The sequence below is a fragment of the Catellatospora sp. KI3 genome, assembly GCF_029948125.1.
Classification (GTDB): domain Bacteria; phylum Actinomycetota; class Actinomycetes; order Mycobacteriales; family Micromonosporaceae; genus Catellatospora.
The window spans coordinates 55850-170760 of the sequence record NZ_JASAMB010000004.1; the positions used below are offsets into that span (position 1 = coordinate 55850).

Sequence of the window (114911 nt, forward strand, 5' to 3'; positions counted from 1 at the left end):
CAACCAGGTCGTCGTCACCGCGATGACCGACACCATGCACCACCGCGGCCCCGACGGCCACGGCATCTGGAGCACCGACCACGTCTGCCTCGGCCACACCCGCCTGGCGGTCGTCGACATCGCCACCGGCACTCAGCCGATGGTCGTCCGTCGCCCCGGCGGGGGCGAAGTCGCCATCGTTTTCTGCGGCGAGCTGTACGGCTACCAACACCTGCGCAGCCAGCTGCAGGCCGCCGGGCAGGTGTTCACCACGGCCAGCGACACCGAAGTGGTGCTGCGGGCCTACCTGCAGTGGGGCGAGCGGTTCGTCGACCGGCTGACCGGCATGTACGCCATCGCGATATGGAACTCCGACGCCGAGAGCCTGCTGCTGGTCCGCGACCGGGTCGGGATCAAGCCGCTGTACGTCGCCCAGACGGCGACGGAGCTGCTGTTCGGATCGGAGATCAAGGCGCTGCTTGCCCATCCGGGCGTCGACGCCGAGGTCGACGCCGACGGTCTCGCGCAGCTGCTGGCGATGGTGCCGATGACCTCCCCCGGCAATGCCGTCCTGGCCGGTGTCGAGGAGCTGCCGCCGGGCACCCTGCTGCGCTACGACCGCAGCGGCGTCCACCGGCGCCGGTACTGGCAGCTGGGCACCGTCCCCCATCAGCATGACCGCCTGGCCACCGTCGACCATGTCCGTGATCTGCTGCAGCGGTCGGTGCGCGAGCATGTGGACGCTGACGTGCCGATCGGGGCGCTGTGCTCCGGCGGCGTCGACTCCTCCGCGATAACGGCACTGGCCGCGGCTGCGCTCGAAGACCCAGGGCTGCTGGCGTCGTTCGACATCGAGCACCACGGCGCGGCGGTGGCGTCGAGCTCGTTCCACCGCGGCCACGACCACCCGTTCGCGGTAGCGGCAGCCGAGCACATCGGCAGCGACCACCACACCGTGCGGGTGAGCACCGACGACCTGCTGACCGCTCACGACCGGACCCTGCACGCGATGGACCTGCCCAGCCTCAGCGCCATCAACGTGTCCCTCGCGGTGCTGTTCGCCGAAGTCGGCGTGAAACGCAAAGTCGTCCTGTCCGGCGAGGGCGCCGACGAACTCTTCCGCGGCTACACCTTCCACGAACCGCCGCCACGGCGTCCGTCCGCCGGTATGCCGTGGGCGGGCGCCTACCAGCCGCTGACGCACCTGCTGCGACGCGACGTCATCGGCCAGGTCAGGCCCGGCCGCTACATCGACCAGCAGCGCCGCCAACTGCTCGACCAGCTGCCCGTCCCCCGACGGCGAGCCCGCTCGGGTACGGCGGCTGCGGGGGGTCATGTGGCTGACCTGGTCGCTGTACCTGCCGTTCCTCCTGCGGCGGACCGACCGGTTGAGCATGGCCGCAGGCGTCGAGGCCCGGGTGCCGTTCCTGGACCACCGGCTCGTCGAATACCTGTGGGCGGTCCCGCCGCAGTGGCACCGCGACAGCGCCATGGAGAAGACGATCCTGCGGCAGGCGGTCACCGGCCTACTGCCCGAGCAGATCGTGTGGCGGCCCAAGTCCGGTTACCCCGCATCAATGACGGCCGAATACCAGACGGCGCTGTGGCGGCGTGCCCGCGATCTGATCGCGACTCCTTCCTCTCCGGTGCTGGAGCTGGTGTCCGTGCGGACCTTCGATGCCTACCTGGCTTTGCACGACGGAGACCTGTCCGACTGGACGGCCGTCCAGCACGTGGCCTACGTGCTGGAACTCGACGCGTGGCTGCGCATCAACCAAGTGCGGATCCGTTGACGACTGCACGGCACGCAGAGCGTGCAACGGCTACCGGCTGGCTGCTCTCTTAGCCGCCGCGAACGTACCGACCAAGGAGAACTCATGACCTCCGTGCGACCTGTGCCGCTCGGCGGCCGCCCCGTTCCTCGGAAGCCGCCCCGCCCGATGCCGTGGGCATCTTCGCCTGGCCTGTTCACAGGCGTCACCACTGTCGGCGATAACGGATCGTGCGGGCCAGGGCCGGGGTGGCCGCGATGACTTGGCATCCCCGTTCCGCTCGGGAGATCGCGCTCGCTGCTCGTAGGCGCGCGACTGCCGACCCCGCCAACTTCGACGACATTGCCCAGCCGTCTGCGCGTGCTGCCACTCGCCGCGGTTGGCGAGTCGCCGCGCTGGCGTCAGCCGCGCTGGCTCTCGGTGCTGCGTGGTACGGGCTGCCGCTCCCGTCGGTTGTCGGTGGGCTGCTCGTGCTGCTTCTTGCCTTTGTGCCCACGGTAGTTCGCACGGGCCGGTCATGACCTCGGCTGCGCTGCAGAAACCTCTGGCGATGGCGACATTCTGTCTCGGTGTTGCGGCCGATGCCGCCGTGAGCGCGCCGGCCGTTTCGGTTCTGCCCGAACCAACCTGCTCGGCGGGATTACGGCCCGCTTCGCAGGTCGAGTGCGGCGGCGGTGTCGGCACCACGCCGCCGCACTTCTGTCCGGTGCCATCACACCCATCAGGAGTGGGAGCAATGATCGCTTCTCCGTCGAATCCCCGTCCCGGCCGGCGCCGGGCACTACGGTACGGGCTGGCCTGCGGCCTCGCAGTCGTGGTGGCCGTCGTCGGCCTGACCTCACCCGTGCAAGCATCGGACCCCGCTGGCCGCTACGACGGCTGGTGGAACTCCGAGATCGGCGGCTGCGGGTCCAACATCCGCGTCGGCCCCGTGAAGTCGATCTACGACTCGCGTGGGGTCTACTACGGCTGGATGGAGCAGCGCTGGGGCAACAGCGGTAACTGCTGGGGCTATCAGTGGGTCAAGGTGCACATCACCAAGACCCTGCCCATCGACTCTTACTCCGGCGGCTCGCCTGGAGCATTAACCCTCAACATCAACAATAGCCAGGCCAGGCCGTACCGGTCGGCGGACTGGGTCACCTACCGCAGCGCCATGGCGGTCGGCACCTACAACTCCAAGGTCCTGTACGCGCCCCATGACCAGCTCCAGGGCGTCGTCTCGGTCCGGCCGTGTGTCGGCGACGGCCTGTGCGGGAATGGCAGCGCGACGCTCCTGTTCGTCGCCTGGATGGCGTAAGGGCCAGGAACAGTGCGGTACCCGACGGACTACTGCCCTGGGGTGCGCGCTGCCTCTTCCAACGGTCCGGGTGGACCGCTCTCCCGGACCGTTCGCACGCCCGAGGTATGGCTGACGAGAGCGCCGCGACCAGCGGCAGCGGCCTCGTCGGGGCTACCCATAACCCGGCCCGCTGCCCATTCAGCCGCTGCGACCCATCATGCGTCAGGCTTTGATGTCCGTCTGCTTGCGCGCACACGGGCTTCACTGATAATCATCATAGTAAATGCGGTGCGAGCTGGTGTGGTGGGACGGCTGTGGGATGACGTCCCACCACACCATTGCCGCTTAGCCAGTGCCTTCAATGCCGCGGCCGCGTGCGCCGCGCATGGCGACTCCTGATCGCCGCCTACCTGACCTCACATCGCCTGGTCGGAGGTGAACCTCCGGCGGATGGCCACCAGGTCCGCATGAAGCCGGTCGACAGCCGCAGGGATCGCCGCCTCCGCCGGCACATGGGGGTCCAGCCACGGCCAGCCGTCAACTTGATAGTGCGTCAGCCCTTCATGGACCGTCTCACCGACGACGTAGGACAGGAATTGGTCGAGCCATCCGGCCTCGTCACGTGGCTGGCCGTCGTCGGGAGCGTCCCACTCGCCAGCTGACTGAACCTGGCCCCCGTATGCGCACGGAATCGGCGGACCCGACATCGAACCGATGCCGATCTGCCGCGGCACGCTGGTGTGGTCGTAGGTCAACCGGAACGAGATCCGTGCTGCCGCCCGCCGTGCCGCCTCGTCGGAAGCCTCCTGAGGGGTCGGCTGTGGCGGGTCATTCATGGCTTGAGATTAGCCGTGAGACCGGACATCCAGTGCCGGGTCGTATGTTCAGCGGCAAGCCGGTACACCGTGAGCACCTCCCTACCCACGATCGGATGAAGTCAGATCGAGGCCGTGGCGCTATATTGGTACCGACGGGTTCGTTCTGGCTGCTTCCCCCGTTCTCTGGGGGCGGCGTGGGGGGGCGGTTCCTGCTGATGCAGTTCGTCGCCCGTCTGGGTTGAGTGTTGCAGTGCAACAGTGTTGCATGTGGCGGACATGCCGGACCTGAATACAGCTCCCGAGGTTGTCGTTCCCCCGTGCGCCAACCTCGGTTCCGTTTCGGGTTGTTGTTAAGGATCTTGCGGCCCACTGGCAACCGGATGACATCCGTCCCAGTTGCTTGGCGTGGTGGGGTTCTCCACCCATCGCGTGCTACGTCGATGGCTGGACCCATCGGACGGCCCGGCCGAGCGCTGGCCTCAGCACCCCCGGCCCTGCCCAGATCTGCCTGGTCTTCGTAGAAGGCGTCCGGTGAACCAGCCACTGACCTGTTGAAGGTGCGTGGGCGTAGTGGCTGTGGAGGCGCGGACGCCGCCGGGATCCGTGCGGTGCGATACCGGGCTGGTTTTAGAGGCGTAGCATCAATGTGGACGGTGTCGGCGGGCGGCCCGGTACGCCGTGACAAGGGCTTGGGAGGCATGGCGTTGGCCGACTTGTTCACGATTGGTCTGGGTTCCGCCGCGCAGGCTGTGGCGTCGCTATTCAACACTCAGCAGCAGATCAAGGCGAGCCGGATTGCCCGTGCCGAGCAGCGGACGTTCGAGACCGCGCAGGCTGACCGGCGTTTCCAGCGCGAGTTGGTAGTCGAGGCGATGCGTACGCTGCGCCAAGAGGAACTCGCCGAGTTGGAGGCTCGGCTTCGTCGCGAGGGCGCCCTGGCCGCGCTGCGGGACCGGACCACCTTCGACACGTATCCGATCGAGGAGGGCCCCGGCCATCTGCGTGGGAGTCTCGAACTGATCGCCCCGGACCTCTCGGCGCTGCCACTGTTGGTCCTGCTGCCCCGGGCCCACGGCACGACCGAGCCGCAGTGGAACGGCCTGCGGCATGCGATCGTGGACGCGCTGCGCCGCCAGCTCGTCGCTGATGGCCTGGTGCTGCTGTACGACGCGATGCGCACCCTGTCGTGGCCGCATGCCGGACTGTACTGGAATGACCTGTACGGCATTCCCACGCTCGTGGTTCAGACGACGTTCTTCCAGGACAAGCTCGATATCGGATTGGGCGGCTGTCACTTGAGCCCGGGTGCCGCGGCTGAGCCGATCCGCAACGTCTACCGGCACCGTCTGGTCGGGCCGGAGTTCTGGACGCCGGAGATCGTGGCCGAACTGAACGCGGGCGTTCCCGCCAGCCATCAGTTCGTGGTGCCGCGCTCTGACGCTGGTCGTGTGCAGGTGAATGTCGATGTGGCCGCCCGCGCTGTCAGCGCAGTGGTGACCGCGGCCGTCGATGCCTATTACCTCGGTAGCCGGGGTGGATACCGGGCGCGGTTCGACGAGGCCGTGGCCCTGCTCGGGCGTGCGGCTCCACCGGACTGGCCGATCGATCTGGGGGTGCCATTGGCCCAGGTCGCCGATCCGGCGTTCCACCTGCTCCAGGTGGCCTCGCGGCAGTCCCGCCGCGGTGATCCGGCCGGTGCGCTGGCCACCGTGCGCCACGCCCTGGCGGTCCTGGCGCATCCGGACTACGCGATGATCGGCCCGCCGTTCCCGCCCGACGATCAGCTAGCTGTGGCGCTCGCCGAGGCAGGTCTGGGATACCGCGAGGAATTCGGGGTCGCCATGGCGTCGATCCGCACCGCTGGCGCTGACGACCAGGCGTCCGGCCGCGACCTCGCCGCGCTGGAGGCGATCGGTGATGCCTGAGCAGACCGGCGGCGCCGTCGAGGACGTCGGCCGACTCATCACCCTGATGCGTTCGTGGGCAAGGGAGCTGTCCAGGCCACCCGAATCGATCCGGGATGCGATAGACATCGCACTGCTCGCCCACGAGCGGGGCCACCTGGTCATCGCTGGCGGTGAGGGAGCCGGAAAATCCACATTGATCAACGCGCTCCTGGGAGGCGAGGTCAGCCCGACTTCGGACGGCTGGCCGGGCACCGTCGCACCGGTGTACTTCAGCCACGGACCGCAACGCACACCCCGGTACCTGCTTGTGCTGCACGCCTCGGACGGCACGGTCGCCGAGCGGGAGACCGACCGTGCCGGCTTCGACCGCCATCTGCTGCAGGAGCACAACCCGGACAACACTCTCGGTGTGCTGAGGGGCGAGGTCACCCTCGACCATCCGCTGCTGCGCTCCGGGCTGCGCCTGGTCGACCTGCCAGGTGCCCAGGGCGTCTCCGCCCAGGTCGCCGAAGCGACTCGGCAACTGCTCACCGGAACGGCCTGCACTCTGGTCCTGGTGTCGCTCGGCCGAGTCAGCCTGTCCGTCCTCGCCGACGTCCTGCGCGACATCCAGGCCAGCCATCACGACATCCACCTCGCCGCGGTCGTCATTAACGAGATCAATGCATCCGCCGTCGGCCCGGACAGACTGGCCGCCAACCTGGAAATGCGCCGCCGGGCCGTGCGGCAACTGCTGCCGCAGTCGACCGACGACACGGACGTCTTCGTGCTGCACCTGCTGTCACTGGCCGGGTCAGGCACCGATCCGACCGACACCGCCGGGGCAGGCTCCGACCAGCGCGAGCAGTGGGACGAGTTCGTCAGGCGCGTCACCACCCGCGCGCGGGACAACGGGCACACCGTCGCCGTCGCGGCAAGCCGCCGGGCGCTGCGGCTGCTGGACGCCGCCCTAGCCGAGCGCGCCGCGATCCTCGACGACCTGCGGTTCGGCCGGATGAGCCGAGCCCAGCGCGAAGCGCTCGCGCAGCGAGCGCTGACGACCGCCATGGCCGGCGCCCCCGGCGCCGCCACCCGGGCGGAGGAGAGCACCCGCGCGGCGGCCTGGGCTGACGTCGAAGCGGTGGTACGTAGGCACTCCGAAAGCATCCGCGCGCTGCTCGACCGACACGAGTCCCAGGTCGCCGCGCAGGCAACGCTGCCTTTACAGCAGGCCAAGGCCATCGAAAAGGAGATCGAGGAGGCGCTCGCCGCCGCGACCGCCGACATCAACGCGGCCGTCGCGCGCTCAGGGGACGACCTGATCGCCGCGCTGCTGACGGTCCACCACGACGCTGTCGAGACGTTCGGCAGCGTGCTGCCGACCGTCGAACCGGTGGGCGACCCGAACCTACAGGTCACGGCCGGGAAGCCGGAAATCGGCGCCTACACATCCTTGAGCTCCGTAGCCCGGGCCATCCTGGCTCGCCTGATCGAAAAAGGCGGTAGCCAACGCTGGCGGTCCGCCAGCGCTCAGGTGTTGACGGCCTCCGTTATACCGCTTGCTGCCGTCCTCTGGCCGATAGGCATCGTCGCGCCGTTTACCTATTACGCGATGGGAGGCAACCGCAGCGACACGCTGCGGGCGGTTCGCGAACTGCGCGCTCAGATCATCACGAACCTCGCCACCGGTGAATCCGGAAAATTGCGAGCCTCATGGCTGGCGAACAGACGGTCGATGGCCCACGCCGTGGCGAAACAGATCCGAGAGGACTTAGTGGCGCTCGGTGGCCGGACTGTCGAGGGTACCGACGGAGTCATCGTCGGACTCGCCGCGCAGTACGAAGCGGTCGTCCGCGCACGTGCGGAGATCGCCGCTCGGATGCCGCGATTGGAACATCCAAGCGGCGGGGCCCCGAACTCTCAGTAGTCCACCGAGGCGTCCCCACCCCACGACGACGACTCGGTATGTGTGCCGTCATCGATCGACTCTTGCCTCTCGTAGTAGGCCTCAAGGCTTACGGAGATCGTACTGTCGGCCCCGTCGGGCGCCCACGAGTCGGGGTAGTCGATGATCACGGAGCCGCCGTAGGTATCCCGGTCGGTCGTGGTGCCGCCGTCGATCGCATGGCTTTCCTGGTGGTACACCTCGCCGCTGATATCGACCGAGCTGTCCTCGGCGGTCGCGTCGTCGGTCGAGGGCATATAGGAGTCTTCCATGGGTTCATTCTGCCGTGTTCGAGACCGGCGAGGATCGGCCGAGCGTCGCGGAACTCCGCCACCCGACGCCACATTACGCATGACTTCTCGCGGCAACGATGGCAGGGTGCGGCGCGACAGTCTTCGTCCTCGATGCGTTCGTTGAGGCGAGCTGTGCCGTTCCTACGCCGGTTATCGCACCGAGTTCATCTGGATCATGAGGTCTCGGTTGGTTGCACGGGCTGCGGCGAGGTCGCGGTCCCGCTCGTCCAGTCGCGCGACGAGTGCGGCGTTGCGTTGTTGCAGTTCGGTGTTGACGTGTTGCAGCGCCTCGATGTCCAGAAGTGCACCGAGGCCTGATTCCCGCCACGCGTTTACGCCCACCATCTCGGATAGGCGCCACTCCGGGAGTTGGACGCGATCGAAGGCGCTTGGCTCGTGCTCGGGGTGTTGGCGAGTTCGGACTGGATCGTGGTGTTGCTGAGGCTCAGGCCGGTGTGGGTTGTGGTGGTGCTGGTCTGCGCCTCCTGGAGCGGTTGCAGGAGGTCTGCATGGCGGTAGAGGTATGAGCGGTCGACGCCGGCCGCGCGGGCGATGGCGGAGACGCTGAGGTCACCGCCGTGGCGTCGGGTGTGCTCGATGGTGGCTTGGACCTTCTCGCGACGGCGCAGGGCGGCTTGCTCGCGTCCGCGGCCTGCGGCGTTCATGCTGCCCTCACTGACCGGAGTTCGTCGTAGTGCGGCCGGATGGGTGTGACCCGGAGGCTGAGTCGGCCTTGGCGCACGACCGCGACAGCCTGCTCGATCTGCTCGCGTTCGGCGGCGCTGAGGTCGTCGAGGTCGGCCTTGATGCGGCTGATCAGGTGTTGAGGCTGGTGATCTCCTGGCTGGAGGGCAGGGCCTCGGCGCGTGCCCAGTCGTCGGCGTCGATGCCGGTGGCGAGGATGCGATCGCGGTTGCGGAGGTCGGTCAGGTATGCCTCCAGGTCGGGAAGGTAGGAGGCGTCGGTGCGGAAGTGGCCGCAGCCGACGCAGCGGAAGCGGATGGGGCAGGCGCCGCCGCCGGCGCTGACGTTGCTGGGCTCGCTGCATCCGCCGTAGGGGACGGCGACCTCGCTGATGGCCAGCCTCATCCTTTCGGCGTCGAGCAGGGCGTGCGCGTCCCGCCAGATGCGGTCGCCGTGGCGGTTGAACTGCATGAGCCCGACGCGTTCGACCGCGTCGCGGCGTCGCTTTTCGCCGATGTGGTAGTAGCGCGGGGTGGTGTCCATGCGCAGGTGGTCGAGCAATTCGCCCAGGACGTCGACCGGACGTCTGCGTCGGCGTGGCGCTGCGCATAGGTGTGCCGGTAGGCGTAGATCGAAATCGTGTTCATGTCGAACGGCAGGGCGACCAGCTCAGCCCTCCCGTCGATGGTCGTTTCGACCGAGACCTCGATGTTCACCGTGCGGCCGAGTTGCGGGCTGGTCGGTGGGTGGGTGTGGTCAGTGTCCCCACGCCCGCTCATGCGGCCGGTTCGACCGTCGCCTGTGAAAGGCACTCGGCTGGCTCACGCCAGCCGAGTGCTTCGCTAAGCTCGTCGCAACAGTCAACTGACCGCGTGTTGCGATCATCGCTGGAATCCGCCCTCATCACCGGAGTGCGCTGAGCGCACTCTGGAAGTAGGTCCGCTGCCGCCCGACTGCTTAGCGTGAGATCGCTTCCTGCCGAGATCACCGATCGGAAAGTGGACACCCATGATACGAGCTTCGCTACGGCTGGGCGGCACGGCGCTGGGCGCCGTGCTCACTGTGACCGGCCTGGTCGCCGCCCCGGCCAGTGCCGGGCAGCCGGCACCGGCCGCGCAGACGGTGACCGTCGTCGCCTCCGGACTCGACAACGCCCGCGGCATCCTGGTCGGTCCGGGCGGGGTACTGCTGGTGGCCGAGGCGGGCCGGGGCGGCGCGGGACCCTGCGTCCCGGCCCCCAGCCAGCCGCAGTTGCAGATCTGCCTGGGCCAGTCGGGTGCGGTCACCGCGGTGGTACCGCCCGGTGTGCTCTCCTTCGGCCAGCCCCGAGCCAACCAGTCCGCGCAGTGGCGCCAGTACCGGGTGGTCACCGGGCTGCCGTCGCTGGCCGGCGACGACGGCTCGGCCGCGCTCGGGCCGGAGCGGCTGTCCTTCTCCGGCGGCCGGCTGTTGGCCACCGTCAGCCTGGGCGGCAACACCGCCATGCGGGACGCGCTGGGTACCGGCGGCGCGCACCTGGCGCACCTGCTGGAGCTGCGCCCGGGTGGCAGCGGCACGCCGTTCGCCGACATGCTCGCCTTCGAGGCGGCTAACAACCCGGACGGCCCCTACGGCGGTGTGGTGGACAGCAACCCGTGGGGGTTGGTGAGCCTGGATGACGGCCGGACCATCGTCACCGACGCGGCCTCCAACGACCTGGTCACCGTCTCGGCTACCGGCCAGGTCAGCCTGCTGGCCGTGGTACCGCCCAGCCAGGTACCGGCGCCGCCGTTCCTGGGGCTGCCGGCGGGCACCCTGATCACCAGCCAGTCGGTCCCCACCGGCATCGTGCGCGGGCCGGACGGCGCATTCTACTTCGGACAGCTGACCGGCTTCCCGTTCCCGGTGGGTGGGGCGAACGTCTTCCGGATCACCGCGGCCGGTGCGCTCAGCACGTACGCCACCGGCTTTACCAACGTCATCGACGTGGCCTTCGACCGGCGCGGCCGGCTGCTGGTGCTGTCCTACGCCAAGGACGGCCTGACCAGCACGCTGCCCGGCGCGCTGCCGGTGGGCTCGCTGACCCGGATCAACGCCGACGGTACCCGCCAGGAGCTGGCCGCCGGCCAGTTGCTGGCTCCGGGTGGGTTGGCGGTAGGCCCGGATGACGCGATCTACGTGGCGAACAACTCGGTGACCGCCGGGCAGGGTCAGATTTTGCGGATCACCGGTTAGCCACCGGCGGCCCGGGGCGCTCAGGTAACGCTGTTCGGGGGAGGCTGAGGGTGCCGCGCGGCGAGCTCGTAACGGGCCCGGACCGCCGCGCGGTCACCAATCAGGGACGGCTCGCGCTGCGCGGCCTCCAGCTCGGCCATGGCGGCGCTGGGCCGCGCACCATGGCGATGGCCACGATCCGGCCGAGCGCGACCATCGGCCCGGGGGCGAGGGTGCGCAGCGGGTCGGCCGGTATACACCCCACGCTGCTTGGCCACAGCGATGCCTTCGCGCTGGCTTTCGAGGATCAGGGCTCGCTCGAACTCGGCGAAGGCGCCCATGACCGACAGCAGCAGGGTGGCCATCGGCGAGTCCCTGCCGGTGACGGTCAGGCTCTCCTTGACGAACTCCACCCGTACGCCCTTGCCAGTCAGTGTCCGCACGAGCCGGCGAAGGTCGTCGAGGTTGCGGGCGAGCCGGTCCATCGAGTGCACGAACGCCGTGTCGCCCTCCCGAACGAACGCGATCAGCTCGTCGAGCTTCGGCCGGGCGGTGTCCTTGCCGGACGCCTCGTCGGTGAAAACCAGTTCGACATCGACGCCGTCGAGTTGGCGCACGGTGTTCTGGTCGACGGTGCTGACCCCTGATGTAGCCGACTCGCATTTTCAGTCCCTACCAACCGCGACTGTCGGGTTGAACTCCAGGAGCCTGCTGGACACACGTCAGGAAATTCTGGAACGGACTTCATCTTGACGCAGCTTGTTGCTGATGAGCGATGTGGTGTTGGGGTGTACCCCAACACCACACCCACATCAGGCCTGTCACGAAGGAAATTGCGCGCTCGCCTTCACCGCCGCCCGCCGCACGCCCGCGTCGGCGTCGGTGGTGGCGCGGTCGCGCAGCCACGGCAGAGTGCCCGGGTCCTCGGCCCAGCCAGCCACGATCGCCGCCACCGCGGCTGCTCGGGTAGCCCAGTGGGGACTTGTGGCAGCGCGGCGGAGGGTGCCGAGGTGGTGGCGATTGAGTGTGGCGTGAAGGGTTGCGACTGTTCTGGCTGCGGTGTGCGTAAGGGTGTCGGTGAGCCTGTGGATGGAGCGCTGGTACCAGTGCAGGTAGAGGTCGGCGGCGGGCCAGGTCTGGCCGAAGTCTCGCCAGGTGGGGGGTCAGCCGGTCGACGGCATCGGGCAGCGGCCGATCGTAGCGTCGCTCGCGGGTGACGGTCTCCTCCAGCAGGGTGGTCAGTGCCCGGGTCAGGGCGGGTGCGTGCGGTGCCAGGATCGCGGTCTTGCGGATCTCGGTGCTGACCTGCAACGCGAGCAGCAGATGCCGGGGAACCTGGGGTCGTAGCCGCCAGTGCGGGTCTGCGGTCAGTAGCCGGGTGATGGCCTGGGCGGCAACCTTGTCCGGGATGATGCCGGTGAGCAGGAGCAGCACCTCGGCCCAGGCCGGGTCCTGCCAGCGCTGTTCGTAGACGGCCAGGACCTGTTCGTGGGTGAGGTCGAAATCGGTCAGGCGTCGGGCGAGGTCACCGGCGGTCAGGTACTCCAGGAACGCCCGGTGGACGAACCCGTACACCTCCGAGCCGAACCGGGCCAGGATGAAGTATGCATGGCGCGAGCGCGTCAGCTCTACCGGAGGCGAGCAGCACCCGCACCCGTTCCCGCAGCACTGGATCGGCGTGCAATGCTGCGGCAAGAGCGGCGCTGTGTTGGAGCAGGTATCGGACGTAGATGGGGATTCCCTGCTCGGCGCGCAGCGGCCGCCCAGGCTGCGGCGAGGGTCCGGCACTAAGCGGCTGCCTGGCTATGAATGCGAACCCACGGACCGCTCAATCAGCACCTGAACGCTCACGACGGGAGCGCCCCGAGCTGACGCTGGGCCTGCTCGACGGCATCTTCGAGCGCCGCGACCTCGACAACCTGCTCACCTTGCTGGCTCCGGCTAGCGACGTACGCGCGCATCTGCGCCGGCGGGGCCACAAGAGCAGATCGAATGCGTGGTGGCGGCGACAGGCCGCCACCACGCATATCGCCGCCCTTTTTCTTGATCCCGACGGCTGTGGCTGGAGGCCGGGGCGATCTGAACACCATCGTCAGCCGTGACGTAGAGATCTGGCCGAAGCTAGGCTTTCAGCGTTCGCACCCGCGCTACGGAGGATCACAGTGACCGACTACCAGTACGCCCAGGTAGTAACAACGACCGACTCGCGCGAGGCCGCAGACGCTCTGGCACGCAGCGCCGTCGAAGCACGCGTCGCCGCATGCGGTCAGGTCTCAGGACCGATCACCAGCACCTACTGGTGGCAGGGCAACGTCGAGACCGCCCAGGAGTGGTACGTCACCTTCAAGGTCACCAGCGACCGCTACGCCGACCTTGAGCAGCACATCCGCGACAACCACAGCTACGACGTCCCCGAGATCGTCCTACTTCCCATCCTCGCCGGGAATCCTGCCTATCTCTCCTGGGTCGGTGAAGAGACAGCGCCGAGGGGTTAGGCAACGGTGGCCAACAGCCGGTCATCCAGTTCAGCCAGTGCCGGATCGCTTCGCTTACCCACGATCATGAGGTGAAGCTCGCGAAGGCGCTGGCGGCCCAAGCTCGCCTCTTGGCTGATTGTCTGGTCCAGCGCCTGATGGCCGAGCACGGCTGCACGATCATTTCGGCCTCGCTGGACCGCGGCGGCAGCCACATCGGCGAGGATCACCGCTTTGATCTTCGTATCGGTCGACGGAAGCGCGGCGACCACCGCATCGGCCGTCGAGTCCAGGTCGGCGTGATCGAGACGCGCGTACGCCGTGACAGTCATACTCCCCAGACGCGTCGGCGTGAAGAAGCCCGTCCATGAGCGCTCCCGATACGGATGCGCGTAGTCGTAGGCCGTCATCGCGCGTTCGAGTGCCCGCAGCGCTGCCGTCGATTCTCCTAGGGCCGCGCCCACCTCCGCCTCCCGCGCCGCGAGCCAGGCTCGCGTTCCTGCGCTTCCTTCACCACGCACCAACTCCTGAGCGGCGCTAAGAAGCTGCCGTGCATACGGCAAGTCGCCCGCCGCCTCAGCGCCATAGCTCTGATACGCGAGCACACACGCGTACAGAGGTCCGTCGCCGGCGTCGGTGGCGGCACGGAGCGCGCGGCCGTACATCTCGTCCGCGTACGCGTGCTGTTTGCTGTCCCAAGCGACCCAACCAGCCAAGGCCAATGCCTCTCCGGTAGTCGCAAGGACGCGACGCGCGAACGGCTCGGGCACCTGGCCCGCCAGCCGCCGCAACCGCTGGACGTGTGCACCCAGCTGGGTGGCCAACTGGCTGGCTGGCAGTTGCTCTTCCTGTCGGAACAGCTCTGTCGTGCGCCCTTCCAACTGGCCTAGGGTTGCCTCGTCGAGCTGGGCCGGATGTTCAAGGATGTAGGAGAGGCGTTTCCAGGGCTCGGATGGAAGCGCAGCAGCGATCATCGAGATTCCCGGGAGGGTGAGCGCGGTACGGCGTTTCACGCCATCCACAGTATCGGCCGGGTCTCTCTCAGGCCACGTGCCCTGATCGCCTGAGCGGACGACTCCCGTGGTGACGGCGGCGGGGATGTCGATCGACGGAGGTAGTTCGCGGTCGATGTAAAGTCCGAGCGCACGTTCGTCTCGCCCGTACACCGCGCATAGAGCACGACGATAGTCCCTGTTAGGCCAGCGCCTCTCTCCTCTCTCCAGTGCACCTATGGTGTTCTCCGTGAAACCAGCCCATCGCTGTCGGCGTCCCGCAGCATCATAAATCTTGGCAAGCTCGGCATTACAGGCGTCGGCCACTTCCTGGCGGGACATCGGGCGCCCTGAGCCTGAGGGCGATTTTCGCTCTTCACGGGCGGCACGAAGCTTGGCGTTCTGAGTCATTGGTGCCGATCTCCAGTGCGTTCGGTGAGAGCTGTTGCTATATCGAACGCCTGCTGCCAGGGAAGCCGACCATGACTTCGCCCACCCGCCCCAGGCTCGTGCGGCTCCCACTGGTCGCCTGGCCCGAGGACGCGAATGCCTTCGGATAATAACACTCGTAATGCAGTTTGATACGGCGCACGCCGCGCCAGAGCAGCATTAACGAAGGGCACGACGACGGTCGGCAAGCCCACACCCACCAGCTCAGCAACCACCGCGAGGGCATAGTTGTCGGCGACTCCGGCCACCAGTCTATTGATCGAGTTGTAACTGGCCGGTGCAATGATCATCGCGTCCGCCTTACGAACCATGCGCGTCTGTCCGCAATCTGCCGGTGGCTCGGACCCAGTCCTTGGTCCTGCGCCGGTCATCGACTCGATTCTGCTGACGTCCAAAAGGGCACGGCGTTCGGTGTACCGGTTATCGCACCAGCCCGCTGCCTCAGCGATGTTGATGAGTATGCCCATGTCGGCCGCTGGGGCGGCACCGCATGCGATTGCAAGCAGGTGTCGCGGCATCATGTCCCCCCGCCACGGCCGTCTTCTGATGCATGCGAATCTGCCGCAGTCCGGGCCGTCACACTGATGCCGTTGAGAAGTTCGAGGATGCAGGACCAGTTGAAGGGCGCGTCCGAGTCGGCTGGGCGTAGCGCCTCAGCCGCGGTGAAGCGGACGCCGGCACCGGCAAGCATGTCGAGATTGCTCCTGAAGGCCGGGTGCGCGGCGAGGGCGGACTTCGCGTAGGGGGAGACGACGACCCGTGTACCTGTCCCGAGAGCCTCGTTGAGGATGCCCAGTACGACGGTGTCGTTGATGCCGACAGCCCATTGATTGATGGTGTTAAAGGTTGCCGGGGCGACGAGGATCGCATCAGCCCGAGGCAACGACTTGGGTTCTTGGGGGCTTCGCGGCTGGCTCTTCACCGCATGGCGCGTGGACTTCTCCAACGCATCCTGGTCGACCCACGCGATAGCTGCCTCCGTGAGAACGGGGTAGACGTCCCAGCCAGTGCTGGTCAGCAATTCTGCGAGTTCCTGGATCTTGGCAGCTGGCGGTGCGGCGCACACCACCAGTATGAGAACGGGCCTAGGCTCGGTCATGCTTCCGCCACTCCGGCTCGCTGTGCGAGGGAGCGCAGCCCCGGTGTTTGGCTGGCTCTTTCTCGCCGGATAAGCGTCGTGATGAGCTGCCCCGCGGTGGCGTTAAGCGTGATCGCTTGGGGCACGATCCGTTCGTACTCCAGGAGATGTAGCGTGGCTTGAGGGTCCGAGTTGCCACTGGCGCCGTGGGCCATGGCGAGGTCGAGATGTACCTGGGCGCGTCGGCTGGTCAAAACGCTCGGGAGTTGCGAGGTGTCCATGCGGTCGGCGAACCCGAGAGCTGTCGGGTTGTCGTCCAAGGCGACCGCTACCGAAATCCTGTGTAGGTGGACGTTAGCCGGGCCGAACGCGGTCCATAGCTCGTTGCCGTTGCGTCCGAGTTGGCTCGCGACGGAGTCGGCTGTCTGGATGTACCGCCCTGCGGCGCGGCTGTCACGCCGAAGCGCTGCGGAGAACGCGGCGTGGAGCAGGAGTGCCCCCTGGGCGGACAGGTAGGCGGCTGTGCGGTGCTGCTTGTGGGTGGCGATGACGTCTGCGGCGGCGGCGGCGACGCTTTCAGCTTCGGCGGCGCGGCCTGGTTGCTTGGCCAGTGCACATGCGGTCTGATAAGCCGCCATGGCAACCGACAGCGAATCGGCGGCCACCAGCCCGAAGCATCGCGCACGTTCCGCGGTTACCCAGGCAAGCTCGCCATCTCCGAGTTTGGCGGCGAACTTCGAGGCGAGCAGATAGACGCCACAGACAGCTTTTACCGCTCTGGGAATGGTGCCACTCACCGCGTCTTGGAACAGTGCTTCGGCACGACTGATCAGCGTGGGTAGCTGGTGGAGTTCATTGTACCAAGCTTTCTGGTAGGCGAGGTTGCCGTATACGACACCTGCTTGCAGATCATGCGCGGAGACGGGTTCAGCATTGGCGGGGTGGAGCAGGCTATTCCACATCCGCGCCCGCCATTGGTCGGGCGTGAACAAGGCATCAGGCACGGCCCCAGACTGCCGCAGCCCGTCGTGATCATCATCTGATCGCACAGGGGCAAAGTCCGACTCCGGCTTACCAAAGTCGGCGCCATGCTCAGCCGGGCGGTCGATATAGAGGCCAATGTCTCGTTCATCGGCGCCGAGCACAACGCACAGCGCCCGCCGGTAGTTTTCGTTGGGCCACCGGATCTCTCCGCGCTCCAGAGCACCGATGGTTCTCTCAGTCAGACCGGCCCACCGTTGCCCACCACCTCGTTCGGCGTACGTCCTGGCCAGGACGGCGTTGCAGGCGTCGGCCAACTCCTGGCGCGACATTGAGCGTTCCGAGCCCGACGGGGACAGCAGCGACTTGCGGGCCGCCGCAAGGCGCGCGTTCGGAACGATCTCCCTTCCCACTGCCGACCCCCCAAGATCGATTATTGTCGGTGCGCCCGGCGTCCGACATGGCCCCTGAACTGATGTGCCTATATGGTCCCAGCGCGCCCCAGCTGGTTCAAGCACGGGATCAACGTCCGCGTGGGCGTGCCGCCGATGGGCGCGCCACGCCCCCGATTCACGGGTTTAGCTAACTGGGGCCGCCAGACCCGTGTATGAGCCCGGCGGCCAATCGCAGCGTTACAGGTCGAACTCGCCGTCCCGTACCCCTTCCACGAACGCCGACCACTCACCTGGAGTGAAGACCAGGATGCCGCCGTCGGGGTTCTTCGAGTCGCGGACACCGACCTGCCGATCAGTGCTGGTAGCGACTTCGACGCAGTTGTCGGCGCCACCGCTGCGGGTGGACTTTCGCCATGGACCGAACTGCCGTTCATCCATTGTGAATCGTTCTCCTGATCTCCTCGGCCGTTGCGGCGAGGTAGTCGAGGCTGTCGCCAGGCGACATGGCTGCCTCCTGCAACCGGGCGTACAGGTCGAGGTAGCGGTTGACGTCCGTCTCGTCGGTCAGTACGAGGTCATCGGTCACCGTGTCCACGGCGGCTACCACAGGGTCTTGCGGGTCTGGATACCGGTAGGTGAAGAACGCCGAACGCGGTACGGCGTGTTGACGGATCTCGGCAGCGAGCGGCAGGACCCTGATCGTGATGGCCGGGCGCTCGTGCCCCACCACTACCAGGTGGTCGAGCTGCTGGGCGATCACCGGTGCGGGCGCTGCGTACCGGCGTACCGCCAGCTCGTCGATGATGACCTCGTAGGCGGGGCCATCGGGTCGCTCCAGCACGAGCTGGCGGCCGGCGCGGGCTTCGAGTGCTCGGGCGAGGCTGTAGGTCGCCCCGTCCGGGCGGTCCATAAGGATCCGCGCCTCGGTGTACGGCTGCATTTGGAGCAGACCCGGTAAGTACACCATCTGGTATTCGTGGATCTCGCTCGCGCCAGCTTCGAGGTCGGCGTAGAGCGCTTGGCGCGTGCCCATCTCTTCGTTGAAGGTGGCCCACCATCCGCGTTCCTGTGCGTCGCGGGCGATGGCCATGAGCTGCCGCCATTGCTCCTCGGGCACTGCGAAGTACTTCAGGACCTTGGCGACCAGATCGAGGTTGGGTACGACGCGGCCGTTCTCCAGCTCCGAGATGCGCTGACGTGAAACTCCTACGGCTGTGGCGACGTGGGCGGAGGAGTGCCCCTGGCCGTCCCGGAGCCGGATCAGTTCCTGGGCAAGCCTTCGGCGGCGCACGAGCGGGCTGATCACTACGCACCTCCGAGTACGAGCCATCGCCGGTGGGCGATGGCTCATCGGCTGTGCGGTCAGCGTAACCCCGGATTTCGGTGATCAAGCCTGATGCGTGGTGACGGTCCGTATCGAGGACCTGCTCAGAGGCCATCCGGGTATCAGAACGAGTATCAGACCGGGTGGTAGATCGGGATTCCGGTCTATGTGGACTGTCCGTGAAGGTGGACCTACCACAAGCGATGTACCGATGCCTGGGGTCGCGGCCGAGCTTCCAGCCCGGTCGGGCCACGACCCCTGCGGAGGCAGAGAAGGACGCGTGGTAGGGCGTGCACGTGACGCGTGCGGCTTGACCATACCGGCTTCTCGCCGACGCTCCTAGCGCCCGCCCGCCGTCGTAGCTATGCAGAGCGCGGCGGCGGGCTGGGTCAGACGTCCATGATCACCACCGAGGGAGGCCGGTCCCATGATGCTCGGCGATGACTTCTTCCGGCTTGCCCACGACGACGGGACCGGCAGGCCCCGCCTACACGCCAAAGCCCTCAATGTCGGCTGCGGCGCTGCTCTGCTCGCCGAGCTGATCAGCACGCGCCACATCGAGGTCGACGACACCGGCGTGCTGATCAAGAATCGGCAGCCGCCCGAGGACTCGCTGATGCACTTCGTCCTCGACCACCTCGTCAAAGAGGAAGGGCGCCGGCACAGCGTCAGCACGTGGCTGACCTTCTTCAGCAAAGACGCCGCCACCCAGATCGCCGAAAGGCTCCTGCGGGGTGGCCACGTCCGGATGACTCCGGTCCGCAAGCTCGGCCGCCAGACCGGGCTGCTCTACATACCGGTGGACAGCAACCAGGCCGCCCGCCCGTGGGCGGTGCTGTCGCAGCTGCTCCGACGCCACGAACCTCTGGCCTACAACGAACTCGCTCTCGCCGGGCTCGCCGTCGCGACGGGCTTGGAGCGCTGGCTGCTCATGGACGCCCCCGCCGAGACGTTCGACTTCCTACACAACCAGGTCGCGACCCTCTGGCCACCGATGACCTGCCTGCTGCGGTACACGCACGAGGTCATCGGCGAGGCGGTGCTCGCGCACCGCCACAAGTAACCCACCCCCACGATTCAGGAGTTCCCCATGCCCCTCGCTAGAACCCCGGCCACGGCGAGCAACGTGGCCAACACCCTGGCCCGCAGCAAGCTCGGCACCCCCGCTGTCGTGGTCTTCGTGATGGCCGCCGCCGCGCCGCTGACGGTGACCGCCGGAGGCGCCACCAGCGGATTCGCGATCACGGGCAGTAAGGGCATCCCAGTGGCGTACCTGGCCGTCGCCGTCATCCTGGCCCTGTTCGCGGTCGGCTACGTCGCGATGTCCCGCCACGTCGTCAACGCCGGGAGCTTCTACAGCTACGTCAGCCGGGGCCTGGGCAAACCGACAGGCGTCGCAGCAGCGTTCGTCGCCGTGCTGGCGTACAACGCGATGCAGATCGGCTTGTACGGCGGCTTCGGGGCGGTACTGTCCGGCTGGCTGCACGACCGGTTCGGCATCTCGATCGCCTGGTGGCTGTGCGCGCTCATCGGCTGGGCCATCGTGGCCGTCCTGGGCGTCCTGCGCATCGACCTCAACGGACACGTCCTGGCCGTCATGCTCGCAGCCGAGGTCGCCGTCGCGGGCCTGTTCGCGATCGTCATGATCACGCACCCGGCCGAGGGCTCGGTCAGCTTCTCCACCCTGTCCCCCAGCTACCTGATCGCCCCCGGCATCGGTGCAGCCTTGGTGACCGCGGTGACCGGCTTCGTCGGTTTCGAGGCCACCACGGTCTTCTCCGAGGAGACCCGCGACCCCCGCCGCACGGTGGCCCGCGCGACCTACATCGCCGTCGCCATCACCGGCCTGCTCTACGGCGGATCGGCGTGGGCGCTGACGGTCGCCTCCGGGCCGGACAAGATCGTGGCCGACGCCCAGCAGTACAGCACCGAGCTGATCTTCACGCTGGTGCAGCCGCACCTCGGCCAGTTCTTCGTCGACCTGGGCCACATGCTGTTCGTGACCTCCCTGTTCGCCGCGCTGCTGAGCTTCCATCACACGGTCGGCCGATACCTGTTCAGCCTGGGCCGTGAGAAGGTCCTGCCAAGCTTCCTGGGCCAGACCAGCCGGGTCACCGGAGCACCGAAATGGGGCTCGGTCACGCAGAGCGTCCTGGCCCTGGCGGCGCTGATCGGCTACGCCATCGCGCACGCCGACCCGATCATCCACCTGTTCTTCTGGGTCACGGTGTCGGGCGGGCTCGGCGTCCTCATCCTGATGACCCTGACCTCGGCCGCCGTGATCGGGTTCTTCGGCCGAGACCGGCTTGGCGAGAACACCTGGCGCAGAATCACCGCCCCCGCACTGGCGACCGTCGCCCTCGGCTGGATCCTCTACCTCACCATCGACCAGTTCGACGTGCTCCTCGGCGTCACACCGGATTCGCCGCTGCGCTGGCTGTTCCCCGCCTCGTTCGGCATCGCGGCTCTCGCAGGCCTGGCCTGGGCTGGCCTGCTCAAGGCGTGGAGCCCCGTGGTGTACGAGGCGATCGGCATGGGAGTCAACGCCGCCTCGGCCAACCCCTTCGCGCCGGCCGCGCCTCTTGCCGAGGCGCGGCAGTCATGACCGGTACCCGCGACCTCACCATCCGCCGCGCCGAGCCCGCCGACGCGAAACGTCTGACGGAGCTGCTCACCGACGCGTTCCTGATCTCCCGGGTCGGCAACTGGCTCATCCCGGGCATCGGCGTACGCCGCCACGTCTACCTGCGTTACTTCGACATCTTCGTCCGGCACGGCCTGGCCCACGGCCTCATGGACGTCACCGACGACCTGACCGGCGTGGCCATCTGGCTTCCACGCGACCACGACACCCCCGGCCCGCAGGACTACGACCAGCAGCTCGCCGAGGCCACCGGAACGTGGGCCGACCGGTTCCGCGCGCTGGACAAGACGTTCGACGAGCAGCACCCGCACGAGGTGTTCCACCATCACCTGCTGTTCCTGGGCGTCCTGCCCAGCGACCAGTCACGCGGTATCGGGTCGGCGCTGCTGGCCCACCACCACGCCTACCTCGACGCCGAAGGCATCCCGGCATATCTGGAAGCGAGCATGCCCCGCAACCGCGACCTGTACATGCGCAACGCCTACACGGCCCGGGACGCGTTCAACCTGCCCGATGACGGGCCGCCCCTGTGGCCGATGTGGCGCGACCCCCAGGTCACCCAGCCATCCCCGCGAGAGGACGACATCCGGTCATGACCGACGCAGCTGAACGCCCCACCCGCCGCCATCGGCTAGGCCCTGCCGCTGTAGCCGTCGCCGTCCTGCTGGTGGCATCGGCCGGGGCCGTGGCGGTCACGCCGGGCGGACCCGCCTCACTGACGCCAACGCCGGTCAACGTCGCGCTCCCCGTGATGCCCGGAGCCGCCTCACCGACGCCGTCGGCCTGCGCCTCCGGGCCGCTGATCGACGTGGCCGACGTGCTGGTCGCCGCTCCTAGCGACGCCACCCGTGGGCGGTACTACTACCTGCAGGTCGAGCAGTGGTCACGGAGCGACGCTGAGATCGTCGGATTCCGACGCGAAGTCTGGCTGACCGATGACGGCGGCCTGATCCGCTCGGAGCAGCGCCTTCCTGGCCAGCCGGCTGTGTCGTTCGACATGGCTCGCATCGGGGTGCCCGGAACCTTCGACGGGGTGAAGCCCCACCGCAACACCGGCGACCCCGCCGAGGTGGAGTCGTTCATCGAGCGGCACGGGCGCCCCCCGGGCAACCCGACCGAGCTGGCGAAGATCATCGACGGCGACAACGACGGCCAGCCGCTGACCGACCCGTGCCCGCCCGCGTGCGGCCTCACCATCCGGCCCATCGTGTTCTTCGACGCGGTCACCAGCCTGTACCGCAAAACGTACCTGGACCTGCCCGCACGGACAGCGCTGCTGCGGCTCGTGGCCGTCCAGCCCGGCATCACGTTCCTCGGTGAAGTCACCGACCGCGGCGGCCGTAAAGCCATCGGCGTGGCCGTCGCCGAAGGCGGCGTCCGGGTGTCCCTGCTGTTCGACCGCAACACCGGGTTCCTGCTGGCCTCCGAACGAAGCGTCCCTGACCACGGACTGGACGACTACACCCTCTACCTGACGCTCGACCGCCGCGACAGCCAGACCCCTACCAACGGCACGGCGGCCTAGCTCAACACCCAGCCGGGCCGGTACCGCCCATCCCTGAACGTCCCTGGAGGAAGACGATGACCACTCACGTCACGCCCATGACGTCGCCCTCGGCGGCACCGGCCCGACCCAAGACGCCCTTCGCCAGGCTCCTTCTCGGCCCCATATTCAAGATCATGCGTTGGCGTACGGGTACGCCAACGCAATACGACCCGCCCGCCCAGCCGCCGCTCGACCGCGATCCGGCGACCGTCGACAGCATCGACCAGTACACGACCGGCGCACCAGTCTGGGCCTACATCGGCGGCAGCTGGCTCTGCGCTGACGTCGCCGGTATCACCAGCAGTTCCACCCTGGTGATCTACCCAGCGCCCGGTTCGGCCGACGTCATGGTCGAGACGGTGCACACCAGCCACCTCCAGCTGCGCGACCGGCCAGTACGGGAAGGCGACCGGAGCGCGTCGCCAGCCGCCTCCGAGGACCTTCCGACCGCCGACCAGGCACGGGTGACCCTCAGCCTGCACCACCGAGACGAGCTCGGACTCTGCACCGCATGCGCGGAGCGGACCCAGTTCCGGTGGGCACCCTGCCCCGACGCGAAGCAGGCCATGGCAGTGCTCGGCATCGACCCGGCAACGCAGATCGGAGCGCCGTGATGTCGGCCGTACTGCAGCTGCCCACAGCGGCCCGCCGCCGGATCTACCAGACGCTCGTGAGCCAGCCCGGCAGGCACTGGACCGTCCGCACGCTGACCGAGGCACTGGCCGCGCACGCCACCGTCAAGGAGACGTCCGTGCGCGACACGGTCAACTTCCTGCTGAGCCTGCGCATCGTTGCCCTGGTCCCGTACCACCGGACCATGACCGTCAGCCTGACCAGCCCCGGCGAGCGCGCCCTGATCGTCGCTCTCCGCCGCGCCCAGTCGCAGACGGGAGTATGACGATGCGGATGGGGTGCGCCGACAGTATCGGCAAGCGGCGCGGGACACCGACGGCCCGCACGACGTACGGAAGACTGGCCCCGGTGGGTTCCCCGCTGTGGCACGCCGCCGACGCGCTGAACAGGCAGGTTCAGGCGTGGCACCGATCCGGAGGGCACGTCACGCCTTCGTTCGTCTACTGGCCCAACGGCCGCAACACCTCACCCATCCCCGCCGACGCAGCGGCCATGAGCAAGACCCACGGCGTCCTCGCGATCACCTGGCCCGCGAGCAGCTGACTCTCCCCAAGCCAGCCCGCTGAGCCAGGCCCAGCACCTGACCGCCACAACCACCGGGCGACAGGACACGGCTCCGGCCGCCCACGAGCAGAAGGAATCCGATGACATTGCAGGTCGATGACGCAGCCGCCTTGCGCCAGGCCATGGTGACGCAACTGCGCGCCGAAGGTCTCATCACCACCGAAGACGTCGCCGAGGCGATGAACGCCGTACCCCGGCACGACTTCGCGCCCGGCGAACCCCTTGACCGGGTCTACCAGACCAACACGACCCTGGTCCCGAAGGTCGATGCGCAGGGTCGGCAGACCAGCGTCGTCTCGGCCTCGCACATCCAGGCCGTCCAGCTCGAACAGGCCGAGCTGCGGCCGGGCATGAGCGTGCTGGAGATCGGCTCGGGCGGCTACAACGCCGCCCTCATCGCCGAGATGGTCGGCCCGACGGGCGCGGTCACGACGGTGGACATCGACGCCGACGTCATCGACCGCGCCCGCGCGGGCCTGCAACGGGCTGGCTACGAACAGGTCTATGTCGTGCACGCTGACGCCGAGCACGGCGTGGCCCAGCACGCGCCCTACGACCGGATCATCGTCACGGTCGGGACGTGGGACATCCCGCCCGCCTGGTTGGACCAGCTCACCCCGGACGGGCGCATCGTCGTGCCGCTGCGCTTCGCCGGGATCACCCGGCTCATCGCCTTCGACCGCACGCTGCAGCACCCGATGCTGACCGCCAGCAACTACCGGCTCGGCTCGTTCGTGTCGATGCAGGGCGACGGCGCCGCCACCGAGCAGCTCATTGCGGTCACCCCCGACGTCGGCCTGCGCATGGACCAGAGCAGCGAGCTGGTCTTCGACGTGCTGGCGCTGCGCAAGGCGCTCAACACCAAGGGCGTGGAGGGCTGGTCAGGCACGCCGTTCGACATGCCCGACGAGCTGGAGCTGTACCTGCTGACCGCTGGGCCGCAGATGCCGATGCTGCACGCGGCGCAGGCCGCCATCGACCAAGGCGTCGTCAACCGCACAGTACGCACGGGTACCCCGGCTCTGGTGCGCGGCGACACCTTCGCCTACCGGATGAAGCGCGAGAACCCGGAGACCGTCAGCGGCTTCGAGACCGGCGTCATCGCGCACGGACCGCAGGCCGAACAGGTCGGCGCCGAGCTGCTCAACATGATCCGCGCCTGGGCGGGCCGCTACTACCGGCGCGGCGCGGCCCGCATCACCTACCACCCGAACCCCGCCGACACCAGCGCACTCGTCGGGTGGCACACGACCAAGCGACACGGCGTCCTGGCCGTCGACTGGTCCTAACAGACTTCGGCGCTCACCTGGGCGACCCACGCCCAGGTGAGCGCCGGGGAACCATATCCACCCCTCACCAAGGAGGTTGTCATGACCACCCAGCTCGCCCCGGCCCCGACCGACGCCGACGGCCGCGCGCTCGACGACTTCGACCTCGACATCACGTTCATCGAGGCCGGGGGCACCGTTGAGCACATCATCAAGATGACCGAGGACAGCTGCGGCAGCACCTGCGAGTCGGCCTGCACCAGCTGCTGACCGCCGCACCAACCGATGACGGCTTCCGACTGTTAGCCCGGCCCCGGTGATCTAGCGCCGACGAGCCGCCACCGCACTCCGTCATGGGATGCCCGGCCCTGGAGAACATGTTCCAGCGCCGGGCATCCCCATCCATAGTCAAACGATCATTGCCCCTGGGGGTCGGTGTGTACCGCAGCGTGAACAACGCACTAATGCTCCGCGCGTCAGTGCTCCACCCGGGTCACCTCGCGAGCTGGCCAGACCTCACCAGCAGCGACGGAGCCGCGACCTGGCGGCCGTGGCTCGAGGACACCCTCGCCATTCCGGGGTTCGCCGCCGCGCTGGTGCACGCCTCACCCGACCTCGCCGAGCGCGTTGCCGCGGCAGTCAAAGGCGACCTGCCGCCCACCGCTGTCCGGCGGGTGCTGCTCGGGGTCATGCGTTACCTGCTGCGCGCCACCAGCCGCGCTACGCCCTTCGGCCTGTTCGCCGGGGTCGCTCCCGTCAGCGCAAACGGCAAAGCCACTCTCCGCTGGGGTGCCGACCACCGTCCCTTCGCCCGTCTGCAGGCGGCGTGGCTGACCGGTGTCCTGGACGGCCTGGAATCGGACCCGATGCTGCGCCCGCACCTGATCGTCCGGGCGAACAACCTGCTCGTATACCGGTCGGGCAAGGTCGTGCTGGAGTACCGTGCCGCCACCAGCGACCCTCGCGGTGCGCCGACGCATCTGCGCGTCAAAGCCAACAACTCGATCCGTGCCGCATTGAATCTGGCGGCTGAGCCGATCCGCTGGGCAGATCTCAGCGGCAAGCTCGCGGCCGAACACGGAGCGCCGCCCGAAGGCGCCGACCGGCTGATCGACCAGATGGTGGCGCAGCGGCTGCTGCTCACCAGCCTGCGCCCGCCGTCGATCCAGACCGATCCCCTCGCCCACATCGTCAACGAGCTGGAGACCTTGCCCACCGGCGGCTCCGACAACGTCCGGGGCCAGCTGCGTACGCTGCGTCATCTGCGGGCACGACACGACAACGCTCCCGACCAGGCCAGCGCGGATGAGCGTCGCCGGGACCTCGGCCAGGCCGCCGCCGCGATCCGCCCCGGACCAGCTGTCGGCGTCGACCTCCGGCTGGACTGCGACCTCATCCTGCCCACGGCGGTGACGGACGAGGCATGTCGTGCCGCAGCCGCCCTGACCCGCCTGGCCCGCCCATCGTCGTGTCAGTGGCGCGACTGGCACGCCCGGTTCCTGGCCCGCTACGGCCTGCACGCCCTCGTCCCGATCCTGGACGCGGTCGACGGGCAAGTGGGGCTCGGCTACCCGGACGGCTTCACCGGCGAGCCCACCGATCACACGACCAAGCTGCACGACCAGGACCGACGCCTGCTAGCCCTCGCGCAGCGGGCCGCGCTGCGGGGCGAACACGAGGTGGTCCTCGACGATGCCGCTCTGGAGCAGGTGGCCGGCGCAGCCCCGAGCGAGGTTTACCCGACCGCCGAACTCACCGTCCGCGTCCACGCCGAATCCCTGCAAGCCATCGGTAGAGGCGACTTCCAGCTGTCGGTCGTACGGGCCTCCGGGCAAGCCTTCTCCACCGCGGGCCGATTCCTCGACCTGTTCGGCGAAGCGGCCCGACAGCGCATGGCGGCCGAGGCGGTCACCAGCCCCGCCGCCAGCGAAGGAGCCCTACTGGCCCAGCTGACGGCCGTGACCCGCTACACGATCAGCCTGGACGTCAACCGTGCCACACAACTGCTGCCCCACCTGATCCCGGTCGGGGAGCACCACCCACCGTCGCAGGCCACTATCGCCCTGGACGACATCGCCGTCACCGCCGACGCACACCGCCTCTACCTGATCTGCCTCTCCCGACAGCGCGCGCTGCAGGCGATCGCGGTCAACGCCGTCGAACCGGTCCGCCATGCCCACCCCCTTGCCCGGTTCCTCGCCGAAGCACCCGAGGCGCTGGCCACCGGATGTTCCCCGCTGGAATGGGGACCAGCGGCCAAGGGCCTGCCGTTCCTACCCGCCCTGCGCTACGGCCGCACCGTCCTGAGCCCCGCCCGATGGCACCTGGCCGCAGACGAGCTACCCGACCGCCAAGCCTCCTGGCCCGCATGGGACCGCGCGCTCGGCGCCTGGCGAGATGCCATCGGCTGCCCCCGGCTGGTCGCCCTCGGCGTCGGCGACCAAACGATCAGACTCGACCTGGACGAACCCGCCCACCGCGCCCTGCTGCGCAACCACCTGACCCGCGAACCCACCGCCCTGCTACGCGCCATCACCGAAGGCAACGAGTGGATCAGCGGCCACGCCCATGAGATCGTCATCCCGCTGTTCGCCACCGCCGCCAGGCCACCAGCACCCCGCATCGGCACGACGGCCATCGACGTTCGCGATCACGGCATCCTGCCCGGCGGCGACCACCACTACCTCAAGATCTACGCCCGGCCCGAAGAACAGGATGCCATCCTCGGCGGCCACCTGCCCCGGCTGCTGACGCAATACCCCGAGGCGGGCCCCTGGTGGTACCTGCGGTACGCCGACCCCGAACCACACCTGCGGCTGCGCCTACGCGGCCTACCCAGCGAGGCCGTCTACAGCTGGACACGCCAGCTGCACGCCGACGACCTGACCCGCCGAGTCCAGTGGGACACCGACTTTCCCGAGCCCGGCCGCTTCGGCGGCCCGGCCACGTACGCCGCGACAACGGCAGTGTTCGGCGCCGAGTCCGAGGCCGCGCTCGCCGAACTCGCGGCGACCCTGAGACACCCCGCGCTGCATCGGCTGGCGCTGACCGCCGCCAGCATGGCGGACCTCGTCCACGCCGTCATCGGGGACCCGACCGAAGCGATGCGCTGGCTGATCTCCCACACCCGCACCCACCGGCTAGCGCCCCCACGAACGGTTTACGACGACGCGGTACGGCTGGCCAACCCCTACAACCACTCCGCGTTGCGCGCCCTACCCGGCGGCAACGCCATCGCCGAACGGTGGGCCGCACGCCGCCGCGCCCTGACCGCCTGGCGCGACCACCCCGGCATCAGCACCACCACCCCGGCCGACCTACTGCCCGACCTGCTGCACCTGCATCACGTCCGCGTCATCGGACTCGACCTGGAAAGCGAACGCGCCTGCCTGCACCTCGCCCGCGCCGCCGCACTCAGCTGGACGACAAGGAGCACCCCGTGACCGCCCCCGCCACCACGTCCCATCGCGCGGACCCGCTCACCGCCGTCTGCGCCAGCCTCGCCGACCCCTCGATCGTCGGCCCCGCGCCAGACGGACGGACCCGACCGCAGTCATTGGCCGGAGGCGCGGTCGGCATCGCGCTGCTGCACATCGAACGCGCCATCTCCGGCCTCGGCGACGAAACCACCGCCCACACCTGGATACGCGCCGCGGTCAGCGAGCCAGTCAGCATCGGCCACAACTCCGACCCGTTCCACGGAGCCCCAGCACTGGCGTTCATGCTCCACACCGCGAGCCCGCTCGGCGGCTACCGCCGCGCCACCACCAGCCTCGACGAGGCCACCACCACCCTCACCCGGCAACGGCTGGCCGCCGCGCACGCCCGCATCCACCGCCGGGAACCGCTGACCATGTACGAGTTCGACCTCGTGCACGGCCTCACCGGCCTCGGCCTCTACCACCTGCACGCCCACCCCGACCACCCGATCAGCGGCGACCTGGTGACCTACCTCACCCGCCTCACCGAACCCCTCGGCGACAACACCGACCGGCCGCCGTGGTGGCTGCCGTCCGGCCTCGGCGGCGTACCCCACGACGACTTCCCCCACGGCCACGGCAACATCGGAGCCGCCCACGGCATCAGCGCCGTCATCGCCCTACTCGCCTACGCCGTCCTGCACGGCCACGACACCCCCGCCGCCCGCGACGCCCTCACCGCCCTGTGCGACTGGACCGACCACTACCGCCAAGACGACCCCGCCGGAACCTGGTGGCCCGGCTACGTCGCGCCCGACACCGAACTCAAACGTCACCGGCCTTCCTGGTGCTACGGCACCCCCGGCACCGCCCGCGCCCAGCAACTCGCCGGGCAGGCCCAACGCGACCCCATCCGCCAGCAACGCGCCGAAGAGGCCATACTCACCGCACTCGCCGATGACACGCAGCGACGACGACTCCCCGAAATCGGCCTATGCCATGGCAAAGCCGGGCTGCTGCAATCCGCCTGCCGCATGGCAGCCGACAGCACCAATCCAACCCGATCAGCCCAGTTCGCCGCCCACCTTCCCCGCCTTGCCGCACAACTTGCCACCCAACTCGCCAGCGAGACCCCGGCCGACCCGGAGCTGATGAACGGCACCGCCGGAGCCGCCCTCGCCCTACACACCGCCGCCATCGGCAACCCGGCCACCGGCTGGGACACCTTCCTCGCCCTCTCCTGACCGGACAAGCGCCATGACCGCACTACGATGGCGGCAGACCGCCATCACCTTCGCCGACCCCGACACCGCCCAGCAGACCGCCGTCGCCCACCTCGCGCCGATCCTGGCCGACGCCGAGGCCCGCAGCCTCATCACCGCCTGGTTCTATGTACGCAAAGGCGAATGGCGGCTGCGCTACCGGCCCACAGACAGCAGCCGCAGGGCCGAAGATCACATAGGCAGCGAGCTGGAAAGGCTCGTTCGACATCGCCTCGTTCACAGCGCCGTCGCCGGCACCTACGAGCCCGAGGTCTACGCCTTCGGCGGCCCCGACGCCATGGACGTCGCCCACCGGCTCTGGCACCACGACAGCCGTCACCTCCTCACAGGCACCACCGGGCACCAACGCGAGCAGTCGATCATGCTGGTAGCGGCGATGATGCGATCGGCCGGGCTGGACTGGTACGAGCAAGGCGACGTGTGGGCGCGCGTCGCCGAACACAGAGACCCGCCGGACCTCGCCAATGTCACGTCTCTGCAACACGCCACGCAGCGGCTCCTCACCGTCGACATCGCCAGCCTCACCGCCCCCGGAGCCACGATGGCGACCTGTTCAGCCCTGATCGAGGCGTACGTCACCGCTGGTGACAGCCTTCGGCGACTCAACCAGGCCGGACGGCTCCGCCACCGCGGACTAAGAGACATCCTCAACCACCACGTGATCTTCGCCTGGAACCGGCGCAGCATCCCCGGACGTCATCAAGCCGCCATCGCCGCAGCCGCGAAGACCCTCATCTTCGGCCCCGGCCCCAACATCGGCCCCCTCACCACAGGCGGTGAAGCATGAACCCAGAAGTAGCCCGCCGCTTCCCACTGATCGCCCGACCTCGGCCCGCCTGCACGCCCCTGGTCCAACGCGTCGCCGACCTCGAACACCGTGCAGCCCTCGCCCAAGAACACCACAACGCAGCCGCCGCAACCGCCGTCTTCAACCTCGCCGCCCTCCTCGCGTCCGACTGCGGCCTGCCCGACCTAGCCCGCACCTGGTGCCACCGACTCGCCGCCATCACGCTGGCCCACAGCACCGAACCCCGCCATGCCCTCGAACCCATCGTCAACCTCGCCCGCCTGCACATCCGCGCAGGCGACGGCCCCACCGCCTGGACCCTGCTGGAAACCCTCTACCAGGCAATCACCACCCGCACCGACACGATGATCGACGGCATCATGATCCCGGCCGCTCACCTCACCGAAACACCCACCAGCCACACCAACGCCCGTACCTGGCTATGGAGCGTCCTCCTCGGCACCGGCGCGCACGCGCTCGCCACCGCCAGCCGCTGGGACGAAGCAAGCCAACGCCTCGCCCAACACAACGGAGTCGGCGAGCGCATGCTCGACGGCCGACAGGTCACCGTCATCGCCCACGCCGTCGCGGGTCGCCACAAGCAGGCGCACACGCTGCTGTGCGCCACCCAACCGGGCGAGACGTGGGAGAACGCAGTCACTGCCAGCCTGCATCTGCATGTGCCCGGTCGCGATCCAGCGGAAGCGACCACCATCGCGTTGACGACCTATCACTCGCTCGGGCCAATCGAACCGACGCTCTTCCGGACCCGCCTGGGTCTCATTCTCGTGGACGCCCTCCACGCCAACCATCCGGAACGCGATCGGTTCATCACGGATCTTGTCGCCCTGGCGGCCGAGGACGGCTACGCCGCCCGCGATTTCCTCGAACACCCGGAGTGCGCTGACGCCACTAACAACCAGCAACGCGCTGAACTCGCCGACCTGCTGTCACGATGCGGCCTCGGCCAAGGCGCCCTACCGGCCGCCGTTCTCGCCGCCATCGAACAAGCCCTCAACGTCGCGGAAGCAACCATCACGCAATCGACCTGTGACCCTGCTCAATCGGCGACCGCAACCACGGCGAACAGCGGAGGACGCCGATCATGAACACCCGAGCCGAAGCTGGATCCCACCTCCAGGTGTTGCCAGAGCTGGCAACACCTCATTGTGACTCAGCACGCTTGTTAGCGTTCCTTATGGCCGCTAGCTCGATGAGCCATCCGAGCTGAGCCGCCATGGCGGGGTGTTAGCGCCCTTATCGGCAAGCAGTAGCTGTCGGCCGGGAAGTTGTCGCTCGATCCGGCGACCCGGCAAATGCTGTGAGCGTAAGCGCCAGCCGGGTGGCCCGTAGCAGCCAGCTCGACGGCAGAGCCGAATCGGCTGCGGCCACAATCTGCATTTGCCCGCTCGCGAGCCTGCTCAATGCCGACGCCCGACACGGCCCAGGGTTCAGCAGGGATTGTCGGCGGAATGTCGGAGTCGGTGTCAGAGACTGTCCGACATCAGGTCACCGTGTACTGGGGATCACCCCCCGCGTGCGCGGGGAGCAGACCTGGTAGATCCGGCCGACGAGGTCCGGGTCGGGATCACCCCCGCGTGCGCGGGGAGCAGGGTTCTTTCGGCGTCGCGGCGCTGCTCTGGCTAGGATCACCCCCGCGTGCGCGGGGAGCAGTCGTTGGTCCCGCTGCCCACGGTCAACCCGGTCGGATCACCCCCGCGTGCGCGGGGAGCAGGTTCCATGTCCGATTTGTATATGGCACACCCTGGGATCACCCCCGCGTGCGCGGGGAGACAGGGGTTATCCCGCAGCAGCTCGCGGAAGAACGCCGGATCACCCCCGCGTGCGCGGGGAGCAGGTCGCCTGGTACCACACCCGCAAGGTAATGATCGGATCACCCCCGCGTGCGCGGGGAGCAGGCCTCTCCTCTCTGGGGGTGCCCGGCGCGGTGGGGATCACCCCCGCGTGCGCGGGGAGCAGGCACTGGATGCCGAGTGCGAGGCGGGGGTGTGCGGATCACCCCCGCGTGCGCGGGGAGCAGCGGCCGCGCCGGCAGCACGGGCCGTCGATCCGGGGATCACCCCCGCGTGCGCGGGGAGCAGGCCTGCGCCAGGGACACGCCAGCACTGTCGAACGGATCACCCCCGCGTGCGCGGGGAGCAGGTCCCCGGCCCGCCGCGCGATGGCGGCGTCGCGGGATCACCCCCGCGTGCGCGGGGAGCAGGGCCACGGGACGGCGCCCGTGGGCTTGCGGGTCGGATCACCCCCGCGTGCGCGGGGAGCAGACCCGTGCCGAGCAGGACCGGGCGCTGACCGACGGATCACCCCCGCGTGCGCGGGGAGCAGACCTGTCCGCCGCTGTACGCGACCCGGCGCGACGGATCACCCCCGCGTGCGCGGGGAGCAGCAGTCGGGTGTTCTTCTCGCTATAGGGGTGGCCGGGATCACCCCCGCGTGCGCGGGGAGCAGCGAGGTCGTCGCCCCACATGCCGATGCGTACGGGGATCACCCCCGCGTGCGCGGGGAGCAGTGCAGGCGGGTGAGCTTGACGAGGTGCTGGAGGGGATCACCCCCGCGTGCGCGGGGAGCAGCACCACGTCGGGCCGCCTGCACAGCCGACACCGGGATCACCCCCGCGTGCGCGGGGAGCAGCCGTGGTGGCGCTGCTGGTCGTGGTGACCACGGGGATCACCCCCGCGTGCGCGGGGAGCAGGCCGATGCCTTCGAGATCCTGTGGCCGGGCAAGGGATCACCCCCGCGTGCGCGGTGAGCAGCGGCAGCCACGGCGGCAGCACGCGAGTCACCAGGGATCACCCCGCGTGCGCGGGGAGCAGGGCACCAGCCAGGACATCATCCTGTCCGTGTCGGGATCACCCCCGCGTGCGCGGGGAGCAGCTGGCGATCGGTGACCGTCTGCCGCGTATGCCGGGATCACCCCCGCGTGCGCGGGGAGCAGTGGTTGGTGATCTCGTTGAACTTCTCGCGGTGGGGATCACCCCCGCGTGCGCGGGGAGCAGCCTGTCAGGCCTTCGATGGTCCCGGCCAGGCCGGGATCACCCCGCGTGCGCGGGGAGCAGATGGGGACCTCCTCTGTTGAGTTTTCAAACGCCGGATCACCCCCGCGTGCGCGGGGAGCAGCCGGCGCCACCGGCGGCAGCTTCGAGTTCATCAGGATCACCCCCGCGTGCGCGGGGAGCAGTAGCGGGTGAGCGCGACGGAGGTCTGTCCGACCGGATCACCCCCGCGTGCGCGGGGAGCAGGCTGGCAGCTCGTTGCGCTGGTCGCGATCATCGGGATCACCCCCGCGTGCGCGGGGAGCAGTCACGCCGTCCGAGCGTAGCCGCAGGTAGGCCGGATCACCCCCGCGTGCGCGGGGAGCAGCCACGGCTGTGACCGGATCGGTGGTGCCGGCCGGGATCACCCCCGCGTGCGCGGGGAGCAGTGCAGCCGCTGCGCGATCCTCGCTGGCAAGCACGGATCACCCCCGCGTGCGCGGGGAGCAGGGGCGGGACGGGGGCGGTCATGCCACACCGCCGGGATCACCCCCGCGTGCGCGGGGAGCAGGCTGGTGCAGGTCGGTGATGGCCATGCCACTCCGGATCACCCCCGCGTGCGCGGGGAGCAGCGAGTAGTCGAGCCACTGGCCGCGGCCGAGCCGGGATCACCCCCGCGTGCGCGGGGAGCAGCACGTCGTCGCAACCACCTGGGCGATCGACCGCGGATCACCCCCGCGTGCGCGGGGAGCAGTTGGTGACGTTGACCGGCCCGCCCGGCTGCGCGGGATCACCCCCGCGTGCGCGGGGAGCAGAAGCTCTGAATCCACGACCACGGCGCGTCCTCCGGATCACCCCCGCGTGCGCGAGGAGCAGCGGATAGACGCCGCTGATGGTCTTCCAGAGCGTGGATCACCCCCGCGTGCGCGGGGAGCAGCCGTTCTTGGCCTGGGCGTCGACGAGCTCCTTGGGATCACCCCCGCGTGCGCGGGGAGCAGCGTGCCGCGCATCCGGGCCGAGTCCGCGCCGCGGGATCACCCCCGCGTGCGCGGGGAGCAGGCCAGTCGTGAATGAGTGAAATTCGGGATCTCAGGATCACCCCCGCGTGCGCGGGGAGCAGTCGGCGCCATGAGTTGGGCGAGCAGGTCGGAGCGGATCACCCCCGCGTGCGCGGGGAGCAGTTGTCGGGTGCGCCGCAAGTTCCGTTTTACCTGGGATCACCCCCGCGTGCGCGGGGAGCAGTCCAGCGGCAACTCCTCCTCGCCCTCCTCGTCGGGATCACCCCCGCGTGCGCGGGGAGCAGGACGGCGCCGTCATGGTCCACATGGTGGCCCGGGGATCACCCCCGCGTGCGCGGGGAGCAGTCCGTTCGGCTACCAGGAAGTCGCGCAGCGCGGGGATCACCCCCGCGTGCGCGGGGAGCAGTCGATCCAGTCGGCGGCGGGGTGGCCGAACAGGGGATCACCCCCGCGTGCGCGGGGAGCAGCGGCCGGCCGCCTCCGGCGCGTCCGGGGGCGAGGGATCACCCCCGCGTGCGCGGGGAGCAGCGGCCGGCCGCCTCCGGCGCGTCCGGGGGCGAGGGATCACCCCCGCGTGCGCGGGGAGCAGCTGAGGGGCACGCTGGCCAGCATGTCCGCGCAGGGATCACCCCCGCGTGCGCGGGGAGCAGTCGTCGAAGAACCCGAGCGTGATCGCCGCGTCGGGATCACCCCCGCGTGCGCGGGGAGCAGGGCGTCGGCGGGATTGGTCCACGGACATGCGCCGGATCACCCCCGCGTGCGCGGGGAGCAGCGCGGTCAGCCGTTCAAGCAGGCCGACTGGCAGGGATCACCCCCGCGTGCGCGGGGAGCAGGCCGGGCTGCTGCCGGAGCACCGGCGGGCCGAGGGATCACCCCCGCGTGCGCGGGGAGCAGTTCTTCGCGTCCATCTTCGTACTCCCTGTCTCGGGATCACCCCCGCGTGCGCGGGGAGCAGATCGTCCTCGGCGGTGCCGCCGCCGTCTGGCTGGGATCACCCCCGCGTGCGCGGGGAGCAGGCGTCGGTTGCCTGCTCGGTCGCGACCTGGAACGGATCACCCCCGCGTGCGCGGGGAGCAGTCCAGGCGTCGACGCGCCTTCTCGATCTGCGCCGGATCACCCCCGCGTGCGCGGGGAGCAGTACTACAACCAGCCAGCCGCCATGACGCTCGACGGATCACCCCCGCGTGCGCGGGGAGCAGGGGCGTACGTCTGGTCGCGGCACGACGACCAGCGGATCACCCCCGCGTGCGCGGGGAGCAGGGTGGCCACCTGTGCATCAGTTGCGCCTCCGACGGATCACCCCCGCGTGCGCGGGGAGCAGAGTCGGACAGGTCACAGCCAGCAGGTTGGCGCCGGATCACCCCCGCGTGCGCGGGGAGCAGTCCAGGACCCGGACTCGGCTCGCCGCGGGCGAGGGATCACCCCCGCGTGCGCGGGGAGCAGGGCCCCGCCTTCCTCCGGGAGGGCGGGGCCTTCGGATCACCCCCGCGTGCGCGGGGAGCAGACGCCCGGTGCACAGATTGGCAATGCGGTCATGGGATCACCCCCGCGTGCGCGGGGAGCAGGCTTCTTGACCTGGAAAGCTATAGATCCACATCGCGGATTTCGTTCACTTCTCCTCCGCTTCTCCGTCACGTCCGCCGTCTCGGCGACCGAATCGGCGGCGTCTACCCGCCTTGCTCCATCCTGGGCGCAAAGCCGGATTGGCGACACCACCATCGAGCGGGCGAAGCATGAGTGTAACTCCGTCTACGTCGACAGGCGTCCAGTGATGATCGTGTACGACAAAAGACATCCGCTGCTCACCACGGGTGTGAAAGACCATCAACGCTCTTCCAGCACCCGCCATTCCGACCACCCGTTCCCACAGCCGTTCCCTGATTCGCGCACTGACGTGCCCCACATACACCCCCGCTGAGATTTCGAGCAGCCATTGGGTGAGGTATCCGCGAAGCCCCGACGGGCACACGGTCAACACGATGACGACCATCAGAAGTCCACGTCACTTGAGCCGGCGTAGTTCCTCCCGGACGGGATCTCGACCCCGCTGTCATCCCACAGCCTGACCTCATCGGGTTCGAGCCAGTCCTCATCGATCTCACCCGTGTGCGTCGTCTGCAGCAGCAGCGTCCGGATGTCGCGAACGCATCGCGTTAGCAGCCCACCGTCGTGCACCCGGTCGCGTACCGCGCGCCGGGTGTCGGCACTGACATCGCTGCTCCCACCTGCGGCGATGTCGAAGGCGACCGGAATGGTGATCTCGGCCTTGTACAGGTCGGCCACGTCATACACGAACGACCGCTCGTGACCGGTGTGGACGAACCCGAGACCTGGCGACGCCCCGATCGCCACGATCACCGCGTGGACGATCCCGTACAGGCAGGAGTGCGCCGCCGACAGCGCCTGGTTGATCGGATCGCCGCTGTCGAAGTCAGCGCGATCGTAGTCGCGGCTGCGCCACGCCACCCCGGTCCGCTCTGCGTGCTCGCGGTAGCACCGGCGCACCCGTGCCCCTTCCTTGCCGCGCAGCTGCTGCATGGTCAGCGACCCGGTGTCCTCACCGGGGAAGCGCATCGCATACATGGCACGTGCGACGGCGAGCCGGCGGTCGCGGCTGCTCACCGCCGTTGCCTGTGCCACGAGCAGCCGGCTGGAAGCGGCGAGCGTGCGCCCATGGGCGTAGTAGCGGACGCCCCGCTCACCGACCCATACGGCGGTGGCGCCGTGGTCGGCGAGCAGGGCGATCGCCTGGTGCGTGATGGTGGTGCCCGGTCCGAGCAGGAGGACGCCCACCGAGGCGGCCGGGATGTGCATGACACCCCGGTCGTCGGTGGAGGTGATGGCGTTGCTGTCGCGGTGGACGATGCTGCGTTCGAGGTAGAGGAAGCTGATGCGATCTTCGGCCCGTACCAGGTCGGCTAGTTCCGCTGGCGGAACGCCGGGAATCTTCATCGCGCGCTCAGGTGGCCGGTGCGACGGTGAGCAGACCGCAGCCGTACGCCTTGCCGTGGCCGATGCCCGCAGTAAGCGCGCGCCGGAACTCCGTGACGTCGGTGACGGTCAGGACTCCGTCGTAGCTCGCGGTGACCAGGGTGACGGTGCCCATGCCGCGATTGAAGGTCTGTGTCTGCCGCTTGTGCAGACGCAGGTTGGGTTGGCCGTCCTGCTGGGCGGCGATCGTGAACCCGTGCTTGGCCGCGCGGTTGACCAGCCAGTCGGCTTGCTCGTGCTCGCGGAGGTAGCCGAAGCGCTGGGTCTCCTTGGCGTCGGCGTTCTTACGGCCGCTGTGGCTTGGGTTGGCGGTGAGCCGGAACGCCCATCGCTGCTGCTCGCGCAGCTTGTCGAGCAGCGGGTCGTAGTCACGGGTCTCCCAGGTCTCGGTGGTCGGCCAGCCGGCCTGTTCGACCAGGTGGGTCAGGTCCGGTCGTCCGGGACTGACCAGGTACAGGTGGACGGTCGCCAGGGCAGGGTTGTCGAGTCGCCAGAGACTGCGGGTGCCGTCGCGGTCGTAGTCTTCTGGCCGGGCGAACGCCGCACGGATGGCGGCGTGCATTGCTTGCGGGGAGCCGAGCAGCTTGCGTGCCCCGCGGCGGGCCGTGTTGACACGGAACCGGGTCAGATACATCGCTCAGCCTCCTAGCAGGCTCATCGGGTCGTGATCGACGCTGCGATCGGCGAGGTCGTTCTGGATCTCGGTGTGGCGCCGGATCACCGGCCGCCACGAGTGTTGACGGCGTGCGGGGTCGAAGCTGACGGGCTCGTCGCAGTGGGTCTCGGTCGTCGGTTCACCAGCCCGCGCGTCTCTGATGATCTCCAGGTGGACCTTGGCGTCGGCGCGCTTGCGGAACCACTCGGCCGCGCACCATGGGAAGTCGCCCAGTTTGGTGTCCACATCCCCTTCGTGCACACCGAGGCTGACCCTGTCCGCCGGTGGGCACGAGCGGCGCCCCAGGAACAGCGGAAAGACCGGGCGGCACAGTGCCTCATGCAGCCCGCGCAGCAGCTCATCGGGACCGCCTACGGCGGCGAGGAACACCGCGTCGGCGAGGTAGTAGCGGTAGGTCAGCGGGAACCGGGTGCGGCCGTCAAGTGAGCGTGCGACCTGGAAGTCCCGCATGATCTGGCCGGGCTGGTCGATCCGCACCCCGAATTCGAGTCCCAGCAGTTCGGTGATCGGCTCGGTGCGGCGGATGCCCCGGGCGGCGGCCAGCAGGCCCAGCACCCCGCTCTTGGTGGGTGCGACCTCGGTGCCACGGAGGGCGAACCGGCTGGAGGAGCCCCATGACTGCATGGGGCCCGCCAGTTTGAGCAGCAGGACGCTCATGCCTGCCGTCCGAGCGCGGCCGCGACCTGCTCCCCCACCTCGGTGACGAGTTCGGCGAACGGCACCACCGATCCGAGATCTGCCAGTGCCGCGGTCTGCGCGCCGACGTGCGTGACCCAGCTCGCGACGGGCTCCTCGCCGTACGCCTGCTCGACGTTCTTAACATGTGCGGACAGGGCCTCGGCGGCGAGCTTGATCCGGCCGGCGGCTTCGGTCTCCCGGACCGGGGTCTCGAACGCGCCCACCAGGTTGATCGGCTGGGTGTCGCGGACCCGGACAACGACGGCGTCGGGCAGCGTGCGGTGGGCGAAGGTGTTCTGCTTGCCGGTGGGCATGCTACGTACGAACGCGGCGAGGAAGGCCTCGACCGCCGCGCGGGTCACCGCGGCGTCGCCAAGCGTCTCGTGCAGCAGGTCCACGTCGAGGGTGGCATACCGGTAGAGCGTCGAGGAGTTGAACTCGATCGTGCCGATCATCCCGGCGCCGGTCTCGGCGGCATCTGCCTTGCGGTCGTCGACGGCGGTGAAGTAGTCGTACTCGTTGTCGACGGGGTGGACGCTGATGGCGTGCGACACCTGGCAGGCGGCGTCCACGTTGATGTCAGACATGTCGGCGACCATCCGGCCGAACATCGCGATGTCGACCGAGTGCTCGGCGTCGGCCAGCGCCTTGAACCGCGCCTTGTCCAGCGGCGTTCCACCTCGGCTGCCCTCCAGCGCCGCGGCGGCGATGTTGTCGAGCTGGCGGCGGCTCAGGAAGAGCAGGTAGCCGGACTCGACGTCCTTGGCCTCGCCCTTCTTCTTGTCGGCCTTGGCCAGACCGGAGGCGGTGAACGCCTCGGTGGCCAGCGCCGAGGCCTGCTCGTCGTCGAGGCCCGGGTCGAGGGCCTGGATGCGGGTCGCCAGCGCCTCGCCGACGCGCTTGGTGCGCTCGCCAAGTTGGGTGGAGTCGAGCAGGTCCACGAAGGCGAGCCGCATGGCGCGCTTCCAGGCCTGGCTCGACACGCGGGCCCGGCGGACACCGCCGTAGACGGCGGTCTTCGGCGAGCCGGTGTCGTCGCGGTTGAGGTTGCTCGGCGGGACGGTCTGCAGGATGTGGACGTCGATGACGGTGCGGCTCATGATGCGATCTCCTCGGTGTCGGTGGCGTCGGTGGTCGTGGTGGCGTCGGTGTCGGTCAGGTCGGCCGGTCGGCTGCGGAAGAACTCCCGTCCCCAGACGCCCTGCATCCGGGTGCGCCCGCCGGGCAGGCGCAGGGTCCGCAGGTCGTCGGCGAGTAGCCCGTAGTCGAGGCTGATCTCGTGTTCGCGCAGCATGGTGATCAAGCTGCGCAGGTGGTGGATCGTCTCGGCGTAAGTGGTGGCGGTGCCGAGGGCGGCGAAGCGGCGGCGTACGCCGTCGGGCCCGCCGGACTTGGCGATCAGATCGGCCAGTCCGCGGCCCAGGCCCCGCCCGGACATGTGCATCCGCTGGCGGCGGGACTGCTGGTGCAGCGCATAAAGCGTGATCGCGTCGTGGGCTGCGTGCTCGGCGTCGGTCGCCTCGCCGACGTTGTGGCGCCGGAGGTCGAGCAGGTCCTCGGGCACCGCCAGGTAGCGTTCGAGGGTGTAGTCGAAGCCGGGTTCGCGGCCGATGCCGCGGCGCAATCGGGCCAGCGCGCTGACAGCTTCCGGCTGGGGCGTGTCAGCGAGGAGCCTCGATTGCAGCCGCCCGATCGTCGCGGCGACGTGTTCGCCTAGCGGGCCGCGAGGCCGTCCCGGGGTTCGGGGACGGTCGGGGTCGGCACGCTGGACGGGTACCGCGGTCGTCATACCGTAACCTCCTGTTTCTTCTCGATGGACGCCGAGGCCAGCGGTAGTGCCTGGGTGAGCTTGCTGCGGAACCACGCCTCGGCCAAAGGGCTGCAGTAGTGGGTGTCGCGGCCTTCGTTGGTGACCACCCGGCCGACCCACGCCTTCTCCCCCGCGGCGTCGACAAGGCTGCGTCCGAGCCGGACCAGCGTCAGCCGCACCCGGTTCTGCCAGTTCCGCCTGGCCTCCAGTGGATCGGTACCGGGCCGCAGCGTGGCGAGCCACTCGCGGAACCACTTGTCCAGCCTTGCGTACGCTTCCTCGGCGGCCCGGTCGGCGTCGCCGCCCGCGTCGGAGCCGCCAGCCGCACGGGCGAGGTTCACCGCGAGTTTGCGCAGCTCGCCGACGGCCTTCTCTGCGTCGGCGGCGCTGTCGACGGCGGCGGTACGCAGGTCGGAGCCTTCGACGAGCAGCTGGACGTGCATGGTGAGGCTGTCGCTGAACACCTCGTCGATTACGGACTGGTTGCTGCCGTAACTGATGCTCGTGGCCCGTGTGCGAACCCTGAGACCGCCGTCAACCGCGCGAGTGATCCACAGGTGGGCCAGCCACTGCAGCACCAGCGGCGAAAGTCGCTTGGGAGCCTCGTCAGACGCAGGAGGTGGTGGCGGCAACAGCGTTTGCAGACCGCGCCAGAGCGAACGTGCGGGCTCGTGCGGGCGCGGCAAATACACGACCCTCTTCTGTTCCTTTTCACGCGGACCACTGCGGCCCCACACGCTCATCGGCTCCAGCCGCTGACGGTCCTGCCATTCGAACCGGTCACCGTTCGAGATCATCGCTCCGGTGACGCCGTCCCGGTCGCCGAACAGGCGGATCCGCCGCGACTGCCACGTGTAGAGGCTGAGCAGTCCGAACGGTCCGCGTGTCGCATCGGCCTCCTCAGCGGCAGTCTGCGGCTCACGCTCCCAGCTCGGCAGGTCGCGGTCGTCAGGCTCACGCCAGCCGGGCGCGATCGGCACGAGGTTGAGCAGCAGCGTCTCCAGCAGCGTCTCGCCTTCTAGGTGCACGGCACCGAGCGAGCCGAGCGAGCTGACTCCGATCGGATAACCCCTGCCTCCTTTGACCCGTGGGTCACCCATGGCACCGGTCTTGATCCCAGACGGATCCCATGCCTCGCAGTGCACCAGCCACAACGCCGCCTCAGCGGGGCTAAGCCGGGTCATCCCCTCTGCCGCGCGGGTCGTGAGGTAAGGCAGCCCGTTCGGGACGTCGGCGATCAGCCGCTCAAGCCCGTAGGTGTTGTCCTTGTCCGCCCGCAGGTCGGCCACCTGGTAGAACGGATGCACCGGATGCAGCAGGTCGAACCGGTCCGCGACCGAGTTCAGGTAGTCCTCGACGTCCGCCAGCGGAAGCTGGCGGCCGTGCCACAGCTCTCGCCAGGCCGCCTCCCCGTTGGGCCCGTCACTGGCCCGATGCAGCACGGCCAGCGCCAGCCGCAGCACCGCGAGCGTCTGCGTCGGCAGTTCGCACGCGATCATCTGGATCTCGCTCGCCTCAGCGAACAGCTGCCGCAGCGAGACGTCCCGCCGACGTGTCTGCCGGTCCAGAACCGGGATCCAGGGCTCATCCAGCAGGCTGAATGAAGTTTGCGATACGGGCATGACACCACCTCTCTCGGAGTTCGATAGTCGGGCGGTCAGCCTGCACGGCCGACCAGTAGTCCCTCGTGAACGTCGTAGTGCAGGTCGAACCCCGCGATGCTCGTCCGGCCGTCCGGTCCTACGTCGAGGACGAGTTCGCCGCTCAGCCACGGATTCGTCTGCCAGGCGGCGAAGGCTCCGCGTTGCTCGAGCTCGGCGAGGAGTCGCGCGCCTCGCTCTGCTCCGGTCATCCGCTGCGGCAGCGGCAGGGTGCATCGGGCTATCTGCTTCGGAAGCGGCCACCGCGGCTCCGAATCGGTCGGCACCGGGGTTCCGCCCGCGTCCGTCCACGGCGGGATGATGAGGCCTGTCGCGGTCCGTACCAGGAGCAGCACTTCGAGCGTGTCCCCACTGGTGTCACGGACATGGCCGGTGGCGACGTGGTCGGCGGCTTTGCCGATGCCGCCGGTAGCCCAGCCCGTCACGGCGGTGCCCGGTTCCCCGACCTCGGCGAGCCGGAAGCCCTTTGCCGACTGCTCCTTGGCCGTGATCGTGTCCTGTTGCGCCTGCCTGGCCTCGGCCATCGCCGATTGCCATTCCGCTGGGCCGACTGCCTCGGTGCCGTAGGCGAGCTGGGTCAGCGGTGCGATGTCATCGGGTAGCCGCAGCGGCGCGGCACCGGTCAGGTGCGGCTGGAGCACTGCCGCGCTGCGCAGCAGCGTGGACAGGTCGTAGACGCGTCGCGAGCCCGCGACCGGCTGCGGGGGTTGTACCGTCCAGTCCGCGCCGGTCACCCAACACGTCGGCGCCGACACCCCAGCGGGCCGGGTGGCGCGAGCGTGGCGGTGCAGGCGACCCATGCGCTGCAGGACCAGGTCGACGGGGGCCAGATCGGTCACCAGAAGGTCGAAGTCGATGTCGAGGGACTGCTCGGCGACCTGGCTGGCCACGACGATGTGACGGTGCGGTCTTACTCCGGAGCCGGGCGGCCCGAAGCTGTCGCGCAGCCAGCGGTCCTTGCGGGCGCGGTCGGCGGCCATGAACCGCGAGTGCGCCACCGACACCTCGATCTCCTCGCCGTATGCGGCGCGTAGCGCGGCCGCCGTCTCCTGCACCCGCGCCACGGTGTTACGAATGACGAGCGCGCAGCCGCCGTCGGCGAGCCGGGTGCGGAGCAGGTCGACCAGGTGCGGCAGGTCGTCGTCGAGCGGCCGCACGGCGACGGCGAGACCGCGGCCCGATCCCGGGCACGGTGTCGCGATGGCGCCGCGTTCTGTTGCCGAGGTCGTGACGAGGGGATATCGCTGATCGGTGCCTACCTCGGCGTAGTGGTCCACCCGCGTCTTGCCCCGGTCACGCCAGGTGAGTGGCGGTTCGGGACCGAGGCGACCGCGGTCGTAGGCTTCCAGTAGCGCGGCCCGGCGCTGGGCGGGCAGCGTCGCCGACAGCACGATCACCGGCACGCCGTAGGCGCCGAGCCATTCGAGGGTGCGGTCGAGGAACTGGTTCATGTAGACGTCGTAGGCGTGAGCCTCGTCGATGACGACCACTTTCCCGGCCAGGCCGAGATGCCGCAGTGCCAGGTGCTTGGCCCGCAGTGCCGCGAACAGCAGCTGGTCGATGGTGCCGATGACGAAGCTGGACAGCATCACGCGTTTGCGCCCGGCGAGCCAGTCGTGCACACCGATCGCGGTGCCGCCCTCGTCCTCGGCGATGGCACTGGGCAGGAAGTTGCGGCGCAGGTCGTCGTATTCGGGGTTGAACGCGGCCTTGCCGTGCGCCAGCCGCACGTCGCGGTCGCCGCGTCCGGCGTCGGCGTCGGGCAGGCGCCGCAGCCATGACAGGACCCGAGTGAACATGGCGTCGCTGTTGGCTCGGGTGGGCAGGGCGACGAAGCACCCGGACGCGCCGGTACGCCGGGCCAGTATCTCGACGGCGGCCAGCGCGGCCTCGGTCTTGCCCTCCCCCATCGGCGCCTCGACGATCATCATGCCGGGTGCCGGCATCGTCTCGGCCAGCTCCGCCACGGTGTGCTGGACAGGTCGCGGCACGGCCTGCGGGGGCAACTCGAACCGGGCGGCGAACAGCTGCCCGCCGGGCTGGGACGCGACCGCCCGCCACGGCGTCGGCAGGCTGACGGCCTCCCATCCGGCGTGGAGCCGGTCGCGGTCGCTGCTGTCTAGCTGGTACGGGAAGAACTCCTCGGCGCTGGCGAGCCAGTCAGCGACGATCACCAGGCCGGTGAGCGCGACCTGGACCGGCTGGGACAGCCTGACGGCGCTCCAGTCACCGAGCCGGGAGTCCGCCCCGACCCGCTCGGTCATCCAGCCGAGCAACTCGCACTGCACCGACTGCCAGGCCGTGTCGCCGAGCAGGAACCGGTGCACCTGAACCCCGCGCAGTACCTCGTCCGACGGCGGCAGGCCGTGGTGCCCGCCAACGACCACTGCGTACGCGTGTGGATCCTGCCAGCCTCTGTCCTGCAGCCAGTCGCCGACGATCATGTGCCCGGCGTATTCGTGGCGGGCACGGGCACGGGCGCCGAGGACCTCACCGCGGTCGAAGCCCAGCCCACGGTCGCGCATCCGCTCGGCGAGGTGTTCGGCCTGGATGGCGAACGCCGGTGTGGCCTTGCCGACGTCGTGGATGCCGGCGAGCCAACGGGTCAGGATCCTGCCGTCGGAGTCCCCTTCAGGCAGTTCACCGGCGATGCGCTGACGGACCGCAGGGCTGAGCCAGTGGTCCCAGAGCCGGCCCGCGACGTCGGCGGAGTCGGCCAGATGCCGCCACAATGGCAGCCAGCCCAGCAGGGAGGTGCCCTTGCGGTCGGTCTTGCCCCACACGGAGCGGGCCGCGTCGCTCAGCGATGGGCCGAAGGTACGGACGTGCGATGAGGCGGTCATGCCGCCCCCTGCAGCAGGCTGCTAGGTTCGCCGCTGTGGGACAGGTAGAGCATGTCCCGGGCGCGGGTGAGTGCCACGAAGACGAGGCAGCGCTCACGCTGCAGGTCCTGACGATGGCCGTGCGGGTCTTCGGTGGCCGAGATGACCGCGTTGGGTGCTGGCAGGACGGCGTCGTCGAGGCCGACGACTGCCAGGCACTGGAACTCCAAACCCTTCATGCCGTGCATCGTGTCCACGCGCACTCCTTCGGCTCCGGTCTGCTCGTCGTAGACGTCGATATAGGCCTCGCGCAGCACCGCAGTGATCTTCTTGACGAGTTGGCCGGTGCGGGCGGCCACCCCGACGGCATGGGGCTCGACGCCCTGCTCCAACCAGGTCCCGACGCGCTCGATGAGGGCGTCGAACTCCGCGTCGCGGTCGGCGTGCGCGGTCAGCTTCGGCGTCTGGCCCCGGGTGAGCGAGCGGTATCCCGTCAGGGAGTCGGCCTCGTCGTCCAAGCCGACGGCGGCGGTGCCGTTGAGAACGCCGACCGACATCCGCAGGATCTCGTGGGTGGTCCGATAGTTGATCGTGAGCCGTCGGCTGCGACCGCGTACGTCGATGCCGAGCCCGGCCAGCGACACCTGGCTGTCGTAGATACGCTGGTGCGGATCGGCGAGCAGGAACATGTCGTCGGGTCCGGGTGCGACCAGTGCCCGCAACAGCCGCCACTGGGCCGGGTGCAGGTCCTGGCCTTCATCCACGATGACGTGCCGATATGCGGGCGGCTGCTGCTCGGCGATCCGTGATGCCTCGTCGGCGAGCTGCAGGTAGGTGCATTCGCGGCGGCGCGACAGCTGCGCCACGACCTGTTCGATCGCGGTCCACACCTGCTGCCGCTGGGTGCTGCGCAATGCGTCGCCCCGACCGCGGCGGGAGGCGGTGAGGTAGACGTCGACACTGTCGATCCGCTGGGCCAGAATGATCTGCTCCCACTCGCGTTCGAGGAAGGCGGGGCTGAACCCGGTCACCGTGCCGACGGAGTTGACGAACGAGGGCCCGAGCCGGGCCGCCTCGACCCACAGGGTCCGCAGGTCGGCCTGTTCCACGATCTTCAGTTGCTTGCCGCCCCGGCTGCTGTTGACGATGCGCCGGGCAAGGCGGTCGACGCTGATCACCTCGATGCGTCCGAGTGCTGCCGGGTCGTCGGCGAGTCGGCGCAGCTGCCGTTCGAGGGCCTCGGCGAGTTTACGGGTGTACGTCGTCAGCAGGATGCGCGATCCGTCGTCGGGAAGGCGTTCGGCGAGGAAGACGGCCCGGTGCACCCCGGTGACGGTCTTGCCCGTGCCCGCTCCGCCGGTGACCAGCATGGAGCCGCTGTACTGCGGGTGGTAGGCGATGTCGTGCTGCGTGGGGTGGAGGAAGGTCCGCCACACGTCGAACGGATGGGCGAGGATCGCTTCGAGGTCGAGCGGTCCCTTCACGAACCTGATCCGCTCCGGCGTGCGCCGCGCGGCCGCCAGCAGGTCAGCGGTGTCGACCTCGCCGGCGAGGATGCGTTCGGAAAGCTCCGCAAAGACCTCGGACACCGACATGCCGCTGGCCAGGCCGCTGAGCACGTCGAACTGCAGTGAGGGCAGCACCTTCGTGAGGCTGTCGAGCTCCTGGTAGGTCTCGATCTTCCTGATCATCGGCACCAGGTCGGCGTCGATGCCGAGCCGGACCAGGTCGGCGGTCTTGACGGTGTCGAACAGTCCGGTCCGCGTCGGTACCCTGCCGTGGTCGAACTGCTCCAGGCGGGACTGGTCCCGCACCTCCAGGACCCCGAGGGCCTGGTTGACGCTGAAGACGCGGCTGGTGGCGAAGGCGATCGCGTCGTCGTGCGGCTTGACGTCGTACAGGACGTAGCGGTCGCCGCCCAACGCCAGCACGACGCCGCGGTAGAAGTCGGTGACCCGGATCGTACGGATGTTGGGATCGCGTGACGCCTTCAGCTTCTCCAGATGCAGTCCGGCTTCGGTGTGCTGGGTGAACTTGGCGAACACCGCCTCGACCGCGCGCCGGACCGTGGGCTGAAGTTTCGCGTACGCCGCCAGGAACTCCACCGCCAGGGCGAGCTCGGCCATTCGGACCTCCGTCGATCATGCGACCCGGGTTCGGGATCTGCAGCCGTCTGTCGTGACGCGACCCGAGCGTCATGCGACCCGACACATGAGACCACTTGTGAACCATGTTTGCAAATAAAATCTTGCACAGCTTTATTCACCAGCATGAGGGCTTGACAACGGTAGTCGCCGATGGCCATGGCCGGCGACGTCGGGGTCCGATGTGGCCGCAACGGAGCGCGAAAATGGCTTCTTACGGGCGATACGCTGGCCCGTGGCCGCGTCTTGCCGGCTGCGCATCGAGTCAGGCGGAGGATCACGGTGATCGCAGGAGCCGACCTCAAGAACCGGTATACCGTCGAGGACTATCCGCTCGACAGTGGCGGCATGGGCCAGGTATTCCGTGCACACGACCGGGACCTGGACCGCCCGGTGGTGGTCAAACAGCTCCGAAAGGAATTCCTGGCGGCCGACATGGTCGAGAGGTTCAAACGCGAAGCGCGGCTCACCGCCCGCATGGACCATCCGGGTGTGCCGGTCGTCTACGACATAGGCACCCACGAGGGCATCCCCTACCTGGTGCTGCAGCCAGTCAAAGGCACCAACCTCGCCGACCTCGTGGAAGAGCAGGGCGCGCTTCCCGTCGCCTGGGTCGCCGCGATCGGGGCCCAGATCAGCTGCGTCCTGCTGGCCGCGTACCGGCTAGGTCTGGTGCATCGCGACATCAAGCCGAGCAACGTCATGCTCGGCACCAACGGCGCCGTCAAGGTGCTGGACTTCGGCCTGGCGGTGGCGTACGGCGACGACCGCTACTCCCGCATCACCCAGAGCGGCCAGATACTCGGCACCCCCGGCTACATGGCCCCGGAGCAGCTGCTGGCGCAGCGGCCCACCCACCGCACCGACCTCTACGGCCTCGGCGCACTCCTGTTCGAGCTGATCACCGGTGCACCACCGTTCGACGAGGACAACCCCGCGCTGCTGTACGACATCCAGCTCAACCAGCCACCCGAGCCCCCGAGCCGCGCACGGCCCGACCTGCCTGCGGTTCTGGAGGATCTGGTCCTTTCCCTGCTGGCGAAGGCTCCGAGCGATCGCCCGGCCGATGCCGGCGAGGTCTACGACACCCTCGCCGGCCTGGCGACCGAACTCCCGCCGATGCCGGGTGTGGTCGACCCCGACACTGACGCGACACAGGCTTACAGCTCGATCATCGGTCGGGTCTCCCCCGCCCCGATTGTCGGCATCTCCCGCCCCACCCCGCCCCCGGATCCGACCCAGACGGCCGACCGTGCACGAAGGCTGCTGGCCGACGGGCACACGGACTCCGCCTTGCAGGCATTCGAGAATGCGCTACGGGGTGACGTACTCCAGCCCGCCGACGAGATCACTCTGCGCAGGCAGTTCGCCGATGCCCTGGACCGGGCGGGGCAGCACCGCCCGGCGGCAAGTCAGTGGCGCAGGCTAGCCATGCTGGCGGCAAGGAAGGACGGTCCCGACAGCGGGCAGGAATTCGAGTTTCGCCTGCGGACCGCTCGCGCCCACGCGGCGCTCGGCGAGCGCGACCGGGCACTGACCGTCCTGCAGCGGCTGCTCACCGACCGCGTACGGGTGGACGGCCCGGGCGATGCCGCGGTGCTGGCGCTGCGGCATGAGATCACGGCGCTCACGGAAGCCCCAGAGACACCGAGCGCGGATCACTGAACGCGCGGGGCAGTAATACCGCCTTCTGCTCCGGAAAGCGGGAGCCGCGGTAGTGCAGGAACAGCACGCAGCTCTGCCCTCGGGTCTCGGTGGTCATCGCGCGTCGGGCGAGTTCGGAGTACATGGTGCAGTGCTTGCGCCAGGCGGCTTCCTCTCCATCGGCGTCGAACCCACGCCCGCTGGCGGCGTGCCCGAAGGCGTCGTGCACCGCCCGGAACATGTCATTCTCGGTGTCGCTGAGGTAGGGGTGCGGGTTGCCGCATGCCGCGCTGGCGAACACCTTCAACCGCCGTTCGCGCAGGTCGGCGACCATCGACTCCAGGTCGGGGTAAGGATCGGCGTCCACGATGCGGACGGCTACGCCCAAGCCGCCGTTGGCGGGCCTTCCCACGAGGAAGTGGAACTGCCGCACCGTCTCCGCGCAGAACGCGGCGTAGGCGGAACGGGCACCGGGCTGGTGCGTCGGGGCCGCCAGGTAGGCCGCGGCGATCGCCGCTCCTCTGCGCGGATCGAGCCGAATCCGTGAGTAGTCGACCGCCGGTGCGGCGTTACCGCTGCGTGCGGCGTACCGGCGCGCACCGGCCGCGACGAACGAAACCAGGGACTGCGAATCCTGCGGCAACGAAGCTGACAAGGGTGTTCATGGTCCTCCTTCAATGTCGGAATCTGTCAGGAAAGGACGAAGCGTGATCAGTGACGCGCGGGCGCCTCTTCGGTGTGGGCCGTGAGCGCGGCGGCCGGAGCGAGCTCGCGTCGCTCCTGGCGAAGCTGCTCGGTCAGCAGCCGCATCTCCGATACGCGTCGGCTCTGGTTCACCTTCGCGATCTTGCCGATCGTCGTCGTGTAGCCACGGCGTGCCATGCCGGCCCCTTTCTTTGTCGACCGCCGATCGGCGGTCGTCCGTCGCTTTAGGAGACCACCTTCACAGCCGGAACGTCAATGACGAATTGTTTGTGAAGCTGGTTCACAGCAAAATCAGTCATGGCGCTGGCCACTTCACAAGGGCGATGCTAAGGTGCGGACGTGAGCAGCGACCCCATGCCCTCCATCGGCGACACGACGCTGACCGCAAGCGGTATCGCTCAACTCGCCAACGTCGGGCGGGCAGCAGTGAGCAATTGGCGCCGGCGTTACGCGGACTTCCCGACGCCAGTCGGCGGCACCGCGACCAGCCCGGTGTTCGACGCACGCGCAGTGGAGCAATGGCTCCAGACACAGGGCAAGATCACCGCCGCCACCACCGAGCAGTGGCTATGGCGCCACTTCGAAGGCTATTCGCCGGCCACCCATCTCAGCGACGCACTCTGCATCGCAGGAACGCTCCTGCTAGTCGCACCCGGCAAGCCGGCACGCGGCGAGCTGCCCTCACCCCGTCAGCTGCTGACGCGCGCCCGCACCCACGACACCAGCCTCGCCGACATGATCGAGCCGCTACTGCCAACCGAGTGGCCCCAGCAGCTCCAAACCATCCTGCGCGGCGTCCAGCAACTCAGCACCGAGATGGCGCCCGACCACGCCTTCGAATACCTGCACACACAGTACGTCACGTCGCCCAGCTCGATGTCCGGACTGGCAGCCACCCCCGAGATCATCTGCGACCTCATGGTGGAGATACTCGGCCGGGTGCCCGAGATCCTCGACTTCACCACCGGCACCGGCTCCATCCTGCACACCGCCGCCGAACATGCACTACGCGACGGCACCGCACTTCAGTGCCACGGACAGGAGATCAAGCCACAGTACGCGACGATCACGCTCCTGCGCCTGCTGTTCGTACACGCACGCGCCCGGGAAGCAGGCGTGACCTCAGCCCGGCCTCCCGTCGTACGCGTCGGAGACAGCCTGCTCAACGACCGATTCGTCGGCCTGCAGGTCCCCGCCATCGCCGCCAACTTCCCCTTCGGCCTGCACAGCTGGGGCCACGAACACCTCGCCCTCGACCCCCGATGGGCATTCGGCATGCCGCCGCGCACCGAGCCGGAGCTCGCCTGGATACAGCACGCACTGTCCCACCTGGCGCCCGGCGGCAGGGCCACCGTGCTGATGCCACCAGCCTGCGCGGTGCGACCCGCCGGTCGCCGCATCCGCGCCGAACTCGTCCGACGCGGAGCGCTGCAGGCGGTCATCGCATTGCCCGCCGGGCTCATGCCGCCGACCGGGATCGGGCTGCAGATCTGGGTACTCGCCCGGCCACTCGAACACCAGCCGGTAAGCCACCGACTCCTCATGGTCGACGGCGCGGCATTGCCTCAGGACTCCAACCTGCGGACGATGGTCGCGCAGGCCTGGAAGGCCTATCAGGACTCGGCCGACACCGACGCCATGCCGGGGACGTACCGAATCGTTCCGGCCATCGACGTGCTCGACGACCGGATCGACCTCACACCGCGACGACATCTGCCTCAGCAGGCCGACCCGGCGGACAGCGCGGAGCGAACGATTGCGGCCATCCGCGCGTTTGAAGACCTGCTGGGTGATGTACGAGCCCAGCTCCCAGCCGTACGCCCAGGTGAGCAGGGGCAGACCGCGCCCTCGCACATCTCACTGGCCGACCTCATCCGGACCGGCAGCCTGGAACTCCATCGGTCCATCTCGAGGACCGGCACCGGCACGATCAGCCTGCCACTGCTGACCGCCACCGACGTCCTCAACGGGCACCCGCCCACCACGACCAGCAGCCAGATAGACGAGACCGCGCTGACCCGGGTGCAGGCCGGCGACGTCCTGGTTCCTGTGCTCAGCCGAGAAGTCGTCGCCATCGTCGCGACCGTCGAGCAGGTCGGAGCCGCGCTCGATCCCGGCGTGCAGGCGGTTCGAGTGAACCCGGACCTGCTCGATCCATGGTTCGTGGCAGGCATGCTGTCCAAGAGCGACAACGCGCGAGTCGCCGGGCGCACGTCACGCAGCAGCACGGGGACGATCCGCTTCGATCTGCGCAGGTTGACCGTACCGATGATGCCGCTGGAACAGCAGCAGGAACGAGGGAACGCCTTCAAGGGGGTTGCGGCGTTCCGCACCGCTATCCTGAGGGCAGCTGAGGCGGCTGACAGGCTGGCAAGAGGCCTTAACGACGGACTCGCCTCTGGACAACTTAGAGGCCAGTGAGGAACCCGGCAATCGAAGATGTAGAGCAAGTGACGAAAATCCGATCAGTTGATCTATAGCACCGCAGGTAGATTAGTCTGCTCCCCGCGCACGCGGGGGTGATCCGGTCGAGGTCACCGCCCGCTACGCCGACTGCTCCTGCTCCCCGCGCACGCGGGGGTGATCCGTCCAGGCGCGGCACCCAGCCGCACGAGACACACTGCTCCCCGCGCACGCGGGGGTGATCCCTTGCCGTCCGGTCCCCACAGCACGCAGTCGCCCTGCTCCCCGCGCACGCGGGGGTGATCCGGAGCCCGCGTATGTTCGACGTCCGCAAGTCCCCTGCTCCCCGCGCACGCGGGGGTGATCCCTGCCGAGTCGCCCCGGTGCCATGCGACTGTCCCTGCTCCCCGCGCACGCGGGGGTGATCCGTGCTCGCCTGCCAACTGTGCCCGCACCCGGACCTGCTCCCCGCGCACGCGGGGGTGATCCCACCTGTTGCATCCGGTCGGGTTCCAGCAGGTTCTGCTCCCCGCGCACGCGGGGGTGATCCCTGATGACCGACCACGTGCAGCAGGGCCGCAGCCTGCTCCCCGCGCACGCGGGGGTGATCCCGGACCGCCGCCGCTGAACACGGGCCGGGGTCGCTGCTCCCCGCGCACGCGGGGGTGATCCGGCCCACTCGCTGACCGACATGACCCGGTCGACCTGCTCCCCGCGCACGCGGGGGTGATCCGTCGAGGCCGACCTTCGGCAGCCGCAGGCCGGGCTGCTCCCCGCGCACGCGGGGGTGATCCGTACGCGTGGACCATCACCGCGCCGGAGACGGTCTGCTCCCCGCGCACGCGGGGGTGATCCCGCGCTGCCGACGTTCGGGCAGGGCGGCGCTGACTGCTCCCCGCGCACGCGGGGGTGATCCCAGTTCGGCACAGAACATCGCGTATCCGCAGCTCTGCTCCCCGCGCACGCGGGGGTGATCCGGTCACTGCGCCTGGTGTCGGCCGCGGTGTGGTCTGCTCCCCGCGCACGCGGGGGTGATCCCCCAGCGCCCTCGGTCCACGCCCGGCAGTTCGGCTGCTCCCCGCGCACGCGGGGGTGATCCGCCGATCGCCGACCCGGGTCGGCACCACCACGGCTGCTCCCCGCGCACGCGGGGGTGATCCCGACGCGGCCATGTCCTCGGCCCCGCCGAGCAGCTGCTCCCCGCGCACGCGGGGGTGATCCTTCGGCTCATCCGGGGCCGGTCGCTGCTACTGCCTGCTCCCCGCGCACGCGGGGGTGATCCCTCGGCGAGCATCTGGTCGTCCTGCTGGGCGTACTGCTCCCCGCGCACGCGGGGGTGATCCCTCGGCCGCCCAGCTCAACACCAGCGCGCAGACCTGCTCCCCGCGCACGCGGGGGTGATCCGCCCTCGTTCCAGCGAGGGCTTCTGCGTGTGCGCCTGCTCCCCGCGCACGCGGGGGTGATCCCCTGACGTCGCTGATCACGAAGTCGGGCCTGAACTGCTCCCCGCGCACGCGGGGGTGATCCGGGCAAGACGCCTGGCTACGGGCTGATCCCGGACTGCTCCCCGCGCACGCGGGGGTGATCCGGGCGTCCCGAAGAACGGCCTGGTCAAGTGGGCCTGCTCCCCGCTCACGCGGGGGTGATCCTGCCTTCGTGACGCCGTTGGTGCCGCGGGTGACCTGCTCCCCGCGCACGCGGGGGTGATCCGCCGAAGCCGTACCGGGGCCGCCACTGGGTCGCCTGCTCCCCGCGCACGCGGGGGTGATCCCAGGCGCAGCGCCGAGCTGTGCAGGACGGTGTGCTGCTCCCCGCGCACGCGGGGGTGATCCGTTCAGCGCGTCCTGCATCGCCGTCGCGACCGTCTGCTCCCCGCGCACGCGGGGGTGATCCGCGTGATCTTCGGCCGGTCCATCAGTGCATCATCTGCTCCCCGCGCACGCGGGGGTGATCCCTGCCGTCCTCCCGCCGGGTGGCGGGTGCTCTACTGCTCCCCGCGCACGCGGGGGTGATCCCCGGCCATGCCACAGGATCAGCACTCGGCCCGACTGCTCCCCGCGCACGCGGGGGTGATCCCGGCTACATCGCCGCCGCCATCGGCGTCCCCAGCTGCTCCCCGCGCACGCGGGGGTGATCCGGTCCTCGACAAGGACACCTACGCCGCGATCTCCTGCTCCCCGCGCACGCGGGGGTGATCCGCCGTTCGGCGGGATCGCGATGGTGTGGGTCGCCTGCTCCCCGCGCACGCGGGGGTGATCCCCGCTCCTGGTATCCGAGCGGGATGTAGGTGTCCTGCTCCCCGCGCACGCGGGGGTGATCCGACCAGGCGGCCATCGCCGCCGACATGCAGGGACTGCTCCCCGCGCACGCGGGGGTGATCCGTATCTGCCGCTGCTGCGGACGTGGAAGATGCCCTGCTCCCCGCGCACGCGGGGGTGATCCGCGGGCGATCGTGCTGACCAGGTTGTTGGCGCCCTGCTCCCCGCGCACGCGGGGGTGATCCGCGGGCGATCGTGCTGACCAGGTTGTTGGCGCCCTGCTCCCCGCGCACGCGGGGGTGATCCCTGGAAGCCGGTCACGTCCAGCCGGGCCTCGTACTGCTCCCCGCGCACGCGGGGGTGATCCCAGCTGGTCGAGCTGCACGGCACGACCCGGCACCTGCTCCCCGCGCACGCGGGGGTGATCCCAGCTGGTCGAGCTGCACGGCACGACCCGGCACCTGCTCCCCGCGCACGCGGGGGTGATCCTGGAGCCTGCAGCGTGACCGGACCCGACACCAGCTGCTCCCCGCGCACGCGGGGGTGATCCCCGGTACGTCGTCGCCCGGCCGTGGTTCTGCTCCTGCTCCCCGCGCACGCGGGGTGATCCCAGCCGGGAGGCCAGGATCTGGTTCGCTTCCGCCTGCTCCCCGCGCACGCGGGGGTGATCCGCGCGAGGTCATGCCGATTCCGGAGCCGCCGTCCTGCTCCCCGCGCACGCGGGGGTGATCCCCCTCGGAGGGTGAAGTGAGTACCGACACCACTCTGCTCCCCGCGCACGCGGGGGTGATCCTTCGATCGTCGAGCCAACCTGGGCGGTGCGGAACTGCTCCCCGCGCACGCGGGGGTGATCCGGGCGCCGAGGTCGTCCGCCTACCGGCGGGCGCCTGCTCCCCGCGCACGCGGGGGTGATCCCGGCCTGATGCAGTGGGCGACCATCGGATCGGCCTGCTCCCCGCGCACGCGGGGGTGATCCCCTGGCCTTGTACGGTTCGGTGTCCTGGAGCATCTGCTCCCCGCGCACGCGGGGGTGATCCCAGCCTTCATGGATACGCTTGAACGAGAACATCCTGCTCCCCGCGCACGCGGGGGTGATCCCCGTGGCCCAGCGACGGACGCGAACCGCGCTACCTGCTCCCCGCGCACGCGGGGGTGATCCCGGCCAGCGCCGCGTCTCGGATGGTGCTGAAGCTGCTCCCCGCGCACGCGGGGGTGATCCCGAGCAGATGGGGATTCTGCCGGCTGAAGCTCTCTGCTCCCCGCGCACGCGGGGGTGATCCGTCGGCCATCGTCCGGGCGTCACGGACCTCGTTCTGCTCCCCGCGCAGGCGGGGGTGATCCCTCCTCGATCAGGTACGACAACTCGTTGAAGTCCTGCTCCCCGCGCACGCGGGGGTGATCCGCCACCCGCCAACTCGACCTGCTTGAGATACCACTGCTCCCCGCGCACGCGGGGGTGATCCGGCGCTGCCGCTGATGGCTTGCGTCCCGGAGGTCTGCTCCCCGCGCACGCGGGGGTGATCCATCTTCTTTCCCCAGCCGTCGATCGTCTTTACCCTGTTCCCCGCGCATGCGGGGGTGATCCGGACCACGAGCGGCAGCGCGAAAAGGAGCAGTGCTGCTGCCCGCGCACGCGGAGGTGATCCGTGATAGGGCGACACTGCTCAGGTGACGCGGTTCTGCTCCCCGCGCACGCGGGGTTGATCCGATCGCGCAGAAGCTGTTCGTGTACGACGAGCTCTGCTCCCCGCGCACGCGGGGTTGATCCGAAGGGTAGCGGCAAGGCGCTGTCGTGCACCGTCTGCTCCCCACGCACTCGGGGTGATCCGGCCGGATTCTTCGTGACCTACCTCGAGGGGCACTGCTCCCCACGCACGCGGGGGTGATCCCCGCCGAAGTTGCCGCCGCTGGAGCCGACCTTCCTGCTCCCCGCGCACGCGGGGTGATCCCGAGTACGGGACCAGCAAGATGCACGCCCAGCCCTGCTCCCCGCGCACGCGGGGGTGATCCGGCCACGCACGAGACCTCCGACCAGGCGTTCGGCTGCTCCCCGCACGCGGGGGTGACCCGCAGCGCCGCCATCCGCTTGTCGACGTCGTGTCCTGCTCCCCGCGCACGCGGGGGTGATCCGTGGGCCGGGGACCAGCTGGATACGGCGCTGCGCTGCTCCCTGCGTACGCAGGGTGATCCCTCCTCCGGGAAGCCGACCCGGATACGGGTCGGCTGCTCCCCGCGCAGGCGAGGTGATCCGGTGTCCTGATCCACACTGGAGGGCGTTGTACTGCTCCCCGCGCACGCGGGGGTGATCCTCCGAGGTCGGGGCGGACCTGCGCGGGCGTGCGCTGCTCCCGCGCACGCGAGGGTGATCCGCAGTTCGATTTCAAGCGTCGTGGGAGTGTGGTCCGCTCCCCCGCGCACACGGGGGTGATCCGGTCGCCTACCACTGGCGCGGAGGTCCGGGGTGGGCACTGCCAGCCCACCCCGGCCGACCATCGTCAGCGTGCCGCCGATGACCGTAACGCTGTTGCGTGTCCGGACAAGGACGTGACCAAGCGATCACCCTCTATGAGGTTCGGTGCAGCGTCGCCTCAACTATGCGTCATCGGACGGCCAGGTGAAAGGGCCGTTTGTTCACACGAGGCGCGTCTAGGCTTGTCAGGCTGGCGTGAACGGCCGCCGTGCACAGATACGGCTCCGTGATGTTGCTCCCCGACCTGTACGTGTCACAGTGAGTGACGCTTCGGTAGGTCGTTGTTCACAACATATGCACGCCGACGGGCGCCGTCACGTGCCGCTGCTCGGCCAGTGACGTGAACAATGACGCTGCCGACGATCACATGCGCTGAGCGCATGTCGTTCACGCCTGGAAGTTGTTCGCACGGAGCTGATAGGCATCCTCCTGCGGCTTTTACGTCCTGCGGCCGACGCCGGTGTGGCTGGCAACCGGAATCGGTCACGTGGCGTCAGATGTGCACATCACCTGGCTTGCATCGAAACGGCACGGCCATCAGCATTCTGGGTGAGATCGCGCCAACCGGCTGCCACCGGGAAGCGGTAAACGATCTCGACAGTCCGGACAAGGACGGGGCCCCGTCTCAACCGCGGGACGGGGCCTTCACGACCGAAGAGGATAAATGTCGACCATCTCAACGACCGACCGCGGACGTTCGGTCACCCCGCCTCGCCTTAAGCAGGCACGTCGCAAGCCGCAACGCTGTATCGCCGGCGCTGCGCTCAAAGTGCGGCTGGCCGCACTGAGCATCGCGGTCTTGCTCGTTCTCGGCCTGGTCTACCTCGGCTGCGAACCTTACCTGGCTCTTGCCGGTGGGGTAGCACTGATGAGCGCGGCCTTCAAACTGACCAGCCGCTAGCGAGGCGCAGAGAACATGCCTCGGACTCTGGCTCCGCTGTCGCCAGAGCTGACCGGGCCGGTCGTGGATCTCGCGCGCACACTGCGCGAGATCCACGACGACGCCGGTCGGCCGGGCGTCCGGACGATAGCGCACCTGGGACACTGCAGCCCTTCTGCGGTGTCAGCCACTATGAACGGCCGCAAGCTGCCCACTTGGCAGGCATGCGAATCGTTCCTGCGCGGCTGCGGCCGCCTCACCGAACCCCACATCAGCAGGGTGCAGGAAGCACATCGCAAGGCCTGCGCGTTCCAGCCGTCTCACAGCAGCGGCAAACGGGCTCCCGAGCCGCGGATACGGCCGGCACTTCCGCCCCCGCCCCGTCCCCACGACATCAATACGCTCGCCGACCTGCAACGCGCCCTGTGCGTCCTGCACATACGGACCGGTGGCCCCTCTCGTCGTGCGATGCAGCGCAAAGCCGAAAGCCTGTATCTCAAGCTGCCTGCCAGCACCATCGGCGACATGGTCAGCTGGCAACGGCCCCATCTGCCCCACTGGAACTCGGTGGGTCTGTTCCTGGTGGTGTGCCAGGTATCCGATGACGAGTACCTCCACTGGGAACAGGCCTACCAGCGAGTAGCCATAGCGACCGCCGCGCAACGCCGCATCCCGAAGCCACGGGTATCACTGGAACCGCCACCCGAGGACGGTGCCGGCAGCTACCTGTGGAACGGTCCGGTACTGCCCCGCAGAGCGGTCAACCCCAACTGGCCATGGCGGCGCCCCGTCACACAGCAGCCGTTCGACGCCTGGCTCCCCACCCAAGCCCGCAGAGACACCCCGGCTACAACGCAAGGCCACCTCCCAGGTGCAGTCGACACCCAGAGCCGCCACGGCCGGAGCACAGATATACGCCGCCTACTCGACGCCAGAACCCTCAACCGGCTCGCCACAGGACTGCGCGGCCACCACGCAATGATCACCTACCGGCGTCCCTCGGCCGTCCACGACGCAGCCGACCAGCTGGTGCCCGATCAGACAGCCATCCTTCTCCCGGACCCGCCAACCTCCTCCGCGCAGCCACAACCCACACAAGCTCCTACTCCTGCCCCACCGCGGCCCGCGCCAGCCACGGCAGCCTCGTCACCACCGGCTGCGACAGACGCCACGCTGCTGCTACCGATCGTCGCCTGGCTGCCATCAATAAACGTGCCAGCGCTCGGCGTCGTTCCGCTCATCGAAACCTGGCGGGCCCGAAGCCGTCCTGCGCCGACCCCTGCCGTCGATGACACCGTCCAGTTGGCGGCGATGATGCGACGACCCGCAACAACCGGCGGCGTACCTTTCCCCTCAACACACCAGCCTGCGCCCACCGAACAGGCGACGCTCCACATCCTGTCCTCCCATGCGCCGTCACCCTCCTCTGCCGGATACCGCTATCCGTGGCCCTTCCTCCCCCACGACACCCGATCGCCTGACCTGCCACACAGCCTCTCCACCTCCGCGGAGGTCACGCCCTCCTCAACAGCTCCCGCCAGCCCGACCCGCCATCACACCCCAAGCCCCACGACCGCAGCCCGACATGAGCACCGCCAACAGCTGCGTATGGGCAGTCGATGGACCTACCGGGGCAGACACCAAGCCCGCCGCACCAACACAGTCGCCCCGTCACGGCGTGCTCCGCAGACCAGCCGACCGACGCCCGCCGCGACACACCCCGAAGACCGAGACTGGACTGGACTGAACCGCACAGGCCTCACCCCCAGATCCACCCTCGCCCTGCTGGCCACCATCTGCGCACTGGTCGCGACAGCATGGACCACGCCCGCTCTACTCCTGGCGACTGACAACACAACCTCCCAGACAGCCAACACCCGCCCTCCGAGGTCAGCTCCTGCGCACAACCGCCCCGTGGCCGTATGGGTGTCGGCACCCATACGGCAGAACTACATACGCACACCGCCGGTCAGGCAGGCCAGCCCGTCAACGACCGAACAGCGCCTCCACAACATGCAGGCAACCACGGTCATGACAGCAGCCCTGCTCGCTCTGCTTGCACTGCTCGTGACCGTCCATGTACTCGCCAACGAGGATGTCGGCTCTTGGACGGGTCGGCTCAGACGCCGCCGGACCGCACCGGCACCAGCCAGCGACCCGGCAGCGGCCACACCCGGCGGCGACTGGCGGGGCCTGGCTAACAGATCAGGCAAGCAACGATATGTATTCTCCGACGCGCTCGAAAGGTCCAGGACCATCACAGGCGGGCGCCCAACAGCGTCGACGGCAAGCCATCCGCCCAGGTTACGGTCAAATCCTCACGGGCCTCCTTCTGGCCGACGAACGCGTCCGCCGCGACTCCGTTCTATCTCGCGAATCATGAAGTGGGTTCGTTAGACGGGCATGGCCTGTGGAGACCTGAGTAAACGCCGAGGTGGGCTGTGCTGGCACCGTTGCTGCCGGCGCAGCCCCCTCGTGGCGGTCAGTGGCGTGACCACAGGCAGGTCGGCAATGCGATCTGCCGGATCAAGCGCACCGGGTCGCCGTGACGTGACCTGCCCGAACGGTACGGGCCGTGGAAGACCGCGCATCAGTGAATGTTTGAGAAGTCCTGCAGCAGTGAACGTCAGGGCGAAGCGAACCGCCCATGAGTGGTGCCGGTCAGATTTCTCGGCGGTCGGATCGTGACAGCACGCCCGTGACGCTGTAGGGGGATGGTTCTCGCTTGGTCCGTGGCAGCGGGACCTCGGTCAGTTTGCCGTCATAGATCATCCAGAGGCCGAAACAGTCGTCCTCCTCGTCGCGAACGAGGACTTGGACGGAGTGCGGATGGGGCCACGGCAGCGACTCGAGGCGAGATAGCAGTCCATGCCAGTTGAGGCGTTGGAACTGGATCACCCAGGCATAGCACTGGGTCGAGCCGAAGTTTGTGCCGTAGAACTGGTTCTCATCGACTCGCGTGAAGCGCTGATGCCATTCGCGTTGCTCGTCGGCGTGAGTCAGTGCCTCCATCACCTCCTCGGCGTCTTTGGCGAGAACGATGACTTCGGCGAATCTGCTCACCAGCGCATTGTCGTCAGGGTGGCGGCCGATCACCAGCGGGTTTCACTGCTGGGGTAGCAGTCCGTTGATGGTTGGCAAGTCCACGCTCGCTGGCGCGTGGCGGGCCTGCCGCGCGTCAGGCGGCGGACCGTACCGCTGATCGCGGCCCAGCGGATCATCGCTTCGGCGGTAGCGGGGTGGCGTTCGTATTCGCGGGCGACCCTGCGGTGGGCGGTCAGCCAGGCGAGAGACCTCTCGACGAACCACCTGCGGGCGATCACGGCGAACCCTTTCTGACCAGGTGCTTTACGCACGATATGCAGGGTGGTGCGCAGGATGCGCTGGCACCACTCGACCAGAAGGCCGGCGAACCCGGCGTCGGCGTAGACGAACCGCACAGGGGTGAACAGGTACACGGACAGCAGGGTGGTCTTGGCTCCGTCGCAGTCCTGGACCGAGGCCGCCATCACGCACACGACCAGGAACAGGCCGAGTGTGTCGGTGACGATGAACCGCTTGCGTCCGTTGACCTTCTTGTTCGCGTCGTAGCCCCTGGTCTGGCGCGGCACGGCGTCGGCGCCTTTGACGATTTGAGTCGATGACTCCAGCCGAGGGCTCCTCCCGGCGGCCCTGTGCAGCACGGATGCGCCGGCGCAGCGCGGCCATGATCTGCTCGGTGAGCTTGGCTTCCTCCGACCGCACGAAGTACCAATAGACGTTCTGCCAGGGTGGGAAGTCGGACGGCAACTGCCGCCACGAGCACCCTGCCCCGACCGCATGCAAGATCGCGTCCACGATGTCGCGGCGTGAGCGCTTCTCCGGATGCCCACCAGTCTTCCACTGCGGCAGCAGCGGCTCCATCACCGCCCACCGGGCATTGGTCAGGTCCGACGGGTAGCGGCGGGAGCGCGGCCCTGGACCACTATGGACGAGCTCTCGCACATCGAACAACCGGCCTATCCAAGATCAAGAAACGACTTCTCAAACACTCACTCAGCGATTCCGGCGCTGGGCCGCGGCCGGCTCACCGCCGGTCCCGCGAACGAGATTCTGGCCATCGACTCGAAGAGTCTGCTCACCAGCGACACACGGCGGCTGAATCCCGACCGGACGTGGGATCTTCCGGACGTCGCTCACATCGGCGACTTCCGCCCACCGGTACGACCCGATCCTGATGGAGGGTGTCGCCCACAGCCCACCGCCGGCAGGACCTTGTCGTGCCCTACCTGGTCAACGGGCCGAGTTTCGGGTCGTCGGCTATGGAGGGGCGGCGTTGGCTTGGTCACGATCACCGGAGGCAGCCGCGGTGAGAACCCGGCCACACCACCAGCACGTCACGCAGGCGTTGCCTACTCAGCAGCGGCCAGCAGGATCCAGGTGCGGAACTCCACCGCGAAATGCTCCAGGTGCTGCTCCACCAGCCCTTCGCAGGTGCTCGGCAGGGTGACCGACAGTTGCGCGGTGAGCCCGTCGGCCTCGTCGCTGAACGCCGTGGAGACGGAGCCGACGACCGTCCCATCTTCCAGCACGATGTGGGATCTGCGGACGTTGCCGGATCCAGCCGCAGGCAGGGACGCCCCGGCGGGGTCGACCGTGCTCGCGCCCCACGGGCGCATGAAGAACGAGCAGACGTAGTCGCCCAGGGTCTCGACGATGTTGACGTCGCGGCCGGGGGCGTGATGGATCGAGTAGTGCTCGGGGTGTCCCGCGAGCAGGACGTCCTCGCGGCCGAACGCACGCGACAACCAGCCGGTGAACTGGGTCGCGGTGACGCCGTGAACGCGCAGCACGATGGTCCCGGTCGTCTCCTGGCCGGCGGCGCGCTGGACCTGCGCGCGCAGGAAGGCGTTGCCTATCTCGATCTCCTCGTCGAGCAGTCCCAGCAACCGTTCGCGGCCTAGCTTTCGCTTCAGCAGGCCGAGGGCTCGCCGTGCGGAGAACAGCTCGAATCCGTCGATGGTGCCGTCGTGGTCCTCGCCGTCCGGGCGGACCCAGCGCGCTGGTGCCTGCGTCGTGTCAGTCATGTCCTGCTGCTTCCTCGTCGTGGTCGTGTCGTGCGGCGGTCAGCGGGTCAGTACCGGCAGCTGCAGGTAGGACGGGGTCGATCCGCCTGTGTGGATGACGTGCCGGCCGCTGTTGGCGCCGACGTACTCCCGGATGCCGGGCATCATGGTGCCGAGCAGGTTGCGGGCGCTGATGACGAACCGCAGCTGCTCGCCGGGGTTGAACCTCAGGCCGATGGGCAGCAGGTCGATCTCGATGTCGACGATCTGGCCCGCGGACAGCTTCTCGACGCGGTCGAAGGTGTGCGCCGGGACGTCCGGGGTCGACAGGGCCGCGTCGAGGTGCCGGGCGGAGACGCGCAGCCGGCCGTCGGAGCCCTTGTACTTCAGGATGGTCGCGCCGTGGTCGGTCAGGTCATGGGCCATCGCGCTCTGGTTGGGCACGGTGAAGGCGGCCAGCGGCGTACCGTGCGCGTCGAGTTTCTGCAGCAGCACGAACAGGTCCATGTCGTCGGCGTCGTGCGCCTGTACCCACAGGTGTGCCTTGGGGTAGCCGACCAGCACGGTCTCGACGTCGAACCGGGTGATGAAGGAGACCGCGTTCGGGTTGGCGTCCACGGCGTACCCCGCTTCGGCCTCCGCTGCCGGGGCTGCCGTGGTCAGTGAGCGGGATCGGGCGTCGAGGTGAAACCGCTGCGAGGTGGCGTCGTTGGGCGGGAACGTGTCGGCGGGGACGTCGACCTGGTCGCCGCCGTGCAGGTCGAGGATGGAGTACCGGACACGCGGGGTCTGCTCCCAGCCGTTGTCGACCTCCTTGAGGTAGTGGTCGAAGAAGCGGCGCAGGTCCTCCACGTTCGCCGCGTCGTAGTAGTCGGGCCACTCCTGGCCGTTGTGGATGCGCAGCCACTTGTCGGGCGAGGCGATGCGCCGCCAGGCGCGGAAGGTGCCGGCGGTGTGCAGGGTGTTGGAGTAGCTGGCCACCACGTAGGCGGGCACGGTGATCCGGTCGAAGTCCGGGATCTTGTCGGCCCACAGGTCGTTCATGAGCGGGTAGCGGTCGACCTCGGCGAGGATGTCCTCCTTGCGGTTGCGGCCGAAGAAGCTCCCGTCCTGCAGCTGCCGGGCGAAGCCGGTGTCGGGCATCCCGCCGCGCATGACGAGGTCGCGGTAGACGTCGCTGACGCCCTCCCACGGGTTGATCGCCGCCAGGTGCGGCGGCTGCTCGGCGGCAGTGAACCACTGCGCGACCGCGAGGTACGACGTGCCGCTCATGGCGACCTTGCCGGTGCACCACGGCTGGACGGCCAGCCACTCGACCAGGTCGTAGCAGTCCCGCCCCTCCTGCCGGTCCCACAGCACGCTGTCGCCCTCGGAGTCGGCGACTCCGCGCACGTCGGGGTTGCAGACCGCGTACCCCTGCGCGCACCAGTAGGCCGGGTCGGGCGCCTCGAACTTCGCCAGCCCGGAGACGGTCTGGTTGCTCAACCCGACCAGGCCGAACACGCCCATGACACTGGCCGAGGTGCCCTGGCCCTTGCCGTACGGGCTCCAGGCCACGATCACCGGCACCTGCTCATCGCCTGTGGGCCGGAACACGTCGACGTAGATCGTCACACCGTCGCGCAGCGTTACTGCGACGTCCTTGTCCAGCACGATGTCGACCGGCAGGGTCCGGAACTGCGGGGCGATCCGGAAGCCGGCCTCCAGCGTCCGGGTGCCGGGCTCGAAGGGGGTCAGCGTCCCGGTGCGGGCGGCGGGCAGCGGTCCGGAGGGGGTGTAGATCGTCAGGTCGCTGCTCATCGCGGACTCCTTCTGGCTGGCCCAGTGGGCTCGGCGTCGTCGTGGGTGGTGGCCCCGACCGCTCTATATAAACACGTGTTGAGAAAAAATATAAACACCTGTTGAGAAAATGTTCGGTGAGTAACATCTGGCTGGTGACCGAGCCGCAGGAACCGACGCCCAAAGCCCGGCGAGGACGCCGTTCGGGATCCGCCAGCACCCGCCAGGCGGTGCTCGACGCGGCTCGGCTGCGCTTCGCCACCGACGGCTTCGCCGCGACCACGATCCGGCGCGTCGCCGCCGACGCGGGAGTCGACGCCTCCCAGGTCATGCAGTTCTTCGGCAACAAGGACGAGCTGTTCGCCGCGGTCAGGGCCATCCCCGCATCGGCCGTCCGACGGTTCGACACCGCCTTCGAAGGGCCCGACGAGCACCTCGGCGAGCGGGTGGTCCGGGCCTACCTGGCCGCGTGGGAGGGGGCCGCAGAGGAGTCCGAGCCGCTGATGGCGATGCTGCGCGGCGCGATCGTCAACGAGGACGCCAGCGCCCAGCTGCGTGACTTCATCCAGTCCCGGCTGCGGCACGGCGCCGGCGGCCGCACCGGCGCCGACGAGCAGGACGCGATGCTGCGCGTCGGGCTCGCCGCGGCGATGCTGGTCGGCATCATCACCAGCAGGCGCGTCATAGGCGTCCCCGTGCTCACCGCAGCCGACACCGAACAGATCGTGGCCGCCGTGGCACCAGCCATCCAGCACGTCCTCGTCGGTCGCCACCCATAGCCTGAGGTGACGTCGCTGCCGGTGCGCGGTGAGGCAGTCGAAGGCGAGATCGACCGGTTCCGCACGCCAGGCCGACCCGGCTGCCCGCTCAGCAGGGTCGTCGTGGGGTTCCCGCGTCGATCAGTCGATGAGCCGGTCGAGCAGTTCGAAGGTGTCGTACTGCTGGTTGTAGTCGCCGAAGTGGCCGTCGTCGCGAATGATCTGCGTCCCGCCGAGTCGTTCGAACATGATGCGGCCCTGCGCGGCGTCGCAACCGTACGGATCCTGGGTGGAGTTGATGAAGTAGATGTCGCGGACGTGGGATCTGATCGCGGCCCAGTCATAGGAGGCTTGCAGGACCGGCTCGTCGGAGGCGTTGGGCGGTGTCGAGTAGCCCGCCACGAGGATCGCCTGCGCGACCGTCACCTGGAGGTTCTCCAGCAGGGCCAGCAGGAAAGCCGCTCCCCCGGAGTGCCCGACCAGCACCGTACGCTCATCGAAGTGGTGACCGGACAGCACCTTCGGCAGCAGGGTCGCGACCGGCTCGGCGTTCATGCCCGGGTAGTGCGGGATCTCCACGGCGTACCCCCGCTGGGCGAGACGCTCGCCCAGCCAAGGGAACCACAGGATCTCAGGGTTCCCACCGGTTCCATGGAAGATGATCACGTTTGACCGCATGCCCGTGGATGCTACCGCCACTCGTCTGGCATACGCGGTAAGCGGTCGCGGCCTCCTGCGGCTCGTCCACGCTGACGGCCAGGATCCGCCCCACCAAGCTGCACCTGGCCTGCGAACAGACGCAGAAGCCGCTGTCGATGTCGGTCAACGCCAGGCTGGCCGGTGACAGCCCCAGTTCGCGGCCATGCCTGCCGCCATCGGCGCTGATCCCAGCGCGCAACGCGAGCAGGACGCCCTCTACACCGGCCCGATCCGGGTCCGAGTCAGCCCGTCCGTACCGACATTCAGCCTTAGATCGCCTCAACGCACAGCACGCTGCGTGGGCCCAACACGCCAGCCGACCACTTCGGCGAGACCGTTCGCGCCGGTACCCGTCGGACAACGCCAGCACCGAGTGGCAGATCATGGCCCGGTTCGTACCCGCGGCGGCAACGGCCGCGTCCGATTCGACATACCGGACTCCGGCGATCGGGCCACGCCTCATCCCACGATGGCGTTACATCTAAGAAATCAAGTATATCGATGATTGTTCTAGAATGCGGGAGACCGCCGTGCTCCCGTCCCGGGGCACGGCTCCGTCAACCGCCAGGAGATCCGATGCGCCGACCGAGGCGATCCCCCACTCTCATCCTGACCGCTCTCGCGTTACTTACGTCGTCGGCCACGGCCGAGGCCACGGCGGCCGCCGCGCCGCGCCCCGCCGCGCCGCCGGCTGCCACCGCCCCGGCGACGATGTTCGAGGCGGTGCAGCGCGACCTCGGCCTCACTGCCGAGCAGGCCCGCGACCGGCTGGCCGTCGACGGGCGCGCCCGCGAGGTCGACGCCGCGCTGCGCGCCCGGCTCGGGGCCGCGTACGCCGGAAGCTGGCTGCCCGACGGCGCCGACCGGCTGACCGTGGCGATCAGCGACGCCCGCCAGTCCTCGGCCGTGACCGACGCGGGCGCGACCCCGGTCGTGGTACGCCACAGCGCCGCCACCCTCGCCTCGGCCCACTCCCGGCTCGATCGCGCCCGGGCCGGCCTGCCCGCCTCCGTCACCAGCTGGTATGTCGACGCGATGCGCAACCGGGTGGTGGTGACCGCGACGGACACCACCGCCGCCGCGCGCTTCGTGGCCGCGGGTGGTGTCGACCCCGCCCTCGTCGAGGTGCGCCACGCCACCGCGCGGCCGCGCAAGATGATCGACATTCGCGGTGGTGAGGGCTTCTGGACCGCGCTGCACGGCTGCTCCATCGGGTTCGCCGTGAACCGGGGCTACATCACCGCCGGCCACTGCGACCCCGCCGGCACCTGGACGATCCACGCCAACGGCGTCAGCCTCGGCGCGATCCAGGCCGCGACGTTCGACACCAACGGCGACTACGCGTGGGTGGCGACCACCTCGGACTGGACGCCGCAGCCACTGGTCACCCAATGGAACGGCACCGACGTGACCGTGGCCGGCGCGATGGTCGCCCCGATCCGGACGCTGGTCTGCCGCTCAGGCGCCACGACCGGCTGGCACTGCGGCCTGATCGACGCGTTCAACGTCACCGTGAACTACTCGACGGGCGAGACGATCGGCGGCCTGACCCGCACCACCGCCTGCGCCGACCACGGCGACTCGGGCGGCCCGTTCCTGGCCGGCCCACACGCCCAAGGTGTGCTGTCGGGCGGCTCTGGTGACTGCGTCAGCGGCGGCGACAGCTACTTCCAGCCCGTCGGCGAGATCCTCTCCGCGTACGGGCTGGAGCTGACGGTGAACCCGCCGCAGGCCTGCGGCACGTACCCGAACGTGCAGACCGGGTCGATCCCGCGCATGAACGCCTCGGCGTTCGAGCCGGACCCCGACGGCGCCGGGTTCCAGGCCTCCGCCGGCACCCACCGCGCCTGCCTGACCAGCGGCGGCGCCCTGCGCCTGGAGTTGCAGTACTTCAGCCTCAAGCAGTGGCGCACCGTCGCCACCTCCGACGCCCCGTTCGGCGACGAGCACATCACCTACAGCGGCGCGGCGGGCAAGTACCGCTACCGGATCGTCGGCGACACCGGCGGCGCCGGCTACACCCTCGGCTACAGCCGGCCTTGACCGTCGCGGGGGCGGTCCACGACCGCCCCCGCACCTGCGGCAAAAGGATGGCACTTGCGGCGAGGGTAACGCCCGAGCCGGCACCCACCCCACAACGATGACCCTGACCATCGACTGCCGTCACGATGCTTCGCCTCGCTGAACAGCGGCATGAAGCAGCACCGCTCGGCTCTCTCCCCCGCCGGTGACGGCAGGGCAGCTCGCTGCCGGAGCACCTGCCCCGGATTGGCGCGATCTTGTCGAGCAACGGCGTTCACATCACTTGCCCCTTCCGCGCTCAGCCGCCAAGCTGCTCTCATGCAAGAAATGATCGTTCCGGTACAAGCGCAGGGCTGTGCCGGCCTCGCGCCGGTCGCGGTCATGCCATGACGATCCGGCCCGCACGCCCCGAGGACCTGCCCGCGCTGGCGGCGTTGTGCGCGGCGCACGCGGCGTACGAACGTGCGCCGGCCGTGCCCGTCGACCTCGCGGCGCGACTGTCCATGGCGCTGTTCGCCGAGCCGGCGCGGCTGTGGTGCCTGGTCGCCGTCGATGACGACGGCCAGAACCTGATCGGGTACGCGACGCTGACCGTGGACTTCGCGACCTGGCGCGGGCGCTCCTTCGGCCACCTCGATTGCCTCTACGTCGCGTCGGCACGCCGCGGCAGCGGCGTGGGCAGGCGACTGTTCACCGAGGTCGCCCGGCTGGCCCGAGTGAAAGGAGTCGACGAGCTGCAATGGCAGACGCCGTCCTGGAACACCGACGCCATCCGGTTCTACCAGCGTGTCGGCGCGACGTCATCGACGAAACTTCGCTATACCCTCGACCTGGCGACCTGACGCGGGGCCCTGCGCTGTGTCGACCAGACAAGATCAGGGCATCGACTTTCTCGACCCGGGAGCAACCACATTGATCACCGTACATCTGCGCTACGAGATCGACCCGGACAGGATCGCCGACTTCGAGGAGTACGGGCGACGCTGGATTCGCCTGGTCAACCGCTTCGGTGGGGATCACCACGGATACTTCCTGCCCAGCGAAGGTGACAGCGACATCGCGTACGCCCTATTCACCTTTCCCAGCTTCGCACGGTACGAGCAGTACCGGGCCGACAGCATGACCGACCCCGAATGCCAGGAGGCGTTCGAACTCGCCCGCGTCACCGGGTGCATCAAGCGCTACGAGCGCCGGTTTCTCCGACCACTGAGCTGACCGACCACCAGGTCCGCCGCCGGTGGACACCCGCTCAACTGCGCCCCGAGGCCGGCGGCAGGGCCTGAGCCGGTGTGGCCCCGCCCCCCAAGGGCGTGAGGCACACCGCGATGATCGACAATCTCGCCGACACTACGACAGCGCACGGCCGCCAGCCGCAGCCACCCGGCCATCGTGATCGGACGGACACCACCGGCGCACGCCATGCCCACCGCTGCAACCTGAGAAGCAGCCGCAACGAAGAATCCAAGCCCCGCAACGCCACGCACCGGTCGAGCCGATCCCTAGCCGCAGCGACCGGCCTGTCGCAGACAACGGTGTCGCGGATCTGGCACACGTTCGGGCTGCGGCCCTGGCGGGCCGAGACGCTCAAGCCATCGACCGACCCGATGGCGGTCGACATGGTCCGTGACGTCGTCGGCCTCTACCTGAACCCACCCGATCGGGCTCTGATCCCGTGCGCAAGAGCCCGCAGGCGGATTGGTGTTGCGGTTGACGTAACGCTCGGACTGGCGACCGAGCCGTCGTTCGAGTTCGTAGGTGTCGCTGCTGGCGGCCTCGGTGACAGGCAGCGGTCGAAGCCGATCAACGTGATGCCGAACCCACCTGGGCTGGCCTTGGAAGTCAGCGAAGTTGTATTCGGCCTTATGGTGAGTTAGTCTCATGTGGACCGAATTCATCGGTAAGGGGGAATTTATGAGTACTACCGCGCGCTCGAAGACACGTATGCTCGCCGCGGTCGCGGTGGGAGTGTTGGCCAGCACGTTCATCGTGGCGCCCGCATTCGCGAACTCCGTCAGCTGTACCGTCAGTGGTCCGATCTCGGGATCGTGCGAAACCGAGTACATTCCGTCGAACGGGTCCGGGCACTACATCAACTACAGTGTCTGTACGCCGTTCCAGGGTGGCGAATCATTCAAGATCCGCGACTACTACAACGGGAATGTCGTCAAGTCGGGCAGCGTGTCGTATTTCGGGTGCACCAGCGGGAGGGTGAACGGCCTCTACGCCATGTACCGCCTGGAAATCGAGGGCACCCCTTACGGATCAGGCAGCATCAGCGACTGATCCGCCGGCACGTACCTTCTCCGCACGCGGGGGTGGGCGCAGCCCCACCCCCGCGTGGGATGTCTCGCGAACGCAGCAGCGCCCGGGTGGCTCGCGAGAAGTACGCCTTGTCGCCGGACAGGGAGTCCGGGTGCTCGCATGGTCGACCGGACGCGGAACCCGACGAACCAGGCCCGTTCGATCTCGTTCCCGCTGACTGCTGACGCGACGTTGCCCGGGCACTCGGTACCGGCGAGCGGCGACTTGTCCACCGAGTGGAGGTCGCCGAGGCTTACCGCCCGCATCGCCCCGTTGCGAACCTCAAGAGCCCGGTCGACGTCCGACGGATCGGTGATGGAACTCGATTCGCCGCCATCCGTTCGCCGCCCTGATGGGGTCAGCTCAAGAACGACGGTGCGATCCGCGTACCCTTCCGGGTTGCGCACCGGCCCTACGCTGCGGACGTGAGCGAGAGGCCACCGCGCAGGCGTCTCCCGTGGCTGGCCGCGGCGATGATCCTGACCGTCTGCCTCGGTGTTCCCACCTACCTTACGTACTCGTTCTTCGCCGACCAGCAGACCGTGAAGGAACTGCCGGGACCGGCCTCCGCGTATCTCGACGCCTTGATCGCCGGTGACCGGGCCAAGGGCTACGAGCTGCTGTGCCAGCGTCGCCGAGAGCGGGTGTCGTTCGAGAACTGGCGCGCCGAGCGCGGCATGGAGCCGCACCTGGTCGGATACCGCCTGCTCCAAGGCCACGTCTACCGCGACACCGAGAACGGAGTCGGGTACGGCATCGACGTCGAGCTGCACTACTCCGACGGGCACCGGGAGCAGATCACGCTGCCAATGACCGAGGAGAAGGCGGGCTGGCGGATCTGCACCGACCACGCGTACTGAGCGCGGTTGGAACCCCGCCGTCCCGGGCCGCGCCGAGCCGTCCAGCGCAGTAAACGAAGTTGCTTTCCTAAAGCAACTTTTGTCCGTTTTCCGCGCGTGGCAACCTCAAACGGTTAGAACTTTGACGGTTAGAGTTCTAACCGTTAGAGTTCTCATCATGGACGCGCCGAAGCTCACCACCACGCTCGAACTGCTCCGCTGGATCGGATGGGCGCAACGCAAAGCCGCCGAAGACTGGATCCGGGCCCGCGACCTCAGCCACGAGCAGAGCTTCGTCCTCGGCTACCTGGTTCAGAACCCCGGCGCCATCCAGCGCGACATCGCCCAGGTGAGCCGCACCAGCGCGGCGAGCGTCACCAGCCTGCTACAGGGGCTAGAACGCCGCGGCCTCATCGAACGCCGCACGGAAACCGGCAACGAGCGCAGCAAACAGGTCTTCGCGACACCCGCAGGCACGGAACTCATCGCCGGGTTCGAATCCGCGATGGCCGCCGCCGAGGACACGATCCTCGCCCCACTGGACCAGTCCGAGCGCGCCGCCCTGCACACCCTGCTGACAAAGATCACCGCGGAGCTGCCGCAACCCACCCGCTGACGACCGGGTAGACGCGGCCCACCGGCCCACACCGCACCCTCCGCGCCACGGCATCCGCCCGGCGCGCGCTCCACCCTGCCCGGAGAAGGAACCACCATGAGCACCGCCACCCTGCAACCCCCGACCACCGCCGACACCAACCGCTGGTACCTGTCCACCGCGCCGATCGTGCGCGCCCTCATACACCTCTGCGCGCCCATGGCCGCCGCCATGATCGTCGGAGCCGTCTACAACGTCATCAACGCCGGCTTCATCGGCTCGCTGCACGACACCTCGCTGCTCGCCGCGATCACCTTCGGCACACCACTGCTCGCCCTGGTCATGGCGGTCGGCGGCGTGTTCGGCGTCGGCGGCGGCGCGCTCGTCTCACGACTGCTCGGCGCGGCCGAGCACGACCCCGCCAAGGCCGGCCAGATCAGGCACGTCACCTCGTTCGCGTTCTGGGGATCGGCGATCGCCGGTGCCGTGCTCGGCGGCACCGGACTGCTCCTGCTCGGCCCGCTCGTGTCGACGCTCGGCGCGGACGCCGCCGCCCTGCACGCGACGAGGTCGTACGTCGCCGTCATGCTCGCTTTCGTACCCGTGCTCGCCGCGGCGTTCTGCCTCGAGCAGCTGGTACGGGCCGAAGGCGCCGCACGCCAGGTGATGATCGGACTCATCGCCTCCACGATCGCGAACATCGCCTTCGACGTCCTGTTCATCCTCGTCCTGCACTGGGGTGTCGCCGGCGCGGCACTGGCCACCGGCCTGGCGAACCTCGTCGTCATCGCCTACTTCGCCACCTGGCTGGCGCGGCACAGCGCGCACATGAGCCTCGCCCCACGCTCGTTCACGCTCTCCCCCACCGTGCTCAAGCCGGTCTTCGGCGTCGGGAGCGGCGAACTGCTCCAGTCCGCCTTCATGATCGTCACCACGCTGGTGCTCAACAACCTCGCCGCCGCCTACGGCGACGCCCCGCTCGCGGCCATGGGCGTCGCGGTCCGCATCGCGCAGGTGCCGGAGTTCCTGGTCATGGGCGTCACCCTCGGCGTGCTACCACTGCTGGCCTACGCGTACGGCAAGGGCGACCGCGACCGCCTCACCTCCGCCCTGCGCGCATCCGCGATCACGGTGGGCGGCATCACCCTGACCTTCTCGACGGCTGTGCTCGTCTTCCGCGAGCAGGTGTTCTCCGCGTTCTCCGCCGACCACTCGGTCCTCGCCATCGGCGTCGCCATCCTGACGGCGCAACTCGTCGCGATGATCGCGAACGGCTTCACCGGCCTGATCACCTCGCTGTTCCAGGCGACGGGCCGATCGGTGCCGGCGATGGTGATGTCGGTGACGCACGGCGTACTGTTCATTCCGGTCGTGATCCTCGGCAACCTCTGGTTCGGGCTGCCCGGCATCGTCTGGGCGCTGACCGTCACGGAGATCGCCGTGTTCGTCGCAGGCCTCGCCCTGTGGCTCGCCTCCCGGCGGGCCATCGCCCAGGGGCTGGCCGAGGGAAACCCGCAACGGGCCGACGAGATGCTCGAACAGGCCGGGGCCTGACCTCCAGAGCGGTGAGGACTTCGCCACCGCCGTCTCAGTGTGCAGCGCCTGGTCACCAGAGGCATCGGCTGACCTGGCCGTACGACGAACCGACGGCGCGGTCCGGCCGGACCGTGCCGACCGTCGGTCTCACGATCGCAAGCTCCCGCTCACGTCACCTTTTGCACACGCGTCCCAACGGCTACCGCGTATCGCGCTGACGACGCGCGCGCTCGAACTCCGCCACATCCGACATCCAGGGGCCGTGCTGGTCGAGTGCGGCGCAGCCGCCGCGGACGAAGGCGCTCACCAGGTTCCGGTACCCGCCGATCCCGTCGACCAGGCTGTACTCGACCCGGTACTGCGGATCCGACCCGGCTTGCCCAGGTCGCACCGTCGTGATCCGGGCGACGGAGTCCGCGTAGAAGTGCAGCTGGACCCCCTCGCCCATCTCCTCGTCCTCGATGGTGAACACCTCGTTGTCCGCAGCGGAGCGCTCGGCGACGAACTCCCAGAACTCGGCGGAGGCGGTGCGAGGGCCGCCGCGTACCCACCTCTTCTCGCCGCCCTTGTCATCGGTGAACGACAGAGCCGCCTTCCTCGCACTCTCACCGAGGGCGTGATCGCCGGCAGTCTCCTCGTCGTCTGCCACCGGTGTGCTCCTGGCGCGGTCCACCGCCTCCGAGCACATCAGGAAGCTCACCGTACGCACCGCGTCATCGGCGAGTCCGGGGTGCACGCGGCGCACGGCCGTCTCGACCGCCGCCGCCATGCGGTCCCAGTCGCGCTTGTCCGCGGCCCGGTTTCCCCGCCGTGGATCGAGGCCGATCCGCATCCCGGCGCACGCCTGCTCCGCGGTGGCGATCACGCGCAGCACCTCGGGCAGCAGCGCGGGGTCGACGGCGTCGGGCATCCGCCTCGGCACCGTCGCGCCATGCACGTACTGGCCCGTGTACCTCAGCACCGCGGCGTCGAGCGGCCCGAGGACCACGCCGCGCTCGGCGCGACGGGAGTTCGCGCGATGCTCCTGAGCGCGTCTCTCGTTCGGCACTTCCGTCGCCGCGCGCAGCGCCGCGCAGACCTGACCGCGCTCTAGCAGACCGATGTCGGCCCCGTGGGCGACGAGCCGGCTCCTGTCCCACCGGATGCGCCGGAAGAGCGCGTCGACGTCCGCGGGCGGGGAGAGCAGGACCTGGTCCAGGAGCGCGACGGCAGCGCTCTCGTCGAGCCGGCCCCGGGTTCCGGCGGCCTCGCACAGTGGCAGAACCGCACTCCACAGCAGCAGGTGTCTGGCCAGGTCGTCCCGGATCACCGCGAGATGGGCTTCCCCGATCGGGAACGTGAAGGTGCGAGGCTCGTGATTGGCGTCGGCCCCGGCGGCGAGCATCAGCTTCAGCTCGCCGTCCTCGCGGATCACGTTCGGGATCCAGCCGCTCGCGCGCGTGAAGACGATGTCTCTCATAGGTCAGACTTCCCCGCAGCGGCACCGGCTGAACATGGTCGCCGCGAGACCGCGGCGGGCATCGCGAAGCTGCCGCGGCCCCCGCACCAACCGGTCACGACCACCGGGCGAGTTCGGCGTCGAGGCGGGGGTCGGTGCGCACCCAGACCTCGCCCCCGGCGGCCTGGGCCGGGGCGTCGACACGGGCGAGACCGAGGAGTTCGATCAGCTTGAGCAGCTCGGCTCGTTCGGCCCGGTCATCGTCGGCACCGTGCGAGTCGAAGAAGACGTAGTACTGGTCGCTGGGGTCGACGATGCCCGATGCCGCCCAGATCCGAGCGACCTCTTCGATCGCCGCGGCTTCGGTCGTGAACGTGGCGGCGCGGGCGGCACCGCGGGTCTCCGGTGCCGCGTCGAGGTCGGCGAGGTCGGCGAACCACTGGCCGAAGCGGTCGAGGCCGGCATATCCGTTCTCGAAGAACAGCATCGCGCTCGGAAGGTAGCGATTGCCCCTGTCGACCTGGAGGTACTCCGTCCGGGGCCGGTCCGCGTCCTTGATCCGGGAGATCACGCCCGCACCGGGCATGAGCACCAGGCTCTGCCCCGCCGGTTCATCCGTGATGGTGTAGGTGTCAGCCTCCCGAGCGCGGAAGAACGCGGAGAACGCCACGTAGGCCTCCTGCGGGTCGCCCACGGACACCTGCTGGTCGTCGCCGTCACCTACAGCGAAGACGAACTGTTTCGGGCCGGGATGGTAGGGGCGGGCCATGTGCGTCCTTCGTTCACGTGTGCCAGGTCCACCAGTGTAGAGCGGATCAAGCCGGACCTGCCCACAGTCCCGGGGCATACGCCGCTGGCCCGCTGGTGCCGCCGGCCGGAGACCGGCGGCACCAGCGGGTGCGTCAACTCAGCGGTTCGATCCAGATGTTGCGGAAGCGCGGGTTCTCGCCTGGATCGCCGTGGTCCTGCAGGGCTATGGAGCCGGCCGTCGGCCCTTCGGCCTGGCCGTTTCCGGTGGGGCCGTTGACGGCGACGTTGTTGTGGACGACGACGCCGTTCCATACCACGGTGATTCTGGCATCTTCGATCTTCGTGCCCGCCGCGTTGAACCGCGCGGCGCGGAACGAGATGTCGAACGTCTGCCAGGTGTTGGGCGCGGTGGCCATGTTCCGGTCGGGGGCGCGCTTGAGGTAGACGGCTCCCGCCTCGTTGTTGGCCAGGGTGGTGTCACCGTAGGAATCCAGCACCTGGATCTCGTATCGTTCCTGGAGGTAGAACCCGCTGTTGCCGCGGGTCTGCCCGGTGACGTCCGGCGGGTAGACGGGTTCCAGCCACTCGCCGTGCAGCTTGAAGTCGCCGAACTTCGCTCTGGTACGGATGTTCCCGCCCAGCGACTCCATGGAACCTCCGGCCACCGGCCAGGCCGCCGGGCTGCCGTCCGTGTTCTCCCACGCCGCCAGACCGGTGCCGTCGAACAGCTGGATGCGAGGTACCGCGGTGACGACCACGTGGTCGAGGTTGCTGCCGTTGGCGCCCGTCGTCGTCGCACGGATCTTGACCTGCCCGGCAGGCAGCGACGTGGTCAGCGTCGTGGTCCGCCAGGTGGTCCAGGCGCCTGTCGGCGGGAACGAGAGTGCCGGGCTGACAGTCGTGCCGTTGACGGCGACTGCCAGCGGCCGGTCGACGGTCTTGCCGTTGGCGTAGCGGAACGACAGCGAGTGGTTTCCCGCCGTCGGCACGCTGACCGTCCATTCGACATACCCGCCGGTGTTGGCCGTGTCGGCGAAGTCGGCGTACCCGGCCCCGGTGTATCCGGCATGCTCGGTCCCCACGGTCGCGCCGCTGAGCGCCGCCTGCTCGGCCTGGTAGGTGCTGCCGGCCAGGGAGTTCAGGGTGTACCAGGCCTCCGTGCTCCACAGGGACTGCCCGGACGCCGAACTGAACGGCCGCGGCGAGTGCACATACACCACCCGTCCGGATTCCAGGCCGTTGATGCGTAGCGTGACCTTCCGGCCGTCGGCCGAGGGGATCGCCGAGGCGACGCTCAGCGTCTCCTGGTCGACCTTCGGGCCGCCGTAGTCCGAGGTCGGGGTGTAGCGCCACTGCTGGACGGCGTACCGCGAGGCCAGCGAGCTCAGCGTCGCGGCCGACAGCGGCTGGGTGTACTCGAGTTCGAAGCCGCCGGCCACCGCCCGCATCGCCAGGATGTCGAAGGCGCTGCTGCCGCTGGGGGTCAGCTTCTGCAGACCGTAGCGGAGCTTGCCCTGCTGGCGCCAGTTGCTGCTGGCGCGTTCGTCGCCGATGCCGCCCGCGTAGATCGCGCCGTCGGGGCCGAGGGTGAGCCGGCTGATGCCGGCCTCCAACCCCTGGGTGAAGCGGAAGACCGCGCCCTGGTACTCGCCGTTGACCTTCTCCAGGTACCCGCGCTGGATGCCGCCGTAGGTGACGTCGCCGAACAGCATCTGCCCGGCGAACTGGCCCTGGGTGAGCATGATCGGGGTGCTCGGCGAGTTCGCGATCTCGTTGTGCGGCAGCCAAAGGACCGGCTGCGTGGCGGCGTTCGCGTCGAACGGACCGGCCGGATCGTTGAAGTGGTTGAAGAACCGGCCCGGCTTGAGCTGCACCAGCTTGTTGGCCGGCAGCCAGTCGCCCTGGTTGTCGGTGACGAAGATGCCGCCCTCGGGACCCCACCCCATGCCGTTCGGGGTACGCAGTCCGCTCGCCGTGTACTCGACCTGGCCGGTCGCCTTGTTCACCTTGATCGCGGTGCCGCGGTTGGCGGCCAGCTGCGGTCTGGTGGTGTGGCCGCCGGGGGTGATCTGTACCGACAGGTTGAGGTAGAAGTATCCGTCCTTGTACAGCAGCCCGAACGCGAACTCGTGGTAGGTCCCGCCGAACGGCCAGGTCGCCACCGTGCGCTTGTTGTCGATGATGTCGTCGCCGTTGGTGTCGTTCAGCTCGACCAGCCGGGACCGCTCGGAGACGTACAGCTTGCCGTCCACGTACTTGATGCCCATCGGGTCCTGCATCCCGGTGGCGATCCGCTTCACGGTCACCTGCGCGGCGGAGGTGGCGCCGGTGACGTTGCCCAGCAGGTAGACCTCGCCGAGCGGCTGGGTGGTGCCGTAGTCGCCGCCCCAGGTGGTGATGGCCAGCCGGTTGTCGGGCAGCCAGTCCATGCCGGTGACCTTCGGCTGGAACCCGCTGGGACGCAGGTCGGTCAGCGTGTAGTCGGGGTGCACCGCGTTCAGCGGCAGCCCGTCGCCCGGGGTGTCGGCGCCCTCGACGCATTCCTTGGTGCCCGGCGCGGTCACCCGGGTGACGCCGGCTTCGGTGCTCAGCGCCGTGGTCGGCACGAGGACGAACTGTGCGGAGCCCGGTGGCTGCCACTCCAGTTTGAGCGCCTGCCCGCCCGTGTTGTCGAAGTGCTCGATGCGCAGCTTGTGATAGCCGGCGGACAGGTCGACGGTGCCGTCCTTCGCCGATACGCCGTGCACGCCGTCGTGGCTGACGACCGTGGTGAAGGTGCTGTTGGAGTCGTCGTTGTCGACGACGGTGCTCTTGTCGATGCGCAGGCGGGAGCCGTCGTCGCTGGTGAGCCGGAAGGCGTACGAGCCGGCCGTGGTGATGTTGACGTTCGCCACGACCTGGGTGAGGAACCTGTCGGCGATGCCGAATTCGGTCTCGGTCGACCAGTTGATCACCGGCATCAGCCTGTCGAAGTTGGGCGTCTGCCCGGGCTTGAGCGTGCACAGCGCGTTCAAGTCGGCGGCGAGGCTGTAGGTGCGCAACGTGACGCCGGGATCCTGCGCCGGGATCGCGGCCTGCGCGGACCCGGGCATGGACACGGACAGCAGCGACAGGCTCAGCCCCAGAGCGAGGACTGAGGCCCGGTGGCGACGGCGGGCTCTTTCGGGGACGGTGGGAGAACTCATGGCGATCCTTCTCGCGATCGCACCCGGGCAGCAGCGCACGCGCAGGCCCGGATGACGGGTGGATCAGGCGGGTTGCCTGACGCAGGTGGGACGTGCGCCGCCACGTCGTGTTCTCAAGGGATCTCGCCGCTATCGCTTCCTGAAGTACCTCCCGGGGTCGAGGCGGAGGCGATCCGCGATCGGACGTCACATCGAAATGTTGACGTCCGTCTACGCGGGACACTAGCGTCTAGCCACCGTCGGGAAAACCCTTTCCGAGATTTTTGGCCTCAGGTGCAGCCGACAGCGAGGAGCCGCGGATGAACACGTCGACTGGGCCGGGCTCCCCGGCCGGCCTCGCGCCGCTGCCCGGCGGGGTGGGCGTCTCGCAGCTGCGGGTGTACGGGACCACCGCGCCCGACGGCCTGGTGGGCGGCACCCCGCACCTGCATCTGTGCTGCACCGAGGCGTACGTGGTGCAGGCCGGCACCGGCGCGGTCCAGACGCTGACGATGAGCGGCTTCGAGCAGACGCCGCTGCGGCCCGGCACGGTGCTCTGGTTCACCCCGGGCACCATCCACCGCCTGGTCAACCACGGCGGCCTGGAGATCACGGTGCTGATGCAGAACAGCGGGCTGCCGGAGGCCGGTGACGCGGTGCTGACGTTCCCGCCCTCGGTGCTGGCCGACCCGCAGCGGTACGCCGCGGCCGCCGCCCTGCCCGGTGGCGGCGCCCCGGACGACGCCCCGCCGGCCGACGGCACACCCGGCGCGACGCTGGCCGCCGCGTACGCCCGGCGCGATCTCGCGGTGCTCGGGTTCGAGCAGTTGCGGGCGGCGGCCGACGCCGGCGACCTCGGGCCGCTGCGCGACTTCCACCAGGCGGCGGCCCGCCTGGTGGCACCGCACCTGCCCCGGTGGCGGGAGCGGTTCGCCGCCGGCGCACTGCGGGCGGCGCAGGACACCGCCGCCCAGCTGGACGCGCTGGCCGACGGACGGCCCGACCATCTGGCCGACGCCGCGGTGCACGGCTTCGCCGCGCCCGGCGAGCAGGGCCGCCACGGCATGTGCGGGCTGCTGAACACCTACCCGATCCGGTAGCGGGCCCACCTCCTCCGCGATCCTGCAAACGTATCATGTAAATATTTATAGATCCGTTTCTGACAGCCCTTGCCTGATGGACGACATCCTCTCTAGTGTCCGTTCAGCGGAAAGCGCTTCCCGGAAATTGCCAGGAAACCTTCCGTCCATCCGGGAGGAGCCGTCGTGCACGATGGATCGGCAAGTGGATCAACCGTTGGCGGCGCGGCGGCGCGCGCGGCCGGTCAACCCACGCCGGCCCTGCGGACCCCCGCCCAGCCGCTGACACGGCTGGTCCGGTTCGGCGACGCGCTGTGGCGGCCCGCGCTGCTGCTGGGCATCGTGTTCGCGGGGTGGTGGGCGCTGTCGGAGACCGGGGCCGTCCCGCACTACCTGGTGCCGACCCCGGCGCAGGTATGGCAGACGATGGTCGACAAGCGGGCGTTCCTCTGGCTGAACACCTACGTCACGCTCTACGAGACCGTCATCGGCTTCGTGCTGGCCGTGCTGCTGGGCCTGGTCACCGCCGTCCTGATCGCCTACTCGCGCACCATGGAGCGGGCGCTCTACCCGATCGTGCTGTTCGCCCAGGTCATCCCTAAGATCGCCATCGCGCCGCTGCTGATCGTCTGGTTCGGCTTCGGCCTGGCCCCGAAGATCATTCTCGCGGTGCTGATCGCGTTCTTCCCGGTGGTCATCTCCGGGGTGGCCGGGCTGCGGTCCACCGACCCCGAGCTGGTGGACCTGTCCAGGACCATGGGCGCGAGCCCGTGGCAGACCTTTCGGAAGATCAGATTCCCCAACGCCCTGCCGCACCTGATGGCCGGGGTGAAGGTGGCCGTCACCCTCGCGGTGGTGGGCGCCGTGGTCGGCGAGTTCGTCGGCGCGAACGAAGGCCTGGGATACGTGCTCCTGCTTGCCAACGGCAACCTCGACTCGGCCCTGCTGTTCGCCGACCTGTTCCTGATGTCACTGATCGGCATCGTGCTGTTCGCGATCGTCGAGGTGACCGAGGCAGTACTCATCCCGTGGCACGCCAGCAGGCGGTCCGGGACTCCGCTCACCACGTCCTGACGGGGATTGACCTCCCGTCGCCGCGCTAGGAGGACCACCGAATGAGAAGACTTCCCGTGCTGGCGGCCGCGTTCGCGCTGCTGCTGGGCGCCGCCGCCTGCGCTCCGGGCACGAACGACCAGCCCGCCGCGCCCGGTGGGAGCAAGAAGGTCACCCTGACCCTCAACTGGGTCCCGTACGGCGAGCACGCCCCGTTCTACTACGGCCTCGACAAGGGGTTCTACCAGGCCGAGGGCATCGACCTGGTGATCAAGGCAGGCGGCGGCTCCGGCAAGACCGTCCAGGCCGTGGCCCAGCAGCAGACCGACTTCGGCTGGGCCGACACTCCCCCGCTGCTCAAGGCGATCACCACCGGGATGAAGGTGAAGAGCGTCGGGGTGTTCCTGCAGAAGGGGCCGTCGTCGGTCGAGTTCCTCGCCGACAAGAACATCACGAAGATCAGCGACCTCAAGGGCAAGACCGTCGGCGGTACGCCCGGAGACGCGATGTACGCGACCTTCCCCGCGCTGCTCAAGGCCAACGGCGTCGACCCGGCCGAGGTGAAGGTGGTCAACGTCGACGCGGCCGGGAAGATCGCCGCGCTGGCCGAGGGCAAGGTCGACGCGATCCAGGGCTTCTTCCACGACCAGGCCCCGACCATCGAGGCCAAGACCGGTAAGAAGGTCGACCACCTGCTGTTCGCCGATTTCGGGCTCAACCTGCTCGGCACCGGCCTGGTCGTGCACGACGACACGCTGGCCAAGGATCCGGAGCTGGTCAAGGCGTTCGTCCGGGCCACCCAGAAGTCCTGGGCCGAGGCGGCCAAGGACGTCCCGGGCGCGGCCGCCGCGATGGAGAAGCTCGCCGACAACGAACCGGCCAAGGACGTGCTGATCAAGCAGCTCACGCTGTGCCTGCCGCTGGTCGACACGGCGGCCCCGGGCATCAACGCCGAGGCCAAGTGGGTCGAGACCATCGACCTGATGGCCAAGCACGCCGAGTTGAAGGACGCGGGCGCGCCGAGCAAGTACTGGTCCGGCACGTTCGCGGCGAAGGGCTGACAGATGACCGTCTCATCGACGGCCGCGCCGGCGGTGGATCTCACCGGCCTGACCGTGCGCTTCCAGTCCAAGCGCACCCAGACCGTCGCGGTGGACGACGTCACGATGCGGGTCGCCCCCGGCGAGTTCGTGACCATCGTCGGCCCGTCCGGCTGCGGCAAGTCCACCCTGCTCAAGATTGTCGCAGGGTTGGTGGCGCCGACCTCCGGCACGGTCTCGTTGATGGGACGGCCGGTCACCGGCGCCCAGAAGGAGATCGGGTACGTGTTCCAGCGCGCCGCCCTGCTCGACTGGCGGGGCGTGCGCAAGAACATCCTGCTGCAGGCCGAGATCCGGGGCATGGACCGGCGCCAGGCAGCCCGGCGCGCCGACGAGCTGATCGGCCTCACCGGGCTGACCGGCTTCGAGGACGCGCTGCCGCACGAGCTGTCCGGCGGCATGCAGCAGCGGGTGGCGCTGTGCCGCGCGCTGCTGCACCAGCCGTCGGTGCTGCTGATGGACGAGCCGTTCGGCGCGCTGGACGCGCTGACCCGCGAGCAGCTCAACGCCGAACTCAACCGGATCTGGCGGGAGACCGGCACCACCATCCTGCTGGTCACGCACTCCATCGCGGAGGCGGTCTTCCTGGGCACCAGGGTCGAGGTGATGAGCCCACGGCCCGGCCGGATCGTGCGGACCATCGACGTCGACCTGCCGGCCGAGCGCGACTACGCCAAGGTGATGTCCGACCAGCGCTTCGACCGGTTCGCCACCGAGATCCGCGGCCTGCTCGGGGCGGGAGCCAACCACTGACCGGGGCACCGGCGCCGGCCCGCCGCTGGAGCGCGGCGGCGGGCGCCTGGCTCGGGCTGGGGGCCGCGCCCGCCGCGCTGATCCTGGGCGCCGGAATGGCCCGCCGGCACGACGGCGCCGTCCCGCTGCTCGCACTGCTCGGCGGCGCGGCCCTGATGGCGGCACTGCTGCTCGGGCAGGGCGCGCTGGGGCTGCGCCAGCCGTACGGGGAGAACGCCGCCCTCACCGAGCTGGCCCCGCGCTACCTGCCGGGCCGGGCCGGGGTCCTGCTCGGCGCGGTGCTCGCCGCCGCGATGATCGGCTGGAACGGCTTCAACGTCGGCCTGGGCGGGGCGTCGCTGGCGAAGGTCACCGGGCTGCCCGGTCCGGCCGGCGCGCTGCTGCTGGCCGGGGCCGTGCTGGCCGCGTCGTTCGTGCCGGGCCGGTGGAACAACCGGATCGCCGTGCTGACCACGGTCGCGGCGCTGGCGCTGGTCGCGGTGTGCGTGCTGCTGCTGCGCCCGGACGCCGCGCCGGTGACCGCCGACCCGGGCGGCTGGGCCACCCTCGCCGACGTCGCCGCGATCGGCGGCTACGTCGCGGTGTTCGCGCTGCGCGCGCCGGACTTCAGCCGCGGCCTGGCCACCCGACGCGACCTGGCGATCTGCGTGGCGCTGCTGGTCGGACCGGCCGTCCTGGTCACCGCGGCCGGCGCCGGGGTCTGGCTGCGCACCGGCAGCGCCGACGTGGTCGCGGTGCTGGCCGACGCGCCGGGCGTCGCGGTCTACGGCAACGTCTTCGTCACCGTCGGGGTGTTCGCGCCCGCGCTGACCACCACCTTCTCCGGCGCGCTCGCGCTGCGGGCGGTCTGGCCGCGGCTGCCGGCCACCGCCGGGATCGCGATCGTCGCGGTCCTCGGCGGCACGCTGGCCGCGGTGCGCTTCGACCGGGCGCTGCTGACCTGGCTGACCGTGCTCGCCGCCACCCTGCCACCGCTGATCATCCCGATGGCCGTCGAGGGCTGGCGGCGGCGGCAGGGCCGGCCCGCCCGGCTGGTGCCGGTCTGGACCTGGCTGCCCGCCGGACTGGCCGCGACCGCGCTGACCGTCGCCGGGTCACCGGCCGGGCCGGTGGTCGGCCTCGCGATCGCGGCGGCCGCCACCGGCTGGCAGGTCCACCGGCAGCGGCGGCCCGTCCGGTCGGCGCCAGCCCGATCAGGTCGGTGAGCCGCCGACCACACGGCCGCGACCGTTCCGCACCGCTGAACACGAATCGCCCGACCGGCTACGAGATCGTCGCGCCGGTCTCCGCGTCCCGGATGGTGATCGCCGCCGCAGGGCAGATCTCCGCCGCCTCGAGCACGTCGTCGTCCGGTTCGATCAGTTCCTGGATCGGCACGGACAGCGACTGCGCGTTCAGCCGGAACCGCTTGGGGGCGATGGACGTGCACGTGCCCGAACCCGCGCACGCATCGTGGTCTACGCTGATCCGCCACCGGCTCACTGCGCACCCGCCACCGAGTCGACGCGGACCCGCACGCCGGGACTCGGCCGCAGGGTGATCATCGGGTACGGCTTGACGTCGTGGTCGAGCAGCGTATAGCGGACCCGCTGGGCGATCGTGGCCGCGATGAGCACGATCTCCATGAGCGCGAACCCGTTGCCGATGCACATGCGCGGACCGCCGCCGAAGGGCCAGTACGCGTACCGGTGCAGGTTGGCGGTGCGCCCGTCAAGCCAGCGGTCGGGGTCGAACTCGGTGGGCCTGTCGAACCAGCGCGGATCGCGGTGGGTGATCCACTGGCTCATCGCGACCATGGTGCCGGCCTTGACCCGGTAGCCCTGGAACTCCACGTCGTTGTCCGGCACCCGGAACACCCGCCACGCGGGCGGGTAGAGCCGCAGGACCTCGTCGACGACGGCGCGCAGCAGCTTCAGCTCACCCATCTTCTCGGCGGTGGCCGGTGCCCCGCCCAGGACGGAGTCGACTTCGGCGTAGACGCGGGCGGCCAGGTCGGGGCGGGTGCCGAGGAAGTACCAGATCCAGGCCAGGGTGCTGGTGGTGGTCTCCTGCGCGGCGACGTACATGGTGACGAGCTCGTCGCGCAGCTGCTTGTCGGTCATCTGCGAACCGTCGTCGTCGCGGGACTCGACCAGCATCGCGAGCAGGTCGCCGTGTTCGCCCTCGGCTGCGCGCCGGTTGGCGATGAACTCCGCGATGACGTCCTCGAAGTCGGAGATCGCCGAGTCGACGCGGCGGCGGTTGCGGGTGGGGACGAACGCGGGCAGCCGTTCGAGGACCATGCTGCCCAGCTCCACGTTGAACCCGAGCATGATCTTGTCGAGGGCCTCGCTGGCCCGCGAGGACTCCTTCTCGGTGTCGGTGCCGAAGAACGACTTGCCCGCGACGCGCTGGGTCAGGCCGCCCATCAGGATGCGCATGTCGAACTCGTCGCCGGGGTGCCACGTGTCGATCAGCTCGCGGGTGTAGCCGACCATCGTGTCGGCGTACCCCTGGATGCGCTTGGTGTGGAAGGCCGGCTGGGCCAGGCGGCGCTGGGTGCGCCAGAAGCTGCCCTCGCTCGTGACCAGGCCGTTGCCGAGCGTACGGCTGAACACGTAGCCGATCTTCTTGTACTCCTGGTACCCCTTGCGGTAGTTGCGGGTGGTCTCCAGGTGTACGCGCTCGATGTCGTCGGGGTGGCTGAGCAGCACCCACCGGTCCCCCGCCATGAAGAACTCGACGACGTCGCCGTGGCTGGCGTGCATGCTGTCAAACAGCTCCAGCGGGTCGTGGATGAAGGCCCGCAGGTGGCTGACGAGCGGGATCGGCTCGCGCAGCCGGGGCGCCGGGGCGGGGGCGTTCGCGGTGGTGGTCACCGTGGGCTCCTTCACTGTGCCGCGGCGAGCAGCCGCAGCGTCTCGATCGCGAGGATGGCGTGGCCGCGCATCGTGGGGTGCTTGAAGTCGGCGCTGTAGACGTCGCGTTCGGCGCACATCGGGTGGACGAAGGCGTCGAGCACGAGCGCGCCGTGGCGCGCGCAGACGGCGCGGGTGCGCTCGTTGAGGATCGGCAGCCGGTCCATCGCGCCGCCCGCCAGCTGGGGCACAGCGCTGACGATGTCCATCAGCGTGACCGCGATGACGGTCGCGCCGCCCGCGCGCAGGGTCCCGATGATCGCGTCGAGGTCGGCCTCGACGGCGTCGGGTTCGAAGCTGCGCCGGAACAGGTCGTTGCCCCCGGCGATGAGCACGGCGAGGTCCGGGCCGAACTCGGCGGCCGCGGGCAGCTGCGTCGCACGGATGTCGGCGGCGCGCAGGTCGCGCTGGGCGAAGTTCCGAAGATCCACCTCGTGGGTACGCGACAGGACGGCGTGCACGCGGTCGAACCAGGTCCGGTCGGCGTACCCGGGGGTGGACTCGCCCATGCCCTCGGCGATGCTGTCGCCGAGCACGGCCAGGCGCCGCCACTTCGCGCCGGTGAGCTGCTTCTCCAGGTCTTCCTGGTCGGCGAGGTACGGGTCGGTGGCCTCGGTCATGCTCATGCTCGGATCTCGATTCCGTGTGCCCGGTCGTCGGTGAGGATCTCGAACAGGGCCCGGTTCTCGGTACGCAGTGTCTCCACCCGCCCCGACGCCTTGTCCGTGATGGTGAGCTCGCAGGAGCCGATCTTCGTGTTGAGGCAGTGCTTGATCCCGCCGGGCGGGTTGTAGTAGTTCAGCCCGACGAACGCGCTCGCGGGCGCCTCGACATGCCCCTTGATCGCCACGTCGTCGTCGCCGGTCGCGAAGTCCCAGTGGAAGTACCCGAAGCTGCCTTTCGCCTTCGCCGCCTGCGTCGGTGACGTGATCGCGTACTCGCGGCCGTCGTGGCGCAGCACGAGCAGGGTCATGAACGGCGTCTTGATCGGGCCGACCTTCGTCTGGGCGGTGATCACTTCGAGGAAGCTGGCGGGGGCGTCGTCGAACCCGGCGACCTGCCCGAACGCGTAGTAGTCGGTGTGCTGGCTGCCCCAGTTGTGGTTCTGGCTGCCGACCCAGCCGTCGATGTCGACGGTGCGGCCGTTGACGGTCAGGGTGCCGTCGTAGGCGGCCAGCGGGCTGCCGACGAGGCTCTTGGCCTTCGGGAAGCCGCCGCTGTAGAGGGAGCGCGGGATGAGGAACAGCATCGGTTCCTTGCCGGCGTACGACAGGTCCCAGGCGATGGTGTCGCCGGAGCTGGTCGCACCGCCGGTGAGGTGGCCGGGGACAAGGGTCGAGCCGCCGATGCGCACGTCCATGCCCTCGCGGGCGAAGGAGCAGGTGCTCAGCGGGTGCTCCTCCTTCGCGGCGACGTGCTCGCCGGTCTCGCCGTCGAAGAAGATCGACCACAGCTCGCCGATGGCGTCCTCCGGCTTCCCCTTCGGGCTGAAGATGGTGTACCGGATCCAGAACGCGAGCGGCCGGGTCGGGTGGTTGCCCCGCTGGTAGAAGCTCTCGTAGTGCCCCTCCTTCTGCCCGGGGGCGTACTGCGTCCAGGAGAGCTGTTCGTCATTCATGCCCGCTGTTCCTTTCGGGTGTGCACGCGCCGCCGCGGGTGCATCGTCATCTCCATGCCGTACCGGGGCCGCAGCGTGATCGACGCCTGCTGGACGACCCGGTGGCCGGGCAGGTGGCGCAGCTCGTAGCGCTGGATAAGGGCCGCGAGCAGCAGCTGCGCCTCCATCAGCGCGAAGTGCTTGCCGATGCACAGGTGCGGCCCGGCGCCGAAGGGCAGGTACGCGAACCGGTGCCAGGTCTTGCGGGCGGCCGGGTCGAAGCGGTCGGGTTCGAAGCGCTCCGGGTCGTCCCAGTGGTCCGGGTTGCGCTGGATGTTGAACAGGCTGACCAGCACCCGGGCCCCCGCGGGCAGCTCGTACCCGCCGAGGGTGGTCGCCACGCCGGTGAGCCGGGGCACGATCGGCGCGGACGGGTAGAGCCGCAGCGCCTCCTCGAACACGCGCAGCGTGTAGGGCAGGTTCGGCAGGTCTTCGAGGGTGGGCAGCCGCCCGTCGAGGGTGTCGACCTCGTCCTGGAGCTTGCGCAGCGCCCGCGGATGCTGCGACAGCAGGTACAGCGCCCAGGTCAGGGTGATCGCCGTGGTCTCGTGCCCGGCGGCGAAGGTGGTGATGATCTCGTCGCGCAGTTCCCGGTCGGTCATCCCCTCCCCCGTCGCGTCGTCCTTGCACGCGAGCAGCATGTCCAGCAGGTCGTTGTCGGCCGGCCCGGCGGCGCGGCGCTCGGCGATCAGCCGGTACATCAGCGAGTCGATCGCGGTCATGACGGCCTTGAAGCGCCGGTTGCCGGGGGTCGGCCAGCTCACCGGCGGGCTGAACGGGTTCTGCAGCCGCTGGAACGCGAAGTTGATCGCGATGTCGACGGCGTGGGGGCCGATGGTGTCGAGGTCGTCGAGGATGTTCGTGGAGAACATGGCGCGGCTGACGATGTCGAGCGTGACCCGCATCGTCTCCTTGTGCATGTCCAGCAGGTCCCCCGGCCGGTACGCCCGCGCCAGGTGGTCGAGCCAGTCCTGGGTGGAGGAGACCATGGTGGCGTACATGCCGGCGATGGCGCTCTTCGTGTAGAGGGGCTGCATCATGCGGCGGTTGCGCAGCCAGCTCTCGTGGTCGGAGCTGGTGAGCAGCCCGGTGCCGAGGACGAGGCGCAGCGGGTTGTCGGCGCCGAGCTTGCCGAACCGGGCGGTCTCCGTCAGCGCCTCCCCGGCCAGGTCAGGGCTGGAGACGCCGTACACGGTGACCGGTCCCAGCTTGTAGGCGACGAGGTCGCCGTGCTCGCGGAACCCGGCCGTCATCGCGTCGAGGATGTCGCGGCGGAAGTCGGTGATGCTGCCCAGCAGCGGAACACCGCGTACCGCGGGGACGGTCCGGGCGGTCATGGCTTGCGGGCCAGTGCGCAGACCCAGCCGAGCGACCGGGTGGGTTCGGCGACGAAGCGGGCGCCGGTGAAGCCCGCCTCGGTGAGCATCCCGGTGAGGTCGGCGCCGGAGACGATGCGCAGCCCCTCGCGGGCGGAGCGCTCGGTGAAGCGCCTGCCGAAGTAGCGCTGCACCAGCGACGGCCTGCCGGACGCCTCGCGGCTCATCTCCAGCGTGACGATCATCTGCCCGCCGGGCCGCAGCACCCGGTGCGCCTGCTTCAGCCCGCGCATGGCGTCGGGCCAGAAGTAGAACGTCTCGATCGCGGTGACGTGGTCGAACGACGCCTGCTCGAACGGCAGGTTCATCGCGTCGCCGTGCTGGATCGTCATCCGGCCCGCGCGGACCGCCGCCGCGTTGCGCTTGGCGGCCAGGTCCACCATGACGGGCGAGTAGTCGATGCCGGCGAGGGTGCCGGTGGTGTCGCGGGCGGCCATGAGGCCCAGCGCCATGCCGCTGCCGCAGCCGATGTCGAGGATGTCGTCGCCGTCGGCGATGCCCATCTGGTCGATGGTCCAGTCGGTGAGCGTGCGGTGCTGGACCGTCATCAGGTGGCCGACGAGGCGGCCGTAGAAGCCGGTCGGCTTCTTGAAGTTGTCCTCTAGCAGCTCGAGCGGCTTATGGATGACACCCATGGCTGTCCCTTCAGGTTCCGTTGGTGTTACGCGTGCCGGGTACCGGCACCCTCGCGGGCCTTGCGTTCGGCGCGGACGGCCAGGGTGGCGAGGTAGCCGCCCAGCAGGGGCCGCGCGAGGCCGCCGACGGGCAGGCGCGGTGCGCGGTCGCGGTGCCAGGGCAGGCTCGCCGGTCGCCCGCCGGGTGAATCGCTGCCCAGGTGGTGCCCGGCCAGGTACGCGCCGGTGGCCACGCTGAGCGCCAGGCCGTGCCCGCCGCAGCCGCCCGCGTACCAGACGCCGGGGGCGGCGCGCCCGACGACGGGCAGCCCGTCGCCGGTCATCGCGATGCGCCCGGACCAGCGGTGCGTCACCTCGACGTCGCGCAGGGCCGGGTGCAGGGTGTGCAGCCACCGGGTGAGGAACCGCCACGCGGGGGCGTGGCGGGCGGCGTCGGCCGGGCCGGGCGGCAGCCCGTCCCCGCGGGCGGGCAGCAGCGCGCGGCCGCCCCCGGCGATCAGCCGCCGGTCCGGGGTCAGCCGGTAGTAGGGGGCGAGGTCGCCGTGTTCGATGACGGCGGTGCGGGCCACGCCGTCGAGTAGGCCACGCGGCAGCGGTGCGGTCGCGATCGCGTGTACGCGCAGCGGCAGCATCGTGCCGACGGGCAGCCGCAGCTGGTCGGCGTAGCCGTTGACAGCGACGAGGATCCTGCGGGCGCGCACCGCACCGGTGTCCGTGGTCAGAAGTCCGGTGCGGACCTCGCGGACGAGGGTGCCCGGGCGGATGCGGGCGCCGGCGGCGCGTACCGCGTCGCCGAGGCCCCGCGTCAGGGCGGCCGGGTCCAACGTCGCCGCCGACGGGTAGCGCAGACCGGCCAGGTAGGCCACGTCGGGGTACGGGGCGAGCTGGGAGCCGGGCAGCAGCGGCACGTCGAGGCCGAGTTCGGCGTAGGCGCGGGCGCGCGAGCGCAGCCGGGCCGCGTCGGCCTCGGTGCGGGCGACGATCTCCTGCGCCCCGGTCGTCAGGGCGCAGTCGATGCCCAGCTCGGCGATCAGGGCCAGTACGCGCGCTACGGCGTCGGTGCTGAACGCGTGCACGGCACGGGCGGTGTCGTCGCCGAAGCGGCGCCGGGCGATGTCGACGGGCGGCCCGATGCGGGGCCCGAGCAGCCCGGTGCCGTGCCCGCTGGCGCCGGAGCCGGGCTGTCCCGCGTCGAGGACCAGCACGTCGAGGCCGGGTTCGGCGCGCAGCAGGTGCAGCGCGGCGGACAGGCCGGTGAGCCCGGCGCCGACGATCACGACGTCGGCGTGGTCGCGGTCATCGCGCGGTGGCGGTTCGGGCGGCCTGGTACGCCAGGGCGGCTCAGTCATGGCGGGCCGTCGCGAGGTCGGCGGGCACGGTGACCTCGCCGAGCAGGCCTCGCAGGATGACCAGGACGTTGTCGCGCAGGGTGGCTTCGGCGACCGGGTCGAGGATGTCGGCGAGGGAGGGCATGCCGAGGTCGAAGACGGCGTCGAAGGTGATCGCGGTCCCCTCGGGCGCGTCCTCGATCAGCCACTCGCCCTCGAACCGTTCGAAGTCGCCGCTGAGCTGCGTGAACCGGATGACCCCGCGGTCCGGTTCGAAGTGGTCGCGCTCGGTCCAGCGGAGCAGGCCGTTGCGGAAGGTGACGGTCCAGTCGGACACGACGCTGCCGTCGGGGTCGGCGGCGTGCACGGTCACCTGGCGTACGGTGCTGGTCAGCTCCTCGTAGCGGGCGAAGTCGCTGATCCGCGCGTACGCGTCGGGCTGCGCGAGCCCGGCGAGCACCCGGATGATGACACGTCGCATGAAAGGCGTTTCCCTTCGTTCCTATACCGTGGCCGTGAGTGAGGCCAGTGCGTCGTCGAACACCTGGAAGAACAGCGCCAGCTCGGGGTCGCCGAGGATGGCGGGCGGGGTCAGCCGGATCACCCGGGACGCGTTGAGCGAGTGGCTCACGAGCACGCCGCGGTCGATCAGCGCGAGCGCGAGCTCGCCGAGGTGGCGCTGGTCGGCCATCTCGATGCCGATGAGCAGGCCCCGTCCCCGCACGTCGGCGACGAGTCCGGCGCCGTGGGCGGCGGCCCGGGCGCGTACCCCGTCGAGCAGCCGCGACCCGAGGCGGGCCGCGCGGCCCGGGATGTCCTCGGCGGCCATCGTGCGCACGGCGGCCAGCGCCGCGGCGCCCGCCAGCGGTGAGCCGCCGAACGTGGACGAGTGCAGGAACGGGTCGCGGTTGAACGGCCCGTAGGTCTGCTCGCCGGCGAGCATCGCGGCGACGGGGATGATCCCGCCGGACAGGCCCTTGCCGACGAGCAGCACGTCGGGGGCGACGCGTTCGGTGTCGATACCCCACCAGGAGCCGAGGCGCCCGAGCCCGGTCTGGATCTCGTCCACGATGAGGAACGCGCCGTGTTCGGCGCAGGCGGCGGCGACCGCGGTGAGGTAGCCGGGCGGCGGGATGATGACGCCGCCCTCGCCCTGGACGGGTTCGATGATGACGCAGGCGGCGCGCCCGGCGGCCGCGATCGCCGCCGACATCGCGGCCGCGTCGCCGAACGGCACGACCGTGACGTCGGGCAGCAGGGGCCGGAACTGGTCCTGGTAGGTGGGGTTGGCGGTGACGCTGAGCGCGCCCAGCGTCTTGCCGTGGAATCCGCCCGTCGTGGTGATCAGCGTGTGGTGGCCGTGCGCGCGGGCGAGCTTCAGGGCCGCCTCGGTCGCCTCGGTGCCGGAGTTGACGAAGTGGACGTGGTCCAGGCCCGGCGGGGCGATCCCGGCGAGGGCCTCGGCGGCCTGCGCGATGACGGGTTCGAGCAGGGTCCGCGTCGCGAGGGGATGCGTCGCCACCTGGTGCTGCACGGCGGCGACCACGGCGGGGTGGCAGTGGCCGAGGATGAAGACGCCGTACCCGCCGAAGTCGAGGTGGCGGCGCCCGTCGGCGTCGATCACCCAGGCGCCCTCGGAGCGGACCTCCACGACCGACCCCATCAGCCGCGCCAGCGCCGCGCGTCCCGAGCTGAGATGCTTCCTGGTACGGGTGACCACGTCCGCGGCCAGGTCGACGCCGGTCATGCCGCGACCCGTTCGCGGTCGCCGGTCGGCGGCAGCAGCCTGCTGTGGGTGGACCAGTACTCGATGGTGTGGTCGAACGAGGCGAGCAGCGCGTCCTTGGTGACGGTGTCGCCGAGGCCCAGCGACGGCAGCGAGGTGGGCAGCGCGTCGGCGGACTGGAACAGCAGCATCAGCGTGATCAGGTCCTCGAACCGGCGGCGCATGGCGACGGGGATGACCTCCGTGAGCAGCGGCATCAGCAGCCGGTCGACGGCCTCGGTCGGAATGAGCCGGGGCTGGCTGTGGGCCAGGCCGCACCGGGCGGCCATCGCCATGCACAGGCGCACCATCTCGGCGACGGTCAGCGCCTGCGGCCCCGCGGTCAGCATGTAGGTGCCGCCGGTCTCGCCGCGGCGGATCAGCTGCCCGGTGGCCCGCGCGACGACGTCCTGCGGGATCGCGTCGATCAACGCGGCCGCGTCGGCGGGGATCATGGGGGCGGTGCCGCGTACGACGGCACGCAGCGCCTTGTGGATGCCCTGGAACGCCGATATCCGCCCATCCTGGGAGTCACCGATCACGATGGACGGCCGCACGATGGTGGCGGGGTGCCGGCGGTCGCGGATCAGCGCCTCGGCGGCGATCTTCGACTCGATGTACGCGCGGGGACCGATGAAGCGGGGATCGCCGGGGTGGGGCACGGGGCGCTCGACGAACGCGGTGCTGACGTAGTAGAGGGGGGCGCCGGCGTCCTCGGCGAACTCCAGCATCCGCGCGGTGCCCTCGATGTTGGTCGCGGCGATCTCCTCGGGCGCCAGCGTCCAGTTCGTCGCGGCACCGGCGTGCAGGATCACGTCGACCTGGGCCGCCAGCCGGCGCAGCTGCGCCGGGGGCAGTCCGAAGTCGTCGGCGGCGAGATCGCCGCGGACCTGCTGGACCCGGCGATCGTCGACCGACGCCCGCCGCAGCAGGCAGATGATCTCGTAGTCGCCGGCGAGTTCGTCGATGAAAGCGGTGCCGAGCACGCCGGCACCGCCGGTGAGCAGCAGCACCGGTTTGTCTGCCCGCATCAGATCCCTCTTCCTCTACGCGATGGTGAGTGGTTGCCCGGCCAGCTGGGCCACGAGCGGACCCGCCATGCGCGAACGCGACGGCGGGTGCAGGGACAGCCCGTTGGCGCAGGCCGACAGGTACGCGACGTCGTCGGCGGCGAAGTACGCCATGCCGCCGAGCAGCTCCACGGCGCGGGGGACGATCCGGGCGATGGCGTCCTGGGCGGCGTAGCGGGCGTACAGCGACTCGGCCAGCGCGGCGGCGTCGCGGGCGCCGCTGTCCAGCCGGGCGGCGATGGTCTCCACCGCCGCCATCGCGGCCTCGATGTCGCAGACCAGGCGCACGCGCTCCAGCTCCGGGATGCGGTCCTGGCCGAGTACCCGCTCCACCAGGGCGCTGGCCGCGCCGAGGTAGCTGGCGGTCATCAGCACCTCGAACCACAGGAACCCGGCGATCTGGATCCCGTCGAGGGCCTGCCCGGGCGCGCTGTCGGTACGCACGAGCAGCTCGTCGGGGACGAAGACGTCGTCGAGGACGACCTGGTCGGACTCCGCTCCGGCGAGGGCGAAGCTGCCCCAGAACGGGCTGACGCTCATCCCGTCCGAGCCCGCCGGGATCAGCGCGATGGCCAGCTGGTCCCCGGTCCCGTCGAGGCGGGGTACGAGGATGCTCGCGGTGAGCAGGTCCATGGAGGCCGACAGGCTGCACGGGCGTTTGGCGCCGGTGACGCGTACGCCGCCGTCGGCGGGGGCGACCCGCAGCCCGGGGGCGAGGATGTTCTGCCCGGAGGTGCCCTCGGCGAAACCCGACGCGAGCAGCTTCGACTCGCGGGCGATGCCCTCCATCAGCATCCATTCGAAGCCGTTGGATATCTCGCTGACGACGACGAGCCCGGCCATGGAGAAGTGGTGCATCGTCGTGGCGACGGCCAGGGACGGTGAGCGGGCGCCGATGGCGCGCTGCACCTGGATCGCCTGCACGGCGGTCGCGCCCGCGCCGCCATGCGCCGTCGCGACCAGCAGCCCGGGGCCGCCCGCGTCGCGGAACGCCGCGATCCCGGGGCTGCCGGGGCGCTCCAGCGCGGTCAGGCCGAGTGCCGCCAGCGCCTCGTCGAGGCCGGGCAGCAGCTTGCCGAGTACGGCTCGTTCGCGTTCCAGGAAACGCATGGACATCTCTCCCGTGGTCAGATCGAGTTGGTGACGCGCAGCAGCCGCCATACCGCGCCGACGCGCGGCGGGCCCTGGAACGCGACGTACTCCGGCAGGACCACGTCGACACCCCACTTCTCCTTGTAGGCGAGCTGCGATCGGGCGGGGTAGACGTGCTCGCCGTGGCGGCTGAGGAACGCCGTGATCCGGTCGACGAAGCGGCTGCCGCCGGGCAGGGCGTGCCCCGGGTCGAGCCCGACGAACGGGGTGAAGCCGAGGTGCAGCCACGCGCAGCCCTCGGCCCGCAGGGCGGTGATCGCCGTGGAGTTGATCGCCTCCATGACGCCGGGCGGGGCGTCGGGGTGGCGCCGGGTCAGGTCGTGCAGCCAGCCGGGTCGGCTGCCGTAGACCGGCGAGTAGGTGATGTATCCGATGATCTGGCCGTCGAGCCGCCCGACGAACAGCCGCCGGTCCTTGGCGTACTCGCCGGTGCGCTCCCCGATCAGGAAGGTGATCTCCTTGACCAGGACGCCCTTGGCTTTGAGCCACGGCTTGTCGACGGCGTCGAGCTCGGTCTGCGCGGCAGTGAGGTCCATTTCGGATACTTCGAGCCCGGCGCGCACCGCGCGGGATATCTTGTTGCGCAGCCGCATGTACTTCGCGCCGCCGAGGGAGAACCCGTCGAGGCTGCGCGCGTATGAGGCGCCGACCTGGTTGACGGTGAAGCCGCGCTCGGCGTAGGCACGGGCGTCGGCCAGCGGCACCTGGATGGCGACGATCCGGCGGCGCCGTTGGGCGGCGTGGGCGATGAAGCCGTCGAGGAGCTCGGCGTGGTCCGCGCCGGGCGGGGCGGTGACGCCGCCGAAGACGACGAGGTAGCGGCCCGATTCGCGGTAGGAGATGACGCCGCGCGTGCCGGGGTGGCGGTAGTGCCGGTTGCCGGAGTTGAGGGCGAGGAAGCCGCTGGGGTGATCGCTGTACGCCTCCAGCTCCTCACGCGTCGACGGCATGCGCGGCCTTCCCGCTCAGCGCCCGGGTGCCGGGCTGGGCGGCGTACGCCCGCTCGAACTGCTCGAACGCGGGGTTGGGGTGCGGCTCGAACGGGACCCCGAACGGTTTGAGCGTGTTGCCGAACAGCGCCCGGTCGCCGAAGAGGTGGATCGGCACCGCGAGCAGCGCCCACTCGGGCCCGACCAGCAGGCACCACAGCCCGACCAGGATCGCGTTGGTGACCAGGCTGTGCATGACGTTGTACGCCAGGTAGTAGCCGCGCGGGATGTCGCCGCCGGGCGTGCGCCGGAACGCGATCGCCCCGGGGATGTACCCGATCAGGTCGATGATCAGGAAGAAGCCGATGAAGACCGGCCAGCGGATCTCGCCGATGTGCAGGATCCCGAGCACGCTGCTGACCACCAGGGCGGCGAGCCACTCCAGCCTGGCCAGAGTGAATGTCGTGCGTGTCTCGAACCGGTTGTGGGTGTCCACCGGCCACCTCCAGCTTGGCGCGATCGGGTGCGTTCATTCGGTGTTACGAGACAGATGGAATCGACCCTCACCGTTGTCTGATTTCAGCGGGAATCGCATATCCGAATGACGGGGAAGCGTTCCTATATAACCGCCGAAAGCCGGACATTAATACTGCGCCATGGGCAAAAGAATCATCTGTTCCCCGATCCCTTGCCGGAGTCGGTCTTGCTCTGGCATGGTGTCTCGATCGACAGATTGAGAATTTTAGGTTCGTGAATGTCTGATTCATGGTTTCAGCCATTCCGCGCGCTGGCCAAAGCAGGGCGAAGCCTGTCCGAGAAAGGGAAGGTTGGCCATGTTTGACTACGAAATCGCTCCCCCCATAGCACCCGAGGGTCCGCAACGCCCCGACGATCGGCGCTGGCGGCTGATCCTCTCCTACCGCGACCACGTGACGCGGCTGGTGCGCAACCGGCTGTGGAACCCGCAGGACATCGACGACTGCGTGCAGGAGGTGCTGCTGCGCGGGGTGCTCTTCCCCCGGCTCGACGAGGACCGGGTCGGCGAGTTCCTGACCACCACCACGCTGCGGCTGTGCGTGGACTACTACCGCGACTGGGACCGCCAGCGCCGGCTGCGCCTGCGTGTGGCGTTCATCGAGCGGTCCGCGGGGCCCGACGAGCAGATCGTCGAGCGCGACCTGGGCCGGTGGATGATCGAGCGCGCCGGCCAGCTGCGGGGCCGCGAGCAGCAGATCATGCTGGCTCGGGCGAAGGGCATGACCAACCGGGAGATCGCCGACTACTTCGGGCTGACCGCCAAGGCGGTCGAGAGCGCGTTCACCCGCGGCCGGGCCCGGCTGCGCATGCAGTTCGACCACTGCATGGACGGCGCCCCCGAGGAGCCCGTGGCCGCGGCGGCGATGAGCGCGGGCGGGCTCGCGTGAACGCCGACGAGATCATCCGCGAGCTGTTCTCCCCCGAGGGCCGCGCGAACCCGTACCCGCACTACACGGCGCTGCACGCGCTGGGCGGCGCCGCCTCGGTGACCCCGGGGGTAGCGGGCCCGTTCGGCGCGGTCGTGCACGGCTACGACGCCGTCGACCAGGTGCTGCGCGATCCCGGCTTCCTCGTCTCCGACAGCCGTCACCTGGACCTCGGCAGCACGACGTGGCGCGGGCACCCCACCCTCACCACGCTCATGACCACGATGATGTTCACCAACGCACCCGACCACGGCCGCATGCGCAAGCTGTTCCACCAGGTGCTGACGGTACGCCGGGTGAACGCACTCGAACCGATGATCGCCCGTATCGTCGACGCGCTCATGGACCGGATGGCCGCCACCGCGGCCGACGGCGGCGAGGTCGACTTCATCTCGCAGTTCGCGTACCTGATGCCGACCAGCGTGGTCGGCGGGCTGCTCGGCATCCCCGACGCCGACCTGGACTGGTTCCGGCCGCGGGTGCAGCAGATCGTGGACTACCTCGACCAGACCGCGAAGTCCCCCGAGGTGCTGCTGGCCACCGACGCGGTGACCCGGGAGATCCTCGACTACTACCGGGCCATGATCGCCGACCGGCGCGCCCGGCCGCGCGAGGACTTCGTCAGCACCCTCGTGCAGGTGCTGGACGCCGAGCACCACCAGCTCAGCGAGGACGAGGTCGTGGCCAACCTCGTACTGATGTTCAACGCGGGGTTCGTGACCACCATCAACATGCTCGGCAACGGGCTGCCGATCCTGCTCGAACGGCCGGTGCTGGCCAAGAGCGTCTGCGACGACACCCAGCTGCTCACCGACACGGTCGACGAGATCATCCGCTACGACGCGTCGCTGCAGTACATCAGCCGCTGGGTCGCCGACGACCGCGAGATCGCCGGGGTACGCGTACCCGCCGGGTCGATGGTGCTGGTGCTGCTCGGCGCCGCGAACCGTGATCCGGGCCGCTACCGCGACCCCGACCTGTTCGACGTGACCAGGCCGAGGCTCCAGTCGCTCAGCTTCGGCGCGGGACCGCACTACTGCCTCGGCGCGGCACTGTCCCGACTGGAGGGGCAGCTCGCCTTCCCGATGCTGCTGCGCCGCTTCCCCGACCTCGCCGTCGGCGCGGCCGAACGCAACGACCAACTGCTGCTGCGCGGCTACCGGCGACTGCCGGTCGACCTGGGCGAGGTGAAGTCATGAGCAATCCGAAGGTCCCCTATGTAGCACTGCTGATCGCCGACACGGTGTCGTCCATGGGCAGCCGGATCTCGACGCTGGCGATCCCGTGGCTCATCTGGGTCACCACGGCCAGCCCCAGCAAGATGGGCATCGCGGTGGCGGCCGAGATGCTGCCCTACGTGCTGACGGGCGTACTGGCGGCACCGATCGCGGACCGGGTGGGGCTGCGGCGCACGATCATCGCCGCCAACATCGCCAGCGCCGTCGCGATGGCCGCCATCGCCGGGTTGCCCGGCATGAACTACGTGGTCCTGCTCGTCCTCGTGGCGGTCGCCGGCGGGCTGCGGGGCATCGCCGACCGGTCGAAGAACGTCATCAACCGCCCGATCGCCAAGGCCGCCGGGATCCCGATCGTCCGCATGACCGCGCTGTACGAGGGCTTCACGAAGACCGCGACCCTGGTCGGGGCGCCGGTCGGCGGCCTGCTCATCTACTGGCTGGGCGCCCGCGGCGCGGTGTGGTTCGACGCGGCGTCGTTCGCGTTCTGCGCGCTGCTGGTCATCGCCCTGGTCAAGATGCCGCCCGCCGATCCGGCCGAACCGGCGGCCAGCCCGACGCCGACCGTGAAGGAGCCCTACTTCACCGCGCTCAAGGGCGGCTTCGCGCACCTGGCCAAGGACCGGCTGGTGTTCGCGCTCGTGCTGATCACCACGGCGAGCAACCTGTTCACCCAGGCGTTCACGGTCTTCGTGCCGCTGTGGGTCGGCGAGGTGCTCAAGTCCCCCGCCGCGCTGGGCCTGATCTCCAGCGCGCTCGCGGCGGGCGGCGTACTCGGCGGGGCGGTCTTCATCATGCTGGCCACGAAGCTGCCCCGCTACGTCGCGTTCACCGTCGGGCTCATCGTCGGGAGCGCGCCGCGGCTGCTCGTGATGGGCCTGTCGCACAACCTCGCGCTGGTCCTCGTGGTCACGTTCCTGGCCGGGTTCGCCATCTCCTCGGTCAACCCGATCATGGGCGCGATGCTGTACGAGCGCACCCCCGCCCAGCTGCAGACCCGCGTCTTCGGTGTGGCCGCGGCCGTGTCGTTCATCGGCATCCCGCTCGGCGGCCTGCTGGCGGGCTGGTCGGTCGACGGACTCGGCCTGAACCGGGCCATCCTCGTCAGCTCGATCGTGCTGCTGGCGGTCAGCCTGCTGCCGCTGCTGTTCAAGGAGAGGTGGGCCGCCGGGCAGGCGACCCCGGCACCCGCCGCTCCCGCACCCGCCCCGGTCCTGACCACGACCGAGGCGCCGGCCGCGGAGCCGAGCGCGGTCGCACGCACCAGCTGAACACGCGAACGCCCGGCCGCAACACTGCGGCCGGGCGTTGGCGTGCGCGGGTCGGGTCAGAACGGGGGCGCGACCGACAGGGACCAGGCCAGCATGACCGCGGTGCTGTACGGCGACGTCGTGCTCGTGACCGTGTTGTGGCCCGTGTCCGGGATCAGCACCGTACGCAGCCGCGCCTGCGCCGGGTAGTACTGCGACTCGAACTGCTGCACCACCTCGGAGCTGCTGCAGTCCTGCGCGACCGCCGAGCAGTGCATCGGATCGGCCTGCCCGTTGACGATCAGCGTCGGCACCGTGATGCCCTGCGTCAGCGCCGACGCCGGCGGCAGCGCCACGATCGCGGCGAGGTCGGTCAGCTGGGTGTAGCTGACCACGTCCTTGTTGGCCTCGTCGGCGGCCAGGGCGCCCGCGTCGCTGGTCTCGGGCACGTAGTACATCAGGTGGCGCATGTCCGGCTTCGACGTCAGGTACCCGGGGTCCAGGCCCAGGCCCGCGAACGCGGGATCGGCCGCCGCCCCGTAGAAGTTAGGGAAGATGTTCGCGTTCAGGTGCGGCTGGTTGAACACGTGCAGCGCCGCGGTGTTGATGAACGCGTCGACGTCGTGGTACGTCGATATCTCCTTCCAGCCGTAGATCGACCCGTAGGAGTGCCCGACCCAGATCACCTTGCCGAACCCGGTGCCGCTGACCGCGCCCGAGCGCAGCGCGGTGATCGCGTCGTGCAGCGCCACCGAACCGCCGGCGATGTTCACCAGGGGGCTGGCCGGGTGCGAGCTGCGCCCGGCGCCGATGCGGTCCACGTTGAACGTCGCGTACCCGACGAGCGTGGCCGCCCGCACGTAGGAGTAGTACCCGTCGCCGTACGGGATGTCGAAGTACACGTGGTTGTACCCGGCCCCGTGCACCAGCAGCTGCACCGTGCGGGGCTGGCGCGGTCCGCGGTAGCACAGCTCGCCCCACATGCTGTAGCTCGCCGCACCTGTCTCGGAGAGCCGGACGGGCAGCGTGTGCTGGGTGCAGTGCATCGGCGCGAGGGACGCGCCCGCCGGTGCGGCGGGCACGACCACCAGTGCCGCGAGCAGCACCGGCACCAACGCGAGTGACCTGAAGCGCTTCAAGCGTTCCTGCTTTCTCAGAAGGGGTGGGGACGGATCAGCGGGCGGCGTGCTGTGCCCGCAGCGCCTTCTTGTCGACCTTGCCGGAGCGGGTCAGGGGCAGCCGCTCGACGAACTCCACGTGGTGGGGCCCGGCCTGCGGGATCAGCTCGGTCTTCACCAGCTCCCGCAGCTGCTCGTCGGTGACCGCACCCGGCTCGGTCGGCACGACGTACGCGTAGACCGCCTGCCCGAGCTTCTCGTCGGGAACGCCGATCACGGCGACGGACTTCACGCTCGGGTGGGCGGCGATGACGTCCTCGACCACCCGCGAGTGGATCTTTCGGGCGCCGAGGCCGGAGATGATGATGTCCTGGATCCGGTCGACCAGGTACAGGTACCCGTCGGTGTCGGCGTACCCGAGGTCGCGGGTGCGCACCCAGCCGTCGACCAGCGTCTGCGCGGTCAGCTCCGGGTCGCCCCAGTAGCCGGCCATGTTGAGGTTGCTGGCGATCCAGATCTCGCCGATCTCGCCGGCGGGCAGGACCGTCCGGCCGTCCTCGCCGCGCACCTCGATGCGCACGTCGCCGTACGCGGTGCCGGCCGAGCCGATGCGCTGCGGGTGGTCCGGGTCGTACGTGAGCCCCGGCAGCGTGGTGACCATGGTGGACTCGCTGAGCCCGTAGATGATGCGCAGTACCGGGCCGAAGCGCTCGATGCCCTGGCGCAGCCGGGCCGGGTTCGCGCCCGCGCCGCCGAGGTTGAACATGAACAGGTTCGACGTGTCCGTCGTCTCCACGGCCGGGTGGTCGAGGACCTCGTAGAACATCGCCGGGGACAGGAACGTCGAGTTGATCCGCTCCCGCTCGAGGACCTTGAGGAAGCCCTCCGGATCGAACGAGGCGCCCAGGACCAGCAGGCCGCCACCGAAGATCACGAGGAACGCGGTCATCTGGCCGCTGACCGCCCAGAACGGGGAGATCGAGTACTGCCGCAGCGACGGCAGCCCCGAGTCCCGGTACGCCACCGCGAGGGCCTGGGCCTGGGCGAAGAAGCTGTTGCGGTGGTGCACCAGCTTCGGGGTGCCGACGGTGCCGGAGGTCTGGAAGATCGACTCAGGTTCGGTGTCGAAGCTCTCCACGTCCAGCGGCGCGGCGTCGGCGGCCACGGGTGCCAGCAGGTCCGGGCCCGCACCACCGGGGCCGAGGCAGAACACGGGCACCGCGGGCGCCGCCGCCGCGAGCTCCGCGCCCTTCTCGGCGTGGGTGCGCGGGTCGTACATGAAGGCATCCGACTCAGCGAGCAGCTGGGTGTACTCGTTGAACTCGCGCTGCCGGTTGCCGGGCATGATCCACAATGTGCGGCAGCCGAGCAGGTGCAGCGCCAGCTGGGCGATCGGCCCCTCGATCGGGTTGGCGAACATCATCAGGACCGACGAGCCGGGCTTCACGCCGTGGTCGCGCAGGTTCGTCGCCAGGTCGAGCACGGCGGTGCGCAGCTCGGCGTACGTCATCCGGCGCCCGCCCTCGACCAGGGCCTCGCGGTCCCCGTACGACGCGAACAGTTCCATGCCGTGCCGCACGTAATTGGGGGTGTTCATGTCTGCTCCTAACCCGGGTACGCCCATGTGCCTCTGGTTGCTTTACGGCCGCGATATCCCCACCCCTCACCCGGGTCATTTCCGTTCCATTTGAGCGGTGTACGCCGGATCGGCAGCGCTATTTCGCAGGATGCACCAATCCGTCATCGTCTATCTGGTAATCGACCGGCAATCGATATGCGTCATTGCCATTGGCGGCGGGCCGTGCTTAACATGGCGCCACCGACATACAGATGGAGGTGAATGCACATGTTCGTCGTCAACGAGGCGTGAGCATCGGCACTGAGCCGACAAAGGTCGCCGATCGCGGCCACGTAATGATCAGTGGGGCGACGATTCACTCCGCCGCCCCACTGATCATGCTGCCCTAGCCCTGATACCGGCCGCTTCGACTATTCAAGGTCTCTGTGGCCGGTGTACCGCGTGCTGGTCAGGTGAAGTAGCACCCCGATCGCGATCGGGGTGCTCACCTGAACCTTCTCCGACGGCGTCGATCGACGGCAGCGACAGCACTGAGCTCAACCATCGCGAACACACTGTCCACAGCAGATCCACTCGCGGCGATACCCTTGACGCATGTCGATCGAGCTCCCTGCCACGCCGACCGCTCGTGCGGCCCTTGACGTCGCCACACGCTTCTGCCCGCCCGCGCTGCTCAACCACTCCGTCCGCTCCTACCTGTGGGGAGTGGCCTACGCAGACGCCCACAGCATCGCGTACGACGACGAGCTGTACTTCGTCTCAGCGATGCTGCACGACATCGGGCTGACCGCGGCGTTCGACAGCCACACGGTGCCGTTCGAGGAGGCGGGTGGGAGCTTTGCCTGGGCGTTCGGCATGGCCGCCGGCTGGTCGGCGGACCGAAGCGCGCGCGCCGATGAGATCATCGTGCGCCACATGCGCAAGGACGTTCCAGCGGTTGAGGATCCCGAGTCACACCTGCTTCAGGCCGCGACGAGCTGGGACGTCGCCGGGCGCCGCGCTGCGGAGTTTCCGATGGCGCTGCGGGCTGAGGTGCTGGAGGCGTATCCGAGGCTGGACTTCGGTGCGCGGTTCCTCGAACTGTTCAAGGACCAGACCGAACGCAAGCCGGGTAGCGCGGCGGCGAAGGCGACCACCAGCGGGATAGCCGCGGTGATCAGCGCGAATCCACTGGACCATTGAGGAACGCGCGGTGCCGGTGAAGGGGGCGTCGCCTGAGGGGGACGCCCCCTTCACCGGCTGCGGTCTGGCTTACCGCGCGGTCCGCACCGCGAACCGCCCTCCGTTCAGCACGACACGGTGCCGGAGCGCAGGGCGTGACTGCTGTCGTTGCTGTCGTCGGACCACAGCACCGGCTTGCTGCCGCCGACGCAGGCGGACTGCGGCGCGATGGCGAAGCCCTCGTTGTTGTAGTTCGACATGCCGCTGGGCCGGTTGTAGGTGCTGGTGACGGCGAACCGGCCCTGCGCATTGACGACCAGCGTCGCGGCGCGCCCCGAGCAGGTGTCGTCGCACACGGCCCAGAGCCGCCCGGTGCCGGGCTCCCACTCCAGGTCCATGACGGCAGCCTGCCCGCTCGCGATCGTGGCGACCCGGGTGAAGGCGCCGCCGGCCTGGTTCAGCGCGTACGCGTAGACGACCCCGTTGGACTCCAGGCCGACGAAGTAGAGGCCGCTGCCGTGGCCCGCGTAGGTGCCCGGGTCGTAGAGCGCGCCGGTGTGCTCATCCCGGAAACCGGCCGCGGTCAGCGCCGAGTCGGGCACCCAGGTGATCGCCTCAAGGCCGCTGTTGGCGGCGGCGCCGGGCAGATCGGCGGTGAGGTTCCACTCGGCGGCCGCGTTCAGGGTGGTCGCGGTGCCGGTGGCGGCGTAGCGCAGCACCTTGAGCAGGCTGGTGCCGCTGTTGCTGTTGTCGCGCTCGGTGGCCACGACGACGCCGTCCGGGGTCGACACGACCGCCTCGGCGTCCGGGTCACCCGAGCCGTTGGCGTACCGCAGGGTCTTGCCCGCCGACCAGCCGCCGGTCGTGTCGGCCTGCCACAGCGAGCCGTTGGGGACCAGCCGGTACAGCTTGCCGGGGCCGTTCTTCACCGCCCAGACCACCGACGCGCCGTCGTACGCCACGCCGCTGAGGTTGGTGCCGAAGAAGCCGGTGGTGTCGGCGTTGGCGACCGACGAGCCGCCCGGCCAGGCGGCCGGCGGGGGCGGCGGGCACGCGTTGGCCGAGGCCTTGGTGGCCGCGGTCGTGGTGGTGAACGCCCCGGCGCCGTCGGCGCACCTGCCGTAGGTGGTGCTCGCGTGGCTGCTCCAGGTGTAGGAGTCGACCAGGGTGCTGCCGCCGGGCTGGTACAGGCGGGCGGAGTCGGCGCTGCCCAGGCCGTACACCGGGTCGACGTCGAAGGCGCGGAAGGCGCCCGGTGCCAGGGACGTGCCGGCGGCGATCGTGTACGCGTGGGCCGCGTCGTCGTCCTTGAGCACCCAGCCGGAGAGGTCGACCGTGGCGGTGCCGATGTTGGTCAGCTCGATCCAGTCGCCGGGGCTGCCGCCGCTGGACTCGACCTCGTTGATGCGGACGTCCGTGGCGGCCGCGTGCGCCGCGGGGACCGTCAGTCCTGCGACGGCGATCCCGAGCAGGGTCGCCAGGATGAGTTGAATGCCTGCCCGTGGACGGATGCGCACAGGTGCTTCCTTTCGCAGCTACCGCGAGCCCCCGACCTGGGGCCCGGCGACAGCCTTCATCGCCGCTGCGGCCGCCGGTTGAACACCGGTCGAACAGGCCAGGTCTCCCAGTTGGAGAGTGGGACGCCGGCCTGCTCGGCCGAGCGAGGTCACCGCCACCTCCGGGGTTCCGGCCGGTCGCGCGAGCGGGGGTACGCGCGCGACCGGCCGGGCCGGTGCACGTGCTGGTCAGCGGGCCGTCCAGCGCTGGGCGCCGCTGCCGTTGCAGGTGTAGAGCTGGATCTTCGTACCGTTGGCGGTGCCGCTGGCGGTGACGTCGACGCACTTGCCGGACGCCGGGTGGCGGACGGTGCCGTCGGTGCCGAACGTGAAGCGCTGGGCGGCGGTGTTGTTGCAGGTCCAGAGCTGGATCTTCGTACCGTTGGCGGTGCCGTTGGCGTTGACGTCCAGGCAGCGGTCGGCGTAGACGCGCAGTTCGCCCGCGGCGCTGCGGGTCCAGCGCTGGGCGCTGCTGCCGTTGCAGTCGAACAGCTGGAGCTGGGTGCCGTTGACGGTGCTGCTGTTCGGGACGTCCAGGCAGCGGGTCGACTGCGGGTTGTCCAGCAGCGCCGCCGTGGCGACCGGCGGGGTGGTCACCGCGGTGAGGCTGGCGGGTGCCGACTGCAGCGCGGTGTACCAGCGGGCGGCCATCTTGTCGTATCCGGCGGCGGTGGGGTGCGTGCCGTCGGCGAGGTCGGCGGTGGTGATGACCGCGTGCATGTCCACGACGTGGGTCAGCGGGCCCTTCTGGGCGACGATGCCGGGGATCGCGGCGTTGAAGGTCTGGATCCGGGCTTCGTAGACCGGGTCGGTCTCCGGCGCGATCTGGGCCACGAACAGCTCCACCAGCGGCGCGTTGACGCGGATCTTGTCGATGAGCGCGGATAGCCGGGCCGGGGCGTTGGCCACGTCGTAGTTCTGGTTCACGTCGTTGGTGCCGACGTGCAGCAGGATGGTGCGGGGGTTGCTCGCCCGGATCCAGCCGACGACGCTGGCGTCGATCTGGTCGATGCGCCAGCCCGAGTGGCCTTCGTGGTCGTGGTCGCCCAGCGAGCTCGGCCCGTTGGCGGCCGAACCGACGAAGTCGGCGGTGTATCCACCGGCGACCAGTCGTTGCCACAGCCCGGTGCGGTAGCCGCCGGGCACGTTGAAGCCGTCGGTGATGGAAGCACCCAGCGGCATGATCCGCACGCCGCCGTTGGACTCTGCGTGGGCGGGCGACGCCGCCGCCGGGATCAGTGCCGCGGCCAGGGCCAGCCCGCAGGTGGCGGCCAGCCGCTTGAGGTTGGTTCGCATGTGTCTCCTGTCGTCGGTACGGGATCGGTCCCGGGTCCCCGACGCGGTGGGTCGCGTCGGGGACCCGGGACGGACGTTCATGGCATCAGCTGCGCGACCACTTCTGGTTCGCGGCCCCGTTGCAGGTCCAGATCACGAACTGGGTGCCGTTGGCGGTGCCGTTGCCGACCGCGTCCAGGCACTTGCCGGCCAGGCCCGAGGTGATCGAGCCGGTCGGTCTGATCACGGTGGCGGGCGGCTGGGCGCCGCCGTTGCCCGGCGTGTCCGGACTCCACTGGACCATGCCGAACGGCGCGTCGGCGCCGGGGAAGGTGTTGCCCTCGTGGGAGGTGCCGAGGAACGGATTGACGATCGCCGCTGGGTCGGCCACCGGGGCGGCGGGGATCGCCACGGGCGAGCCGAGGATCAGTGCGCCGGTCAGCAGGACCGGACGCCAGCGAATGTTCATGGACGACTCCTGGTCGGGCTTGCCCGGCGGGCACCGGGCGTATGACAACGTTGTCAGGATCGGGTCGAAAAGACGATTCTCGGTCACGAAGACATGGTTGTCGTGTGTGGACATCTGTCGGCTCGATGTCCGGGTACGCGCGATTGCGTTGAACCTTGGTCGGTCAGTTACGGAGGCTTGTCGTCGCCGGGAGTTCTGTCAAGCCTTGACATTCAGAACGTTACATGTCTGCAATATGTCCAGTTCCCCATCGGCGCGCCACCGTCACGACGTCACGGACCCGACCGAGACCCGCCCACATTCGCGCAGGTCACGAAGCATCCACAAACGATCCGCGCACCAAGTGGCCAGCCATGACAACGTTGTCCAATACACTGATGCATACGCATGCATTATTAATGCACCGGGAAGGACCAGTCATGCGAAGGAATCTGAGGCGGTTCGGCCTCGCCGGGCTCAGCCTCGCCGTGGCGGTCGCCGTCGGCCTGACCCTGGACACCACCCCCGCACACGCCGAGTCCAACGGCGGCGTACGGATCATGCCGCTGGGCGACTCCATCACCGACGGCTTCAACGTGCCCGGCGGCTACCGCATCGGGCTGTGGCAGCGCCTGGCCTCGGGCGGCATCCTGACCGACTTCGTCGGCTCGGGCGTGAACGGGCCGTCCAATCTCGGCGACCACGACCACGAGGGACACTCCGGCTGGCGCATCGACCAGCTCGACGCGAACATCGCCGGCTGGATCCAGGCCGCCAACCCCCGCACGATCCTGCTGCACATCGGCACCAACGACATCGGCCAGAACTACGACGTTCCCAACGCACCGGCCCGGCTGTCCGCCCTGATCGACAAGATCCGCGCCAACGCGCCGCTGGTCGAGCTGTTCGTGGCCCAGCTGGTGCCCCGCAGCGACGCCAACCAGGAAGCCCAGTCGCAGACGTTCAACGCGGCCCTGCCCGGCATCGTCGCGCAGAAGGGGCCGCGCACCCACCTGGTCGACCTGCACACCGGGTTCACCACCGCCGATCTGGCCGACGGCCTGCACCCCAACGCGGCCGGCTACGACAAGATGGCCGCCCGCTGGTTCTCGGCGCTGCAGTCGGTGCCGGGCAGCCTGTCGTCGGTGGCCGTGCCGCCGGTCGGCGCGGCCGCACTGCTGTCCAACCCGCAGTCCAAACGCTGCCTGGACGTCTCCGGCGGCGGCACCGCCAACGGCACCCAGGTGCTGCTGTGGGACTGCCACACCGGCGCCAACCAGCGGTGGACCCGGACCGCCGCCGGTGAGCTGCGCGTCTACGGCGACCGCTGCCTCGACGTCAACGCCAACGGCACCGCGAACGGCACCAAGGTCCAGATCTGGACCTGCAACAACTCCTCCGCCCAGCGCTTCACGTTCAACGCGAACGGCACCGTCGTCGGCGTCGGGTCGGGCAAGTGCATCGACGTCACCGGCGGCGCCACCGGCAACGGCACACTGGTCGAGCTGTGGGAGTGCAACGGCACCGGCGCCCAGCGCTGGTCGGCCCGGTAGCCGGTCCGGTACCTCAGTCGGCGGGCAGCTCCCCCGCTCGGGGGCTGCCCGCTCCGGCCCGCTGCACGGTCAGCGCGGAGACCTCGGTCGCGGGCTGCCGCCCGCGTGCCGCCGCTGCGCGCGGCCAGGGCCGCGGCACCGGGGTCGCGAAGGACGGATGCCCACCGTCACCGGGCCCGGTCCTTCGGATGGCCAGCTCTTGACCTAGCCCGCCATCAGGCCGCCGGACACCCCGGGCAGACGGCTACGCGCCGCTGACGGTCGAGCGCGGGGCCATACGCCGCCGCCCCACCGAAGGTCGCTCCGACGGGCGGTCCGTGCCCGCTCCCCCGACGGACCACCACCACAGGCCCACCGCCGCGGCGCCGGCACCCGCCGCCGCCATCGCCACCCCGACCGAGACCTCCTCCGCGAGCACCCCCAGCAGCAGCGGCCCGACTCCCTGCAGGGTCATCAGGCCGGTGAACTGCAGCGCGAACGCCTGGCCGCGTACGGCGGGGGCGAGCGCGTCCAGGAAGGGGCGCTGGACGCCGAGGGAGTAGCAGAAGGCGGCACCGGCCAGGAACATGACGACCATCGCGGTGGCGGCGGATACCGGGGCGGCCAGCAGCGCCAGCGGCGCGCCGAGCCCGGTGATCACGGCAGCGACCAGGCGTTCGCGGGCCTGCGGCCGGACCAGGCGGCCGTAGACGAGGTTGCCCGCGACCATCCCGACGGGCGCGCAGGCAAGGATGGCCCCGGCCAGCGCCGAGCCGTGGCCCCGGTCGGCGGCGTACGGCACGATCAGCGCCTCGGCGCCCGCGATGAACGCCCCGGGCAGCCACTGCACCAGCAGCAGCCGGCGGACGGTGCGGTCGGCCAGCAGCAGCCGGGTGGTGTGCCAGCTCTGCCCCACGGCCGAGCCGGGCACGGCGGGCACCGCAGCCAGCGCGGGCAGGCTCAGTCGTACCCACGCGGCGGCGATCAGGCTGCAGCCGCCCGCTGCCAGCAGCGCCCACCGCGGTCCGGCCGCGGCGACCACCGCGCCGCCGAACGCCAGCCCGAGCAGCTGCGCGCCGCCCGAGGCCACGCTGGACAGCGACCGGCCCAGCACGTACGCGTCGCCGGTGAGCGCCTCGGCGATGAGCCGCTGCGAGGCGCCGCTGAAGACCGGCGCGAACACCGCGACGGCCGCGAGCAGGGTCAGGCTGGCGCCGACGGGCACCGACAGGGCCAGCAGCGCCAGCGCGGCGGCGGCCAGGGCGTCGAGCAGGAACCCTATGGCGATCAGCGGCCGGGGCGGCACCCGGTCGGCGACGGCACCGAGCAGGGTGCCGCCCACGACCTGGGGTACGAAGCCGATGGCGAAGGTCAGCGCGGTGAGGATCGGCGAGCCGGTGCGGTCGAACACCAGCACCGACAGGGCCAGGATGCGCAGCGAGCTGGCGCCGGTGCCGAGCGTCCGGGTCAGGAACAGGGTGCGGAACACCGGTTCGCGCATCACGTCGCGGTAGGTCGCCCTGGCGGTCTCGATCATGCGCAGAGCCTGGTGGCCCGGGGGTACGCCTGTCGAACGTTTCGCGCACAGGCGTAAGGTCGGGCGATGCTGAGGTTCGAGGTCACCGCCGACGACCTGCTGCGCAGCCGGTTCGCACTGTCGCCGCTGTTCGAGCTGGACAGCCTGCTGCGGATCCTGGCCGGCATGTCGCGGGAGAAGCACCTGCCCGAGGCCTGGTCCGGGCGGCTGCGTCCGGCGTACCGGCGCCTTGCCGACGACCCGGCGATCCGGGCGGCGCTCGCGCTGCACTCCCCGCGCCACGGACCGGACTTTCTGGTCCCGCCCCCACCAGGGCTGACCCAGACCATCGCCGACGACCTGGCCGCCGTACGCGCCACCCCGCCGGCGCTGGCCCGGCACGAGATCCGCGCCTGCCTGGCGCGGCGGCCCAGCACCGACCCGGCGGTGCTGGCGATCCTGCACGACGCCGACGTCTGCGCGCTGCTGGCCGCGGCGCTGGAGCGGGCCTGGCACGAGCTGCTGGCCGCCGACTGGCCCCGGCTGCGCGCCATCTGCGAGCGCGACGTCCTGCACCGCACGGCCGGGCTCGGGCGCGGCGGCTGGGCGGAGGCGTTCGACGGGCTGCCGCACGTGCGGTGGCGTGCCGGCGGCATCGAGATCCCCCGGCTCCAGGTGGGCACGGTCTCCGTCGACGGCGCCGGGCTGCTGCTGGTGCCGTCGGTGTTCGTCTGGCCCGGCGTCGCGGCGTACTCCGAACCGCCCTGGCCCGCGACGATCATCTACGCCGCGCGCGGGGTCGGGGCGCTGTGGGAGCCCGCGCCGCCGCCGGCCGAGGCGCTGGCGGCGCTGGTCGGCACGACGCGGGCGCGCCTGCTGGTGGCACTCGACGAACCCGCCAGCACCACCCAGCTGGCCCGTACGCTCCAGCTGGCGCCCGGCGCGGTCGGCGACCACCTGGCGGTGCTTCTGCGCGCGGGCCTGCTCGACCGCGCCCGTTCCGGCCGGTCCGTGCTCTACCGCCGCACCCCCCTCGGCGACGCCCTGACCGCCACCGCCTCCCCCTGACCCACCCTCCGCCGCTCCATCGCTTCGTTCGCGCAGTTTCGGGGAAATTGCAGGAATCTTGGCCCGGATTCCTGCAATTTCCCCGAAACTGCTCCCCCGCCTGAATTGTTTCGACGTCGTTGCGGAATCCCATTAGGATGGACGCCCTGCCTTACGTTCGCATTGACTTTGGCCAACGGCGCTCCTCGATCGGAGAAGGTCATGTCGCAGCCGCACTCCCGCCGGAACTTCCTGATGGGTGCGATCTCTTCGAGCGCTCTCACCGCCGCCGCGCTGTACTTCATGCCCGGTGGCAGGCCGCTGGTCCCGGCGGGCCTGACCCTGTGGACCGGAGCGGACTCCACCGGCGGCCGCCAGCTGCTGTTCGACATGTGGAACAAGGCCAATCCGGACGCCCCGGTGAAGGTCGAGACCGACCCCGGCCGCACCGGCGACCAGAAGCAGCGGATGATCAATGCGGCCGTCGACGGCACCGCCGACATCCTGAACCTCGACATCATCGACATTCCGGAGTTCGCCGCCGCCGGGCTGATCTCTCCGCTCACGCTGAATGAGAACCTCTTCCTCAAGGGAATCCTGCGGCCGGGCGCCGTCGACGGCGAGAAGAACCGGTTCTGGGCCGCGCCGTTCAACACCGATGTCGGCATGGTCTTCGAACGGGTGCCCGCCGGTGCCGCCGCGGCCGAGCGACCGGACCTGCCGCAGATCCTCGACAGCCTCGTCCGCCCGGGATCGCTGGGCTTCGTGGGCCAGGTCGGGCCGGGCTCCTCGGCCTCCGACGAGGCGTTCACCGTCAACGTCCTCGAGCATGTGATCTCCCGCAACCCCGACCTGCTGACCCGGAGCACGAAGTTCACCGACCCGGACATCCCGCTGTACGAGGTCGCCCGGTGGCAGCAGGCGCTGGCCCCGCTGCGGGCCGCCATCGGCGACCGGCGGGTGCTGCTGGCCGACGACGAACCGACCAGCGTGGACGCCTTCATCGGCCGGCCGGGCCCGCGGTTCATGCGCAACTGGCCGGTGGCGTACCGCGACCTGATGGAGCGGGGCGACCAGGACGTGCGGCAGGGCCGGATCAAGGTCCACCCGTTCCCGACCGCGATCCTCGGCGGGCAGAGCCTGGCCGTCGCCGCGAACTCCTCGCACAAGGCGCAGGCGGTGCGGCTCATCGAGTTCCTCACCAGCGACGAGGCGCAGAAGGTCCTGGCCACGCACGGCCTGGCCCCGACCCGGGTGGCCGCCTACACCGATCCGCACCTCAAGGTGGCGATCTCCCATCTGGAGACGATGCGCCAGGCGGTGGAGAACGCGCGCATCCGTCCCGTCCACCGCAACTACGCGGCGTTCACCAGGGCGGTCGCCACCCATATCCGACCCGTACTCGCCGGGCCGGAGCCACTGCCCTCGGCGTTCGTCGACGACATCCGCACCGCCCTGACCGAGCCCGCCTAGGAGGCACCGATGTTGGACGCGATCGAGCTCTGGCAGGTCCCGCTCCTGGTCGCGGGGGTCATCCTCGTCGGCTTCCTGGTCTACGCCTTCATCGCCAACCGCGCCTCGCGGATCACGGCACTGTGGATCAAGATCGTCGGCCTGGTCGCGCTCGGCCTGCTCGTGCTCGTGCTGTTCTACCAGCTCATCAAGCGTGAGGAGCTCCCGGTGGTGACCAGCCTGGTCGCCATCGCGATCGACCTGTTCGTCGGCTGGGTCGCCACCCAGGAGCTCCGGGAGCTGCGGCTGGCCCGCAAGGAGCGGGAGCAGCAGCACCCGCCGGCCTGACACCGGTCGGGCGCGGGGTCAGGCGGTGAACAGCACCGACACGTTCTGACCGCCGAAACCGAACGAGTTGCAGATCGCCGCGCGCAGCCGCTGCGTACGCGGCGCGCCGGTGACGACGTCGTGGTGCACCTCGGGGGCCTTGCGGTCCAGGTTGAGCGTCGGCGGGATGACCCCGTGCTCGATCGACAGCACCGTGATGATGCTCTCGACGGCACCGGCCGCGCCGAACAGGTGCCCGATCGCCGACTTGGGCGCGGTGAGCACCACGTCGTCGCCGAGCGCCTTGCCGATCGCCGCCGCCTCGCCCACGTCGCCGACCACGGTCGACGTGGCGTGGCAGTTGACGTGGTCCACGTCGGAGGGCCGCAGCCCGGCACCGGCGACGGCGTTGAGGACGGCCCGGATCTGACCGGCGCCGCTGGGGTCCGGGCCGGTGATGTGGTACGCGTCGGAGGTCACGCCGTAGCCGGCCAGCCGGGCGCGCACCCGGGCACCGCGGGCGGCGGCGAAGTCGGCCCGCTCCAGCACCAGCACGCCGGCGCCCTCCCCGAGCACCAGCCCGTCCCGGTCGACGTCGAACGGGCGCGACGCGCGCTCCGGCTCGTCGTTGCGCTTGGACAGCGTCCTGGCCTGCGCGAATCCGGCGACCGTGAACGGGGCGATGGCCGCCTCGGCGCCGCCCGCGATGACGACGTCGGCCTCGCCGGACCGGATCAGCCGAGCCGCCAGCACCAGCGCCTCGGCGCCCGAGGAGCACGCCGACACCGGCGTGTAGACGCCCGCGCGGGCGCCCAGTTCGATGCTGACCCAGGCCGCGGGCCCGTTGGGCATCAGCATCGGCACCGCGAACGGCGACAGCTTGCCCGGCCCCTGCGCCTCCAGCACGTCGTCCTGGCCGAGCAGGGTGGTGACCCCGCCGACGCCGGTGCCGATCACGACCGCCAGGCGCACCGGATCGACCTCGGGCTCGCCCGCGTCGGTCCACGCCTGCCGGGCCGCGACCAGTGCCGCCTGCTGGCTGCGGTCCATGCGGCGGGCCTGGACGCGGGGCAGCACGGTGTCCGGCGACACCGCCATCGGGGCGCCGATCCGGGTGGTCAGCTCCGCGGCGCGCGGTGACATCGCGTCGAGCAGGTCGTCGATGCGGCGTACGCCGCTGCGTCCGGCGAGCAGGCCCGCCCACAGGGTGTCGACGTCCCCGCCCAGCGGCGCGGTGGCGCCCAGCCCGGTGACGACGATGTCGGTGTTGCCCATGCTGCTCTCCTCGGTTGTGCCGCCGGTGCAGGGGTTGCGTACTTCTAGTTGTATCGCATACAACTAACGGGTGTCCACCACCACCCAGCCCGCGCGCGCCCGGGGCCGCCGCACCCGGGCCCAGCTGCTGGAGCACGCCGCCCGGCTGTTCGGCGAGCGCGGCTACGAATCGGTGAGCGTCGCCGAGGTCGCCGGTGCCGCCGGAGCGCATCCCAACCAGGTCACCTACTACTTCGGATCCAAGGACGCGCTGTTCGTGCACGCCGCGTTCCTGCTGCTGCTGCGCGACGCGCAGCGCCTGGAGCCCGTCGGCCGGCGGCAGCGGACGCCCGGGTCGTTCCGCGCGGCGCTGGCCCGTACGGCGCTGGCCCTGCCCGCGGTCCCCCTCGCGGTGCAGGCCATGTCGATCACACGGCGGCGGCCGGAGCTGCACGCGGTCGCCGAGCACGATCTCGGACTGCTGTTCCACCAGGCGCAGCGCTACCTGGAGGCGATCCTGGACCGGCGCGGCTGGGTCGTCGACCGGCCGGTCGAGGTGGAGGCGCGGACGTTCTGGAGCACCGTCCTGGGCGCCCGGCTGATCTCCGAATCCGGCTTCGGCGGCCGCTCCAGCGACATCGACCTGGCCGGGGTGCTCACCGTCCGCGCGCCGCACCCGAACTGACCGGTTCGAGCACCTCGGCCGAACGTCCCCGAAGGACCGGTAGCGGGCGCCGGGCGCGCGTCGCCGTCCACGCCGCCAACCGACACTGCGGCGGCCGACGCGTCTGCCCGGCGATGTCGGTCCGCCCTGTAATGATGCTGGTTGTCGCGCTCCGGCGCCATCACCCGACGATCAAAGGAGGATCACCGGTGGCATCCCGCCTCAACCCGTACATCAGCTTCAACGGCACGGCCCGCCAGGCGATGGAGTTCTACCAGAGCGTCCTGGGCGGCGACCTGCGACTGAACACGTTCGGCGAGTTCGGCTCGGCCGACCAGCCGTTCGCCGACCAGATCATGCACGCCATGCTGGAGACCCCGAGCGGCTTCGCCCTGATGGCCTCCGACACCCCGCCGGGGATGCAGTACAACCCGGGCACCAACATCACCGTCAGCCTCAGCGGCGACGAC

Annotated in this window: 98 protein-coding genes, 1 pseudogene and 2 CRISPR repeat arrays (2 of these 101 running past the window's edge); of the genes and pseudogenes, 47 read left to right on the forward strand and 52 right to left on the reverse strand. The window is 69.7% G+C overall.

Annotation, left to right across the window (positions count from 1 at the left end):
- On the forward strand, nt 1–1825 hold the 3' portion of the coding sequence (gene asnB / locus QEZ54_RS08730) for an asparagine synthase (glutamine-hydrolyzing) (protein ID WP_281303993.1). It extends 47 nt beyond the left edge of the window; the window shows 1825 of its 1872 coding nt (coding positions 48–1872); its start codon lies off the left edge, out of view; it ends in the stop codon at nt 1823–1825.
- A 770-nt stretch (nt 1826–2595) separates the two neighbouring features.
- Complete coding sequence (locus QEZ54_RS08735; protein ID WP_281303994.1) at nt 2596–3051, forward strand: hypothetical protein; 456 nt, start codon at nt 2596–2598, stop codon at nt 3049–3051.
- A gap of 398 nt (nt 3052–3449) precedes the next feature.
- On the opposite strand, the gene QEZ54_RS08740 is transcribed toward QEZ54_RS08735, so the two are convergent.
- Complete coding sequence (locus QEZ54_RS08740; RefSeq protein ID WP_281303995.1) at nt 3450–3869, reverse strand: hypothetical protein; 420 nt, start codon at nt 3867–3869, stop codon at nt 3450–3452.
- A 680-nt stretch (nt 3870–4549) separates the two neighbouring features.
- Between QEZ54_RS08740 and QEZ54_RS08745 the strand changes: the two genes are divergently transcribed.
- Nucleotides 4550–5776 (forward strand): hypothetical protein, encoded by a 1227-nt coding sequence (locus tag QEZ54_RS08745; protein ID WP_281303996.1) that lies wholly within the window; start codon nt 4550–4552, stop codon nt 5774–5776.
- Entirely contained in the window at nt 5769–7664 is a 1896-nt protein-coding gene (locus tag QEZ54_RS08750; protein ID WP_281303997.1) for a dynamin family protein, read from the forward strand. Before QEZ54_RS08745 ends, QEZ54_RS08750 begins: the two co-directional genes overlap by 8 nt.
- Here QEZ54_RS08750 and QEZ54_RS08755 read toward each other — a convergent pair.
- The 4 genes from QEZ54_RS08755 to QEZ54_RS08770 form a co-directional block, all read right to left on the reverse strand.
- Nucleotides 7658–7954 carry a hypothetical protein gene (locus tag QEZ54_RS08755; RefSeq protein ID WP_281303998.1) on the reverse strand — a complete coding sequence of 99 codons (297 nt, stop codon included), beginning with the start codon at nt 7952–7954 and terminating at the stop codon, nt 7658–7660. The genes QEZ54_RS08750 and QEZ54_RS08755 overlap by 7 nt on opposite strands.
- A 171-nt stretch (nt 7955–8125) precedes the next feature.
- The gene (locus QEZ54_RS08760; protein WP_281303999.1) at nt 8126–8320 is read right to left on the reverse strand and encodes a hypothetical protein; all 195 of its coding nucleotides are present in this window, start codon (nt 8318–8320) and stop codon (nt 8126–8128) included.
- The gene (locus QEZ54_RS08765) at nt 8308–8640 is read right to left on the reverse strand and encodes a hypothetical protein (RefSeq protein WP_281304000.1); all 333 of its coding nucleotides are present in this window, start codon (nt 8638–8640) and stop codon (nt 8308–8310) included. Before QEZ54_RS08765 ends, QEZ54_RS08760 begins: the two co-directional genes overlap by 13 nt.
- A gap of 151 nt (nt 8641–8791) precedes the next feature.
- Nucleotides 8792–9202: a hypothetical protein gene (locus QEZ54_RS08770; RefSeq protein WP_281304001.1), complete on the reverse strand. Its 411-nt coding sequence runs from the start codon at nt 9200–9202 to the stop codon at nt 8792–8794.
- Nucleotides 9203–9667: 465 nt separating this feature from the next.
- Here QEZ54_RS08770 and QEZ54_RS08775 point away from each other — a divergent pair, with 465 nt between their 5' ends.
- Complete coding sequence (locus QEZ54_RS08775; RefSeq protein WP_281304002.1) at nt 9668–10873, forward strand: ScyD/ScyE family protein; 1206 nt, start codon at nt 9668–9670, stop codon at nt 10871–10873.
- 224 nt (nt 10874–11097) lie between these two features.
- On the opposite strand, the pseudogene QEZ54_RS08780 reads toward QEZ54_RS08775, so the two are convergent.
- Together QEZ54_RS08780 and QEZ54_RS08785 are read right to left on the reverse strand one after the other, a co-directional pair.
- Nucleotides 11098–11515: pseudogene (locus QEZ54_RS08780) on the reverse strand (recombinase family protein); the annotation flags it as partial.
- Nucleotides 11516–11596: 81 nt separating this feature from the next.
- Nucleotides 11597–12427: a hypothetical protein gene (locus QEZ54_RS08785; RefSeq protein ID WP_281304003.1), complete on the reverse strand. Its 831-nt coding sequence runs from the start codon at nt 12425–12427 to the stop codon at nt 11597–11599.
- A gap of 230 nt (nt 12428–12657) precedes the next feature.
- Between QEZ54_RS08785 and QEZ54_RS08790 the strand changes: the two genes are divergently transcribed.
- Both QEZ54_RS08790 and cutA read left to right on the forward strand, forming a co-directional pair.
- Nucleotides 12658–12954, forward strand: coding sequence for a hypothetical protein (locus QEZ54_RS08790; RefSeq protein ID WP_281304004.1), 297 nt, complete (start codon nt 12658–12660; stop codon nt 12952–12954).
- Nucleotides 12955–13014: 60 nt separating this feature from the next.
- Nucleotides 13015–13347: a divalent-cation tolerance protein CutA gene (gene cutA / locus QEZ54_RS08795; protein ID WP_281304005.1), complete on the forward strand. Its 333-nt coding sequence runs from the start codon at nt 13015–13017 to the stop codon at nt 13345–13347.
- Here the strand turns inward: cutA and QEZ54_RS08800 are convergent.
- The 6 genes from QEZ54_RS08800 to QEZ54_RS08825 form a co-directional block, all read right to left on the reverse strand.
- Nucleotides 13344–14339, reverse strand: coding sequence for a hypothetical protein (locus tag QEZ54_RS08800; RefSeq protein ID WP_281304006.1), 996 nt, complete (start codon nt 14337–14339; stop codon nt 13344–13346). The two genes, cutA and QEZ54_RS08800, sit on opposite strands and share 4 nt — an antisense overlap.
- 386 nt (nt 14340–14725) lie before the next feature.
- Nucleotides 14726–15235: a flavoprotein gene (locus QEZ54_RS08805; RefSeq protein WP_281304007.1), complete on the reverse strand. Its 510-nt coding sequence runs from the start codon at nt 15233–15235 to the stop codon at nt 14726–14728.
- Nucleotides 15236–15285: 50 nt separating this feature from the next.
- Nucleotides 15286–15867, reverse strand: a complete 582-nt coding sequence (locus QEZ54_RS08810) for a flavoprotein (RefSeq protein WP_281304008.1) — start codon at nt 15865–15867, stop codon at nt 15286–15288.
- Nucleotides 15864–17159, reverse strand: a complete 1296-nt coding sequence (locus QEZ54_RS08815) for a hypothetical protein (protein ID WP_281304297.1) — start codon at nt 17157–17159, stop codon at nt 15864–15866. The genes QEZ54_RS08810 and QEZ54_RS08815 overlap by 4 nt, the downstream gene beginning before the upstream one ends.
- A 300-nt stretch (nt 17160–17459) precedes the next feature.
- Nucleotides 17460–17660 (reverse strand): DUF397 domain-containing protein, encoded by a 201-nt coding sequence (locus QEZ54_RS08820; protein WP_281304009.1) that lies wholly within the window; start codon nt 17658–17660, stop codon nt 17460–17462.
- Nucleotides 17653–18528 (reverse strand): helix-turn-helix transcriptional regulator, encoded by an 876-nt coding sequence (locus tag QEZ54_RS08825; RefSeq protein WP_281304010.1) that lies wholly within the window; start codon nt 18526–18528, stop codon nt 17653–17655. Before QEZ54_RS08825 ends, QEZ54_RS08820 begins: the two co-directional genes overlap by 8 nt.
- Before the next feature lie 448 nt (nt 18529–18976).
- Between QEZ54_RS08825 and QEZ54_RS08830 the strand changes: the two genes are divergently transcribed.
- The 13 genes from QEZ54_RS08830 to QEZ54_RS08890 all read left to right on the forward strand — a co-directional run bounded on the left by QEZ54_RS08830 (nt 18977) and on the right by QEZ54_RS08890 (nt 31799).
- Nucleotides 18977–19609 (forward strand): GPP34 family phosphoprotein, encoded by a 633-nt coding sequence (locus tag QEZ54_RS08830; RefSeq protein WP_281304011.1) that lies wholly within the window; start codon nt 18977–18979, stop codon nt 19607–19609.
- A 27-nt stretch (nt 19610–19636) separates the two neighbouring features.
- Nucleotides 19637–21151 carry an APC family permease gene (locus tag QEZ54_RS08835; protein ID WP_281304012.1) on the forward strand — a complete coding sequence of 505 codons (1515 nt, stop codon included), beginning with the start codon at nt 19637–19639 and terminating at the stop codon, nt 21149–21151.
- Nucleotides 21148–21786: a GNAT family N-acetyltransferase gene (locus QEZ54_RS08840; protein ID WP_281304013.1), complete on the forward strand. Its 639-nt coding sequence runs from the start codon at nt 21148–21150 to the stop codon at nt 21784–21786. The genes QEZ54_RS08835 and QEZ54_RS08840 overlap by 4 nt, the downstream gene beginning before the upstream one ends.
- Nucleotides 21783–22715, forward strand: a complete 933-nt coding sequence (locus QEZ54_RS08845) for a hypothetical protein (RefSeq protein ID WP_281304014.1) — start codon at nt 21783–21785, stop codon at nt 22713–22715. The genes QEZ54_RS08840 and QEZ54_RS08845 overlap by 4 nt, the downstream gene beginning before the upstream one ends.
- Before the next feature lie 56 nt (nt 22716–22771).
- Nucleotides 22772–23350, forward strand: coding sequence for a hypothetical protein (locus QEZ54_RS08850; RefSeq protein ID WP_281304015.1), 579 nt, complete (start codon nt 22772–22774; stop codon nt 23348–23350).
- On the forward strand, nt 23350–23634 hold the full coding sequence (locus QEZ54_RS08855) for a hypothetical protein (RefSeq protein WP_281304016.1): 285 nt from the start codon (nt 23350–23352) through the stop codon (nt 23632–23634). Before QEZ54_RS08850 ends, QEZ54_RS08855 begins: the two co-directional genes overlap by 1 nt.
- A gap of 83 nt (nt 23635–23717) precedes the next feature.
- Nucleotides 23718–23912, forward strand: coding sequence for a hypothetical protein (locus QEZ54_RS08860; RefSeq protein ID WP_281304017.1), 195 nt, complete (start codon nt 23718–23720; stop codon nt 23910–23912).
- Between the two features lie 101 nt (nt 23913–24013).
- Nucleotides 24014–25222: a methyltransferase, FxLD system gene (gene fxlM / locus QEZ54_RS08865; protein ID WP_281304018.1), complete on the forward strand. Its 1209-nt coding sequence runs from the start codon at nt 24014–24016 to the stop codon at nt 25220–25222.
- Nucleotides 25223–25303: 81 nt separating this feature from the next.
- Nucleotides 25304–25471 carry an FxLD family lanthipeptide gene (locus QEZ54_RS08870; protein ID WP_281304019.1) on the forward strand — a complete coding sequence of 56 codons (168 nt, stop codon included), beginning with the start codon at nt 25304–25306 and terminating at the stop codon, nt 25469–25471.
- A gap of 194 nt (nt 25472–25665) precedes the next feature.
- The gene (locus QEZ54_RS08875) at nt 25666–28644 is read left to right on the forward strand and encodes a lantibiotic dehydratase (protein ID WP_281304020.1); all 2979 of its coding nucleotides are present in this window, start codon (nt 25666–25668) and stop codon (nt 28642–28644) included.
- On the forward strand, nt 28641–29864 hold the full coding sequence (locus QEZ54_RS08880; RefSeq protein WP_281304021.1) for a lanthionine synthetase C family protein: 1224 nt from the start codon (nt 28641–28643) through the stop codon (nt 29862–29864). Before QEZ54_RS08875 ends, QEZ54_RS08880 begins: the two co-directional genes overlap by 4 nt.
- 13 nt (nt 29865–29877) lie before the next feature.
- Nucleotides 29878–30690, forward strand: a complete 813-nt coding sequence (locus QEZ54_RS08885) for a thiopeptide-type bacteriocin biosynthesis protein (protein ID WP_281304022.1) — start codon at nt 29878–29880, stop codon at nt 30688–30690.
- Complete coding sequence (locus tag QEZ54_RS08890; RefSeq protein WP_281304023.1) at nt 30687–31799, forward strand: hypothetical protein; 1113 nt, start codon at nt 30687–30689, stop codon at nt 31797–31799. Before QEZ54_RS08885 ends, QEZ54_RS08890 begins: the two co-directional genes overlap by 4 nt.
- Before the next feature lie 414 nt (nt 31800–32213).
- Nucleotides 32214–36267: direct repeats of the CRISPR family, unit length 28 nt; unit sequence GGATCACCCCCGCGTGCGCGGGGAGCAG.
- Nucleotides 36268–36311: 44 nt separating this feature from the next.
- Here QEZ54_RS08890 and cas2e read toward each other — a convergent pair.
- The 9 genes from cas2e to QEZ54_RS08935 are packed head-to-tail and all read right to left on the reverse strand — an operon-like array spanning nt 36312 to nt 47466.
- Entirely contained in the window at nt 36312–36692 is a 381-nt protein-coding gene (cas2e, locus tag QEZ54_RS08895; protein WP_281304024.1) for a type I-E CRISPR-associated endoribonuclease Cas2e, read from the reverse strand.
- Nucleotides 36692–37654 (reverse strand): type I-E CRISPR-associated endonuclease Cas1e, encoded by a 963-nt coding sequence (cas1e, locus tag QEZ54_RS08900; protein ID WP_281304025.1) that lies wholly within the window; start codon nt 37652–37654, stop codon nt 36692–36694. The genes cas2e and cas1e overlap by 1 nt, the downstream gene beginning before the upstream one ends.
- A 7-nt stretch (nt 37655–37661) precedes the next feature.
- Nucleotides 37662–38327, reverse strand: a complete 666-nt coding sequence (gene cas6e, locus QEZ54_RS08905; RefSeq protein ID WP_281304026.1) for a type I-E CRISPR-associated protein Cas6/Cse3/CasE — start codon at nt 38325–38327, stop codon at nt 37662–37664.
- 3 nt (nt 38328–38330) lie between these two features.
- Nucleotides 38331–39026 (reverse strand): type I-E CRISPR-associated protein Cas5/CasD, encoded by a 696-nt coding sequence (cas5e, locus tag QEZ54_RS08910; RefSeq protein ID WP_281304027.1) that lies wholly within the window; start codon nt 39024–39026, stop codon nt 38331–38333.
- On the reverse strand, nt 39023–40147 hold the full coding sequence (cas7e, locus tag QEZ54_RS08915) for a type I-E CRISPR-associated protein Cas7/Cse4/CasC (protein WP_281304028.1): 1125 nt from the start codon (nt 40145–40147) through the stop codon (nt 39023–39025). Before cas7e ends, cas5e begins: the two co-directional genes overlap by 4 nt.
- Nucleotides 40144–40836 (reverse strand): type I-E CRISPR-associated protein Cse2/CasB, encoded by a 693-nt coding sequence (casB, locus tag QEZ54_RS08920; RefSeq protein WP_281304029.1) that lies wholly within the window; start codon nt 40834–40836, stop codon nt 40144–40146. The genes cas7e and casB overlap by 4 nt, the downstream gene beginning before the upstream one ends.
- Nucleotides 40833–42479, reverse strand: coding sequence for a type I-E CRISPR-associated protein Cse1/CasA (gene casA / locus QEZ54_RS08925; protein ID WP_281304030.1), 1647 nt, complete (start codon nt 42477–42479; stop codon nt 40833–40835). The genes casB and casA overlap by 4 nt, the downstream gene beginning before the upstream one ends.
- 35 nt (nt 42480–42514) lie before the next feature.
- Nucleotides 42515–45361 carry a CRISPR-associated endonuclease Cas3'' gene (locus QEZ54_RS08930; protein WP_281304031.1) on the reverse strand — a complete coding sequence of 949 codons (2847 nt, stop codon included), beginning with the start codon at nt 45359–45361 and terminating at the stop codon, nt 42515–42517.
- A complete protein-coding gene (locus QEZ54_RS08935; protein ID WP_281304032.1) occupies nt 45358–47466 on the reverse strand; it encodes a UvrD-helicase domain-containing protein in 2109 nt (702 codons plus the stop codon). The genes QEZ54_RS08930 and QEZ54_RS08935 overlap by 4 nt, the downstream gene beginning before the upstream one ends.
- A gap of 300 nt (nt 47467–47766) precedes the next feature.
- Between QEZ54_RS08935 and QEZ54_RS08940 the strand changes: the two genes are divergently transcribed.
- Entirely contained in the window at nt 47767–49149 is a 1383-nt protein-coding gene (locus tag QEZ54_RS08940; protein WP_281304033.1) for a serine/threonine-protein kinase, read from the forward strand.
- Here the strand turns inward: QEZ54_RS08940 and QEZ54_RS08945 are convergent.
- Nucleotides 49112–49783 carry a hypothetical protein gene (locus tag QEZ54_RS08945; RefSeq protein WP_281304034.1) on the reverse strand — a complete coding sequence of 224 codons (672 nt, stop codon included), beginning with the start codon at nt 49781–49783 and terminating at the stop codon, nt 49112–49114. The two genes, QEZ54_RS08940 and QEZ54_RS08945, sit on opposite strands and share 38 nt — an antisense overlap.
- Before the next feature lie 56 nt (nt 49784–49839).
- The gene (locus QEZ54_RS08950; protein ID WP_281304035.1) at nt 49840–50010 is read right to left on the reverse strand and encodes a hypothetical protein; all 171 of its coding nucleotides are present in this window, start codon (nt 50008–50010) and stop codon (nt 49840–49842) included.
- Between the two features lie 162 nt (nt 50011–50172).
- Between QEZ54_RS08950 and QEZ54_RS08955 the strand changes: the two genes are divergently transcribed.
- Both QEZ54_RS08955 and QEZ54_RS08960 read left to right on the forward strand, forming a co-directional pair.
- Nucleotides 50173–52254, forward strand: a complete 2082-nt coding sequence (locus QEZ54_RS08955) for an N-6 DNA methylase (protein ID WP_281304036.1) — start codon at nt 50173–50175, stop codon at nt 52252–52254.
- A 77-nt stretch (nt 52255–52331) separates the two neighbouring features.
- Nucleotides 52332–56925: a CRISPR direct-repeat array (repeat unit 28 nt; unit sequence CTGCTCCCCGCGCACGCGGGGGTGATCC).
- Nucleotides 56926–57628: 703 nt separating this feature from the next.
- Nucleotides 57629–57865 (forward strand): hypothetical protein, encoded by a 237-nt coding sequence (locus QEZ54_RS08960; protein WP_281304037.1) that lies wholly within the window; start codon nt 57629–57631, stop codon nt 57863–57865.
- A 2640-nt stretch (nt 57866–60505) separates the two neighbouring features.
- Here QEZ54_RS08960 and QEZ54_RS08965 read toward each other — a convergent pair.
- From QEZ54_RS08965 to QEZ54_RS08980, 4 genes are all read right to left on the reverse strand, one after another.
- Entirely contained in the window at nt 60506–60907 is a 402-nt protein-coding gene (locus QEZ54_RS08965) for a hypothetical protein (RefSeq protein WP_281304038.1), read from the reverse strand.
- Between the two features lie 29 nt (nt 60908–60936).
- Nucleotides 60937–61455 carry a transposase gene (locus QEZ54_RS08970; protein ID WP_281304039.1) on the reverse strand — a complete coding sequence of 173 codons (519 nt, stop codon included), beginning with the start codon at nt 61453–61455 and terminating at the stop codon, nt 60937–60939.
- 780 nt (nt 61456–62235) lie between these two features.
- Complete coding sequence (locus QEZ54_RS08975; RefSeq protein ID WP_281304040.1) at nt 62236–62910, reverse strand: hypothetical protein; 675 nt, start codon at nt 62908–62910, stop codon at nt 62236–62238.
- A gap of 39 nt (nt 62911–62949) precedes the next feature.
- The gene (locus QEZ54_RS08980; protein WP_281304041.1) at nt 62950–64689 is read right to left on the reverse strand and encodes a CocE/NonD family hydrolase; all 1740 of its coding nucleotides are present in this window, start codon (nt 64687–64689) and stop codon (nt 62950–62952) included.
- A gap of 134 nt (nt 64690–64823) precedes the next feature.
- Between QEZ54_RS08980 and QEZ54_RS08985 the strand changes: the two genes are divergently transcribed.
- Nucleotides 64824–65447 carry a TetR family transcriptional regulator gene (locus QEZ54_RS08985; protein WP_281304042.1) on the forward strand — a complete coding sequence of 208 codons (624 nt, stop codon included), beginning with the start codon at nt 64824–64826 and terminating at the stop codon, nt 65445–65447.
- A gap of 120 nt (nt 65448–65567) precedes the next feature.
- On the opposite strand, the gene QEZ54_RS08990 is transcribed toward QEZ54_RS08985, so the two are convergent.
- Nucleotides 65568–66104 (reverse strand): alpha/beta hydrolase, encoded by a 537-nt coding sequence (locus QEZ54_RS08990; protein ID WP_281304043.1) that lies wholly within the window; start codon nt 66102–66104, stop codon nt 65568–65570.
- 597 nt (nt 66105–66701) lie between these two features.
- On the opposite strand from QEZ54_RS08990, the gene QEZ54_RS08995 reads away from it, so the two are divergent.
- From QEZ54_RS08995 to QEZ54_RS09030, 8 genes are all read left to right on the forward strand, one after another.
- Nucleotides 66702–68168 (forward strand): S1 family peptidase, encoded by a 1467-nt coding sequence (locus QEZ54_RS08995; RefSeq protein WP_281304044.1) that lies wholly within the window; start codon nt 66702–66704, stop codon nt 68166–68168.
- Nucleotides 68169–68533: 365 nt separating this feature from the next.
- Nucleotides 68534–68989, forward strand: coding sequence for a GNAT family N-acetyltransferase (locus tag QEZ54_RS09000; protein WP_281304045.1), 456 nt, complete (start codon nt 68534–68536; stop codon nt 68987–68989).
- Nucleotides 68990–69005: 16 nt separating this feature from the next.
- On the forward strand, nt 69006–69362 hold the full coding sequence (locus QEZ54_RS09005; RefSeq protein ID WP_281304046.1) for an NIPSNAP family protein: 357 nt from the start codon (nt 69006–69008) through the stop codon (nt 69360–69362).
- Nucleotides 69363–69472: 110 nt separating this feature from the next.
- A complete protein-coding gene (locus tag QEZ54_RS09010; protein ID WP_281304047.1) occupies nt 69473–70021 on the forward strand; it encodes a hypothetical protein in 549 nt (182 codons plus the stop codon).
- A gap of 4 nt (nt 70022–70025) precedes the next feature.
- Nucleotides 70026–70430 (forward strand): hypothetical protein, encoded by a 405-nt coding sequence (locus QEZ54_RS09015; RefSeq protein ID WP_281304048.1) that lies wholly within the window; start codon nt 70026–70028, stop codon nt 70428–70430.
- 443 nt (nt 70431–70873) lie between these two features.
- Complete coding sequence (locus QEZ54_RS09020; RefSeq protein ID WP_281304049.1) at nt 70874–71308, forward strand: hypothetical protein; 435 nt, start codon at nt 70874–70876, stop codon at nt 71306–71308.
- Nucleotides 71309–71465: 157 nt separating this feature from the next.
- Nucleotides 71466–71903, forward strand: a complete 438-nt coding sequence (locus QEZ54_RS09025; protein WP_281304050.1) for a MarR family transcriptional regulator — start codon at nt 71466–71468, stop codon at nt 71901–71903.
- A 96-nt stretch (nt 71904–71999) separates the two neighbouring features.
- Nucleotides 72000–73436 (forward strand): MATE family efflux transporter, encoded by a 1437-nt coding sequence (locus QEZ54_RS09030; protein ID WP_281304051.1) that lies wholly within the window; start codon nt 72000–72002, stop codon nt 73434–73436.
- 181 nt (nt 73437–73617) lie between these two features.
- On the opposite strand, the gene QEZ54_RS09035 is transcribed toward QEZ54_RS09030, so the two are convergent.
- From QEZ54_RS09035 to QEZ54_RS09045, 3 genes are all read right to left on the reverse strand, one after another.
- A complete protein-coding gene (locus QEZ54_RS09035; RefSeq protein WP_281304052.1) occupies nt 73618–74877 on the reverse strand; it encodes a DUF6357 family protein in 1260 nt (419 codons plus the stop codon).
- Nucleotides 74878–74971: 94 nt separating this feature from the next.
- Complete coding sequence (locus tag QEZ54_RS09040; protein ID WP_281304053.1) at nt 74972–75625, reverse strand: DUF6357 family protein; 654 nt, start codon at nt 75623–75625, stop codon at nt 74972–74974.
- Nucleotides 75626–75758: 133 nt separating this feature from the next.
- Nucleotides 75759–78791 carry a family 16 glycoside hydrolase gene (locus QEZ54_RS09045; RefSeq protein ID WP_281304054.1) on the reverse strand — a complete coding sequence of 1011 codons (3033 nt, stop codon included), beginning with the start codon at nt 78789–78791 and terminating at the stop codon, nt 75759–75761.
- Nucleotides 78792–79090: 299 nt separating this feature from the next.
- Between QEZ54_RS09045 and QEZ54_RS09050 the strand changes: the two genes are divergently transcribed.
- The 5 genes from QEZ54_RS09050 (at nt 79091) to QEZ54_RS09070 (ending at nt 83960) form a co-directional block, all read left to right on the forward strand.
- On the forward strand, nt 79091–79870 hold the full coding sequence (locus tag QEZ54_RS09050; RefSeq protein WP_281304055.1) for a cupin domain-containing protein: 780 nt from the start codon (nt 79091–79093) through the stop codon (nt 79868–79870).
- Nucleotides 79871–80035: 165 nt separating this feature from the next.
- Nucleotides 80036–80923, forward strand: coding sequence for an ABC transporter permease (locus QEZ54_RS09055; protein WP_281304056.1), 888 nt, complete (start codon nt 80036–80038; stop codon nt 80921–80923).
- Between the two features lie 41 nt (nt 80924–80964).
- Nucleotides 80965–81963 carry an ABC transporter substrate-binding protein gene (locus QEZ54_RS09060; RefSeq protein ID WP_281304057.1) on the forward strand — a complete coding sequence of 333 codons (999 nt, stop codon included), beginning with the start codon at nt 80965–80967 and terminating at the stop codon, nt 81961–81963.
- Between the two features lie 3 nt (nt 81964–81966).
- A complete protein-coding gene (locus tag QEZ54_RS09065) occupies nt 81967–82755 on the forward strand; it encodes an ABC transporter ATP-binding protein (protein WP_281304058.1) in 789 nt (262 codons plus the stop codon).
- A gap of 95 nt (nt 82756–82850) precedes the next feature.
- The gene (locus tag QEZ54_RS09070) at nt 82851–83960 is read left to right on the forward strand and encodes a hypothetical protein (RefSeq protein WP_281304059.1); all 1110 of its coding nucleotides are present in this window, start codon (nt 82851–82853) and stop codon (nt 83958–83960) included.
- 58 nt (nt 83961–84018) lie between these two features.
- On the opposite strand, the gene QEZ54_RS09075 is transcribed toward QEZ54_RS09070, so the two are convergent.
- Genes QEZ54_RS09075 through QEZ54_RS09135 form a run of 13 tightly spaced genes read right to left on the reverse strand, consistent with a single transcriptional unit; the run spans nt 84019 to nt 96060 of the window.
- Complete coding sequence (locus QEZ54_RS09075) at nt 84019–84237, reverse strand: ferredoxin (RefSeq protein ID WP_281304060.1); 219 nt, start codon at nt 84235–84237, stop codon at nt 84019–84021.
- Nucleotides 84234–85613 carry a cytochrome P450 gene (locus QEZ54_RS09080; protein ID WP_281304061.1) on the reverse strand — a complete coding sequence of 460 codons (1380 nt, stop codon included), beginning with the start codon at nt 85611–85613 and terminating at the stop codon, nt 84234–84236. The genes QEZ54_RS09075 and QEZ54_RS09080 overlap by 4 nt, the downstream gene beginning before the upstream one ends.
- Nucleotides 85614–85624: 11 nt before the next feature.
- Entirely contained in the window at nt 85625–86278 is a 654-nt protein-coding gene (locus QEZ54_RS09085; protein WP_281304062.1) for an SGNH/GDSL hydrolase family protein, read from the reverse strand.
- On the reverse strand, nt 86275–87270 hold the full coding sequence (locus QEZ54_RS09090; protein WP_281304063.1) for a hypothetical protein: 996 nt from the start codon (nt 87268–87270) through the stop codon (nt 86275–86277). Before QEZ54_RS09090 ends, QEZ54_RS09085 begins: the two co-directional genes overlap by 4 nt.
- Nucleotides 87267–88646 carry a cytochrome P450 gene (locus QEZ54_RS09095; RefSeq protein ID WP_281304064.1) on the reverse strand — a complete coding sequence of 460 codons (1380 nt, stop codon included), beginning with the start codon at nt 88644–88646 and terminating at the stop codon, nt 87267–87269. The genes QEZ54_RS09090 and QEZ54_RS09095 overlap by 4 nt, the downstream gene beginning before the upstream one ends.
- Complete coding sequence (locus QEZ54_RS09100) at nt 88643–89320, reverse strand: methyltransferase domain-containing protein (RefSeq protein ID WP_281304065.1); 678 nt, start codon at nt 89318–89320, stop codon at nt 88643–88645. The genes QEZ54_RS09095 and QEZ54_RS09100 overlap by 4 nt, the downstream gene beginning before the upstream one ends.
- A 26-nt stretch (nt 89321–89346) precedes the next feature.
- Entirely contained in the window at nt 89347–90669 is a 1323-nt protein-coding gene (locus tag QEZ54_RS09105) for an FAD-dependent oxidoreductase (protein WP_281304066.1), read from the reverse strand.
- Nucleotides 90662–91129 (reverse strand): SRPBCC family protein, encoded by a 468-nt coding sequence (locus tag QEZ54_RS09110; RefSeq protein ID WP_281304067.1) that lies wholly within the window; start codon nt 91127–91129, stop codon nt 90662–90664. The genes QEZ54_RS09105 and QEZ54_RS09110 overlap by 8 nt, the downstream gene beginning before the upstream one ends.
- Before the next feature lie 21 nt (nt 91130–91150).
- Entirely contained in the window at nt 91151–92395 is a 1245-nt protein-coding gene (locus tag QEZ54_RS09115) for an aminotransferase class III-fold pyridoxal phosphate-dependent enzyme (protein ID WP_281304068.1), read from the reverse strand.
- A complete protein-coding gene (locus QEZ54_RS09120; protein WP_281304069.1) occupies nt 92392–93444 on the reverse strand; it encodes an SDR family oxidoreductase in 1053 nt (350 codons plus the stop codon). The genes QEZ54_RS09115 and QEZ54_RS09120 overlap by 4 nt, the downstream gene beginning before the upstream one ends.
- A gap of 15 nt (nt 93445–93459) precedes the next feature.
- Nucleotides 93460–94593 (reverse strand): acyl-CoA dehydrogenase family protein, encoded by a 1134-nt coding sequence (locus QEZ54_RS09125; RefSeq protein WP_281304070.1) that lies wholly within the window; start codon nt 94591–94593, stop codon nt 93460–93462.
- 17 nt (nt 94594–94610) lie between these two features.
- Nucleotides 94611–95585, reverse strand: a complete 975-nt coding sequence (locus QEZ54_RS09130; RefSeq protein ID WP_281304071.1) for a DUF2156 domain-containing protein — start codon at nt 95583–95585, stop codon at nt 94611–94613.
- Nucleotides 95569–96060, reverse strand: a complete 492-nt coding sequence (locus QEZ54_RS09135; RefSeq protein ID WP_281304072.1) for a hypothetical protein — start codon at nt 96058–96060, stop codon at nt 95569–95571. The genes QEZ54_RS09130 and QEZ54_RS09135 overlap by 17 nt, the downstream gene beginning before the upstream one ends.
- A 337-nt stretch (nt 96061–96397) precedes the next feature.
- On the opposite strand from QEZ54_RS09135, the gene QEZ54_RS09140 reads away from it, so the two are divergent.
- From QEZ54_RS09140 to QEZ54_RS09150, 3 genes are read left to right on the forward strand one after another with little or no spacing between them, the layout of a single operon-like run.
- Nucleotides 96398–96988: a sigma-70 family RNA polymerase sigma factor gene (locus QEZ54_RS09140; protein ID WP_281304073.1), complete on the forward strand. Its 591-nt coding sequence runs from the start codon at nt 96398–96400 to the stop codon at nt 96986–96988.
- Nucleotides 96985–98226, forward strand: coding sequence for a cytochrome P450 (locus QEZ54_RS09145; RefSeq protein ID WP_281304074.1), 1242 nt, complete (start codon nt 96985–96987; stop codon nt 98224–98226). The genes QEZ54_RS09140 and QEZ54_RS09145 overlap by 4 nt, the downstream gene beginning before the upstream one ends.
- Nucleotides 98223–99533 carry an MFS transporter gene (locus QEZ54_RS09150; protein WP_281304075.1) on the forward strand — a complete coding sequence of 437 codons (1311 nt, stop codon included), beginning with the start codon at nt 98223–98225 and terminating at the stop codon, nt 99531–99533. Before QEZ54_RS09145 ends, QEZ54_RS09150 begins: the two co-directional genes overlap by 4 nt.
- 56 nt (nt 99534–99589) lie before the next feature.
- On the opposite strand, the gene QEZ54_RS09155 is transcribed toward QEZ54_RS09150, so the two are convergent.
- A complete protein-coding gene (locus QEZ54_RS09155) occupies nt 99590–100651 on the reverse strand; it encodes an alpha/beta hydrolase (RefSeq protein ID WP_281304076.1) in 1062 nt (353 codons plus the stop codon).
- A gap of 34 nt (nt 100652–100685) precedes the next feature.
- Complete coding sequence (locus QEZ54_RS09160) at nt 100686–102227, reverse strand: AMP-binding protein (protein ID WP_281304077.1); 1542 nt, start codon at nt 102225–102227, stop codon at nt 100686–100688.
- Between the two features lie 576 nt (nt 102228–102803).
- Here QEZ54_RS09160 and QEZ54_RS09165 point away from each other — a divergent pair.
- Nucleotides 102804–103391 carry a hypothetical protein gene (locus QEZ54_RS09165; protein WP_281304078.1) on the forward strand — a complete coding sequence of 196 codons (588 nt, stop codon included), beginning with the start codon at nt 102804–102806 and terminating at the stop codon, nt 103389–103391.
- A 104-nt stretch (nt 103392–103495) separates the two neighbouring features.
- On the opposite strand, the gene QEZ54_RS09170 is transcribed toward QEZ54_RS09165, so the two are convergent.
- The 3 genes from QEZ54_RS09170 to QEZ54_RS09180 form a co-directional block, all read right to left on the reverse strand.
- A complete protein-coding gene (locus QEZ54_RS09170; RefSeq protein ID WP_281304079.1) occupies nt 103496–104887 on the reverse strand; it encodes a lamin tail domain-containing protein in 1392 nt (463 codons plus the stop codon).
- Between the two features lie 228 nt (nt 104888–105115).
- Nucleotides 105116–106222 carry an RICIN domain-containing protein gene (locus QEZ54_RS09175; RefSeq protein WP_281304080.1) on the reverse strand — a complete coding sequence of 369 codons (1107 nt, stop codon included), beginning with the start codon at nt 106220–106222 and terminating at the stop codon, nt 105116–105118.
- A gap of 85 nt (nt 106223–106307) precedes the next feature.
- The gene (locus tag QEZ54_RS09180) at nt 106308–106670 is read right to left on the reverse strand and encodes an RICIN domain-containing protein (RefSeq protein ID WP_281304081.1); all 363 of its coding nucleotides are present in this window, start codon (nt 106668–106670) and stop codon (nt 106308–106310) included.
- A gap of 419 nt (nt 106671–107089) precedes the next feature.
- On the opposite strand from QEZ54_RS09180, the gene QEZ54_RS09185 reads away from it, so the two are divergent.
- Nucleotides 107090–108202 (forward strand): RICIN domain-containing protein, encoded by a 1113-nt coding sequence (locus QEZ54_RS09185; protein WP_281304082.1) that lies wholly within the window; start codon nt 107090–107092, stop codon nt 108200–108202.
- Between the two features lie 244 nt (nt 108203–108446).
- Here the strand turns inward: QEZ54_RS09185 and QEZ54_RS09190 are convergent, their stop codons facing one another.
- Complete coding sequence (locus tag QEZ54_RS09190; RefSeq protein WP_281304083.1) at nt 108447–109718, reverse strand: MFS transporter; 1272 nt, start codon at nt 109716–109718, stop codon at nt 108447–108449.
- Between the two features lie 66 nt (nt 109719–109784).
- Here QEZ54_RS09190 and QEZ54_RS09195 point away from each other — a divergent pair, with 66 nt between their 5' ends.
- From QEZ54_RS09195 to QEZ54_RS09205, 3 genes are all read left to right on the forward strand, one after another.
- Complete coding sequence (locus QEZ54_RS09195) at nt 109785–110765, forward strand: DUF5937 family protein (protein WP_281304084.1); 981 nt, start codon at nt 109785–109787, stop codon at nt 110763–110765.
- Between the two features lie 201 nt (nt 110766–110966).
- Nucleotides 110967–112217, forward strand: coding sequence for an extracellular solute-binding protein (locus QEZ54_RS09200; protein ID WP_281304085.1), 1251 nt, complete (start codon nt 110967–110969; stop codon nt 112215–112217).
- Nucleotides 112218–112226: 9 nt separating this feature from the next.
- Nucleotides 112227–112544, forward strand: coding sequence for a hypothetical protein (locus QEZ54_RS09205; RefSeq protein ID WP_281304086.1), 318 nt, complete (start codon nt 112227–112229; stop codon nt 112542–112544).
- A gap of 18 nt (nt 112545–112562) precedes the next feature.
- Here QEZ54_RS09205 and QEZ54_RS09210 read toward each other — a convergent pair whose 3' ends face one another.
- Nucleotides 112563–113798, reverse strand: a complete 1236-nt coding sequence (locus tag QEZ54_RS09210) for a beta-ketoacyl-[acyl-carrier-protein] synthase family protein (protein ID WP_281304087.1) — start codon at nt 113796–113798, stop codon at nt 112563–112565.
- A gap of 70 nt (nt 113799–113868) precedes the next feature.
- On the opposite strand from QEZ54_RS09210, the gene QEZ54_RS09215 reads away from it, so the two are divergent.
- A complete protein-coding gene (locus QEZ54_RS09215; RefSeq protein ID WP_281304088.1) occupies nt 113869–114462 on the forward strand; it encodes a TetR/AcrR family transcriptional regulator C-terminal domain-containing protein in 594 nt (197 codons plus the stop codon).
- Nucleotides 114463–114650: 188 nt separating this feature from the next.
- A protein-coding gene (locus QEZ54_RS09220) for a VOC family protein (RefSeq protein ID WP_281304089.1) crosses the window boundary here: on the forward strand, nt 114651–114911 show its 5' portion. 147 nt of this gene lie beyond the right edge of the window; 261 of the gene's 408 nt are visible here — the first part of the coding sequence; the start codon lies at nt 114651–114653; its stop codon lies beyond the right edge, outside the window.

Excerpts from the sequence above, each read along its gene's own strand:
- QEZ54_RS08740 (WP_281303995.1), bottom strand. The coding sequence starts at position 3,869 with ATGAATGACCCGCCACAGCCGACCCCTCAGGAGGCTTCCGACGAGGCG.
- QEZ54_RS08745 (WP_281303996.1), top strand. The coding sequence starts at position 4,550 with ATGGCGTTGGCCGACTTGTTCACGATTGGTCTGGGTTCCGCCGCGCAG.
- QEZ54_RS08750 (WP_281303997.1), top strand. The coding sequence starts at position 5,769 with ATGCCTGAGCAGACCGGCGGCGCCGTCGAGGACGTCGGCCGACTCATC.
- QEZ54_RS08755 (WP_281303998.1), bottom strand. The coding sequence starts at position 7,954 with ATGGAAGACTCCTATATGCCCTCGACCGACGACGCGACCGCCGAGGAC.
- QEZ54_RS08760 (WP_281303999.1), bottom strand. The coding sequence starts at position 8,320 with ATGGTGGGCGTAAACGCGTGGCGGGAATCAGGCCTCGGTGCACTTCTG.
- QEZ54_RS08765 (WP_281304000.1), bottom strand. The coding sequence starts at position 8,640 with ATGAACGCCGCAGGCCGCGGACGCGAGCAAGCCGCCCTGCGCCGTCGC.
- QEZ54_RS08770 (WP_281304001.1), bottom strand. The coding sequence starts at position 9,202 with ATGGACACCACCCCGCGCTACTACCACATCGGCGAAAAGCGACGCCGC.
- QEZ54_RS08775 (WP_281304002.1), top strand. The coding sequence starts at position 9,668 with ATGATACGAGCTTCGCTACGGCTGGGCGGCACGGCGCTGGGCGCCGTG.
- QEZ54_RS08790 (WP_281304004.1), top strand. The coding sequence starts at position 12,658 with ATGAATGCGAACCCACGGACCGCTCAATCAGCACCTGAACGCTCACGA.
- QEZ54_RS08805 (WP_281304007.1), bottom strand. The coding sequence starts at position 15,235 with ATGGGCATACTCATCAACATCGCTGAGGCAGCGGGCTGGTGCGATAAC.
- QEZ54_RS08810 (WP_281304008.1), bottom strand. The coding sequence starts at position 15,867 with ATGACCGAGCCTAGGCCCGTTCTCATACTGGTGGTGTGCGCCGCACCG.
- QEZ54_RS08815 (WP_281304297.1), bottom strand. The coding sequence starts at position 17,159 with ATGTCGCGCCAGGAGTTGGCCGACGCCTGCAACGCCGTCCTGGCCAGG.
- QEZ54_RS08820 (WP_281304009.1), bottom strand. The coding sequence starts at position 17,660 with ATGGATGAACGGCAGTTCGGTCCATGGCGAAAGTCCACCCGCAGCGGT.
- QEZ54_RS08830 (WP_281304011.1), top strand. The coding sequence starts at position 18,977 with ATGCTCGGCGATGACTTCTTCCGGCTTGCCCACGACGACGGGACCGGC.
- QEZ54_RS08835 (WP_281304012.1), top strand. The coding sequence starts at position 19,637 with ATGCCCCTCGCTAGAACCCCGGCCACGGCGAGCAACGTGGCCAACACC.
- QEZ54_RS08840 (WP_281304013.1), top strand. The coding sequence starts at position 21,148 with ATGACCGGTACCCGCGACCTCACCATCCGCCGCGCCGAGCCCGCCGAC.
- QEZ54_RS08845 (WP_281304014.1), top strand. The coding sequence starts at position 21,783 with ATGACCGACGCAGCTGAACGCCCCACCCGCCGCCATCGGCTAGGCCCT.
- QEZ54_RS08850 (WP_281304015.1), top strand. The coding sequence starts at position 22,772 with ATGACCACTCACGTCACGCCCATGACGTCGCCCTCGGCGGCACCGGCC.
- QEZ54_RS08855 (WP_281304016.1), top strand. The coding sequence starts at position 23,350 with ATGTCGGCCGTACTGCAGCTGCCCACAGCGGCCCGCCGCCGGATCTAC.
- fxlM (WP_281304018.1), top strand. The coding sequence starts at position 24,014 with ATGACATTGCAGGTCGATGACGCAGCCGCCTTGCGCCAGGCCATGGTG.
- QEZ54_RS08870 (WP_281304019.1), top strand. The coding sequence starts at position 25,304 with ATGACCACCCAGCTCGCCCCGGCCCCGACCGACGCCGACGGCCGCGCG.
- QEZ54_RS08875 (WP_281304020.1), top strand. The coding sequence starts at position 25,666 with ATGCTCCGCGCGTCAGTGCTCCACCCGGGTCACCTCGCGAGCTGGCCA.
- QEZ54_RS08885 (WP_281304022.1), top strand. The coding sequence starts at position 29,878 with ATGACCGCACTACGATGGCGGCAGACCGCCATCACCTTCGCCGACCCC.
- QEZ54_RS08890 (WP_281304023.1), top strand. The coding sequence starts at position 30,687 with ATGAACCCAGAAGTAGCCCGCCGCTTCCCACTGATCGCCCGACCTCGG.
- cas2e (WP_281304024.1), bottom strand. The coding sequence starts at position 36,692 with ATGGTCGTCATCGTGTTGACCGTGTGCCCGTCGGGGCTTCGCGGATAC.
- cas1e (WP_281304025.1), bottom strand. The coding sequence starts at position 37,654 with ATGAAGATTCCCGGCGTTCCGCCAGCGGAACTAGCCGACCTGGTACGG.
- cas6e (WP_281304026.1), bottom strand. The coding sequence starts at position 38,327 with ATGTATCTGACCCGGTTCCGTGTCAACACGGCCCGCCGCGGGGCACGC.
- cas5e (WP_281304027.1), bottom strand. The coding sequence starts at position 39,026 with ATGAGCGTCCTGCTGCTCAAACTGGCGGGCCCCATGCAGTCATGGGGC.
- cas7e (WP_281304028.1), bottom strand. The coding sequence starts at position 40,147 with ATGAGCCGCACCGTCATCGACGTCCACATCCTGCAGACCGTCCCGCCG.
- casB (WP_281304029.1), bottom strand. The coding sequence starts at position 40,836 with ATGACGACCGCGGTACCCGTCCAGCGTGCCGACCCCGACCGTCCCCGA.
- casA (WP_281304030.1), bottom strand. The coding sequence starts at position 42,479 with ATGCCCGTATCGCAAACTTCATTCAGCCTGCTGGATGAGCCCTGGATC.
- QEZ54_RS08930 (WP_281304031.1), bottom strand. The coding sequence starts at position 45,361 with ATGACCGCCTCATCGCACGTCCGTACCTTCGGCCCATCGCTGAGCGAC.
- QEZ54_RS08935 (WP_281304032.1), bottom strand. The coding sequence starts at position 47,466 with ATGGCCGAGCTCGCCCTGGCGGTGGAGTTCCTGGCGGCGTACGCGAAA.
- QEZ54_RS08950 (WP_281304035.1), bottom strand. The coding sequence starts at position 50,010 with ATGGCACGCCGTGGCTACACGACGACGATCGGCAAGATCGCGAAGGTG.
- QEZ54_RS08960 (WP_281304037.1), top strand. The coding sequence starts at position 57,629 with ATGTCGACCATCTCAACGACCGACCGCGGACGTTCGGTCACCCCGCCT.
- QEZ54_RS08975 (WP_281304040.1), bottom strand. The coding sequence starts at position 62,910 with ATGACTGACACGACGCAGGCACCAGCGCGCTGGGTCCGCCCGGACGGC.
- QEZ54_RS08980 (WP_281304041.1), bottom strand. The coding sequence starts at position 64,689 with ATGAGCAGCGACCTGACGATCTACACCCCCTCCGGACCGCTGCCCGCC.
- QEZ54_RS08990 (WP_281304043.1), bottom strand. The coding sequence starts at position 66,104 with ATGCGGTCAAACGTGATCATCTTCCATGGAACCGGTGGGAACCCTGAG.
- QEZ54_RS08995 (WP_281304044.1), top strand. The coding sequence starts at position 66,702 with ATGCGCCGACCGAGGCGATCCCCCACTCTCATCCTGACCGCTCTCGCG.
- QEZ54_RS09000 (WP_281304045.1), top strand. The coding sequence starts at position 68,534 with ATGACGATCCGGCCCGCACGCCCCGAGGACCTGCCCGCGCTGGCGGCG.
- QEZ54_RS09010 (WP_281304047.1), top strand. The coding sequence starts at position 69,473 with ATGATCGACAATCTCGCCGACACTACGACAGCGCACGGCCGCCAGCCG.
- QEZ54_RS09015 (WP_281304048.1), top strand. The coding sequence starts at position 70,026 with ATGTGGACCGAATTCATCGGTAAGGGGGAATTTATGAGTACTACCGCG.
- QEZ54_RS09025 (WP_281304050.1), top strand. The coding sequence starts at position 71,466 with ATGGACGCGCCGAAGCTCACCACCACGCTCGAACTGCTCCGCTGGATC.
- QEZ54_RS09030 (WP_281304051.1), top strand. The coding sequence starts at position 72,000 with ATGAGCACCGCCACCCTGCAACCCCCGACCACCGCCGACACCAACCGC.
- QEZ54_RS09035 (WP_281304052.1), bottom strand. The coding sequence starts at position 74,877 with ATGAGAGACATCGTCTTCACGCGCGCGAGCGGCTGGATCCCGAACGTG.
- QEZ54_RS09040 (WP_281304053.1), bottom strand. The coding sequence starts at position 75,625 with ATGGCCCGCCCCTACCATCCCGGCCCGAAACAGTTCGTCTTCGCTGTA.
- QEZ54_RS09045 (WP_281304054.1), bottom strand. The coding sequence starts at position 78,791 with ATGAGTTCTCCCACCGTCCCCGAAAGAGCCCGCCGTCGCCACCGGGCC.
- QEZ54_RS09050 (WP_281304055.1), top strand. The coding sequence starts at position 79,091 with ATGAACACGTCGACTGGGCCGGGCTCCCCGGCCGGCCTCGCGCCGCTG.
- QEZ54_RS09060 (WP_281304057.1), top strand. The coding sequence starts at position 80,965 with ATGAGAAGACTTCCCGTGCTGGCGGCCGCGTTCGCGCTGCTGCTGGGC.
- QEZ54_RS09065 (WP_281304058.1), top strand. The coding sequence starts at position 81,967 with ATGACCGTCTCATCGACGGCCGCGCCGGCGGTGGATCTCACCGGCCTG.
- QEZ54_RS09070 (WP_281304059.1), top strand. The coding sequence starts at position 82,851 with ATGGCCCGCCGGCACGACGGCGCCGTCCCGCTGCTCGCACTGCTCGGC.
- QEZ54_RS09085 (WP_281304062.1), bottom strand. The coding sequence starts at position 86,278 with ATGAGCATGACCGAGGCCACCGACCCGTACCTCGCCGACCAGGAAGAC.
- QEZ54_RS09090 (WP_281304063.1), bottom strand. The coding sequence starts at position 87,270 with ATGAATGACGAACAGCTCTCCTGGACGCAGTACGCCCCCGGGCAGAAG.
- QEZ54_RS09095 (WP_281304064.1), bottom strand. The coding sequence starts at position 88,646 with ATGACCGCCCGGACCGTCCCCGCGGTACGCGGTGTTCCGCTGCTGGGC.
- QEZ54_RS09100 (WP_281304065.1), bottom strand. The coding sequence starts at position 89,320 with ATGGGTGTCATCCATAAGCCGCTCGAGCTGCTAGAGGACAACTTCAAG.
- QEZ54_RS09105 (WP_281304066.1), bottom strand. The coding sequence starts at position 90,669 with ATGACTGAGCCGCCCTGGCGTACCAGGCCGCCCGAACCGCCACCGCGC.
- QEZ54_RS09110 (WP_281304067.1), bottom strand. The coding sequence starts at position 91,129 with ATGCGACGTGTCATCATCCGGGTGCTCGCCGGGCTCGCGCAGCCCGAC.
- QEZ54_RS09115 (WP_281304068.1), bottom strand. The coding sequence starts at position 92,395 with ATGACCGGCGTCGACCTGGCCGCGGACGTGGTCACCCGTACCAGGAAG.
- QEZ54_RS09120 (WP_281304069.1), bottom strand. The coding sequence starts at position 93,444 with ATGCGGGCAGACAAACCGGTGCTGCTGCTCACCGGCGGTGCCGGCGTG.
- QEZ54_RS09125 (WP_281304070.1), bottom strand. The coding sequence starts at position 94,593 with ATGCGTTTCCTGGAACGCGAACGAGCCGTACTCGGCAAGCTGCTGCCC.
- QEZ54_RS09130 (WP_281304071.1), bottom strand. The coding sequence starts at position 95,585 with ATGCCGTCGACGCGTGAGGAGCTGGAGGCGTACAGCGATCACCCCAGC.
- QEZ54_RS09140 (WP_281304073.1), top strand. The coding sequence starts at position 96,398 with ATGTTTGACTACGAAATCGCTCCCCCCATAGCACCCGAGGGTCCGCAA.
- QEZ54_RS09150 (WP_281304075.1), top strand. The coding sequence starts at position 98,223 with ATGAGCAATCCGAAGGTCCCCTATGTAGCACTGCTGATCGCCGACACG.
- QEZ54_RS09160 (WP_281304077.1), bottom strand. The coding sequence starts at position 102,227 with ATGAACACCCCCAATTACGTGCGGCACGGCATGGAACTGTTCGCGTCG.
- QEZ54_RS09165 (WP_281304078.1), top strand. The coding sequence starts at position 102,804 with ATGTCGATCGAGCTCCCTGCCACGCCGACCGCTCGTGCGGCCCTTGAC.
- QEZ54_RS09175 (WP_281304080.1), bottom strand. The coding sequence starts at position 106,222 with ATGCGAACCAACCTCAAGCGGCTGGCCGCCACCTGCGGGCTGGCCCTG.
- QEZ54_RS09180 (WP_281304081.1), bottom strand. The coding sequence starts at position 106,670 with ATGAACATTCGCTGGCGTCCGGTCCTGCTGACCGGCGCACTGATCCTC.
- QEZ54_RS09185 (WP_281304082.1), top strand. The coding sequence starts at position 107,090 with ATGCGAAGGAATCTGAGGCGGTTCGGCCTCGCCGGGCTCAGCCTCGCC.
- QEZ54_RS09190 (WP_281304083.1), bottom strand. The coding sequence starts at position 109,718 with ATGATCGAGACCGCCAGGGCGACCTACCGCGACGTGATGCGCGAACCG.
- QEZ54_RS09195 (WP_281304084.1), top strand. The coding sequence starts at position 109,785 with ATGCTGAGGTTCGAGGTCACCGCCGACGACCTGCTGCGCAGCCGGTTC.
- QEZ54_RS09200 (WP_281304085.1), top strand. The coding sequence starts at position 110,967 with ATGTCGCAGCCGCACTCCCGCCGGAACTTCCTGATGGGTGCGATCTCT.
- QEZ54_RS09205 (WP_281304086.1), top strand. The coding sequence starts at position 112,227 with ATGTTGGACGCGATCGAGCTCTGGCAGGTCCCGCTCCTGGTCGCGGGG.
- QEZ54_RS09210 (WP_281304087.1), bottom strand. The coding sequence starts at position 113,798 with ATGGGCAACACCGACATCGTCGTCACCGGGCTGGGCGCCACCGCGCCG.